The organism is Nocardioides sp. Z35_8, from assembly GCF_059621125.1.
Genome location: NZ_JCAQIE010000001.1, coordinates 1581387 through 1693160, shown reverse-complemented (window position 1 = coordinate 1693160; position 111774 = coordinate 1581387). Strand labels below are relative to the sequence as shown.

The 111774-nt window shown below is 72.3% G+C and carries 110 protein-coding genes, 1 tRNA gene, 1 pseudogene and 1 riboswitch (2 of these 113 running past the window's edge); of the genes and pseudogenes, 42 read left to right on the top strand and 70 right to left on the bottom strand.

What is annotated here, in order from left to right; genetic code table 11:
- The 8 genes in view from rpsC to rpsJ are tightly spaced (at most 24 nt apart) and all read right to left on the bottom strand, a layout consistent with a single transcriptional unit that may run on beyond the window.
- Positions 1-612, bottom strand: the 5' portion of a protein-coding gene (gene rpsC / locus AC54T2_RS08150) for a 30S ribosomal protein S3 (protein WP_186342462.1). The gene continues 207 nt to the left of window position 1, outside the view; 612 of the gene's 819 nt are visible here — the first part of the coding sequence; its start codon is at positions 610-612; its stop codon lies beyond the left edge, outside the window.
- Entirely contained in the window at positions 612-1055 is a 444-nt protein-coding gene (gene rplV / locus AC54T2_RS08145) for a 50S ribosomal protein L22 (protein ID WP_186342463.1), read from the bottom strand. The genes rpsC and rplV overlap by 1 nt, the downstream gene beginning before the upstream one ends.
- Positions 1052-1333 carry a 30S ribosomal protein S19 gene (rpsS, locus tag AC54T2_RS08140; RefSeq protein WP_090969263.1) on the bottom strand — a complete coding sequence of 94 codons (282 nt, stop codon included), beginning with the start codon at positions 1331-1333 and terminating at the stop codon, positions 1052-1054. Before rpsS ends, rplV begins: the two co-directional genes overlap by 4 nt.
- Positions 1334-1338: 5 nt before the next feature.
- A complete protein-coding gene (rplB, locus tag AC54T2_RS08135) occupies positions 1339-2175 on the bottom strand; it encodes a 50S ribosomal protein L2 (RefSeq protein ID WP_489975810.1) in 837 nt (278 codons plus the stop codon).
- Positions 2176-2199: 24 nt separating this feature from the next.
- Entirely contained in the window at positions 2200-2505 is a 306-nt protein-coding gene (gene rplW / locus AC54T2_RS08130; RefSeq protein WP_186342465.1) for a 50S ribosomal protein L23, read from the bottom strand.
- Positions 2502-3377 carry a 50S ribosomal protein L4, sunset domain variant gene (gene rplD, locus AC54T2_RS08125; protein ID WP_496665928.1) on the bottom strand — a complete coding sequence of 292 codons (876 nt, stop codon included), beginning with the start codon at positions 3375-3377 and terminating at the stop codon, positions 2502-2504. Before rplD ends, rplW begins: the two co-directional genes overlap by 4 nt.
- A gap of 2 nt (positions 3378-3379) precedes the next feature.
- Positions 3380-4045 carry a 50S ribosomal protein L3 gene (rplC, locus tag AC54T2_RS08120; RefSeq protein ID WP_186342467.1) on the bottom strand — a complete coding sequence of 222 codons (666 nt, stop codon included), beginning with the start codon at positions 4043-4045 and terminating at the stop codon, positions 3380-3382.
- Positions 4046-4053: 8 nt separating this feature from the next.
- Positions 4054-4362: a 30S ribosomal protein S10 gene (rpsJ, locus tag AC54T2_RS08115; RefSeq protein ID WP_008360994.1), complete on the bottom strand. Its 309-nt coding sequence runs from the start codon at positions 4360-4362 to the stop codon at positions 4054-4056.
- Positions 4363-4861: 499 nt separating this feature from the next.
- On the opposite strand from rpsJ, the gene AC54T2_RS08110 reads away from it, so the two are divergent.
- Positions 4862-5284, top strand: a complete 423-nt coding sequence (locus AC54T2_RS08110; protein WP_186342468.1) for a hypothetical protein — start codon at positions 4862-4864, stop codon at positions 5282-5284.
- Here the strand turns inward: AC54T2_RS08110 and trmB are convergent.
- The 3 genes from trmB to AC54T2_RS08095 form a co-directional block, all read right to left on the bottom strand.
- The gene (gene trmB / locus AC54T2_RS08105; protein ID WP_489975809.1) at positions 5260-5991 is read right to left on the bottom strand and encodes a tRNA (guanine(46)-N(7))-methyltransferase TrmB; all 732 of its coding nucleotides are present in this window, start codon (positions 5989-5991) and stop codon (positions 5260-5262) included. The genes AC54T2_RS08110 and trmB overlap by 25 nt on opposite strands.
- 65 nt (positions 5992-6056) lie before the next feature.
- Positions 6057-7445, bottom strand: a complete 1389-nt coding sequence (locus tag AC54T2_RS08100; RefSeq protein ID WP_186342469.1) for an aspartate aminotransferase family protein — start codon at positions 7443-7445, stop codon at positions 6057-6059.
- Positions 7442-7900: an Lrp/AsnC family transcriptional regulator gene (locus AC54T2_RS08095; RefSeq protein WP_186342470.1), complete on the bottom strand. Its 459-nt coding sequence runs from the start codon at positions 7898-7900 to the stop codon at positions 7442-7444. Before AC54T2_RS08095 ends, AC54T2_RS08100 begins: the two co-directional genes overlap by 4 nt.
- A 195-nt stretch (positions 7901-8095) precedes the next feature.
- Between AC54T2_RS08095 and AC54T2_RS08090 the strand changes: the two genes are divergently transcribed.
- The 10 genes from AC54T2_RS08090 (at position 8096) to AC54T2_RS08045 (ending at position 18900) form a co-directional block, all read left to right on the top strand.
- Entirely contained in the window at positions 8096-9541 is a 1446-nt protein-coding gene (locus tag AC54T2_RS08090; RefSeq protein WP_241005325.1) for a gamma-aminobutyraldehyde dehydrogenase, read from the top strand.
- 92 nt (positions 9542-9633) lie between these two features.
- Positions 9634-10887 carry an ABC transporter substrate-binding protein gene (locus tag AC54T2_RS08085; RefSeq protein ID WP_186342472.1) on the top strand — a complete coding sequence of 418 codons (1254 nt, stop codon included), beginning with the start codon at positions 9634-9636 and terminating at the stop codon, positions 10885-10887.
- 1 nt (position 10888) lies between these two features.
- Positions 10889-11989 (top strand): ABC transporter ATP-binding protein, encoded by a 1101-nt coding sequence (locus tag AC54T2_RS08080; protein WP_186342473.1) that lies wholly within the window; start codon positions 10889-10891, stop codon positions 11987-11989.
- Positions 11986-12900 carry an ABC transporter permease gene (locus tag AC54T2_RS08075; RefSeq protein WP_186342474.1) on the top strand — a complete coding sequence of 305 codons (915 nt, stop codon included), beginning with the start codon at positions 11986-11988 and terminating at the stop codon, positions 12898-12900. Before AC54T2_RS08080 ends, AC54T2_RS08075 begins: the two co-directional genes overlap by 4 nt.
- 1 nt (position 12901) lies before the next feature.
- Positions 12902-13792, top strand: a complete 891-nt coding sequence (locus AC54T2_RS08070) for an ABC transporter permease subunit (protein ID WP_489975808.1) — start codon at positions 12902-12904, stop codon at positions 13790-13792.
- Between the two features lie 30 nt (positions 13793-13822).
- Positions 13823-15106 (top strand): saccharopine dehydrogenase family protein, encoded by a 1284-nt coding sequence (locus tag AC54T2_RS08065; RefSeq protein ID WP_241005324.1) that lies wholly within the window; start codon positions 13823-13825, stop codon positions 15104-15106.
- Positions 15103-16479: a 4-aminobutyrate--2-oxoglutarate transaminase gene (gene gabT / locus AC54T2_RS08060; RefSeq protein ID WP_496665927.1), complete on the top strand. Its 1377-nt coding sequence runs from the start codon at positions 15103-15105 to the stop codon at positions 16477-16479. Before AC54T2_RS08065 ends, gabT begins: the two co-directional genes overlap by 4 nt.
- 29 nt (positions 16480-16508) lie before the next feature.
- On the top strand, positions 16509-17960 hold the full coding sequence (locus AC54T2_RS08055; RefSeq protein WP_489976012.1) for an aldehyde dehydrogenase family protein: 1452 nt from the start codon (positions 16509-16511) through the stop codon (positions 17958-17960).
- A 7-nt stretch (positions 17961-17967) separates the two neighbouring features.
- On the top strand, positions 17968-18447 hold the full coding sequence (locus AC54T2_RS08050; RefSeq protein ID WP_496665926.1) for a helix-turn-helix domain-containing protein: 480 nt from the start codon (positions 17968-17970) through the stop codon (positions 18445-18447).
- A gap of 9 nt (positions 18448-18456) precedes the next feature.
- On the top strand, positions 18457-18900 hold the full coding sequence (locus AC54T2_RS08045; protein WP_489975805.1) for a VOC family protein: 444 nt from the start codon (positions 18457-18459) through the stop codon (positions 18898-18900).
- Positions 18901-18919: 19 nt separating this feature from the next.
- Here the strand turns inward: AC54T2_RS08045 and AC54T2_RS08040 are convergent, their stop codons facing one another.
- The 9 genes and pseudogenes from AC54T2_RS08040 to AC54T2_RS08000 all read right to left on the bottom strand — a co-directional run bounded on the left by AC54T2_RS08040 (position 18920) and on the right by AC54T2_RS08000 (position 27870).
- The gene (locus AC54T2_RS08040; RefSeq protein ID WP_496665925.1) at positions 18920-19510 is read right to left on the bottom strand and encodes a mismatch-specific DNA-glycosylase; all 591 of its coding nucleotides are present in this window, start codon (positions 19508-19510) and stop codon (positions 18920-18922) included.
- Between the two features lie 27 nt (positions 19511-19537).
- Positions 19538-19912, bottom strand: coding sequence for a VOC family protein (locus AC54T2_RS08035; RefSeq protein WP_186342480.1), 375 nt, complete (start codon positions 19910-19912; stop codon positions 19538-19540).
- Positions 19913-20024: 112 nt separating this feature from the next.
- The gene (gene tuf, locus AC54T2_RS08030) at positions 20025-21218 is read right to left on the bottom strand and encodes an elongation factor Tu (RefSeq protein ID WP_489975803.1); all 1194 of its coding nucleotides are present in this window, start codon (positions 21216-21218) and stop codon (positions 20025-20027) included.
- 72 nt (positions 21219-21290) lie between these two features.
- Complete coding sequence (gene fusA / locus AC54T2_RS08025; RefSeq protein WP_186342482.1) at positions 21291-23408, bottom strand: elongation factor G; 2118 nt, start codon at positions 23406-23408, stop codon at positions 21291-21293.
- 86 nt (positions 23409-23494) lie between these two features.
- The gene (gene rpsG, locus AC54T2_RS08020) at positions 23495-23965 is read right to left on the bottom strand and encodes a 30S ribosomal protein S7 (protein ID WP_186342483.1); all 471 of its coding nucleotides are present in this window, start codon (positions 23963-23965) and stop codon (positions 23495-23497) included.
- On the bottom strand, positions 23965-24336 hold the full coding sequence (gene rpsL / locus AC54T2_RS08015) for a 30S ribosomal protein S12 (protein ID WP_135266726.1): 372 nt from the start codon (positions 24334-24336) through the stop codon (positions 23965-23967). The genes rpsG and rpsL overlap by 1 nt, the downstream gene beginning before the upstream one ends.
- Positions 24337-24535: 199 nt before the next feature.
- Positions 24536-25783 (bottom strand): annotated as a pseudogene (locus tag AC54T2_RS08010) (MFS transporter); the annotation flags it as partial.
- A gap of 56 nt (positions 25784-25839) precedes the next feature.
- Positions 25840-26283 carry a MarR family transcriptional regulator gene (locus AC54T2_RS08005; protein ID WP_241005322.1) on the bottom strand — a complete coding sequence of 148 codons (444 nt, stop codon included), beginning with the start codon at positions 26281-26283 and terminating at the stop codon, positions 25840-25842.
- Between the two features lie 99 nt (positions 26284-26382).
- Positions 26383-27870 (bottom strand): NCS2 family permease, encoded by a 1488-nt coding sequence (locus AC54T2_RS08000; RefSeq protein ID WP_496665924.1) that lies wholly within the window; start codon positions 27868-27870, stop codon positions 26383-26385.
- 66 nt (positions 27871-27936) lie between these two features.
- On the opposite strand from AC54T2_RS08000, the gene AC54T2_RS07995 reads away from it, so the two are divergent.
- The gene (locus tag AC54T2_RS07995) at positions 27937-28224 is read left to right on the top strand and encodes a DUF2530 domain-containing protein (protein ID WP_496665923.1); all 288 of its coding nucleotides are present in this window, start codon (positions 27937-27939) and stop codon (positions 28222-28224) included.
- Complete coding sequence (locus tag AC54T2_RS07990) at positions 28221-28820, top strand: class I SAM-dependent methyltransferase (RefSeq protein ID WP_496665922.1); 600 nt, start codon at positions 28221-28223, stop codon at positions 28818-28820. The genes AC54T2_RS07995 and AC54T2_RS07990 overlap by 4 nt, the downstream gene beginning before the upstream one ends.
- Before the next feature lie 10 nt (positions 28821-28830).
- Here AC54T2_RS07990 and AC54T2_RS07985 read toward each other — a convergent pair whose 3' ends face one another.
- On the bottom strand, positions 28831-29613 hold the full coding sequence (locus AC54T2_RS07985; RefSeq protein ID WP_186342487.1) for a DUF3027 domain-containing protein: 783 nt from the start codon (positions 29611-29613) through the stop codon (positions 28831-28833).
- 107 nt (positions 29614-29720) lie between these two features.
- Here AC54T2_RS07985 and AC54T2_RS07980 point away from each other — a divergent pair, with 107 nt between their 5' ends.
- Positions 29721-31145 (top strand): MFS transporter, encoded by a 1425-nt coding sequence (locus AC54T2_RS07980; protein WP_241005320.1) that lies wholly within the window; start codon positions 29721-29723, stop codon positions 31143-31145.
- Between the two features lie 31 nt (positions 31146-31176).
- Here AC54T2_RS07980 and AC54T2_RS07975 read toward each other — a convergent pair whose 3' ends face one another.
- Positions 31177-31572 carry a cold-shock protein gene (locus tag AC54T2_RS07975; protein ID WP_186342489.1) on the bottom strand — a complete coding sequence of 132 codons (396 nt, stop codon included), beginning with the start codon at positions 31570-31572 and terminating at the stop codon, positions 31177-31179.
- Between the two features lie 195 nt (positions 31573-31767).
- Here AC54T2_RS07975 and AC54T2_RS07970 point away from each other — a divergent pair, with 195 nt between their 5' ends.
- Positions 31768-33909: a S8 family serine peptidase gene (locus AC54T2_RS07970; RefSeq protein WP_496665921.1), complete on the top strand. Its 2142-nt coding sequence runs from the start codon at positions 31768-31770 to the stop codon at positions 33907-33909.
- Positions 33910-33943: 34 nt separating this feature from the next.
- Here the strand turns inward: AC54T2_RS07970 and AC54T2_RS07965 are convergent, their stop codons facing one another.
- Genes AC54T2_RS07965 through AC54T2_RS07955 form a run of 3 tightly spaced genes read right to left on the bottom strand, consistent with a single transcriptional unit; the run spans position 33944 to position 37069 of the window.
- Positions 33944-35074, bottom strand: coding sequence for an RDD family protein (locus tag AC54T2_RS07965; protein WP_496665920.1), 1131 nt, complete (start codon positions 35072-35074; stop codon positions 33944-33946).
- Between the two features lie 10 nt (positions 35075-35084).
- Positions 35085-36257 carry an FHA domain-containing protein gene (locus AC54T2_RS07960; protein ID WP_186342492.1) on the bottom strand — a complete coding sequence of 391 codons (1173 nt, stop codon included), beginning with the start codon at positions 36255-36257 and terminating at the stop codon, positions 35085-35087.
- Positions 36254-37069 carry a PP2C family protein-serine/threonine phosphatase gene (locus AC54T2_RS07955; protein ID WP_186342493.1) on the bottom strand — a complete coding sequence of 272 codons (816 nt, stop codon included), beginning with the start codon at positions 37067-37069 and terminating at the stop codon, positions 36254-36256. The genes AC54T2_RS07960 and AC54T2_RS07955 overlap by 4 nt, the downstream gene beginning before the upstream one ends.
- Before the next feature lie 320 nt (positions 37070-37389).
- Here AC54T2_RS07955 and AC54T2_RS07950 point away from each other — a divergent pair, with 320 nt between their 5' ends.
- Genes AC54T2_RS07950 through AC54T2_RS07930 form a run of 5 tightly spaced genes read left to right on the top strand, consistent with a single transcriptional unit; the run spans position 37390 to position 43109 of the window.
- Positions 37390-39408, top strand: coding sequence for a helicase C-terminal domain-containing protein (locus AC54T2_RS07950; RefSeq protein WP_241005319.1), 2019 nt, complete (start codon positions 37390-37392; stop codon positions 39406-39408).
- Positions 39409-39429: 21 nt separating this feature from the next.
- Positions 39430-39954, top strand: a complete 525-nt coding sequence (locus tag AC54T2_RS07945; protein ID WP_489975796.1) for a CGNR zinc finger domain-containing protein — start codon at positions 39430-39432, stop codon at positions 39952-39954.
- A 19-nt stretch (positions 39955-39973) separates the two neighbouring features.
- On the top strand, positions 39974-41620 hold the full coding sequence (locus tag AC54T2_RS07940) for a DNA repair helicase XPB (protein WP_186342496.1): 1647 nt from the start codon (positions 39974-39976) through the stop codon (positions 41618-41620).
- 41 nt (positions 41621-41661) lie between these two features.
- Positions 41662-42528 carry an oxygenase MpaB family protein gene (locus AC54T2_RS07935; RefSeq protein ID WP_206054508.1) on the top strand — a complete coding sequence of 289 codons (867 nt, stop codon included), beginning with the start codon at positions 41662-41664 and terminating at the stop codon, positions 42526-42528.
- A complete protein-coding gene (locus tag AC54T2_RS07930) occupies positions 42525-43109 on the top strand; it encodes an HD domain-containing protein (RefSeq protein ID WP_489975795.1) in 585 nt (194 codons plus the stop codon). Before AC54T2_RS07935 ends, AC54T2_RS07930 begins: the two co-directional genes overlap by 4 nt.
- Here AC54T2_RS07930 and AC54T2_RS07925 read toward each other — a convergent pair.
- Positions 43096-43818, bottom strand: coding sequence for a UTRA domain-containing protein (locus AC54T2_RS07925; protein WP_489975794.1), 723 nt, complete (start codon positions 43816-43818; stop codon positions 43096-43098). The genes AC54T2_RS07930 and AC54T2_RS07925 overlap by 14 nt on opposite strands.
- Positions 43819-43895: 77 nt before the next feature.
- Here AC54T2_RS07925 and AC54T2_RS07920 point away from each other — a divergent pair, with 77 nt between their 5' ends.
- Positions 43896-44549, top strand: a complete 654-nt coding sequence (locus AC54T2_RS07920; protein WP_186342500.1) for an alpha-ketoglutarate-dependent dioxygenase AlkB — start codon at positions 43896-43898, stop codon at positions 44547-44549.
- Positions 44550-44553: 4 nt separating this feature from the next.
- Here the strand turns inward: AC54T2_RS07920 and AC54T2_RS07915 are convergent, their stop codons facing one another.
- The 5 genes from AC54T2_RS07915 to AC54T2_RS07895 all read right to left on the bottom strand — a co-directional run bounded on the left by AC54T2_RS07915 (position 44554) and on the right by AC54T2_RS07895 (position 50464).
- The gene (locus AC54T2_RS07915; protein WP_489975792.1) at positions 44554-45234 is read right to left on the bottom strand and encodes an SRPBCC domain-containing protein; all 681 of its coding nucleotides are present in this window, start codon (positions 45232-45234) and stop codon (positions 44554-44556) included.
- Positions 45235-45236: 2 nt separating this feature from the next.
- Positions 45237-46082 (bottom strand): FAD binding domain-containing protein, encoded by an 846-nt coding sequence (locus AC54T2_RS07910; RefSeq protein ID WP_186342502.1) that lies wholly within the window; start codon positions 46080-46082, stop codon positions 45237-45239.
- Entirely contained in the window at positions 46079-48559 is a 2481-nt protein-coding gene (locus AC54T2_RS07905; RefSeq protein ID WP_496665919.1) for a xanthine dehydrogenase family protein molybdopterin-binding subunit, read from the bottom strand. The genes AC54T2_RS07910 and AC54T2_RS07905 overlap by 4 nt, the downstream gene beginning before the upstream one ends.
- Positions 48556-49041, bottom strand: coding sequence for a (2Fe-2S)-binding protein (locus tag AC54T2_RS07900; protein ID WP_186342504.1), 486 nt, complete (start codon positions 49039-49041; stop codon positions 48556-48558). Before AC54T2_RS07900 ends, AC54T2_RS07905 begins: the two co-directional genes overlap by 4 nt.
- A gap of 205 nt (positions 49042-49246) precedes the next feature.
- Entirely contained in the window at positions 49247-50464 is a 1218-nt protein-coding gene (locus tag AC54T2_RS07895) for an AfsR/SARP family transcriptional regulator (RefSeq protein WP_496665918.1), read from the bottom strand.
- Positions 50465-50603: 139 nt separating this feature from the next.
- Between AC54T2_RS07895 and AC54T2_RS07890 the strand changes: the two genes are divergently transcribed.
- A complete protein-coding gene (locus AC54T2_RS07890; protein ID WP_496665917.1) occupies positions 50604-52022 on the top strand; it encodes an HNH endonuclease signature motif containing protein in 1419 nt (472 codons plus the stop codon).
- Positions 52023-52466: 444 nt separating this feature from the next.
- Here the strand turns inward: AC54T2_RS07890 and AC54T2_RS07885 are convergent, their stop codons facing one another.
- Complete coding sequence (locus AC54T2_RS07885; RefSeq protein ID WP_496665916.1) at positions 52467-53621, bottom strand: IS30 family transposase; 1155 nt, start codon at positions 53619-53621, stop codon at positions 52467-52469.
- A 146-nt stretch (positions 53622-53767) separates the two neighbouring features.
- Between AC54T2_RS07885 and AC54T2_RS07880 the strand changes: the two genes are divergently transcribed.
- A complete protein-coding gene (locus AC54T2_RS07880; protein ID WP_489975787.1) occupies positions 53768-54166 on the top strand; it encodes a VOC family protein in 399 nt (132 codons plus the stop codon).
- Between the two features lie 834 nt (positions 54167-55000).
- On the opposite strand, the gene AC54T2_RS07875 is transcribed toward AC54T2_RS07880, so the two are convergent.
- The 18 genes from AC54T2_RS07875 to AC54T2_RS07790 form a co-directional block, all read right to left on the bottom strand.
- Entirely contained in the window at positions 55001-55906 is a 906-nt protein-coding gene (locus tag AC54T2_RS07875; RefSeq protein ID WP_496665915.1) for an exonuclease/endonuclease/phosphatase family protein, read from the bottom strand.
- A 63-nt stretch (positions 55907-55969) separates the two neighbouring features.
- Positions 55970-57103: an XdhC family protein gene (locus AC54T2_RS07870; RefSeq protein ID WP_496665914.1), complete on the bottom strand. Its 1134-nt coding sequence runs from the start codon at positions 57101-57103 to the stop codon at positions 55970-55972.
- Positions 57096-58238 carry a vWA domain-containing protein gene (locus AC54T2_RS07865; RefSeq protein ID WP_496665913.1) on the bottom strand — a complete coding sequence of 381 codons (1143 nt, stop codon included), beginning with the start codon at positions 58236-58238 and terminating at the stop codon, positions 57096-57098. The genes AC54T2_RS07870 and AC54T2_RS07865 overlap by 8 nt, the downstream gene beginning before the upstream one ends.
- The gene (locus tag AC54T2_RS07860; RefSeq protein WP_489975778.1) at positions 58235-59113 is read right to left on the bottom strand and encodes an AAA family ATPase; all 879 of its coding nucleotides are present in this window, start codon (positions 59111-59113) and stop codon (positions 58235-58237) included. Before AC54T2_RS07860 ends, AC54T2_RS07865 begins: the two co-directional genes overlap by 4 nt.
- Positions 59114-59179: 66 nt before the next feature.
- On the bottom strand, positions 59180-59725 hold the full coding sequence (locus AC54T2_RS07855; protein WP_496665912.1) for a nucleotidyltransferase family protein: 546 nt from the start codon (positions 59723-59725) through the stop codon (positions 59180-59182).
- Between the two features lie 28 nt (positions 59726-59753).
- Positions 59754-60086 (bottom strand): cupin domain-containing protein, encoded by a 333-nt coding sequence (locus AC54T2_RS07850; protein ID WP_186340273.1) that lies wholly within the window; start codon positions 60084-60086, stop codon positions 59754-59756.
- 16 nt (positions 60087-60102) lie between these two features.
- Complete coding sequence (locus AC54T2_RS07845) at positions 60103-60573, bottom strand: hemerythrin domain-containing protein (protein WP_186340272.1); 471 nt, start codon at positions 60571-60573, stop codon at positions 60103-60105.
- Positions 60574-60576: 3 nt separating this feature from the next.
- A complete protein-coding gene (narI, locus tag AC54T2_RS07840; protein WP_186340271.1) occupies positions 60577-61305 on the bottom strand; it encodes a respiratory nitrate reductase subunit gamma in 729 nt (242 codons plus the stop codon).
- Positions 61302-62000, bottom strand: coding sequence for a nitrate reductase molybdenum cofactor assembly chaperone (gene narJ / locus AC54T2_RS07835; RefSeq protein ID WP_496665911.1), 699 nt, complete (start codon positions 61998-62000; stop codon positions 61302-61304). The genes narI and narJ overlap by 4 nt, the downstream gene beginning before the upstream one ends.
- A complete protein-coding gene (narH, locus tag AC54T2_RS07830) occupies positions 62000-63655 on the bottom strand; it encodes a nitrate reductase subunit beta (RefSeq protein WP_489975775.1) in 1656 nt (551 codons plus the stop codon). Before narH ends, narJ begins: the two co-directional genes overlap by 1 nt.
- 21 nt (positions 63656-63676) lie before the next feature.
- Complete coding sequence (locus tag AC54T2_RS07825) at positions 63677-67378, bottom strand: nitrate reductase subunit alpha (protein ID WP_496665910.1); 3702 nt, start codon at positions 67376-67378, stop codon at positions 63677-63679.
- A gap of 28 nt (positions 67379-67406) precedes the next feature.
- Positions 67407-68669 (bottom strand): MFS transporter, encoded by a 1263-nt coding sequence (locus AC54T2_RS07820; protein WP_496665909.1) that lies wholly within the window; start codon positions 68667-68669, stop codon positions 67407-67409.
- A 305-nt stretch (positions 68670-68974) separates the two neighbouring features.
- A complete protein-coding gene (locus tag AC54T2_RS07815; RefSeq protein ID WP_496665908.1) occupies positions 68975-69502 on the bottom strand; it encodes a hypothetical protein in 528 nt (175 codons plus the stop codon).
- A gap of 200 nt (positions 69503-69702) precedes the next feature.
- On the bottom strand, positions 69703-71331 hold the full coding sequence (gene groL, locus AC54T2_RS07810) for a chaperonin GroEL (RefSeq protein WP_186340267.1): 1629 nt from the start codon (positions 71329-71331) through the stop codon (positions 69703-69705).
- A 235-nt stretch (positions 71332-71566) separates the two neighbouring features.
- Entirely contained in the window at positions 71567-73081 is a 1515-nt protein-coding gene (locus AC54T2_RS07805) for a TadE/TadG family type IV pilus assembly protein (RefSeq protein ID WP_496665907.1), read from the bottom strand.
- Positions 73082-73083: 2 nt separating this feature from the next.
- Entirely contained in the window at positions 73084-73509 is a 426-nt protein-coding gene (locus AC54T2_RS07800; protein ID WP_489975771.1) for a TadE/TadG family type IV pilus assembly protein, read from the bottom strand.
- A 195-nt stretch (positions 73510-73704) separates the two neighbouring features.
- Positions 73705-74565 (bottom strand): ATP-grasp domain-containing protein, encoded by an 861-nt coding sequence (locus AC54T2_RS07795; RefSeq protein WP_496665906.1) that lies wholly within the window; start codon positions 74563-74565, stop codon positions 73705-73707.
- Complete coding sequence (locus AC54T2_RS07790; protein WP_496665905.1) at positions 74562-75410, bottom strand: hypothetical protein; 849 nt, start codon at positions 75408-75410, stop codon at positions 74562-74564. Before AC54T2_RS07790 ends, AC54T2_RS07795 begins: the two co-directional genes overlap by 4 nt.
- Positions 75411-75575: 165 nt before the next feature.
- On the opposite strand from AC54T2_RS07790, the gene AC54T2_RS07785 reads away from it, so the two are divergent.
- Positions 75576-76817, top strand: coding sequence for a DUF2157 domain-containing protein (locus AC54T2_RS07785; protein WP_496665904.1), 1242 nt, complete (start codon positions 75576-75578; stop codon positions 76815-76817).
- Positions 76814-77290, top strand: a complete 477-nt coding sequence (locus AC54T2_RS07780; RefSeq protein WP_496665903.1) for a GDYXXLXY domain-containing protein — start codon at positions 76814-76816, stop codon at positions 77288-77290. The genes AC54T2_RS07785 and AC54T2_RS07780 overlap by 4 nt, the downstream gene beginning before the upstream one ends.
- A gap of 22 nt (positions 77291-77312) precedes the next feature.
- On the opposite strand, the gene AC54T2_RS07775 is transcribed toward AC54T2_RS07780, so the two are convergent.
- The 5 genes from AC54T2_RS07775 to napA all read right to left on the bottom strand — a co-directional run bounded on the left by AC54T2_RS07775 (position 77313) and on the right by napA (position 80995).
- Positions 77313-77588 carry a MoaD/ThiS family protein gene (locus tag AC54T2_RS07775; RefSeq protein WP_186340260.1) on the bottom strand — a complete coding sequence of 92 codons (276 nt, stop codon included), beginning with the start codon at positions 77586-77588 and terminating at the stop codon, positions 77313-77315.
- Between the two features lie 95 nt (positions 77589-77683).
- On the bottom strand, positions 77684-78961 hold the full coding sequence (thrC, locus tag AC54T2_RS07770; RefSeq protein WP_496665902.1) for a threonine synthase: 1278 nt from the start codon (positions 78959-78961) through the stop codon (positions 77684-77686).
- A 10-nt stretch (positions 78962-78971) separates the two neighbouring features.
- Positions 78972-79112: riboswitch (SAM riboswitch) on the bottom strand.
- Positions 79113-79184: 72 nt separating this feature from the next.
- Entirely contained in the window at positions 79185-80021 is an 837-nt protein-coding gene (otsB, locus tag AC54T2_RS07765) for a trehalose-phosphatase (protein WP_186340258.1), read from the bottom strand.
- 79 nt (positions 80022-80100) lie between these two features.
- Positions 80101-80664, bottom strand: coding sequence for a LytR C-terminal domain-containing protein (locus AC54T2_RS07760; RefSeq protein WP_496665901.1), 564 nt, complete (start codon positions 80662-80664; stop codon positions 80101-80103).
- 37 nt (positions 80665-80701) lie between these two features.
- Entirely contained in the window at positions 80702-80995 is a 294-nt protein-coding gene (gene napA / locus AC54T2_RS07755) for a nucleoid-associated protein NapA (RefSeq protein WP_186340256.1), read from the bottom strand.
- A gap of 201 nt (positions 80996-81196) precedes the next feature.
- Between napA and AC54T2_RS07750 the strand changes: the two genes are divergently transcribed.
- Positions 81197-82639 (top strand): alpha,alpha-trehalose-phosphate synthase (UDP-forming), encoded by a 1443-nt coding sequence (locus AC54T2_RS07750; protein ID WP_186340255.1) that lies wholly within the window; start codon positions 81197-81199, stop codon positions 82637-82639.
- A 35-nt stretch (positions 82640-82674) separates the two neighbouring features.
- Here AC54T2_RS07750 and AC54T2_RS07745 read toward each other — a convergent pair whose 3' ends face one another.
- From AC54T2_RS07745 to AC54T2_RS07730, 4 genes are all read right to left on the bottom strand, one after another.
- A complete protein-coding gene (locus tag AC54T2_RS07745; RefSeq protein WP_496665900.1) occupies positions 82675-84249 on the bottom strand; it encodes a glutamate synthase-related protein in 1575 nt (524 codons plus the stop codon).
- A 61-nt stretch (positions 84250-84310) separates the two neighbouring features.
- Positions 84311-85087, bottom strand: a complete 777-nt coding sequence (locus tag AC54T2_RS07740) for an anti-sigma factor (RefSeq protein ID WP_496665899.1) — start codon at positions 85085-85087, stop codon at positions 84311-84313.
- Entirely contained in the window at positions 85074-85664 is a 591-nt protein-coding gene (locus AC54T2_RS07735) for an RNA polymerase sigma factor (RefSeq protein ID WP_496665898.1), read from the bottom strand. The genes AC54T2_RS07740 and AC54T2_RS07735 overlap by 14 nt, the downstream gene beginning before the upstream one ends.
- A 117-nt stretch (positions 85665-85781) precedes the next feature.
- Positions 85782-86420 carry a fasciclin domain-containing protein gene (locus AC54T2_RS07730; protein WP_186340252.1) on the bottom strand — a complete coding sequence of 213 codons (639 nt, stop codon included), beginning with the start codon at positions 86418-86420 and terminating at the stop codon, positions 85782-85784.
- Positions 86421-86518: 98 nt separating this feature from the next.
- Between AC54T2_RS07730 and AC54T2_RS07725 the strand changes: the two genes are divergently transcribed.
- The 6 genes from AC54T2_RS07725 to pdxY are packed head-to-tail and all read left to right on the top strand — an operon-like array spanning position 86519 to position 93091.
- Positions 86519-87928 (top strand): alpha/beta fold hydrolase, encoded by a 1410-nt coding sequence (locus AC54T2_RS07725; RefSeq protein ID WP_496665897.1) that lies wholly within the window; start codon positions 86519-86521, stop codon positions 87926-87928.
- Positions 87925-89283: an MFS transporter gene (locus AC54T2_RS07720; protein ID WP_496665896.1), complete on the top strand. Its 1359-nt coding sequence runs from the start codon at positions 87925-87927 to the stop codon at positions 89281-89283. Before AC54T2_RS07725 ends, AC54T2_RS07720 begins: the two co-directional genes overlap by 4 nt.
- Complete coding sequence (locus tag AC54T2_RS07715) at positions 89280-90716, top strand: pyridoxal phosphate-dependent decarboxylase family protein (protein WP_496665895.1); 1437 nt, start codon at positions 89280-89282, stop codon at positions 90714-90716. Before AC54T2_RS07720 ends, AC54T2_RS07715 begins: the two co-directional genes overlap by 4 nt.
- The gene (locus AC54T2_RS07710) at positions 90713-91408 is read left to right on the top strand and encodes a uracil-DNA glycosylase (RefSeq protein WP_186340249.1); all 696 of its coding nucleotides are present in this window, start codon (positions 90713-90715) and stop codon (positions 91406-91408) included. The genes AC54T2_RS07715 and AC54T2_RS07710 overlap by 4 nt, the downstream gene beginning before the upstream one ends.
- A gap of 22 nt (positions 91409-91430) precedes the next feature.
- Positions 91431-92204: a dioxygenase family protein gene (locus AC54T2_RS07705; protein WP_496665894.1), complete on the top strand. Its 774-nt coding sequence runs from the start codon at positions 91431-91433 to the stop codon at positions 92202-92204.
- A gap of 23 nt (positions 92205-92227) precedes the next feature.
- Complete coding sequence (gene pdxY / locus AC54T2_RS07700; protein ID WP_186340247.1) at positions 92228-93091, top strand: pyridoxal kinase PdxY; 864 nt, start codon at positions 92228-92230, stop codon at positions 93089-93091.
- 50 nt (positions 93092-93141) lie between these two features.
- Here pdxY and AC54T2_RS07695 read toward each other — a convergent pair.
- Positions 93142-93217, bottom strand: a tRNA-Thr gene (locus AC54T2_RS07695).
- 150 nt (positions 93218-93367) lie between these two features.
- Between AC54T2_RS07695 and AC54T2_RS07690 the strand changes: the two genes are divergently transcribed.
- Positions 93368-94576 carry a DUF4032 domain-containing protein gene (locus AC54T2_RS07690; protein ID WP_496665893.1) on the top strand — a complete coding sequence of 403 codons (1209 nt, stop codon included), beginning with the start codon at positions 93368-93370 and terminating at the stop codon, positions 94574-94576.
- Here AC54T2_RS07690 and AC54T2_RS07685 read toward each other — a convergent pair.
- From AC54T2_RS07685 to cysS, 3 genes are read right to left on the bottom strand one after another with little or no spacing between them, the layout of a single operon-like run.
- Positions 94560-96098, bottom strand: coding sequence for a metallophosphoesterase (locus AC54T2_RS07685; RefSeq protein WP_496665892.1), 1539 nt, complete (start codon positions 96096-96098; stop codon positions 94560-94562). The genes AC54T2_RS07690 and AC54T2_RS07685 overlap by 17 nt on opposite strands.
- Complete coding sequence (gene rlmB / locus AC54T2_RS07680; protein ID WP_496665891.1) at positions 96095-97057, bottom strand: 23S rRNA (guanosine(2251)-2'-O)-methyltransferase RlmB; 963 nt, start codon at positions 97055-97057, stop codon at positions 96095-96097. Before rlmB ends, AC54T2_RS07685 begins: the two co-directional genes overlap by 4 nt.
- Before the next feature lies 1 nt (position 97058).
- A complete protein-coding gene (cysS, locus tag AC54T2_RS07675; RefSeq protein ID WP_186340243.1) occupies positions 97059-98477 on the bottom strand; it encodes a cysteine--tRNA ligase in 1419 nt (472 codons plus the stop codon).
- Positions 98478-98587: 110 nt separating this feature from the next.
- Here cysS and AC54T2_RS07670 point away from each other — a divergent pair, with 110 nt between their 5' ends.
- Complete coding sequence (locus tag AC54T2_RS07670; protein WP_496665890.1) at positions 98588-99808, top strand: C39 family peptidase; 1221 nt, start codon at positions 98588-98590, stop codon at positions 99806-99808.
- 339 nt (positions 99809-100147) lie between these two features.
- Here the strand turns inward: AC54T2_RS07670 and AC54T2_RS07665 are convergent, their stop codons facing one another.
- The gene (locus tag AC54T2_RS07665) at positions 100148-101665 is read right to left on the bottom strand and encodes a molybdopterin-dependent oxidoreductase (protein WP_496665889.1); all 1518 of its coding nucleotides are present in this window, start codon (positions 101663-101665) and stop codon (positions 100148-100150) included.
- A gap of 37 nt (positions 101666-101702) precedes the next feature.
- Here AC54T2_RS07665 and ispF point away from each other — a divergent pair, with 37 nt between their 5' ends.
- Both ispF and AC54T2_RS07655 read left to right on the top strand, forming a co-directional pair.
- Positions 101703-102188, top strand: a complete 486-nt coding sequence (gene ispF / locus AC54T2_RS07660) for a 2-C-methyl-D-erythritol 2,4-cyclodiphosphate synthase (RefSeq protein WP_186340240.1) — start codon at positions 101703-101705, stop codon at positions 102186-102188.
- 7 nt (positions 102189-102195) lie between these two features.
- A complete protein-coding gene (locus tag AC54T2_RS07655) occupies positions 102196-102879 on the top strand; it encodes an IspD/TarI family cytidylyltransferase (protein ID WP_186340239.1) in 684 nt (227 codons plus the stop codon).
- Here AC54T2_RS07655 and AC54T2_RS07650 read toward each other — a convergent pair.
- Positions 102860-103441 (bottom strand): 2-C-methyl-D-erythritol 4-phosphate cytidylyltransferase, encoded by a 582-nt coding sequence (locus AC54T2_RS07650; protein ID WP_489975752.1) that lies wholly within the window; start codon positions 103439-103441, stop codon positions 102860-102862. The genes AC54T2_RS07655 and AC54T2_RS07650 overlap by 20 nt on opposite strands.
- 2 nt (positions 103442-103443) lie before the next feature.
- On the bottom strand, positions 103444-103929 hold the full coding sequence (locus AC54T2_RS07645) for a CarD family transcriptional regulator (protein WP_056602200.1): 486 nt from the start codon (positions 103927-103929) through the stop codon (positions 103444-103446).
- Between the two features lie 156 nt (positions 103930-104085).
- On the opposite strand from AC54T2_RS07645, the gene AC54T2_RS07640 reads away from it, so the two are divergent.
- Genes AC54T2_RS07640 through AC54T2_RS07630 form a run of 3 tightly spaced genes read left to right on the top strand, consistent with a single transcriptional unit; the run spans position 104086 to position 106034 of the window.
- Positions 104086-104796, top strand: coding sequence for a UbiA family prenyltransferase (locus AC54T2_RS07640; RefSeq protein WP_186340237.1), 711 nt, complete (start codon positions 104086-104088; stop codon positions 104794-104796).
- Positions 104797-104817: 21 nt separating this feature from the next.
- A complete protein-coding gene (locus AC54T2_RS07635) occupies positions 104818-105294 on the top strand; it encodes a hypothetical protein (RefSeq protein WP_186340236.1) in 477 nt (158 codons plus the stop codon).
- Positions 105291-106034 carry a phosphoglyceromutase gene (locus AC54T2_RS07630; RefSeq protein ID WP_489975751.1) on the top strand — a complete coding sequence of 248 codons (744 nt, stop codon included), beginning with the start codon at positions 105291-105293 and terminating at the stop codon, positions 106032-106034. Before AC54T2_RS07635 ends, AC54T2_RS07630 begins: the two co-directional genes overlap by 4 nt.
- Before the next feature lie 33 nt (positions 106035-106067).
- Here AC54T2_RS07630 and phoU read toward each other — a convergent pair whose 3' ends face one another.
- Positions 106068-106718, bottom strand: a complete 651-nt coding sequence (gene phoU / locus AC54T2_RS07625) for a phosphate signaling complex protein PhoU (RefSeq protein WP_186340234.1) — start codon at positions 106716-106718, stop codon at positions 106068-106070.
- A gap of 121 nt (positions 106719-106839) precedes the next feature.
- Here phoU and AC54T2_RS07620 point away from each other — a divergent pair, with 121 nt between their 5' ends.
- The 3 genes from AC54T2_RS07620 to AC54T2_RS07610 all read left to right on the top strand — a co-directional run bounded on the left by AC54T2_RS07620 (position 106840) and on the right by AC54T2_RS07610 (position 109774).
- Complete coding sequence (locus AC54T2_RS07620) at positions 106840-108096, top strand: sensor histidine kinase (protein ID WP_496665888.1); 1257 nt, start codon at positions 106840-106842, stop codon at positions 108094-108096.
- A gap of 10 nt (positions 108097-108106) precedes the next feature.
- Entirely contained in the window at positions 108107-108784 is a 678-nt protein-coding gene (locus AC54T2_RS07615) for a response regulator (RefSeq protein WP_186340232.1), read from the top strand.
- Positions 108785-108856: 72 nt separating this feature from the next.
- Positions 108857-109774 carry a DMT family transporter gene (locus AC54T2_RS07610; protein ID WP_241005315.1) on the top strand — a complete coding sequence of 306 codons (918 nt, stop codon included), beginning with the start codon at positions 108857-108859 and terminating at the stop codon, positions 109772-109774.
- On the opposite strand, the gene AC54T2_RS07605 is transcribed toward AC54T2_RS07610, so the two are convergent.
- The 3 genes from AC54T2_RS07605 to AC54T2_RS07595 all read right to left on the bottom strand — a co-directional run.
- Positions 109771-110346: a type III secretion system chaperone family protein gene (locus AC54T2_RS07605; RefSeq protein ID WP_496665887.1), complete on the bottom strand. Its 576-nt coding sequence runs from the start codon at positions 110344-110346 to the stop codon at positions 109771-109773. The two genes, AC54T2_RS07610 and AC54T2_RS07605, sit on opposite strands and share 4 nt — an antisense overlap.
- The gene (mshA, locus tag AC54T2_RS07600) at positions 110343-111599 is read right to left on the bottom strand and encodes a D-inositol-3-phosphate glycosyltransferase (protein ID WP_489975749.1); all 1257 of its coding nucleotides are present in this window, start codon (positions 111597-111599) and stop codon (positions 110343-110345) included. Before mshA ends, AC54T2_RS07605 begins: the two co-directional genes overlap by 4 nt.
- 155 nt (positions 111600-111754) lie before the next feature.
- Positions 111755-111774, bottom strand: partial view of a hypothetical protein gene (locus tag AC54T2_RS07595; protein ID WP_186340231.1) — the 3' end only. It continues 352 nt past the right edge of the window; only the last 20 of its 372 coding nucleotides appear in the window; its start codon lies off the right edge, out of view; the stop codon is at positions 111755-111757.

Here is a 111774-nt window from a genome sequence, read left to right as displayed (position 1 = left end):
GCCCTTGTAGATCCACACCTTCACGCCGATGCGGCCGAAGGTGGTGCGGGCCTCGTAGAAGCCGTAGTCGATGTCGGCGCGGAGCGTGTGCAGGGGCACGCGGCCCTCGCGGTAGAACTCCGTGCGGGACATCTCGGCGCCGTTGAGGCGACCCGAGCACTGGATCCGGATGCCCTTGGCACCCGAGCGCATCGAGGTCTGCATCGCCTTGCGCATGGCACGACGGAACTGCACCCGGCCCGAGAGCTGCTCCGCGACGCCCTGGGCGACCAGCTGCGCGTCGACCTCGGGGTTCTTGACCTCGAGGATGTTGAGCTGCACCTGCTTGCCGGTGAGCTTCTCGAGCTCGCCGCGGATGCGGTCGGCCTCGGCGCCGCGGCGACCGATGACGATGCCCGGGCGGGCGGTGTGGATGTCGACGCGCACGCGGTCACGGGTGCGCTCGATCTCGACCTTGGAGATGCCGGCCCGCTCCATGCCCTTGGAGAGCAGCTTGCGGATGGCGACGTCCTCACCGACGTAGGACTTGTAGAGCTTGTCGGCGTACCAACGGCTCTTGTGGTCGGTGGAGATGCCCAGGCGGAAGCCGTTGGGGTTGATCTTCTGACCCATCAGGCACCCCTTCCGTTCTTGTTGGCGCGGCCGTTCTTCGTGGCCAGCACGTCGGCCGGCTGCACCGCGAGGGTGATGTGGCTGGTGCGCTTGTTGATGCGCGTGGCCCGGCCCTGGGCACGGGGACGCCAACGCTTCATCGTCGGGCCCTCGTCGACCATGGCGACGGAGAGCACGAGGTCGGCCCGGTTGAGGCCCTCGGTGGTCTCCGCGTTGGCGACGGCGCTCTCGAGCACCTTGTAGACGGTCTCGGAGGCGGCCTGCGGCGCGAACTGCAGCAGGGTCAGTGCCTCGTCGACCGGAAGGCCGCGGACCATGTCGACGACACGGCGGGCCTTCATCGGGGTGATCCGCACGTAGCGGGCGCTGGCGTACGCGCCCGGCTGGTCGCCGAGCAGCGACTCGCGGCGCGCGCTGGTGCGGCTGCGCTCGGTGGTGCTCATCGACGGCGTCCCTTCCGGTCTTCCTTGACGTGCCCGCGGTAGGTGCGGGTGGGGGCGAACTCCCCGAGCTTGTGGCCGACCATGGAGTCGGTCACGAAGACGGGGACGTGCTTGCGACCGTCGTGCACAGCGATGGTGTGACCGATCATGTCGGGCACGATCATCGACCGGCGCGACCAGGTCTTGATGACGTTGTGGCTGCCCTTCTCGTTCTCGGCGTCCACCTTCTTCTGAAGGTGGTCGTCGACGAAGGGGCCCTTCTTGAGGCTGCGAGGCATGTCGGTTACTTCCTACCCTTGCCGGACTTGCGACGACGGATGATCTGGGAGTCGCTGGCCTTGCGCTTGCGCGTGCGGCCCTCGGGCTTGCCCCAGGGGGAGACGGGGTGGCGTCCACCGGACGTCTTGCCCTCACCACCACCGTGCGGGTGGTCCACCGGGTTCATGACGACACCGCGGACGGTCGGGCGAACGCCCTTCCACCGCATGCGGCCGGCCTTGCCCCAGTTGATGTTGGACTGCTCGGCGTTGCCGACCTCGCCGATCGTGGCGCGGCAGCGCACGTCGACGAAGCGCATCTCTCCCGAGGGCATGCGCAGCGTGGCGCGGCTGCCCTCACGGGCGACCAGCTGGGCGGAGTTGCCGGCCGAGCGGGCGATCTTCGCGCCGCCGCCCGGACGCAGCTCCACGCAGTGGATGGTCGTGCCGACCGGGATGTTGCGCAGCGGCAGGTTGTTGCCGGGCTTGATGTCGGCGTTGGGGCCGGACTCCACGGGCGTGCCCTGCGTCAGGCCGCGCGGCGCGACGATGTAGCGCTTCTCGCCGTCGGCGTAGTGCAGCAGCGCGATGCGCGCGGTGCGGTTGGGGTCGTACTCGATGTGAGCGACCTTGGCCGGGACGCCGTCCTTGTCGTAGCGACGGAAGTCGATGATGCGGTAGGCGCGCTTGTGGCCGCCACCCTTGTGCCGGGTGGTGATGCGACCCTGGTTGTTGCGACCACCGTTCTTGGGCAGCGGGCGCGTCAGCGACTTCTCGGGCGTGGACCGGGTGATCTCGACGAAGTCGGCCACCGACGAGCCACGACGGCCCGGGGTGGTCGGCTTGTACTTGCGGATAGCCATATCAGTTCCTAGTCAGGAGCCCGGTCAGGAGACCGGACCTCCGAAGATGTCGATGCGGTGACCCTCGGCGAGGCTGACGATCGCACGCTTGGTGTTGGGCCGCTTGCCCAGGCCGTAGCGGGTGCGACGGGTCTTGCCCTGGCGGTTGATCGTGTTGACCGAGGTGACCTTGACGTCGAAGACCTTCTCGACCGCGATCTTGATCTCGGTCTTGTTGGCGTCCGGGTGGACGATGAAGGTGTACTTGTTGGCGTCGAGCAGGCCGTAGCTCTTCTCCGACACGACCGGGGCGATCAGGACGTCGCGGTGGTCCTTGTGCAGGGTGCTCACTTGTCGCTCTCCTTCTCCTCGGCGCGGGTCAGACCAGCGGCCTCGGCGTCCTCGACGGACTTGAACCAGAAGTCGCCGCCCGAGACGTCGTAGCCGGCGTCGCCCTCGACGAGGTAGCTGCCGGACCGCAGGCCCTGGACCTCGTAGCCCTTGGGGTTCTTGCCGCTCTTGAGCGGAGCCTTCGCGCCGGCCGGCAGGGCCGGCTCGTCGGCGGCCTGCTCGGTCGCGGCGGGCGCGGCCTGCTCGGTCTTCTCGGACTTCGTGGCCGGAGCAGCGGAGGCGCCACCCACGAAGACGTCGTAGGCACCCTTGGTGAAGACCACGTCGTCAGCGGCCAGCACGTCGTAGGTGTTGAGCTGGTCGACGGCGACGATGTGGACCTCGGGCGCGTTGCGCAGCGAGAGCCAGGTGATCGCGTCGGAACGCTCGAGCACCACGAGGTAGCCCACGCGGTCGGTCAGCGAGGTCAGCGCGGCCAGCGCGTCCTTGGTGGAGGGCTTGTCGCCCGACACCAGGCCGTCGACCACGTGGACGCGGTCGTTGCGGGCCCGGTCGGAGAGGGCACCGCGCAGGGCGGCGGCCTTCATCTTCTTGGGGGTGCGCTGGTCGTAGCTGCGCGGCTGCGGGCCGTGGACCGTGCCACCGCCGGCGAACTGCGGGGCGCGGGTCGAGCCCTGGCGGGCGCGGCCGGTGCCCTTCTGCTTGTAGGGCTTGCGGCCACCGCCGCGGACCTCGCCGCGGGTCTTGGTGGAGTGCGAGCCCTGGCGCGCAGCGGCCTGCTGGGCCACGACGACCTGGTGGATCAGGGGGATGTTGACCTCGACGTCGAAGATCTCGGCGGGGAGGTCGACCTTGACGGTCTTGACAGCCATGCTCAGGCCTCCTGCGTCTTCTTGGCCGCCGAGCGCAGGACCACGAGTCCGCCGCGGGGGCCGGGAACGGCGCCCTTGAGCAGGATCAGGCCCTTGTCGGCGTCGACGGCGTGCACCGTCAGGTTCTGGGTGGTGACCGTGTCGTTGCCCATGCGGCCCGACATGCGGGTGCCCTTGAACACGCGACCCGGGGTGGCGCAGGCGCCGATGGAGCCGGGCTTGCGGTGGTTGCGGTGGGCACCGTGGGAGGCCGAGACGCCGGAGAAGCCGTGACGCTTCATCGTGCCGGCGAAGCCCTTGCCCTTGCTGGTGCCGGTGACGTCGATCTCGTCGCCCGCGGCGAAGGTGTCGACCCCGAGCTCCTGACCCACGGTGTAGGAGGCGGCGTCGGCGGTGCGGATCTCCGCGACGTGGCGGCGGGGGGTGACGCCGGCCTTGGTGAAGTGGCCCGTCTCGGGCGAGTTCACCTTGCGGGCCTCGATCTCGCCGAAGCCGACCTGGATGGCGTTGTAGCCGTCCACCTCGGGCTGGCGGACCTGGGTCACCACGTTGGTGCTCGCGGCGATGACGGTCACGGGGACGACGCGGTTGTTCTCGTCCCAGAGCTGGGTCATGCCGAGCTTGGTGCCCAGCAGTCCCTTGACGTTGCGTTCGAAAGTCTTAGCCATGTCGCGCCTCAGAGCTTGATCTCGATGTCGACACCGGCAGGCAGGTCGAGACGCATCAGCGAGTCGACGGTCTTCGGCGTCGGGTCGATGATGTCGATCAGGCGCTTGTGGGTGCGCATCTCGAAGTGCTCGCGGGAGTCCTTGTACTTGTGGGGCGAACGGATGACGCAGTACACGTTCTTCTCGGTCGGCAGCGGCACAGGGCCGGCGACCTTCGCACCCGTACGGGTGACGGTGTCCACGATCTTCCGCGCCGAGGTGTCGATCACCTCGTGGTCATAGGCCTTGAGCCTGATGCGGATCTTCTGTCCCGCCATAGGTCCCTGTCCTCTTCGATCTCGTACGCCTGGTCTGGTTTCGGTCCCTCGCCCCTGATGGGCGAGTGCCGCCTGTCTCTCCTCCACCCTCCGACCCCCGCGGTCGGGCGTGTCGCACCCCCGACTGAAAACATCGGGCTTCGTGACACGACCCCTGGGGATCGGTGCTGCTCTGGGTGGCACCCGACGGTTGTCGGATCTGGTCGGGTCTCCGATCACCATGTGACCTGGTGCGGCGCACGCAGACGACTGGCTCGATCAAGGAGACGCGATTCAGAAGTCAAGTGGTGCCGCACCCCGGCGACCCGCCGGAGCAACCGGAACATCTTGACAGACTCCGCACACCCACGCCAAATCGCAGGCGACGGGTCCGACGAGGTCCGGCTCCGGGGGCTCCCCGACGCCGCGCGAGCGGTGCCGGAAGCAGTGTCCAGTCTACGCGGGATCGCGGTCCGCAGCGACTCTTGCCCCTCCCCCGGGCCCGACCTACCGTCGAGACATGACCGCCATGGTCGTGTTCGTCCTCTGCACGGTGGCGCTGGCCGGCGTCATGGGCGCCGCCGTGTGTCCCGCCGAGCTCGACCGGGCCGTGCGGCGGCTGCGGCGGCGCCTCGCCCCGCCCCCTCCCCCGTCGTCGCCGTCCGTCGCGTCCGCGCCGGCGATCGAGGAGCTGGCCGCCGACGTGCGGCGGGTGCGCCGCGTGGCGCTGGCCCCGGCCCCGGGCACCCCGATGGCGCGACGGCGCGGCATCCTGGCGGCCTACGACGACCTGCTCGCCCAGGCGGCGCGGACCCTCGAGGTGCCCGACCTGATGAGCGAGCTGCCCGAGGGCACCGAGCGCGACGCCGAGCGACTGCGGCTCGAGCACCTGCTCCGGGAGGCCGGCCTCGTGCTCGATCAGTCCCGCACGGACCTCCGGTAGCAGAGGTCGACGATGTCACGTCCGACGTCGCGGCCCTTGCGCTCGAACCTGGTGACCGGGCGCTCGGCCCAGCGCTCGACGGGCCCGCCCTCGAGGGTCGGCTCCGCGTCGAGCACCTCGCGCATCTGCACGGCGTAGTCCGCCCAGTCGGTGGCCAGCCGCCAGGCGCCGCCGGGCACGAGCCGGGACGAGGCGAGCGCGGCGTTGGCGGGATTGACCAGGCGCCGCTTGCGGTGCTTGGTCTTGCGCCAGGGGTCGGGGAAGAAGGTCCACAGCTCCTCCACGCTGCCCGGGCCGAGCAGGTTCTCCAGCGACCAGACGGCGTCGACGGCGCAGAAGCGCACGTTGTCGGCGCCCGCCTCGGCGACCCGCCAGAGCGAGTCGGCGATGCCGGGCAGCCACACCTCCAGCGCGAGGACGTTGTGCTCGGGGCGCGCGGCGGCGAGCACCGAGGTGGCCTCACCGATGCCCGAGCCGATCTCGACGATCAACGGGGCGTCGCGACCGAACCACTCGGTGAGCGAGAAGCCGGGGCGGTCGATCGCGTCCTCCGGGATCACCCAGTCGGCGTGGTGGGCCGCCCAGGACTCGGCCTGGCGCGGGGTGAAGCGGCTGCCGCGGCGCGAGTAGGTGAGCACCTCGCGCATCCGGCGCCCGTCCTCGGTGAGCTTGCGGTGCGGGCGGGCAGGGCGTACGACGTCGTTCACGCCCCCATCCTCCCCGCTCCCCCCGGCCGGACGCACATCAGCGTCGGCCGGCCGGGAGGCAGTCCTCAGAGGTGCGCGAGCGCGCCCGTGAGCACCGAGCGCAGCCGCTGCTCGATGTCGTCGAACTCGGGCTGGCCGATGATGAGCGGCGGCGCGAGCTGGATGACCGGGTCGCCGCGGTCGTCGGCGCGGCAGTAGAGCCCGGCCTCCCACAACGCGCCGGACAGGTAGCCGCGCAGCAGCCGCTCGGACTCCGCGTCGTCGAACGTCTCCTTGGTCTCGCGGTCCTTGACCAGCTCGATGCCGTAGAAGTAGCCGTGCCCGCGCACGTCGCCGACGATCGGGATGTCGAGCAGCTTCTCGAGGGTGGCGCGGAACGCCGGGGCGTTCTGCTGCACGTGGTCGGTGAGCCCCTCCCGCTCGAAGATGTCGAGGTTGGCCATCGCCACCGCGGAGGAGACCGGGTGGCCGCCGAACGTGTAGCCGTGCGCGTAGGCGGTCGTGCCCTTCTTGAAGGGCTCGAAGAGCCGCTCGCTGGCGATCATCGCGCCGATGGGCGAGTAGCCGGAGGTCATCCCCTTGGCGCAGGTGATGATGTCGGGCTGGTAGCCGAACTCGGTGGCGCCGAACATCTGGCCGACCCGGCCGAAGGCGCAGATGACCTCGTCGGAGACCAGCAGCACGTCGTACTCGTCGCAGATCTCGCGGACCCGCTCGAAGTAGCCGGGCGGCGGCGGGAAGCAGCCGCCGGCGTTCTGCACGGGCTCGAGGAACACCGCGGCGACCGTGTCGGGGCCCTCGAACTCGATGGCCTCGGCGATGCGGTCGGCGGCCCAGCGGCCGAACGCCTTCTCGTCGTCGCCGACGTGCTCGGGGCGGCGGTAGAAGTTGGTGTTGGGCACCTTATGGGCGCCGGGCACCAGCGGCTCGAACATCTCCTTCAGCGGCGGGATGCCGGTGATCGAGAGCGCGCCCTGCGGGGTGCCGTGGTAGGCGACGGCGCGCGAGATGACCTTGTGCTTGCCGGGCTTGCCGGTGAGCTTGAAGTACTGCTTGGCGAGCTTCCAGGCCGACTCCACCGCCTCGCCGCCGCCGGTGGTGAAGAAGACCCGGTTGAGGTCGCCGGGCGCCATCGCGGCGATCCGGTCGGCCAGCTCGACCGCGCGGGGGTGCGCGAACGACCACAGCGGGAAGAAGGCCAGCTCCCTGGCCTGCCGGGCCGCGGCCTCGGCCAGCTCCTCGCGGCCGTGGCCGACCTGGACCACGAAGAGGCCGGCGAGGCCGTCGATGTACTCGCGGCCGTGGCTGTCCCAGATCTTGTGCCCCTCGCCCTTGACGATCAGCGGCATCTCCCCGCCGTCCTCGTAGGTCGAGTGCCGCGTGAAGTGCAGCCAGAGGTGGTCGCGTCCGGCGGCCTGGTGGTCGAAGGACTCGTCGTACGGGTGCAGGCTCATCTCGTTCCCCAGTTGTAGTGCTGCTTGTTGAGCTTGAGGTAGACGAAGGTCTCGGAGGAGACCACGCCCTCGAGCTCACGGACCTGACGGATCACGTCGAGCAGGTGCGGGTCGTCCTCGCACACCACCTCGACGAGGAGGTCGAAGCTGCCGGCGGTCGTGACGACGTAGTCGACCTCGCTGAGCTGGGCGAGCCGGTCCCCCACCTGCAGGGGGTCGCCCTCGGTGCGGACGCCGATCATCGCCTGCCGGGCGAACCCGACCTGCGTCGGGTCGGTGACGGCGACGACCTGCATCACCTCGGCGTCGAGGAGCTTCTGCACCCGCGAGCGGGCGGCGGCCTCGGACAGCCCCACCGCCTTCGCGATGGCGGCGTAGGAGATCCGGCCGTCCTCCTGGAGCAGCTCGATGATGCGCTTGGCGGTGTCGTCGAGGCGGACCTGTCCCTCACCCATGCACGTGCTCCCCTGGCTCGCTCATGGCGCAATGGTGGGGGTGGCGGCCCGTCGTCCGCAAGTCGGACAGCGCGGAATCCGTGTGTCGAGGCCGTTAATTCTGCGTTTCCCACACATTCGTCGGTGAGAACTGTGGCGATGGCTCGCTGCCAGGTCCTACCCTCCCTTCACCGAACCCGACCCGGGAGGACACTCGTGACCAGCCCACGCACCCTGCGCAACTTCATCGGTGGCACCTACGTCGACGGCAGCGCCGGCGCGACGAGCGACGTCGTCGACCCGACCACCGGCCAGGTCGTGGCGCACGCGCCGGTCAGCGGGGCCGAGGAGGTCGACGCCGCCTACGCGTCCGCCGAGCGCGCCTTCGGCGAGTGGGGGCGTACGACGCCCAGCGAGCGCCAGCAGGCCCTCCTCGCGATCGCCGACGCCGTGGAGGAGCACGCCGAGGAGCTGATCGCCCTGGAGTCGGAGAACACCGGCAAGATCAAGGCGCTGACCGCCACCGAGGAGATCCCGCCGATGGTCGACCAGCTCCGGTTCTTCGCCGGCGCGGCCCGGGTGCTCGAGGGCCGGGCGGCCGGGGAGTACCTCGCCGGGCACACGTCGTGGATCCGGCGCGAGCCGATCGGCGTGGTGGGCCAGGTGACGCCCTGGAACTATCCGCTCCTGATGGCGGTGTGGAAGATCGGCCCGGCGCTCGCGGCCGGCAACACCGTGGTCCTCAAGCCGAGCGACACCACGCCGACGAGCACGCTCCGCCTGGCCGAGCTCGCCGCGGAGCACCTGCCGGCCGGCACCCTCAACGTGGTCACCGGCGACCGGGAGACGGGTCGCCTGCTGGTCGAGCACCCGACCCCGGCCATGGTCGCGATCACCGGGTCGGTCCGGGCCGGCGCCGAGGTGGCCGCCAGCGCCGCGCCGCAGGTCAAGCGCGTGCACCTCGAGCTCGGCGGCAAGGCGCCGGTCGTGGTGTTCGACGACGCCGACATCGAGGCGGCGGTCGAGGGCATCGCGATCGCGGGCTACTTCAACGCCGGGCAGGACTGCACGGCCGCGACCCGCGTGCTCGTCGCCCCCGGCATCCACGACGACTTCGTCGCCGCGCTCGCCGACTACGCCCGGTCCTCGGCGCCGGTGGGCCTGCCCGACGACGCCGACGCCCTCTTCGGCCCGGTCAACAACGCCACCCAGCTGGCGCGGGTCAGCCGGTTCGTCGAGGACCTGCCCTCGCACGCCACGGTCGCGGCCGGGGGCAACCGACGCACCGACCTCGGCGACGGCTACTTCCTCGAGCCCACGGTCCTGTCGGGGCTGCGCCAGGACGACGACGCGATCCAGAACGAGATCTTCGGGCCGGTGATCACCGTGCAGCGCTTCGCCGACGAGGACGAGGCGATCCGGTGGGCCAACGGCGTCGACTACGGCCTCGCCTCCTCGGTGTGGACCAGGGACTTCGGTCGGGCGATGCGGATGTCGAAGGCCCTCGACTTCGGCTGCGTGTGGATCAACACCCACATCCCGCTCGTCGCCGAGATGCCGCACGGTGGCTACAAGAAGTCGGGCTACGGCAAGGATCTGTCGATGTACGGCTTCGAGGACTACACCCGCGTCAAGCACGTCATGGCCAACATCGAGTCGTGATCGAGTCGTGACCGAGTCGTGAACCGCATGCGGGCCGGCACCACCAGCAGCACCACACCAGACCACTCGGGGGACGAGCGGAGGACTTCTTGATGGCACCGATCACCCGGCGCTCCCGGCGCCCCCTCTCACCGCCCGCCGCCGCGCTCACGGCGGCGGCCGGCGGCGGCCTGAGCCGACGGGCACTGCTGGGCACCGGGGTCGCCGCCGGCGCCGGCGTGGCGCTGACCGGCTGCGCCCCGCCCGCGCCGCCGGCGTCCGGCGGGCTGACCAGCCTCGACCTGCCCACCGACGTCTCGGAGACCGAGAAGATCCTCAACTGGGCCAACTGGACGGCCTACCTCGACATGAACGGCAAGGAGACCCGCTCACCGACGCTCGAGGCGTTCATGGAGCAGACCGGGATCCGGGTCAGCTACACCGAGGACGTCGACGACAACGACTCCTACTACGCCAAGGTCGCCCCGCAGCTGCGCGCCGGCCAGAGCATCGACCGCGACATCTTCACCCTCACCGACTGGATGGCCGGGCGGGTCATCCGCGACCAGCTGTGCCAGCCGCTGCAGCTGATCCAGATGCCCCGGGTCGTCAACAACCTGCTCCAGCCGCTCAAGGACGTCTCGTTCGACCCCGGCCGCAACTACTCCGTCACCTGGCAGAGCGGCTTCGCCGGCATCGGCTACAACCGCGACAAGGTCGGCCGCGAGCTCAAGTCGCTCGACGACCTGTGGACCGACGACCTGAAGGGCCGTGTCGTGGTGCTGTCGGAGTTCCGCGACACCGCCGGGCTGGTGATGCAGTCGCAGGGCGTCGACATCGACAGCGACTGGGGCCGCGCGGAGTTCGAGAAGGCGCTGGACTTCATCGAGCAGAAGATCGAGGAGGGCTACATCCGCAAGGTGAAGGGCAACTCCTACATGGAGGACCTCACCAGCGGCAACGCCGTCGCCGGCATCACGTGGAGCGGCGACATCTTCGTCCTCGCCTACGACACCGACGACCCGAGCTGGACGTTCACCATCCCCGAGTCCGGCGGCACCCTCTGGTCGGACAACCTGATGGTGCCGATCACCTCCACGCACCGCAGCAACGCCCAGAAGCTCATGGACTACTACTACGACCCGGCCGTGGCCGCCCAGGTCGCCGCGTGGGTCAACTACGTGTGCCCGGTCGAGGGTGCGCAGGCCGAGATGGAGAAGCTCGACCCCGAGCTGGCCGAGAGCCCGTGGATCTTCCCCTCGGCGGACTTCATCTCCGAGAGCAACATCCAGCAGTTCCGCGCGCTCGACGCCGACGAGGACATCGAGTTCGCCGACCTGTGGTCCACGAAGGTGATGGGGAACTGACATGGCTGGATTCCGCGAGGCGCGCGGCGACCTCAGGCTCGAGAGCGTGACCAAGACGTTCGGCGACTTCACCGCCGTCGACGACATCGACCTCACCGTCCCCCGGGGCTCGTTCTTCGCCCTGCTCGGCCCCTCGGGCTGCGGCAAGACCACGACCCTGCGCATGGTCGCCGGGCTGGAGCAGCCGACCGCCGGCCGGGTGATGATCGGCGACACCGACCTCACCGGGTCGCGGCCCTACGAGCGGCCGGTCAACACGGTGTTCCAGTCCTACGCGCTGTTCCCGCACCTGACGATCCGCGACAACGTCGAGTTCGGCCCCAAGCGCCGCAAGGACAAGGACGCCGCACAGCGGGCCGACGAGGCGCTCGAGCTGGTGCAGATGAGCCAGTTCGCCGGCCGCAAGCCCGCCCAGCTCTCCGGCGGGCAGCAGCAGCGGGTCGCGCTCGCGCGGGCCCTGGTCAACCACCCCGAGGTGCTGCTGCTCGACGAGCCGCTGGGCGCGCTCGACCTCAAGCTGCGCCGGGAGATGCAGGTCGAGCTCAAGCGCATCCAGACCGAGGTCGGGCTGACCTTCATCCACGTCACCCACGACCAGGAGGAGGCCATGACGATGGCCGACACGGTCGCGGTGATGAACAGGGGCCGGATCGAGCAGCTGGGCCCGCCCGAGGAGCTCTACGACCTCCCCCGCACCCAGTTCGTGGCCAACTTCGTCGGCCAGGCCAACACCGGTGTGGCGACCGTCGAGGGCACCGACGGCGACCACCTCGTCGCCGACGTCGTCGGCACCAAGGTCAAGATCCTCCGCAACCGCTCGCAGGTGCACGACGGCCAGGTCGTGTTCGGCGTGCGCCCGGAGAAGGTGACGGTGTCGCGCACGCAGCCCGACGGCGTGGGCAACGACGTCAAGGGCGTGGTGCGCGACGTGTCGTTCCTCGGCGTGGCGACCAGCTACCTCGTCGACATGCCCAGCGGGACGACGTGGAGCTGCTACGAGCAGAACCTCGACGTCGAGCCGCTCGACCTGCGCCCGGGCGACGAGGTCTGGCTGACCTGGAACCCCGGTCACGCGTTCGGCGTCCCCGTGGCGACCCCATGAGCGGGCTCGCCCACGTGGCGGCGGGCGACACGTCGATCGCCCCGGCCCCGGCGGCCCCGGAGACCAGGAAGCGCGGCTGGACGGCCTACCTCCTGCTGCTCCCGGGCGTGCTGTGGCTCGGCGTCTTCTTCATCCTGCCGCTGGTGCAGCTGGCCTCGGTCAGCCTGCAGAGCCGCTACGCCGGCTTCCCCGGCTACTACTACCGCGACCTCAACTTCGCCAACTACGCGAGCGCGCTGACCGACTACGCGCCGCACTTCGCGCGCTCGTTCCTCTACGCCGGGCTCGCCACGCTGCTGGCGTTCGTGATCGCCTACCCGCTCGCCTACGCGATGGCATTCAAGGCCGGGCGGTGGCGCAGCCTGATGATGATCTGCGTCGTCGCGCCGTTCTTCACCTCCTTCATCCTCCGCACGTTCGCGTGGTCGCAGATCCTCGCCGACGAGGGCCCGGTCGCCACCGTGCTCAACTTCCTGCACGTGCTGCCCGGCGGGGCCATCATCAACACCCCCGTCGCGGTGGTCGCCGGCCTCACCTACAACTTCCTGCCGTTCATGGTGCTGCCCATCTACGCCTCGCTCGAGCGGGCCGACCCACGCGTCATCGAGGCCGGGGGCGACCTCTACGCCAACGGCCTGACCACCTTCCGCACGGTGACCCTGCCGATGTCGATGCCGGGCGTCATGGCCGGCACCCTGCTGACGTTCATCCCCGCGGCCGGTGACTTCGTCAACATGGAGCTCCTCGGCCCCCAGCGCGGGAAGATGGTCGGCAACGTCATCAACGACCAGTTCCTCGCGATCCCCGGCGGCTATCCCGTCGCCGCCGCCCTCTCGTTCACGCTGATGGCCGCCATCTTGGCGATGGTGTTCCTCTACGTCCGCCGCTTCGGCACCGAGGAGCTGGTCTGACATGGCCACCACGACACGACCCCCGGCGCCGGCGCAGGAGAGCGCCGCGCCCTCCGCGCCCTACCGGCCCTCGGCCGCCAAGCGGGCGCAGCTGTGGCTGGCCAACCACTTCGCCGTCCTGGCGGCGATCCTGGTGCTGGTCTACCTCTTCCTGCCGGTGGCCTACACCTTCGCGTTCTCCTTCAACGACCACGGCAAGACCAACATCGTGTGGCAGGGGTTCACCTGGGAGCACTGGAAGGACCCGTGCGGCGTCCCGGGGGCCTGCGAGTCGCTGGTGACCTCGTTGCAGGTGGGCGCCATCTCCACCCTCGTCGCCACCGTGCTGGGCACGATGATGGCCCTGGCGATGGTGCGCTACCGCTTCCGCGGCAAGCAGGCCAGCAACATCTTGATCTTCGTGCCGATGGCGACGCCCGAGATCGTGATGGGCGCGGCACTGCTCACGATCTTCGTGCAGGGCTTCGCCAACGTCGGGATCAGCCTGGGCTTCGGCACGATCGTCTTCGCCCACATCATGTTCTGCCTGAGCTTCGTGGTCGTGACCGTCAGGGCGCGCATCCAGTCGCTCGACCCCCGCATCGAGGAGGCCGCGCAGGACCTCTACGCCAGCCCGCTGCAGACCTTCTGGAAGGTCACCTTCCCGCTGATCCTGCCGGGCATCCTCGGCGCGGCGATGCTGGCCTTCTCGCTGTCGTTCGACGACTTCATCATCACCAACTTCGTCTCCGGCAACGAGTCGACGTTCCCCAAGTTCGTCTACGTCGCCTCGCGGCGCGGCATCCCGGCCGAGGCCAACGTCATCGGCTTCTCGATGTTCGTGCTGGCCGTCCTGCTCGTGGTGGGCGCACAGGTCGTGAGCTCGCTGCGCTCGTCGAAGCACACGAGCTGATCCCCACCCCGAGACCGAGGAGACGACGACGTGGCCCAACCGATGCGGGTGCTGATGGTGGGGGCAGGTGGCGTCGGCGACGCCGCCGCCCGGATCGCCGTCGAGCGCGACTTCTTCGAGGCCTGGGTGGTGGCCGACCACGACCTCGCGCGGGCCGAGCGCACCGTCGCCGCGGCGCGCGGACGTCGCCCGGGCGACGAGCGCCTCAGCGCCGCCCAGGTCGACGCCTCCGACACCGACGCCGTGGCGGCGCTCGCCCGCCGGGTGGGCGCCACCCACGTGTTCAACGCCGTGGACCCGCGGTTCGTGATGCCGATCTTCACCGGGGCACTCGCCGCCGGGGCCGACTACCTCGACATGGCGATGAGCCTGTCCGTGCCCCACCCCGACGCACCCCACGAGAAGGTCGGCGTCAAGCTCGGCGACGAGCAGTTCGCCCGGGCCGCCGAGTGGGAGGCGGCCGGGCGGCTCGCCCTGCTCGGCATCGGCGTCGAGCCCGGCCTCTCCGACGTCCTGGCGCGCTACGCCGCCGACGAGCTGTTCGACCACATCGACGAGATCGGCACCCGCGACGGCGCCAACCTCGTCATCCGCGACGACGACGGCAACGAGGTGTTCGCCCCCGGCTTCTCGATGTGGACGATCATCGAGGAGTGCCTCAACCCTCCCGTGGTCTGGGAGCGCGAGAGGGGCGGCGGCGACCTGGAGTCGGGGTTCTCCACGCTGCCGCCCTTCTCGGAGCCGGAGGTCTTCGACTTCCCGGAGGGGATCGGGCCGGTCGAGTGCGTGCACGTCGAGCACGAGGAGGTGCTCCTCATGCCCCGCTGGATCGAGGCCGACCGGGTGACCTTCAAGTACGGCCTGGGCGAGGAGATGATCGGCATCCTGCGCACCCTGCACACCCTCGGCCTCGACTCGACCGAGCCGGTCACCGTCAAGGGCGTGGAGGTCTCCCCCCGTGACGTGGTAGCGGCCTGCCTGCCCGACCCGGCGACCATCGGGCCGCGGATGGAGGGCAAGACCTGCGCCGGCGTCTGGGTGAGCGGCACAGGCAAGGACGGCCGACCGCGCTCGACCTACCTCTACCACGTCGTCGACAATGCCGACTCGATGCGCGACTACGGCGCGCAGTGCGTGGTCTGGCAGACCGCGATCAACCCGGTGGTCGCCCTCGAGCTGCTGGCCGACGGGACCTGGTCGGGCAGCGGGGTCCTCGGCCCCGAGGCCATGGCGCCGAAGCCGTTCCTCGACCTGCTCGCCGCACCGAGACCGGAGGGCTACGGCTCTCCCTGGCACCTGGAGGACCGTTCGTGACCACGCCCCGTGACACCCGCACCCCGCTCTCCCAGCAACGGATCCTCGCCACCGAGATCCCCGGCCCGCGCTCGCAGGCGCTGCACGCCCGCAAGCTCGCCTCCGTCTCCGCCGGGGTCGGCACCACGCTGCCCGTCTACGTCGAGCAGGCGGGCGGGGGCATCCTGCGTGACGTCGACGGCAACCAGCTCATCGACTTCGGCTCGGGCATCGCCGTCACGAGCGTCGGCAACGCCGCGCCCCGCGTCGTCGAGGCCGTGCAGCGCCAGGTCGCCGACTTCACCCACACCTGCTTCATGGTCACGCCCTACGAGGAGTACGTCGCGGTCTGCGAGAAGCTGGCCGAGCTCACGCCCGGTGAGCACGAGAAGCGCTCGGCGTTGTTCAACTCCGGTGCCGAGGCCGTGGAGAACGCCGTAAAGGTCGCGCGCCACCACACCGGCCGCGACGCGATCGTGGTGTTCGACCACGCCTACCACGGCCGCACCAACCTCACGATGGCCCTGACGGCCAAGACCATGCCCTACAAGCACCGCTTCGGGCCGTTCGCCGGCGAGGTCTACCGCGCTCCGATGGCCTACCCCTACCGCTGGCCGGGCGGCGCGGAGGCCTGTGCCGAGGAGGCGTTCGACGCCTTCGTGGCCACGGTCCACACGCAGGTCGGCGAGGACAGCTGCGCCGCCGTGCTGATCGAGCCGATCCAGGGCGAGGGCGGCTTCATCGTCCCGCCGCCCGGCTGGCTCGCCCGCGTCGCGGAGTGGTGCCGCGAGCACGGCATCCTGCTCATCGCCGACGAGATCCAGACCGGCTTCGCCCGCACGGGCGACTGGTTCGCCTGCGACCACGAGGGCGTCGTGCCCGACCTGGTGACGACCGCGAAGGGCATGGCGGGAGGGCTGCCGCTGGCCGCGGTGACCGGGCGGGCGGACGTGATGGACTCGGTCCACGTCGGCGGCCTGGGAGGCACCTACGGTGGCAACCCGGTCGCCTGCGCGGCGGCCCTCGCCGCGATCGAGACGATGGAGGCCGAGGACCTCCCGGGCCGGGCGCGCCAGGTCGAGGCGGCGTTCGTGCCGCGGCTGCGTGCCCTCGCCGAGCGGCACCCCGACCGGGTGGGCGACATCCGGGGCCGGGGAGCGATGCTCGCGGTCGAGCTGGTCGCCGACGGCCCCGGGCGTACGCCCGACCCGGCGCTCGCGGCGGCCGTCCACCGCACCTGCTCGGCTCGCGGGCTGGTGACCCTGACCTGCGGCACCTACGGCAACGTCTTCCGGTTCCTGCCGCCGCTCGCGATCGACGACGACCTGCTCGCCGAGGGGCTCGACATCTTCGAGGCCGCCTTCGACGACGCGGTCGGTGGCAGGGTGGGGTGATGGCCGTGACCGACCCCCTGAAGGACCCCATGACCGCCCCCGTGATCGAGACCGTTCCCACCCAGCTCCTCATCGGCGGGGCGTGGGTGGACGCCGAGGGCGGTGGCACCCTCGAGGTGCGCAACCCCGCCGACGAGCAGGTGCTGGCGCGCGTCGCCGACGCCACGCCGGCCGACGGCGAGCGGGCCCTCGCGGCCGCGGCCGAGGCCCAGGCCGAGTGGCGCGCCACCGAGCCCCGGGTGCGCGGGGAGATCCTGCGCAGCGCCTTCGAGCTGCTCACCGAGCGGGCCGACCACTTCGCCCGCCTGATGACCCTCGAGATGGGCAAGACGCTCGCCGAGGCGAGGGGCGAGGTGGCCTACGGCGCCGAGTTCTTCCGCTGGTTCGCCGAGGAGGCGGTGCGGATCCACGGCCGCTACTCCCCCGCGCCGAGCGGCAACACCCGCCTGATCACCATGAAGGGCCCCGTCGGACCGACGCTGATGATCACCCCGTGGAACTTCCCGCTGGCGATGGGCACCCGCAAGATCGGACCCGCCGTCGCCGCCGGCTGCACGATGGTCGTCAAGCCCGCCGCGGAGACGCCCCTCACCATGCTCGCCCTGGCGGCGCTGCTCGAGGAGGTCGGCCTGCCGCCCGGAGTGCTCAACGTGGTGACCACCTCCGACTCCGGCGCGCTGTGCGAGCCGATCATCAAGGACTCCCGGCTGCGCAAGCTGACCTTCACCGGGTCGACGGCCGTCGGCAAGGTCCTCGTCGCCCAGGCCGCCGACCAGCTGCTGCGGGTGTCGATGGAGCTGGGCGGCAACGCCCCGTTCCTCGTCTTCGACGACGCCGACCTCGACGCGGCGGTGGAGGGCGCGATGCTCGCCAAGATGCGCAACATCGGCGAGGCCTGCACGTCGGCCAACCGGTTCCTGGTGCACGAGTCGGTGGCCGAGGAGTTCGCCCGCCGGTTCGCCGAGCGCATGGGTGCCCTGACGGTCGGCGACGGCACCCGCGAGGGGGTCGACGTGGGCCCGTTGATCACCGAGAAGGCGCGGGCGGGTGTCCACGAGCTCGTCCACGACGCCGTCTCGTCCGGCGCCCGCGCCCTGGTCGGCGGCGAGGTCCCCGAGGGGGCGGGCCACTTCTACCCGCCGACCGTGCTCGTCGACGTCCCCCCGGGCGCCCGGGTGCTCCGCGAGGAGATCTTCGGTCCCGTCGCGCCGGTCGCCACGTTCGCCGACGAGGCCGAGGCCGTGCGGCGCGCCAACGACACCGAGTACGGCCTGGTGGCCTACGTGTTCACCCGCGACCACGCCCGGGTGCTGCGCGTCAGCGAGGCGCTGGACTTCGGCATGGTCGGGGTCAACACGGGCATCGTGTCCAACCCCGCGGCACCGTTCGGCGGCGTCAAGCACTCGGGGTTCGGTCGTGAGGGCGGCTTCGAGGGCATCGAGGAGTACCTCGAGACCAAGTACGTCGGCAGCGCCCTGTGAGGCGCCGATGACGGCCGCCGCCGGTCAGGTGAGCGAGCAGCGCCGCGTGCCCGGCGACGTCCTGGTCCACCTGCGTCGGGCGCGCGACCACCTCGACCGGCACTTCGCGGAGCCCTTCGACCTCGACCGCCTCGGCTCGATCGCCGGGATGAGCCGCTACCACTTCATCCGGTCCTTCGCCATGACCTACGGCGTGACGCCCGGGGCGTACCTCGCCGAGCGCCGGGTCGAGCGGGCGCAGGACCTGCTGCGGTCGGCGAACCTGACGGTCACCGAGGTGTGCCACGCCGTGGGCTACAGCAGCCTCGGCTCGTTCAGCTCGAGGTTCCGCGAGATCGTCGGAGAGAGCCCGCGCGAGTTCCAGGAGCGTTACGCAGCGCAGGGCAACCCCCGCATTCCCGGCTGCTACGTGTTCATGGCGAGGCTCGTCGAGCGCGGTAGCAGCACCGCAACGCAGGAGAAGCGCGACGACGACCCGCGTCCCTAGGCTCGCCGCATGATCACCAACATCTCCCTCGTGTCCGTCTGGGTGAAGGACATCGACGAGTCGCTCGCCTTCTACACCGACGTCCTGGGCTTCGAGGTCGGCGACGACCTCCAGCTCGGACCCGACTTCCGCTGGACCACCGTGGTGCACCCGAGCCAGCCCGAGGTCAACCTCCACCTCACGACGCCGGGCGGTCCGCTCCCCGACTACCTCATCGAGGCCATGAACCGGGCCCAGGACGAGGGCGGCCTCCCCGGCGTCGGGCTGACCGTCGACGACTGCCGTGCCACCTACGACAGCCTGCGCGCCAAGGGCGTGGAGTTCCTCCAGGAGCCCCAGGAGCGGCCCTACGGCGTCGAGGCCCTGATGCGCGACAACTCGGGCAACTGGATGGTCCTGGTCGAGCAGCGCGACTACACGCCCGAGGACTTCGAGGGCGTCGACATGGGCTGATTGGGCCCGCGCGTGCGGCTCAGTGCCGCGGGAGGTGCTCGACGACCCCCGCGGCCAGGGCCGCCTCGGCGTACGCCCTGGCGAGCGTCTCCACGGTCTCGTGGGCGTTGAGGCCGGACGGGTTGGGCACCACGAACACCCGCGACACGCCCCAGCGCCCGGGCTGCTCACCGACCCGGGCACCGGCCTCGCCGAACGCGGTGCGGTAGGCGGTGATGCCGGCGACAGCCACGACGGTGGGGCGCCGCTCCGCGACGAGCTCGCGGAGCCGCCGCCCGCCCTCCTTCAGCTCGACCGGGGTCAGCTCGTCGGCCCGGGCCGTGGCCCGCGGCACCACGTTGGTGATGCCGATGCCGCGCCGGCGCAGCTCGTCGCGGTCCTCGTCGCTCATGCCGGCCGCCGGGGCGATGGGCCACGGGATGATCCCGGCCCGCAGCAGGGCGGGGTAGAACCGGTTGCCGGGGCGGGCGAAGTGCGACTGCGTGGCGGCGGTCCACAGGCCGGGGTTGATGCCGACGAACAGCAGCCGCAGCGGCTGGTCGGCGTCCGGGAGCAGGTCGGGCACCTCGACGTCGCGGAACGCCTCCAGCTCTGCCTTGGTGAACCCCATGGCGCCCATCCTGCCCTGCGCTGCGGCTCAGGACGGGTCGAGCCCCGATGCGTCCGAAGCGGCCGCCACGCAGAACTGGTTGCCGTCGGGGTCGGCCAGCGTCACCCAGCGGAAGCTGTCGTCCCCCCGGCGCTCGATCAGCGTCGCGCCTGCGGCTACCAAGCGGTCGACCTCGGCGTCCAGGTCGTGCGCGGTGAGGTCGAGGTGGATCCGGTTCTTGCCGGGGGTCGGGTCGTCGACCTTCTGGAAGGCGAGCAGGCCTGGCAGTCCGCCGCCGCTCACCAGGACGTAGTGGCCGTCGTTGGTCTCGCCCACCGTGGCACCGGTCTGCTCGGCCCACCAGGAGGCGAGTGACAGGGCGTCGGTGGTGTCCATCGTGATCATGCCCAGGGTCAGAGTCATGGCGCCGACGCTAGCGGCCAGCACCGACGGCGAGAAGATGCACGAGACCCCGCCTCCCTGACGGGAGACGGGGTCTCGGGTGGTGCGGGTGCCGGTCAGCGACCGGCGGGGATCACTTGGTGATCTTGGTGACGCGGCCGGCGCCGACGGTGCGGCCACCCTCGCGGATGGCGAAGCGCAGGCCCTCGTCCATGGCGATGGGCTGGATGAGCTCGACCGACATCTCGGTGTTGTCGCCCGGCATGACCATCTCGGTGCCCTCGGGCAGGGTCACGACGCCCGTCACGTCCGTGGTGCGGAAGTAGAACTGCGGGCGGTAGTTGTTGAAGAACGGCGTGTGGCGGCCGCCCTCGTCCTTGCCCAGGATGTAGACCGAGGCGTCGAAGTTGGTGTGCGGGGTGGTCGTGCCCGGCTTGATCACGACCATGCCGCGCTCGACGTCCTCGCGCTTGGTGCCACGGAGCAGCAGACCGACGTTCTCACCGGCCTGGCCCTCGTCGAGGAGCTTGCGGAACATCTCGACACCGGTGACGGTGCTCTTCTGCGAGCCCTCGCGGATGCCGATGATCTCGACCTCCTCGTTGACCTTGACGATGCCGCGCTCGATGCGACCGGTGATGACGGTGCCACGACCGGTGATCGTGAAGACGTCCTCGACGGGCATGAGGAAGGGCTTGTCGGTGTCGCGCTCGGGGGTCGGGATGTAGTCGTCCACGGCCTGCATGAGCTCGGCGATCGAGTCGCCCCACTTGGCGTCGCCCTGCAGCGCCGGGAAGGCCGCCACGCGCACGACGGGGATGTCGTCGCCCGGGAACTCGTACTCGGAGAGGAGCTCGCGCACCTCCATCTCGACGAGCTCGATGAGCTCCTCGTCGTCGACCATGTCGCACTTGTTGAGCGCGACCACCAGGGCGGGCACGCCGACCTGGCGCGCGAGCAGCACGTGCTCGCGGGTCTGCGGCATGGGGCCGTCGGTGGCGGCGACCACGAGGATCGCGCCGTCCATCTGCGCCGCGCCGGTGATCATGTTCTTGATGTAGTCGGCGTGACCGGGGCAGTCGACGTGCGCGTAGTGGCGCGCCTCGGTCTGGTACTCGACGTGCGCGATCGAGATCGTGATGCCGCGCTGCCGCTCCTCGGGAGCCTTGTCGATCTGGTCGAACGCCGAAGCCTCGTTGAGGTCCGGGTACTTGTCGTGCAGCACCTTGGTGATCGCCGCGGTCAGCGTCGTCTTGCCGTGGTCGATGTGACCGATGGTGCCGATGTTGACGTGCGGCTTGGTCCGCTCGAACTTCGCCTTAGCCACTGGGGCTCCTCCTGGTTGTTGTTACTTGACTCGTGGGTGTGGGGTGGTGCTGATGCCGAGGATCCGGCGCGATTACTCGCCGCGGACCTTCTTGACGATCTCGTCGGCGATGTTCGTGGGAACCTCGGCGTACGAGTCGAACTCCATCGAGTACGACGCCTGACCGGAGGTCTTGGACCTCAGGTCGCCAACGTACCCGAACATCTCGGACAACGGCACAAGGGCGTTGACGACCATGTCGCCGTGACGCTCCTCCTGTGCCTGGATCTGGCCGCGGCGCGAGTTGATGTCGCCGATGACGGTGCCCAGGAACGTGTCCGGGGTGGTCACCTCCACGGCGAACATCGGCTCGAGCAGCACCGGCTTGGCCTTGCGTGCGGCCTCCTTGAAGGCCTGGTTGCCGGCGATCTTGAACGCGAGCTCGGACGAGTCGACGTCGTGGTAGGCGCCGTCCTCGAGCGAGAACTTCACGTCGACCATCGGGTAGCCGGCGAGGACGCCGAACTCCATGGCCTCCTGGCCACCCTGGTCGACCGAGGGGATGTACTCCTTCGGCACGCGACCGCCGGTGACGTTGTTGACGAACTCGTAGCCCGCACCGGTGCCCGTCTCCGGGTCGATGTTGGGCTCGAGCGAGATGACGACCTTCGCGAACTGGCCCGAACCACCGGTCTGCTTCTTGTGGGTGTAGCTGTGGTTGGCCACCTTGTTGCGGATGGTCTCGCGGTAGGCCACCTGCGGCTTGCCGACGGTCGCCTCGACGCGGAACTCGCGCTTCATGCGGTCGACGAGGATCTCGAGGTGGAGCTCGCCCATGCCGGCGATGATCGTCTGGCCGGTCTCCTCGTCGGTCTTGACCGTGAAGGTCGGGTCCTCGTCGGACAGGCGCTGGATCGCGGTGCCGAGCTTCTCCTGGTCGCTCTTCGTCTTGGGCTCGATCGCGACCTCGATCACCGGGGCCGGGAACGTCATCGACTCGAGCACGACCTGGTTGTTCGGGTCGCACAGCGTGTGGCCGGTCTTGGTGTCCTTGAGGCCCATGACGGCCACGATCTGCCCGGCGCCGACCGACGCGATCTCCTCACGCTTGTTGGCGTGCATCTGGTAGACCTTGCCGATCCGCTCCTTCTTGCCGTTGACCGAGTTGACCACGGTCGAGCCGGCCTCGAGCTTGCCCGAGTAGACGCGGACGTAGATCAGCTTGCCGAGGTGCGGGTCGGAGGCGATCTTGTAGGCCAGGCCGGCGAACGGCTCGTCGTCGGACGGCTTGCGGGAGATCGACTCCTCCTCGTCACGCGGCGAGTGACCGACGATGGCGTCGATGTCGAGCGGCGAGGGGAGGTACTTCACGACCGCGTCGAGCAGGGGCTGGACGCCCTTGTTCTTGAACGCGGTGCCGCACAGGACCGGGTTGACCTTGTCGGACAGGGTCGCGCGACGGATGGCTGCCTCGAGCTCCTCGACGGCGAAGCCGTCGTCACCCTCCCCGAGGTACTTCTCCATGATCTCGTCGTCGGCCTCGGCGAGGGTCTCGATGAGCTTCTCGCGGTACTCCGCGGCCTGCTCGGCGAGCGCGGCCGGGATCTCCTCGACCTCGTAGTCCTCACCCATCTTGGTCTCGCCGCGCCAAGTGAGGGCACGCATGCCGACCAGGTCGACGACACCGAGGAAGTCGGACTCCGCGCCGATGGGCAGCTGGAGCACGAGCGGGGTGGAGTTGAGGCGCTCGACCATCATGTCGACGCAGCGGAAGAAGTCCGCGCCGGTGCGGTCGAGCTTGTTGACGAAGCACATGCGGGGGACCGAGTACTTGTTGGCCTGGCGCCACACCGTCATGGTCTGCGGCTCGACACCGGCGACACCGTCGAAGACCGCCACGGCGCCGTCGAGGACGCGCAGCGAGCGCTCGACCTCGGCGGTGAAGTCCACGTGCCCGGGGGTGTCGATGATGTTGATCTGGTGGTTCTTCCACCAGCAGGTCGTCGCGGCGGACGTGATGGTGATGCCGCGCTCCTGCTCCTGCTCCATCCAGTCCATCGTGGCGCCACCCTCGTGGACCTCACCGATCTTGTAGGTGATGCCGGTGTAGAACAGGATGCGCTCGGTGGTGGTCGTCTTGCCGGCGTCGATGTGCGCCATGATGCCGATGTTGCGGACCTTGTTGAGGTCGGTGGTGATGTCGACAGCCACTGTTGTGTCTCAGTCCCTCGGAAGTTGGTGGGAGCTCGTGGGGAGAGGGGCCGTACGCCGCGGGGAGCGGGTGCGGCCCCTCGCCGTCACCAGCGGTAGTGGGCGAAGGCCTTGTTGGACTCGGCCATCTTGTGGGTGTCCTCGCGCTTCTTCACAGCGGCGCCGAGGCCGTTGCTCGCGTCGAGGATCTCGTTCATCAGGCGCTCGGACATGGTCTTCTCGCGGCGGTCGGCCGCGTAGCCCACGAGCCAGCGCAGCGCGAGCGTGGTGGAGCGGTTGGCCTTGACCTCGACCGGGACCTGGTAGGTCGCGCCGCCGACGCGGCGGGACTTGACCTCGATGGCCGGCTTGACGTTGTCCATCGCGCGCTTGAGCGTGACGACCGGGTCGGTGCCGGTCTTCTCGCGGCAGCCCTCGAGGGCGGTGTAGACGATGCGCTGCGCCACGGCCTTCTTGCCGTCCTGCAGGACCTTGCTCACGAGCTGGGTCACCAGCTGGGAGCCGTAGACGGGGTCGACGACGAGGGGGCGCTTGGGAGCGGGACCCTTGCGAGGCATTACTTCTCCTTCTTCGCGCCGTAGCGGCTGCGGGCCTGCTTGCGGTTCTTGACACCCTGGGTGTCGAGCGAGCCGCGGATGATCTTGTAGCGGACGCCGGGAAGGTCCTTCACACGGCCGCCGCGGACGAGCACGATCGAGTGCTCCTGCAGGTTGTGACCGACGCCCGGGATGTAGGCCGTGACCTCGACGCCGCTGCTCAGGCGCACGCGGGCGACCTTGCGGAGGGCGGAGTTCGGCTTCTTCGGGGTGGTCGTGTAGACGCGGGTGCAGACGCCTCGGCGCTGCGGGGATCCCTTCAGGGCAGGCGTCTTGCTCTTGGACACCTTGTCCTGGCGGCCCTTGCGGACCAGCTGGTTGATGGTGGGCACCGGGTGGTTCCCTCTCTCTGTCTGCTCTTCACGGCTCGGCGCGTTGCCGGGCTCGGGTGTGTTGCGCTGTTGCGTGTGCCTGTTGCGAATACCGTGGCCAGCCGGGGCCGCGGCAGTGGACGCCGCGAGTTCCGAGCATGGGCATGGGTCTGGACGGGCCAGACACGAGGATTGAGGCTACTCGGGCCTCACGGCAGGGTCAAAATGCCGCGTGGGCGTCCGGGCGGCTCGCCTGGGGGGTGTGCGCGCGTCGCGCCCGCTGGGACCGGAGGTAGAGGGCCGCGCAGAGGGCCGCCCCGGCGATGGTCAGCAGCCCGCCGCCCAGCAATGTCCACCGGGCACCGTACTCCTGGCCGATCCAGCCGATGATGGGGGCGCCCACGGGCGTGCCGCCCATGAAGATCATCAGGTAGAGCGCCATCACGCGCCCGCGCACCCCGGCATCGGTGTGCAGCTGCATGTAGGTGTTGGCGCTGGTGATGAAGGTGAGCGCGGCGAGGCCGGTGACGGGTGCGAGCAGGGCGAAGGTGAGGTAGGAGGGCATCAGCCCGGCCAGCATCACGGTCGCGCCGAAGGCGAGGGCGGCGCCGACGACGAGGCGGTGGCGGACCTGGTTGCGCCGGGCGGCCAGCAGCGCACCGGTGAGGGAGCCGACGGCCAGGAAGGTGCCCAGCAGGCCGAACTCCTGGGGGCCCTTGCCGAAGACCTCGGTCGCCATGAGCGCGGACGTGATCTGGAAGTTGAGCCCGAAGGTGCCCGCGAAGAACACCAGGCCGAGCACGAGCATCAGGTCGGGCCGGGCACGGACGTAGGCCACGCCCTCGCGGAGGGCGCCCGGGCCGCGGTCGGCCGGTGCTGCGGCGGCGATCCGGCTGGTGTCGAGGTGGCGCAGCGACCAGATCGGAGCGGCGTACGACACCGCGTTGAGCAGGATCACCCAGCCGGTGGCGACCGCTCCCCCACCGAACGCGGCGATGAGCACGCCGGCCAGGCCGGGGCCGACGAGCCGGGCGGCGTTGAAGCTCGCCGAGTTGAGGCCCACGGCGTTGGTGAGGTCGCCGGGATCGACCAGCTCGGAGACGAACGACTGGCGGGCCGGGCCGTCGAACGCCGAGGCCGAGCCGAGCACGAAGGCCAGCACGTAGACGTGCCACACCTCGGCGACGCCGGTGACGGCGAGGAGGCCGAGGACGGCCGCGGGCAGCGCCATGCCGAGGTTGGTCAGCTGCAGCAGGCGGTGCTTGGGCATCCGGTCGGCGATCAGGCCCGCGAACGGGGTCAGCAGCAGGACGGGCAGGAACTGGAGCCCGGTCGTGATGCCGAGGGCGGTGCCGCCCGACCCGACGGCGAGCTCGAGCACCAGCCAGTCCTGGGCGACGCGCTGCATCCAGGTGCCGGTGTTGGACACCACCCCGCCGGCTGCGTAGCGGCGGTAGTTGGCGTTGGAGAGGGAACGGAACGTGGGGCTCGTGGGAACTCCTCAGTCGTGCATCGGTCAGGTGGTCAGTCGGCGGCGGCGAGCCGCATCAGGATCGGCGCGGCGTCGCGGAGCGCGGCACGCTCCTCGCGGGTCAGACCGGCCAGGCGCTGGGCGAGCCACGCGTCGCGCCGTTGGCGGTCGGCCAGCACGGCCGCGCGCCCGGCGTCCGTGATCGACACGACGACCTGGCGCCCGTCGGTGTCGTGGGGGCGGCGCTCGACGTAGCCGTCGCCCTCGAGGCAGTTGACCGTGCGGGTCATCGACGGCGGCTGGACGCGCTCCGCGCGGGCCAGGTCGCCGACGGTCTGGTCGCCCATCCGCACGAGCAGGCCGAGCACGACCATCTGCGGGATGCTCAGGTCGTTGTCCGGGTGGCGCTCGGCGGCGAGGCGACGGCGCAGGCGCATGACCCCGGCACGGAGCTCGGAGGCGAGCCCGGCGTCGGAGCGCAGGTCGGGGGACGGCATATCGTTAGCATAAGTCATTACCTCTGCTAACCATTCCGTGACGACCGCGTCGGGTCGGTCACACCCCTCCCCGGGGGGCGGGGAGTCCCGGGACTCGGCTCAGGACAGCAGGCGGTCGATCGGCGTGTAGGCGAAGTAGACGACGAAGAGCCCGGCGACGAGCCACATGAGCGGGTGGACGGCCCGCGCCTTGCCGAGGACCACCTTGATGAACACGTAGGCCACGAAGCCCGCGCCGATGCCGACCGAGATCGAGTAGGTGAAGGGCATCAGGACGACGGTGAGGAACGCGGGGATCGCCACCTCGAGGTCGCGCCAGTCGATCTCGGAGACCTGCTGCATCATCAAGAAGCCCACCAGCACCAGCGCCGGGACGGCGGCCTCGGACGGGATGGCCGAGACGAGGGGGGTGAAGAAGGTGGCGAGCAGGAAGAGCGCGCCGGTGACGACGGCGGCCAGGCCGGTGCGGGCGCCCTCGCCGACGCCCGAGGCGCTCTCGATGTAGGAGGTGTTGGACGAGACCCCGGCGGCACCGCCGGCGATCGCGGCTACCGAGTCGACGACCAGGATGCGCTGCGCGTGCGGCGGCGTGCCGTGCTCGTCATTGAGGCCGGCCTCGGCGCCGATGGCGGTCATCGTGCCCATCGTGTCGAAGAAGTCGGCCAGCATCAGGGAGAAGATCAGGAGCAGCGCGGCCAGGATCCCCGTGCCGGTGTCGTCGAAGGCGCCGAAGAGGTCGACCTCGCCGAGGGTGTCGAAGGACGGCAGCGCCACCACGTCGCCGCTCAGCGTGGGCACGCTGAGCGCCCAGCCCTTCGGGTTTCCCGCCGAGACCTTACCCAGGTCGCCGATCGCCTCGACCGCGACCGCGACCACGCTCGTGAGGACGATCGAGATCAGGATGGCCCCGCGCACCTTGCGCACCCACAGCGCGACCATCAGGGCCAGCCCCAGGCAGAAGACCAGCACCGGCCAGCCGCCGAGGTGGCCGTCCGGACCGAGCTGGACCGGCACGCTCGTGTTGAAGGCATCGGGGACGCGGGTCACGACGCGGGCGTCGACGAACCCGATGAGCGCGATGAACAGGCCGATCCCGACCGAGATCGCCACCTTGAGCTGCTGAGGCACGGCGTGGAAGACCGCCTTGCGGAAGCCGGTGAGCACCAGCGCCAGGATCACGATGCCCTCGAGGACGACCAGGCCCATCGCCGCACCCCAGGTGGTCTCGCGGGCGATCGTGTTGGCCACGAACGCGTTGAGCCCGAGGCCGGTCGCGAGAGCGAGCGGGAAGTTGGCGAACCCGCCCATCGCGATGGTGAGCACGCCGGCGACCAGCGCGGTGCCGGCCGCGATGGCCGCGATGCCGCTGCCCGGCTCGGCGCCGCCGCCGAGGAAGGCGCCGGTCGAGTCGGGCGCGTAGCCGAGGATGAGCGGGTTGAGCACGATGATGTAGGCCATCGTCAAGAAGGTCACGACACCGCCGCGGACCTCGCGACCGACAGTGGATCCGCGCTCGCTGATCTGGAAGAACCCGTCGAGGCCGGAGCCCTGCGGCCGCCGCGGTGCTGTCTGCGTCTTCTCGCTCACGAAACCGCAGTGTGGCACGTCTGCGCCGCCCTCGGGGGGAGTGTCCGCCGCGTGTAGCGTGGAGGCGTGGACCTGGGTGACGAGCAGCCGATGCGGCACGAGATCGGCAGGCGGACCTACGTCGTCGCACCGGTCGAGCCGCTCGACGTCGACGGCGTCCGCACGACGGAGGTCGGCACGGTCCTGTGGCTGCTCGGGTTCCTGGGCCTGCTGCCCTTCTGGGGTGCCCTCGAGGACAGCGGGCGCACCTGGTGGCTGTGGACCTGCCTGGCCGGCTTCGGGCTGGGACTGTGCGGGCTGGAGTACTGCCGGCGCCGGCGCAAGGAGCGCGCCTCGAGGCAGGACCGGGCGTGACGCTGCCCCCGACCCGCTGGGAGCTCGCCGGCGAGGACAACCGCGGCTACGGCCGCCACTTCGCCGACATCGTGGCCCGCGGCGCCGATGTGGAGGGCGAGGCCAGGCTGGCTGACGCCCTCGTCGCGCGCGAGGCCAGGATCATCGACATCGGCTCGGGCATGGGCCGGGTGGCGGCCGCGCTCGCCGCGCGGGGCCACCACGTCGTCGCGACGGAGCCCGACGCCGCGCTGCGCGAGCAGTCACGGGCGACGTACGCCGACCTCGAGGTCCTCCCCCACGACGCGCTGGCACTCGACCCGGCCGAGCTCGGCACGTTCGACCTCGCCGTGCTCGTCGGCAACGTGATGATCTTCCTCGCCGAGGGCACCGAGCGCAGCGTGCTCGAGCGGGTCCGCGACCTGCTCGCCCCCACCGGGCGGGCGCTCGTCGGCTTCCACCTCGAGGCGGTCAAGGCGGGGAGCCGCACCTACCCGGCAGACGAGTTCGTCGCCGACGCCGAGGCGGCGGGGCTGCGGGTGGTGCACCGCTTCGGCAGCTACGAGCTGCACGAGCCGGTCGACGACTACGCGGTGTGGGTGCTGGCCAGGGCCTGAGCCCGACCGGTCAGATCGGCTCGAGGTCGTCGTCGAGCAGCGTGTCGAAGACGTGGTCGGGCATCGGGATCGGCTGCTGCTTGCGCGCGAGCTTGACCTCGGAGTGGGCGCCGCAGCCGTGGTCGAAGGTCACGACCCGGCCGTCGTCGTTGGCGTTGCCGTTGGCGCACACGCCGAACCGGTCGGCCAGCGAGCCGCTGAGCCGCACCAGGAAGCCGCACGACCAGCAGGTCTCCGGGGCGCCCTTCGCCAGCGGCGAGTCGGGACCACCCGGGCCGGCGTACCAGCGCTCGGCGGCCATGTCGATGCCCTCACGGCTCAGGGTGCGCACCCGCCCGAGGCCGAGGTCGTCGGCCACCCGGCGCACCTGCGCGCGGTCGTCGGCGTCGAGCGGGTCGTCGCCCACCAGGTAGGTCGGGACCAGGCGGGCGTCCTCGTCCTCGACGGGCAGCAGGTCGCCCGGGGACAGGTCGCCGGGCTGGAGGCGCTCCTTGTAGGGCACCCACGGCGGCGCCACGATGGCGTCGTCGCCGGGCAGCAGCACGACCTCGTTGACGGTGATGTCCTTGCCGCGCTTGGCACGGGTGAGGGTGACCGACCAGTACCAGCCGGGGTAGCCGGCGCGCAGGCAGGCGAAGTGGTGGGTGACCACGCGCTCCCCCTCGGCGCGCGCGCCGAGGTGGTCGCCCACGTCGGTCGGGTCGGCGACCTCGAGGACGACGCTGCGGGCGAGCTCGACGGCCTTGGCGAGGACCGAGTCGGCCTTGCCGGCGCGGGTGGGGAGAGCGATCACCGGTGCATCATCGCAAACGATCGGCTGTCCTGTCCCGTCGGGACGGGCGCTGGGACAGGACCGGGATGTCGGGCACGGGCGTCGGACGGGTAGGCCAAGATGGTCCCGTGACGTCCGAGCGCCCCGACCCCGCCACGGGACCGCGGACCGCGGACGCTTCGGGCCCGGCCCGCCGCGGGACCGTGCGCCGCTCGCTCACCGGCGCTGCCCGGGGCGTGCGGGCCGTCGGCCACGGCGCTCGCGTCGTCGGGCGGGGCGCAGGCAGCGCCGGCCACTTCGCGGTCGCCCAGGCGCGGCGGGCCGCCCGCGCCGAGGGCGCCGGCGACTCGGGGCTCTCCCGCCTCATCGAGCTGCACGCGTTCAACGCCGCCGGCGATGCAGCGGTGGCGATCTCGCTCGCCGGCACGCTGTTCTTCCAGGTGCCCACGGGCGAGGCACGCGGCCAGGTCGCGCTGTTCCTCGGCCTGACGATGCTGCCCTTCGCCATCGTCGCGCCGCTCATCGGCCCGTTCCTCGACCGCTTCAGCCACGGCCGCCGGTGGGCGGTCGGCGCGACGATGGCCATCCGAGGCTTCCTCTGCTGGGTGCTCGCGACCGCGGTCGTCACCGAGTCGGCGTGGCTGTTCCCGGCCGCGCTCGGCTGCCTCGTCGCGTCCAAGGCCTACGGCGTGACCCGGGCGGCCGCCGTGCCGCGACTGCTGCCCCCCGACCTGACGCTGGTCAAGGCCAACGCCCGGGTCTCCCTCGCCGGCGTGGTCGGCGCCGGCGTGTCGGCACCGCTGGCGATCCTCGCCTCCACCTTCGGCCCGGAGTGGTCGCTGCGCTACGGCTTCGTGATCTTCGTCCTCGCCACGATCTGGGCCATCCGGCTGCCCGAGAAGGTCGACGCCAGCCACGGCGAGGGCGAGATGGTGCTCACCGGCTCCGCCGACGAGGACCACACGGGGCACCGGCCGCGCACCCGCATCCCGGCCGCCGTGGCGTTCGCGCTGCGGGCCAACTGCGGGCCACGGTGGCTCTCGGGGTTCCTCACGATGTTCATGGCGTTCCTGCTGCGCGACAACCCGATCGGCGAGTGGAGACCGGAGGTCCTGCTCGCCCTGGTGATCGGCGGGGCCGGCCTCGGCAACACGCTCGGCATCACGATCGGGTCGCTGCTGCGCCGCCTCAACCCGGCGATGACCGTGGTGCTCGCCCTGCTGGCCGACGCCGTGGTGGCCACGCTGGCCGCGCTGTTCTACGGGGTGGTGACGCTGGTGCTGCTCGGGCTGACCGCGGGCCTCGCCCAGTCGCTGGCCAAGCTGTCGCTCGACTCGACCATCCAGCGCGACATCCCCAGCCGCATCCAGGCGAGCGCGTTCGCGCGCTCCGACACCACGCTGCAGCTGGCGTGGGTGATCGGCGGCTTCGTCGGCATCGCCATGCCGCTGATGCCGCAGCTCGGCCTGGGCATCGCGGCCGGCGTGCTGGGGGCGTGGGCGACGTTCGTGCTGCTCAGCCGGCCCGCACGCACCGAGCCGGCCCGCGCCTGAGCGGACCCCCGGGGCGGGGGTCGGTGCCCGGTCAGGCGTCGAGCTCGTCGGCGAGGGCCCGGAGCACCTTGGCGGTGCCGCGGGCGGCCGCGCGCTCGGGGTGCCGACCGCGGCGGTAGGTCTCCTCGACGCCCTCGAGCATCTTGATGAGGTCCTCGACGATGGTGACCATGTCCTCGGGCCGCTTGCGCTGGGCGTTGCGCTGGTTGCGCGCGACGGAGGCGGGTGCGTCGAGCACCCGCACCTGCAGGGCCTGGTCGCCGCGGCGACCCTGGGCGATGCCGAACTCGACCTTGGTGCCCGCCTTGAGGGAGGTGGTGCCCTCGGGCAGGGCGTCGGCGTGGACGTAGACGTCCGGGCCGCTCTCCTGCGACAGGAAGCCGAAGCCCTTCTCCGCGTCGTACCACTTCACCTTGCCAGTCGGCACGGTCCACCCCACTCAGCTCGACGTCCGGAGCCACGTGGTGCCACGCGGCCCGGCACAGGATAGGGGGCGGCGACGAGTCGCGCCCACCTGGTTGTCGGGGGGCCTGTGATCTGGTGACATGTCTGCTGGAACCATGGGACGCTCGGGGGCTCACCGCGCTGGGGGCGGGGGCCACGTCGCGGAGCGGGAGGACACGTGCGGGCACGACGGGCAGGACGGATCATCGGCTGCGCCGTGCTCGCGCTCGGCGCCGGGATCGCCGCCCACGGCACCGCCCTCGCCGACGACGCCACCGCCGCCACCTCCACCACCGCCGCCACCGCCGCCACCGCCGCCACCGGCGAGCTCACGCTCGTCACCCTGGCGGGCGCCGGCACGTCCGCCGGCCGGGCCGAGGCGCCGGACCTCCTCGCCGAGCAGGACGCCGTCCTCGCCGCCGTCGGGGCAGGCGCACCCGTCTACCGCTGGACCACGGCCCTCAACGGGTTCGCCGTGCGGCTGACGGAGCAGCAGCTGACCGCTCTCGACGACCAGCCCGCGGTGGCGTCGGTCGAGCCCGACACGATCCGGCCGATGGCCGGGCGCACGTCGCCGGCCGCCGTCCGCGCCGCTGCCGCCAGCCCGCGCCTGCGCGGCGGGGCCGGTGTCGTGGTGGGTGTCGTCGACTCGGGCATCGCACCGCAGTCACCCGCCTTCGCCGAGGTCCCCGGACTCGGCGCCGACCCCGAGGCCTTCGCCGGCGCGTGCGTCGAGGGCCAGGGCTGGAGCGCCGACGACTGCACCCGCAAGATCGTCGGCGCGCGGTGGTACGTCGACGGCTTCGGCGCCGACCGGGTGCGCACCTCTGAGTCGCTCTCGGCCCTCGACACCCTCGGTCACGGCACGCAGGTCTCCTCCGTCGCGGCCGGCAACGCCGGCGTCAGCGTCCGGGTCGACCAGCGGGACGCCGGCTTCTTCGGCGGGGTCGCCCCGCAGGCGCGGATCGCCGCCTACAAGGCCTGCTGGGGCGCGCCCGACCCCGCCGACGACGGCTGCTCCACCGCCGACGTGGTCTCCGCGGTCGACGCCGCCGTGGCCGACGGCGTCGACGTGCTCAGCCTCGCCCTGTCCGGCGGGGAGGGCATCGACATCCTCCAGCTCGCGCTCCTGGGCGCCGCCGAGGCCGACATCGTGGTCGTCGGCGCCTCCGGCAACACCGGCGGCTCGGCCTACGCCGCCCACGCAGGGCCGTGGGTGACGACGGTCGGCTCCGCGGTGGGCCGGATGTCCCGCGGCCGGGTCACGCTGCCCGACGGCCGCTCCTGGACCGGCGGCGGCCGGCCCTCCCGGGTGAGCGCGCGCGCCGTCCTCGCGCGGCGCGCGGCAGCCCCGGACGTGTCGCGCCGGGCGGCCGCCCAGTGCCGCCTCGGCGCCCTCGACTCCCGCCTCGTGGCCGACCGGATCGTGGTGTGCGAGCGCGGCGCCATCGGCCGCATCGACAAGTCCGAGTCGGTCGCGCAGGCCGGAGGTCGGGCGATGGTGCTCGTCAACCGGCGTCCCGGCGCGATCACCGCCGACCTCCACGCCGTGCCGACCGTCCACCTCCCCGCGCGGGCGGGGCGCTCGTTCAGCCGGTGGGTGGCCCGGCACCCCGACGCCCGGGTGAGCATGGCGCGCGACGCCGGACGGCCCGGCACCCGCCGCACGGCCCGGTGGAGCGCCTCGGGTGACCCGCGCGGCGTCACCCTCAAGCCCGACGCCGTCGCCGACGGCGATGCTGTGCTGGGCGCGCTGCCGGAGTCCACCGGCCGCAGCTGGGGCGTCTTCAGCGGCAGCTCCGCCGCCACCGCGCACGCCGCCGGCCTCGCGGCGCTGGTGCGGGCCCGGCACCCCGAGCGGTCGGCAGCGGTCGTCCGGTCGCTGCTCGTGACGTCGGCCCGTCCCGTCCCGGGCGCCTCCCCGCTCGCGCAGGGCACCGGCGCCCTCCCCAGCCAGGCCCCGACCGCCCACCTCGCCCTCGACGTCGCACCGCAGGAGTGGCGTCGTGCGCTGCGCCGCCACCTGCTCGCGCGGCTCAACACCAGCTCGGTGCTGATGCCGGCGCGTCGCCAGCGCGCGGTGCGCACGGTGACCAACATCGGCACCCGCCCGGAGTACTTCTCGGTGACGGCCCGCGGCTTCTCCTCCCACCGCGTGCGCGTGCAGCCGCTCGCCGTACGCCTCGCCCCCGGCGAGTCGGCCGACTTCACCGTCACCGTCACCGGGCCGGTCACGCCGGGCCAGCTCGACGACGGCATGCTCGTGTGGCGCGGCGCCCGTGGGGGCGTGACCCGCGTGCCGGTCGCCCTGACCCGCTGACGCACCGCCCGCCGCGACGACGGCGGGGACGGGCTCAGCCCTCCCGGGAGACGACCATCTCGCGGTCGCCGTAGACGACCTTGTCGCCGTCGACGAGCGCGGCGGGCTTGCCCGGGGCGAGCTGGCGCGAGACACCCTGGCGCACGAGCACCGTGCCGTTGGTGGACCCCCGGTCCATGACGACGAGCGTGCCGTCGGATGCCGGGCCGAACTGGGCGTGCGTCTTGGAGACCGACATGTCGGCCGAGGACAGCGGGACCAGGTGGGCCACCTGCTCGCCCGCTCGCGGCTCGGGACGACGCCCGACCAGCGCGAGCCCGGCGATCACGAAGCTCTCGCCGTTGTCGAAGTGCACCCGCCAGCGCGCGGGGGCCGGCGGCATCGCCGCGGCGGCGGGCGGCCGGGGCGGCACCGGGACCGGCTGCTGGACCGGCTGCTGGGCGGGCTGGACCGGGGCCGGCGCCCACTGCGGCGGCGCGGACCGCGCCTGCTGCACCGGCTGCGGCTGCTGCGGCTGGGACTGGGACCGGTGGGCGGGGGCGGGGGCGGGGGCGGTCGGGTCGGCGGGGAGCGCAGGGCGGCGCGTCGAGTGCTCGGGTCGCTCCGGCGTGCGCACCGGCTCCACCGGCGGAGCCGGCACCAGTCGCATCGCGGTGAGGTTGACGATGTGGCGCGGGGCCTCCTGGACCGACGCGTCGTCGGCCTCGTCGGCCGGGCGTACGTCGACCACCACGGTGTGCGCCAGGTGGTCGTGCCAGCCGCGGCGCTGCCGGCCGCGGTCCTCCACGGCCGTCCAGGCCAGGGTGGCCACGCCGATGCCGAACGTCGGGAGCCCGGCCGCCCCCAGCACGAGCTGGCGCAGGAGGGCCGGCCCGACGCCGATCGGGGTGCCGGTGCCGTGGTGCACCACCCGGAGCCCGGTGAGCGCCTTGCCGGGCGAGGTGCCGCTGACGCCGAGCACCACCGCCTGGACGAGCCACAGCAGCGCGGTCGCGCCGGCGACCGCGCCCACCACCGTCCACGGGTCGTCGGAGACCACGAGCGCGGTCACGACGCCGACGGCGGCGATGAGGCCCCAGGCGAGGAGCCGGTCGATCGCGAACGCGACGAAGCGTCGGTCGAGCTCGGCGACGGGGTAGGTCAGGGAGTGGGGGTGGTGGGTCACGGGGCGCTGCTCAGGGGTTGGTCACCTGGATGGTGACACCGTCGCCGAGGTCGAGGACGGCGCCGGGGATCAGGCTGACGGCGATGCCGGGCTTGAGGTCCTCGGGGTCGAGACCGGGCTGGGCGAGGACGGTGCCGTTGGTGGAGCCCAGGTCGGTCGCGATCGCGGAGCCGTGGTCGGCCCCCGCACCCGGGCGGATCTCGAGGTGGGTCGAGGAGATCTCCTGGTGGGGGCTGGGCACGGTGACGACGTGCGGCAGCTCGTGGGAGGGAAAGCGCCGCGCCTCGGGGGCGCGGCCCACCAGCACGGTGCGGTCGACGGCCACGACGTCGCCGGTGGAGAAGACCAGCGAGGCGACGGGCTGCGCGACGACGTCGGGAGCCATCTCCTGGCCCGGGACGGGCGGACGGTCGAAGTCGGCGACCCGGTCCCCGGCCTGCGTCTGGCCGTCGCGGTCGGACCAGTCGTCGGCCACGACCGGGGTCTCGCCGGTGGGCGTCGGGTCGTCGCCCGGAGCGCCGAACTCCATCGGCGCCCCGGCGGCGGGAGACGCGAGGAGGTCACCGGCGGGAGCGGCGGGCTCGACACGGGGCTCGGCGGGCGCCGCGGGCTCGACCGGTTGCTCGGCGGGCGCCGCGGGCTCGACCGGTTGCTCGGCGGGAGGCTCGGGCTGGACGGGGAGCTCCGGGGCGAGGGGCGCAGGCTGCTCGACGTCGGGCTCCTGTGCGGGGGCGGCGACCGGCTCCTCGGCGGGTGACGGCGCACCGAACTCGACCACCGACACGCGGGCCAGCCCGGCGGTGAGGGGGTGGTCGGCGGAGCCCTCGCCGGTGAGGGTGACCCGCACGCTGGTGATCCCGGGGAGCACCCGCTCGGCCCAGGTGGCGCCGGGTGCGGCCGTCACGATCTCGTCCTCGCCGGCCGAGGCGACCGTCGCGGTGGGCGCGCCGCGCACGATCAGGCGCGTCGCGTCGTCGCTGTGGGCGACGAGGGCGAAGTGGTCGAGCGAGGAGAGCCCGGCGGCGAGCAGCTCGTCGAGCAGCGCGTCGGCGCCGGCCCCGGAGTCTGCGAGGTCCCACAACCCGGCCACGCGCCCGCGCTGGCTGCCCGGCAGCAGGACCGTCACCCGGTCTCCCACCACGGCGTACCAGTCCCCCGGTGCGAACCTGGCCTCAGTGCTCACTGTCGTCCCCCCAGCTTGGATTCAAGACTCTGCAGCTGGCGCTGGGAGTCGTAGGTCGCGTCCTTGACCAATCCCACCACATCGACGACGACCGCCGTGGCGTTGTCGCGACCCCCGGCCGCCACGGCTGCCCGCACCAGCGTGTCGGCGGCGTCGCGTGGGTCGTCGACGGAGTCGAGGATCCCCTCGATCTCCGTGTCCTCGATCATCCCGGTCACCCCGTCGCTGCACAGCAGGAGACGCTCGACCGAGCCGAGGGGCAGGAGGAAGAAGTCGGGCCGGATCCCCTCGGGGCTGCCCAGCGCCCGGGTGATGACGTGTCGCTCCGGATGGACCGAGGCCTGCTCGGCGGTGATGTGCCCGGCGTCGATGAGCTCCTGCACCACCGAGTGGTCGACGCTGACCTGGTCGAGGCGACCGTCGACGATGCGGTAGATCCGGGAGTCGCCGAGGTTGGCCAGGAGCCACTTGGTGACCCCGGCGTCGTCGACGAGCACGGCCACGACGGCGGTGGTGCCGGCGTGCCAGCCGGGGTGGAGCGCGCGGTGCGCGTCGCCGTAGTCGACGATCCGCGACTGGGCCCGCGCGAAGGCCGCGGACACGAGCTCGGCGCCGCGGCGCGGGTCGTAGGCCTCGGCCAGCCTCTGGAACTCCTCGACCACGATCTGGCTCGCGACGTCACCGCCCGCGTGGCCGCCCATGCCGTCGGCGACGACGAAGACGGGCGGCGCGACGAGGTAGGAGTCCTCGTTGACCTTGCGCACCCGCCCGACGTCCGTCGACGCCCCGTGGTGCAGATCAACGTCCAGCATGTCGGCCCTCTTCGCCCCGTCTCGAGATGTGGGGCCGCGGTGACGACCCGGCGAGTAGCGTAGAAGGGATGTCCAGCTCAGAGCGGGCGACACCCGCACGTACCCTCGCCGACCAGCTGCGCAGCTGGCCCGACGAGCGTCTCGTGGCGCTGCTCAGGGCCCGTCCGGATCTCGCCACACCCGCCCCTCAGGATTCCTCGCAGCTGGCCTCGCGAGCTGCCACTCGTTCGTCGATCCACCGCGCCCTCGACGGCCTGGACCGACTCGAGCTGTTCGTCCTTGATGCCCTTCTGGTTGCAGGTCAAACCACTTCGGCGGACGTGATCTCGATCGTCAACGCCGACGAGGCGCGCACGGCGGCGGCGCTCCAGCGACTGCTCGACCTGGCGCTGGCCTGGGAGGGACCGGGCGGCGTGCGCGCACTCACCGGCGTGGCCGACGCGATGCGCGGGATGCCCGGCCTGGTCAGCGGCCTGCGGCCCTCGAGCCCCGACCCGGCGAGCCCCGCCGAGGTGGCCGCCCGGATCGCCGAGCTGTCCCCGGCCGCGACGGCGCTGCTGCACCACGTCGACGAGCACGGAGGTGAGGCCACGACCGGCTCGGCGCGCCGCACCGCCTCCCCCGCCGACGCCCGCTCGCCGGCCGAGGAGCTCCTGAGCCGGCGCCTGCTCGTGCCCCGCGAGGGCGACGCGGTCGTGCTGCCGGGCGAGGTCGGCCTGGCGCTGCGCGGGGGCAGGACCACCCGCGAGCCGGTGGACGACGTGCCGGTGCTCGCCACCTCGCCCCGCGACCCTGCCCTGGTGGCACGGACCGCGGCCGGCGCGGCGTTCGACGTCGTCCGCCGCGTCGAGCTGCTGCTCGACCACTGGGGCGTGCAGCCGCCGAGCGTCCTGCGCAGCGGCGGGCTGGCGGTCCGCGACCTCAAGTCAGTGGCGCGTGAGCTCCACGTCGACGAGGCCGGGGCCGCGCTGATCGTCGAGGTCGCCCTGGCGGCCGGCCTGGTCGCCGAGGCGGCCGACCGCGACGGCACCCCCGCGTGGCTGCCGACCGACGAGTTCGACGTCTGGTCCGGCCTGCCGATGCCGGAGCGGTGGGCCCGACTGGTCGGCGGCTGGCTGGCCAGCAGCCGGATGCCGTCGCTCGTGGGATCGCGCGACGCGGCGGGCAAGGCCTGGAACGCGCTCGCGCCCGAGCTCTCCAGCGGGCTCGCCGAGGAGGCGCGCCGGCTCGCCCTGCGGGTGCTGGCCGAGGTGCCCGAGGGCGAGGTGCTGGCGGTCGGCACCGGCGTCGCCTCGCTCGTGCAGCGCATCGGCTGGCTGCGCCCGCGCCGGCCCACGATCTTCTCCGACCTGGTCGCCGCCGCCCTGGCCGAGGCGGCCGCGCTCGGGGTGAGCGGCGCGGGCGGGCTGCCGCCCAGCGGGCGGCACGTGGCGGCCGGCGACCTGCCCGCGGCCGCCGCGGCGATCGACCCCCACCTGCCCCGGCCCGTCGACCACGTGCTGCTGCAGGCCGACCTCACCGCGGTCGCGCCCGGCCCGCTCGAGACCGAGGTCGCCCGCCGGCTGCACCTGCTCGCCGACGTCGAGTCCCGGGGAGGCGCCACGGTCTACCGCTTCAGCCCCGGCTCGCTGCGGCGCGGCTTCGATGCCGGGTGGTCCAGCGCGGAGGTGCGCGACTTCCTGACCTCGGTGTCGCAGACGTCCGTGCCGCAGCCACTGGAGTTCCTCGTCGACGACGTCGCGCGCACCTTCGGCAGCGTGCGCGTCGGCCACGCGGAGGCGTTCCTGCGCGCCGACGACGAGGCGGCGCTGGCCGCACTCGTGCACGACCCGCGCGGGCGGAGCCTGGGCCTGCGCCTGCTCGCGCCGACGGTCGCGATCGCCACGTCCCCCCTCGACGTCCTCCTGCCGCGGCTGCGCGAGCTCGGCGCCGCGCCCGTCGTGGAGGCCGCCGACGGCACCGTGCGGGTGAGCCGACCCGACCTGCAGCGCGCCCGGGCGCGCCGCGGGCGTCGTCCCGCCGGTGCGGTCGAGGCGCGCCAGGCCGCGCAGGTCCAGGCCGTCGCGACCGCCATCCGTGCCGGCGACCGGGCCGAGTCGTCCCGGCCGCGCAGCGCCGAGGCGACGACGACGCCGTCGGGGGCGCTGGCGGCGCTCCGCGAGGCGATCGAGTCGGGCAGCACGGTCGTCATCGGCTACGTCGACAGCCACGGCGCCACCGGCGAGCGGGTCGTCGACCCGCGACGCCTCGACGGCGGCCGGCTCTCGGCCTACGACCACCGCGCCGACGACGTGCGGGAGTTCGCCGTGCACCGCATCACACGCGTCCGCACCGCGTGATCGCGTCCGTAGACTGGGACCATGGACTTCATCCGGTACGCCGAGCGTGCTGCCGCGCTCGTCAACGCCGAGCTGCCCGACGAGGAGGCGCTGCGCGAGCACCTGGCCGACCGCTCGTGGCTGCACCGCTCGCTGGTCGCCGGCGACGTGGAGTCCGTGCAGGCGTTCCAGGCCGAGCTGCGCCCGGTCTTCGAGGCCTCCGACGTCGACGACGTGCGGCTGGTGGTGAGCTCGCTCAACGCCCTGCTCGCCCAGCACCCGGTGACGCCGATGATCTCCGACCACGACCCCGGCAACCTCCACATGCACGTCGCCAACCGTGCCGCGTCGGTCGCCGAGCTGCTCATCGGCGAGGCGCTGATGGGCCTGGCCACCTTGGTCTGCGACCTGGGCGCGACCCGGCTCGGCACCTGCTCGGAGCCCCGCTGCGACCACGTCTACGTCGACACCTCGCCCAACCAGTCGCGCCGCTACTGCTCGGACCGGTGCTCGTCGCGGGCCAACGTCGCCGCGTTCCGCGCCCGCCAGAAGGCCGCCGCCGGATGAGCCGGTCGCGAGGCCACCGATGAACGACGGTCCCCTCATCGTCCAGTCCGACAAGACGCTGCTGCTCGAGGTCGACCACCCGTCGGCCGCCGAGGCGCGCAAGGCGATCGCGCCCTTCGCCGAGCTCGAGCGCTCCCCCGAGCACATCCACACCTACCGGCTCACCCCGCTCGGGCTCTGGAACGCGCGCGCCGCCGGTCACGACGCCGAGCAGGTCGTCGACGCCCTGCTGACCTGGTCGCGCTACGCCGTGCCGCACGCGCTCCTGGTCGACGTGGCCGAGACGATGGGCCGCTACGGCCGGCTCCGCCTGGAGAAGCACCCCGTCCACGGCCTGGTGCTGTCGTCCACCGACCGGCCCGTGCTGGAGGAGGTGCTGCGCGCCAAGAAGGTCGCCGGGATGATCGGCGCCCGGATCGACGACGACAGCGTCGCGGTCCACCCCAGCGAGCGCGGCAACCTCAAGCAGGCGCTGCTCAAGCTCGGCTGGCCGGCCGAGGACTTCGCCGGCTACGTCGACGGCGAGGCGCACGACATCGACCTCGCCGAGGACGGCTGGACCCTGCGGCCCTACCAGCGCGAGGCGGCCGAGTCGTTCTGGGACGGCGGCTCCGGCGTCGTCGTGCTGCCCTGCGGCGCGGGCAAGACCATCGTCGGCGCGGCCTCGATGGCGCAGGCGCGGGCGACCACGCTCATCCTCGTCACCAACACCGTGAGCGCGCGGCAGTGGAAGGACGAGCTCGTCGCGCGCACCTCGCTCACCGCCGACGAGATCGGCGAGTACTCCGGCTCGGTGAAGGAGGTCCGCCCGGTCACCATCGCGACCTACCAGGTCCTGACCACCAGGCGGAAGGGCGTCTACCCGCACCTCGAGCTGCTGGACGCCCGCGACTGGGGCCTCATCGTCTACGACGAGGTGCACCTGCTGCCGGCGCCGATCTTCCGGATGACCGCCGACCTGCAGGCGCGTCGCCGCCTCGGCCTCACCGCGACGCTGGTGCGCGAGGACGGCCGCGAGGGCGAGGTCTTCTCGCTCATCGGGCCCAAGCGCTACGACGCCCCCTGGAAGGACATCGAGGCGCAGGGCTGGATCGCGCCGGCCGACTGCGTCGAGGTGCGGGTCAGCCTCCCCGACGGCGAGCGGCTGGCCTACGCGACGAGCGACCCCGACACCCGCTACCGCCTCGCCTCGTGCACCCACGCCAAGCTCGACGTCGTACGCCGCCTGGTGCACCAGCACGCGGGCCAGCCGACCCTGGTGATCGGGCAGTACATCGACCAGCTCGACGAGCTCGCCGAGATGCTCGACGCCCCCGTGATCAAGGGCGAGACGCCGGTCAAGGAGCGACAGCGGCTCTTCAACGCGTTCCGCTCCGGTGAGATCGGGCTGCTCGTCGTGAGCAAGGTCGCCAACTTCTCGATCGACCTGCCCTCGGCCGAGGTGGCGATCCAGGTGAGCGGGTCGTTCGGCTCGCGGCAGGAGGAGGCCCAGCGCCTCGGCCGGCTGCTGCGGCCCAAGACCGAGGGGCGCAGCGCCCACTTCTACACGATCGTGTCCCGCGACACGGTCGACGCCGACTTCGCGCAGAACCGCCAGCGGTTCCTCGCCGAGCAGGGCTACGCCTACCGGATCGTCGACGCCGGCGACCTCCCGGCCGACGCCTGACGACGGCCCGGCTTTTCGCGGCCGTGGCTAGATTCGGCGGGGTGACCCTTCGCGACCGCCTCGGTGCCGAGCTCTTCCGCAAGGTGGCCGGGCCCGACGGCCCACGCAACCGGCGGCGCGTGCACGGCACGCCCGGACCGCGCTGGTTCGAGCCCGGCTCCCCGATCGGCCGCGTCCACGGCGACGCCTCGATGTTCGTCGGCGGCATCCGCGCGATCATGCTGCAGTCGCTTCACCCGGCCGCCATGCAGGGCGTGGCCGACCACTCGGGCTACCGCGGCGACATGTGGGGGCGGCTCGCGCAGGTGTCGACCTACATCGCGATGACGACGTTCGGCGCCGAGCAGGACGCCCTGCAGATGATCCGCGCCGTCCAGCGCGCGCACGAGTCGGTGACCGGCACCCTGCCCGACGGCACGCCCTACGCCGCCTCCGACCCCCACCTGCTCGGCTGGGTGCACGCCGCGGAGATCGACAGCTTCCTCGTCGCGCACGACCGCTACGGCCACCGTCGGCTCGTCGGCGCCGAGCGCGACCTGTACGTCGCCCAGGCCGCCGTCGCGGCCGAGCACCTCGGCGTCGTCGACGCCCCGCGGTCGGAGGACGACCTGCGCGCGACGCTGGCGGCCTACGGTCCCGAGCTCCGCGGCACCCCGGCCGCCCAGGAGGCGATCCGCTTCCTGCTGCTCCACCCCGACCTGCCCCTGGCCGCGCGGCCGGGCTACCTCTCGCTCGCCACGGCCGCGATCGGGCTCCTGCCCGCGGACGCCCGCCGCGAGCTGCGCCTCCCGCCGGTGCCGCCCGTCACCAACCGGGTGCTGGGCGCCGCGGCCACCCGCGCCATCCGGTGGGCGATGGCCTCGGGCCACGCCGAGGCCCGGGAGCTGCAGGCGGCGACGGCGCGGTGAGCCTCGCGGCGCGCTGGCCCCTGCCCCACCACGAGGCGCTGCGCGACGAGCTGCTCGCGGCGTGGGACCGCCCGGGCTACCACGACCTGCTGCACCTCGACGAGGTGCTCGACCGGCTCGACCGCCTCGCCGGGGCGGGCGCCACCTTCGACCCCGTCACGACCCGGCTCGCCGCGTGGTTCCACGACGCGGTCTACGACGGCGCCCCCGACGACGAGGAGCGCTCCGCCGCGTGGGCCGAGCGCGCCCTGCCCGCCGCCCACGCCGGGGAGGTGGCCCGGCTGGTGCGCCTGACCGTGCACCACAGGCCCCGGCCCGGCGACGGTGCCGGCGCGGCGCTCAGCGACGCCGACCTGGGCATCCTGGCCGCCCCGCGGGCGCGCTACGACTCCTACGCGGCGGGCGTGCGGGCCGACTTCGCGCACGTCGGCGACGACGACTTCCGCGCCGGCCGGGCGGCGGTGCTGCGCGACCTCGTCGGGCGCGCGCACCTCTTCGCCACGCCGCAGGCGCGCGAGCTGTGGGAGGACGCCGCCCGGGCCAACCTGGAGCGGGAGCTCGCCGGTCTCAGCGGTCGGTGAGCTGCAGGTAGACCGTGAACCGGTCGTGGCGGTAGCAGGTGCGCGAGACCTCCACGATGCGGCCCTCGGAGACCGCGCGGCGGGCGTGGCGCAGCACCGGGTCGCCCTCGGTGATCTCGAGGACCGCCGCCTCCTCGGCACTGGCCCGGTCGGCGCTGATCGAGTCCTCGACCTCGGTCGGACGCAGGCCGCGGGCGGCGAGCGCCTCGTAGAGGCTGGTCGGGGTGCCGTGCTGGAGGAAGCCGGGAAGCAGCACCTCGTTGAGGTAGGCGTCCTCGACGCACACGATGGCCTGGTCGGCGCGGCGCAGGCGGCGCCAGTGGAGCACGGGGTCGCCGGGTGAGATGTCGAGGGCGCGGGCCACGCCGGGCCCGGCCTGCTCCACGCGTGCGAGCAGCGTCTGCGACTCCGGCAGCATCCCGCGTCGGCGGATCTCCTCGGTGAAGGACGTGAGCCGCCCCGCGGGCTTGGGTGGCTGGGCGACGAAGGTGCCGCGTCCCGGGATGCGCTCGAGCAGGCCCTCGGCGACGAGCGCGTCGAGCGCCTGGCGCACGGTCATCCGAGCGACGCCGAAGCGGGCCACGAGCTCGCGCTCGGACGGTGCTGCCGAGCCGGGGGGCTGGGCCTCGATCAGGCCCCGCACGTGCTCGCGGACCTGGACGTGCTTCAGCGCCCGCTGACGCGGGACTGCCAGGTCCACTTGATCCATGCGTCTCAGGCTAGGACTGGGCCGGATCGGCGTCTCCCCTTTGAGCCAGACCACGGCGAAGCCTTGACGATTTCTTGATGTTCGAACGCGTGTTCGATCCATGGGGTATCGTCGTGCTCGTGGACTTCCAGACGTCCCTCTTCGCCGACGCCCCCGCCGAGCACGCGGGGCTCGCCCCCGAGCGCCGCCAGCTCTCCCGCGGCGCTTGGGTCGACGTCCAGCGCAACTGGCTCGCCGCGCCCGACGACGTCTTCAGCGCCCTCGTCGAGCGGGTGCCCTGGCGCGCCGAGCGGCGCGAGATGTACGACGCGGTGGTCGACGTGCCACGGCTGGTCCACACCTACCTCGCCGCCGACCCCCTGCCCCACCCGGCGCTCGCGCAGGCCCGCGCCGAGCTGAGCGAGCACTACCTGCCCGAGCTCGGCGAGCCGTTCGTGAGCGCCGGCTGCTGCTACTACCGCGACGGCCGCGACTCCGTCGCGTGGCACGGTGACACGATCGGCCGCGGCCGCGCGGCCGACACCATGGTCGCGATCGTCAGCGTCGGCGACCCGCGGCGCCTGCTGCTGCGCCCGCGGGGCGGTGGCGCGTCGATCGCCCTCACCATGGGCCACGGCGACCTCGTGGTGATGGGCGGCTCGTGCCAGCGCACGTGGGAGCACGCGGTGCCCAAGGTCGCCCACGCCGGGCCGCGGATCTCGGTCCAGTACCGCCCGCTCAACGTGTTCTGAGCCCCTACCTCCCGAGCAGCCGGCCGAGCAGCCGGCGCAGCACCAGCAGGCCGACGACCACCGCGAGCGCCTGCTTCCAGTAGGACCTGGCGAGCACCGGGAGCACCGTGCTGCCGAGGTCGAGCGCCTCGGGTTCCGGCTCGGGTTCCGGCTCCGGCTCCGGCTCCTGGGGCACGGGTGGCACCACCGCCGGCTGGGGAGCCGGCTCGGCCGCCGCCTCTGGTGCCGGCTCGGCCACCTCCGGCTCGGCGAGCCGCTGCTCCAGGCAGGCGACGAACTGGCCGAGCAGCTTGTCGGAGACGTCCTGCATCACCCCGCGCCCGAACTGCGCCGGCTTGCCGGTGATCGACAGGTCGGTCGCGACCGAGACGTCGGTGGACCCCCCGGCGTCGTCCATCGAGACCGTCACGGTCGCGCCGGCGGTGCCGTTGCCCCGCTTGTCCTTGCCCTTGGCCTCGACGACGAAGCGGTGGGCCGCGGGGTCCTTCTCCACGAAGGTGCCGCTGCCGTTGTAGAGCAGGGCGATCGGGCCGAGCTTGACCTTCACCGAGCCGGCGAACGACTCCTCGTCGGCCTCGGTGACCTGCGCGCCCGGGAAGCACTCGGCGACCGAGGCGATGTCGTTGAAGTGCGCCCAGGTCTCCTCGACGCCGATCGGGACGGTGAAGCGGTGGCTGAGCTCCACGCCTACGACCCCGCCGCCGTGAGCACCGCCCGGCCGGTGAGCACACGGGCGAGGTGCTGCCGGTAGTCGGCCGCGCCGTTGAGGTCCGACGGCGGGCTGGTGCCCTCCGACGCGAGCTGCGCCGCCTCGCGTACGCCGTCCTCGGTGGCGGTCGCGCCCGCCAGCGCCGCCTCGGTGGCGCGGGCGCGCAGCGGGGTGGAGCCCATGTTGGTCAGGCCGACCTTCGCCTCGTCGATCGACCCGCGGACCGTCGCGGCGACCGCCACGATCGGCCACTGGTGGGCGACCCGGACGAACTTCTCGTAGTGGGCGCCCCAACCGGTGTGCTTGGGGATGCGCACCTCGGTGAGGATCTCGTCCTCGCCGATCGCGGTCTCGAAGAGGTCGACGAAGAAGTCGTCGGCCTCGACCGTGCGGGTGCCGCCGGGGCCGGCGATGACGAACCGGGCGCCCAGCGCGAGCGCCGGCGCGCCGAGGTCGCCGGCAGGGTCGGCGTGCGCCAGCGCCCCGCCGAAGGTGCCGCGGTGCCGGATCTGCGAGTCGGCCACCTCGGCCGCCGCCTTCGACAGCAGCAGGGCGTGCTCCTTGACCAGGGCATGGTCGCGCACGTCGTGGTGGGTGGTCATCGCGCCGATCACGATGGCGTCGCCGTCGTCGCGGATGCCCCGCAGCGAGGAGATGCCGCCGAGGTCGATGACGACCTCCGGGGCGTTGAGCCGCATCCGCAGGACCGGCAGCAGGCTCTGCCCGCCGGCCAGGATCTTGGCGTCGTCGCCGTGCCGGCCGAGCGCGGCCAGCGCCTCCTCGACCGAGGTCGGGGCGAGGTAGTCGAACTGCACCGGGATCACTGGGCTGCTCCTTCCCCGGAGGTGGGGTCCTGGTTGAGCGCGCCCTCCTGGAAGTGGGGCATCGCGTCGGGGGGCGTCTCGGTGGCCCCGCCCTCCCTGCTGTCCTGGATCGCGCGCCACACGCGCTCGGGCGTGCACGGCATCTGGACGTCGGCGACGCCGAGGTGTCGAACGGCGTCGACGACGGCGTTGACGACCGCCGGCGTGGACGCGATGGTGCCGGCCTCGCCGACGCCCTTCGTGCCGAGCGAGTTGGTGGTGCACACGCTGGGCTCGTCGGTGTGCACGACGTCGAAGGAGATCGTGTCGGCCGACGTCGGCAGCAGGTAGTCGACGAACGACCCGCTCACCAGCGTCCCCGACTCGTCGTGGACGGCCTCCTCCCACAGCGCCTGCGCGATCCCCTGCACCAGGCCGCCGTGCACCTGCCCGGCGACGATCAGCGGGTTGATGATCGTGCCGATGTCGTCGCAGCAGGTGTACTTGCGCATCCTCACCGCACCGGTCTCGGTGTCGACCTCCATCGCGCACAGGTGGGTGCCGTGCGGGTAGTTGAAGTTGACCGGGTCGAAGGTCGCGTCGGCGTCGAGGCTCGGCTCCATGTCCTCGGGGTAGTCGTGCGCCGCGAAGGCCGCGGTCGCGAGCTCCTGGATCGACACCCCCTGGTCGGTGCCGCGCACGGAGAAGCGGCCGCCGGCGTAGTCGAGGTCGTCCGCGCTGGCCTCGAGCAGGTGTGCCGCGAGGTGCTTGGCCTTCTCCACGACCTTGTCGACGGCGCGCACCAGCGCCTCGCCGCCGACGACGAGCGAGCGCGAGCCGTAGGTGTCGAGGCCCTTGTGGGCGATCTGGGTGTCGCCGTGCAGCACCTCGACGTCCTCGAACGGGACCCCCAGGCGGTCGGCGACGATCTGGCTGAACGCCGTCTCGTGGCCCTGGCCGTGCGCGCTGGCTCCGGTGACGATCTCGACCGTGCCGGTGGCGAGCATCCGCACGCTCGCGTGCTCCCAGCCGCCGGCGCCGTAGTCGAGGCTGCCGAGCACCCGGCTCGGGGCGAGTCCGCACATCTCGGTGAAGGTCGACACGCCGATGCCGAGCTGCACCCGGTCGCCGCGCTCGCGGCGCTCGCGCTGCTCCGCGCGGAGGGCGTCGTAGCCGAACGACTCCCGGGCCTTGGCGGTGGCGGCCTCGTAGTTGCCGCTGTCGTACTCGAGCCCGGCCACGGTGGTGAACGGGAACTCCTCGTGGGTGATCCAGTTGCGCTCGCGGATCTCGAGCGGGTCGACGCCGACCTCCGCGGCGAGCTCGTCCATCAGCCGCTCGACCGCGTAGGTCGCCTCGGGTCGGCCCGCGCCGCGGTAGGCGTCGGTGAACGTGGTGTTGGTCAGGACCGTCTGGCACTCGAACCGGTAGGCGGGGAACTTGTAGATCGCGTTGAACATGAACGCGCCGAGCACCGGCACGCCGCCGCCGACGATCGCGACGTAGGCGCCGAGGTCGGCGTCGAGGTGCACCTTCAGGCCGGTGACCCGGCCGTCGCGGTCCGCGGCCAGGGTCAGGGTCTGCACCTGGTCGCGGCCGTGGTGGGCCGCCATCAGGCTCTCGCTGCGGGTCTCGGTGTACTTGACCGGCTTGGCCAGCCGTCGCGCCACGGCCCAGGCGATCCACTCCTCGGGCGTGGTCTGCAGCTTGCCGCCGAAGCCACCCCCGACGTCGGGGGCGATGACCCGGATCTTCGACTCGGGCACGCCGGTGGTGGCGGCCAGGGCGAACCGTAAGATGTGCGGGATCTGCGTCGCGGACCACATGGTGAGCTGCTCGCCCGTGGGGTCGACGACGACGCTGCGCGGCTCCATGAAGGCGGGGATCAGCCGCTGCTGGCGGTACTCGCGCTCGATGACGATGCCGCTGGTGCGGGCCTCGGCGATGGCCGCCTCGACGTCGCTGCCGGTCCCGGCCTCCTGGGAGTCGAAGACCCACAGGGCCGACTTGTTGGTGCCGAGGTCGGGGTGGGCGAGGACCTCGTCCGCCAATGCCTTCTTGATGCCGACGACGGCGGGCAGCTCGTCGTACTCCACGTCGACGAGCTCCGCGGCGTCGCGCGCCTCGGCGGCGCTGCGGGCGACCACGACCGCGACCACCTCGCCGGCGAACGCCACGCGGTCGGCGGGCATCGGCGAGTGGGCCGGCGTCTTCTGGTCGGGGGTGATCGGCCAGGCGTTGATGCAGGCGCCGAGCTCCTCACCGAAGTCCTTGCCGCTCAGCACGGTGACCACGTTGGGCGAGGCCTTGGCGGCCTCGACGTCGACGGAGACGATCCGCGCGTGGGCGAAGGGGCTGCGCACCATCGCGAGGTGGAGCATCCCCGGCAGCGTGATGTTGTCGGTCCAGCGGGTGCGACCGGTGATCAGCCGCTGGTCCTCCTTGCGGCGCCGGTCCCTGCCGATCTCGACCGCGGGGCGGTCCTGCGTGGTGCTCATGCGGGCTCACCCGCCGCCGTCTGGCCGGCGGCGTGGAGGACGCTGCGGACGATGTTGTGGTAGCCGGTGCAGCGACAGAGGTTGCCCTCCATGCCGAGCCGCACCTCCTCCTCGGTGGGCTGCGGGTTCTCGGCGAGCAGGTCGACGGCCTGCATGATCATCCCCGGCGTGCAGAAGCCGCACTGGAGGCCGTGGCACTCCCGGAAGGCCTCCTGCACCGGGTGCAGGTCGCCCTCGGCCGCGTCGGCGAGCCCCTCGATCGTGGTGACGGTGCGCCCGGCCGCCTGCACGGCGAGCACGTTGCACGACTTCACGCTCGTGCCGTCGAGGTGGACGGTGCACGCCCCGCAGTTGGAGGTGTCGCACCCGATCACGGTGCCGGTCTTGCCGAGCCGCTCGCGCAGGTACTGCACCAGCAGCATCCTGGGCTCGACGTCGTCGGAGACCGCCGCTCCGTCCACGGTGAGTTGGATCCTGGTCATGCGGCGCCTCCGTGCGTGTGAGGTGGGTCACTCGGCGCCGACGCTAGGTCGGGCCGGGTTGGCACCCGGTTGGTCGGCGTGGACCAGCCGGCCCCGGGGCGCCGGTGCTGCCGTCCTCGGGCCCACCGGCCAGGAGGGTGACGGAGAGCCACCCGCCCTTGCCGACCTCGACGTCGGTGGGCACCGCCTCGACGTGGGGCTGGTCTCAGCGGGCGCTGGCGAGCCGGCCCTTGAGCAGCGGGGCGACGGGGTGGTGCACCGGGAGCGCGGCGAGGCAGGCCTCGACCACGGCGGTGTCGTACGGCGCGAGCTCGCTGTAGCGCAGGACCGCGTCGGGGTCGGGGGTGGCCAGCAGCGCCTCGCGCACGCTGACGGCGAGGTAGTCGCCCATCTGCACCAGCGCGGGCGAGTCGGTGCCGGGCAGGAGGTCGCCGCCGTAGGCCCGGACCGCGGCACGCACCTCGCCGCGACGCAGCAGCCGTTGCACCTCCTCGACATCGGTGGCCACCGGCATCGTGAGCCGGTAGGGGCGCGAGGAGAGCTGGCCCGACAGGGCGGCACGCAGGTGGGAGACCTCGGCCTTGAGCGTCGAGGTGGTCACCGAGGCGTCGCCGTAGAGGAGCGCGTGGAGGTGCTCGACCGACAGGCCAGACGGGTGCAGGGCCAGCAGCGCCAGGATCTCGGTCTGGCGCCGGTTGAGCAGCAGGCGCTGGCCGTCGAGCCACACCTGCGCGGTGCCGAGGAGGGTGAGGGTGAGGCCGGGCTCGGCCGGCGCCGCGTCCCCGGCGAGCGTCGTACGCCGGTCGGCGGGCAGCGCGCCCTCGATGAGCCGGGCCATCACCCGTGCCGTCGCGAGGCCGATGGGGTGGCTGCGGTCCCACGTCGTCGACAGGTCGATCACGCCCAGCGGCCGCCCCGTGGCGGGGTCGAACACCGGCGCGGCCCAGCAGACCCAGTTGTGCACGACCTCCGCGTAGTGCTCGGCGCTGAAGACCATCGCGGGCGCGGCCGTGCGACCCGCGATCGCGAGCGCGTTGGTGCCGACGCTGCGCTCGTCCCAGCGCCCGCCGGGCACGAAGTTGACGGTCTCGGCCTTGCGGCGCATCACCCGTCCGCCGTAGGTCCACAGGATCCGGGTCTGGTCGTCGGTGACCGCGATGACGAGGTCGCCGTCCTCGGCGGTGCGCCGCAGCTCGTCCTGCACGCGGGTGACGGCGGTCTGCAGCGGGGAGGCGTTCCAGAGCTCGGCGGTGTCGCCCTCGTCGTCGAGCGGGGCCTGCGTCACGTCGGGGGACACGACTCCGGACAGCTCCCAGCTGCGCAGGATCTCCGGACGGACCGCGTCGGCGTCGCCGGCCTCGACGAAGCGGGTCCAGGCGCGCACGGCGTCCACGCGTCGGGCGTGCAGGTCATCGCTGGTCATGGCGGCTCCCGGTGGTCGCGGCCAACCTAGCCCCCGCGTGATCGCGATCACAGGGGGCCGGACCGCCGTGTCGGTCGGACATCAACGGGTCGAGCGCGCGGCATGGTCATCGTCGGCGACGGAGAGTATAATCGAACACATGATCGATATGCTGGCAGTGCCGCACGCGGGTGGGGTCGAGGAGCTCACCGCCGCCGGTGTGCTGCGTGCGATCCGCGAGCGTCGCCTCGTCGAGGAGCGGGCCGCGGCCGACCAGCTCGTGCTCGCCGCCCAGTGGGCCGACCTGCACCCGCCGGAGTCGATCCACCACGCGGCGTCGTTCACCGTGCCCGGCTGTGAGCACGAGGAGCCCATCGCGGGCGAGGGCACGCCGCTGGTCGCGGAGTTCTGCGTCGCCGAGCTCGGCTCGGTGCTTGGCGTCTCGACGGTGTCGGCGAAGCGGCTCATCGGCCACGCCCTCGAGCTGCGCCACCGGCTGCCGCGGTTGTGGGCGCAGGTCCACGCCGGCAGGGTGCCGGCGTGGCGGGCGCGGGCGGTCGCCGAGGCCACGATCCACACCACCCCGTCCCTGACGCGTGAGGCGGCGGCGTTCGTGGACGCGCAGGTCGCCGCCGTCGCCGGCCGCATCGGGCCGGCCCAGCTGGACCGGCTGGTCGCCGAGACCATCAAGCGGTTCGACCTCGCCGCCCCCGACCCGGCCTCCGACCCCGAGGAGGGCTACCTCGACGACGACCCCCGTCACGCGACGCTGCATGACCAGCACGTGCACTTCGCCGGCACCATGACGTTCGAGGCCGAGCTCGACCTCGCCGACGCCCTCGACCTCGACCGCGCGCTCGCGCACGGCGCCGCGACCCTGGCCGCGCTCGGCTCACCCGAGCCGCTCGACGCGCGACGGGCCGCAGCCCTCGGTGACCTCGCCCGCACCCAGACCGCCCTCGACCTCCACCACCAGGGCACCCGGACCACCACAGCGACGCGGACCGATGACGGCCTGCCGGTCGCGCGGGAGGTCGTGCTCCACGCTCACCTCGACGCCACGATCTGCGACACCACCGTGTTCGGTCCGACCGGCCGGTTGGAGGAGGGCCAGCGGCTCGTCCTGCTCGACCACATCCGCGGCTGGTGCGCCGACTCGCGCACCAAGGTCACGATCAGGCCGGTCATCGACCTCAATGCCCACCTCACCGCGCCCGGCTACGCGATCCCCGACCGGATCCGGGAGCAAGTCGTCCTGCGGGACCGCACCTGCGTGTTCCCGTGGTGCACCCGCCCCGCCCGCGGCTGCGACATCGACCACGTCACCGAGTTCGACCACGACGCCGCCGCGGACGGGAGACCGCAGCCCGGGCCGACGGCTACGCAGAATCTCGCCGCCCTGTGCCGGTCGCACCACCGGCTCAAGACCCACACCGCCTGGCGCTACGCGACCACCGCGCCAGGCACGTTCGAGTGGACCAGCCCCCACGGCCACCGCTACCGCCGCGACCCCACCGGCACCACGAGGATCGTCGACGACCCCCACCCGCCCGGCATCCCCCACCCCCGCCGACCATGACCCCGCCCCACACCCCGCCACCCACCCGGTAGCGGGGCCACCGGCACGTCTCACTGGGTGTGTCCCTATTGGCGACGCCAGTTACCGGATCTGCCGATGTGAGGGTGCGGGCATTGTCGCGGCTGCGGAGCGACGCTTGGCGTGGGGAGTCAGGTGTGGGACTGTCTCGCCATGACGCGACCGCAGGCCCTGGACCTGTTCTTCGGCGCTGGATGGCTCGCGCTCGGTATGTGGAGCGTACAGAGTGGGGAACCACTGGTTGGCGTGGGGTTCGCTGCACTTGGATTCGCCTCGCTCGCGGCAGGCTTCTCGTCGAGAGTGCACGGGTTCATGTACCGCCCGATCCTGCGACGGGGCGCCCGCCGCTGAACGGCACCCACGCCGTGGTCCTGCCTTTGGGCGACTCACATTCACACATCCGGATCTGCCTGCGGGCTCAGGCGGTCAGTGCAACACCTCGGCTAGTGCTTGTGATGGTGACTTGAAGTTGAGGGTCTGTCGAGGTCGGTCGTTGAGTTCGAGTGCGATGGCGTCGAGGTCGTCTTGGGTGAGGGTCCTGAAGTCCAGCCTGCGTGGCAGGTACTGGCGCAGCAGGCCGTTGGTGTTCTCGTTGCTGCCGCGCTGCCACGGTGACTTGGGGTCGCAGAAGTAGACCTGGATCCCGGTCTGGTGGGTGAACCGTTTGTGCTCGGCCATCTCGTGGCCTTGGTCCCAGGTCAGCGACCGTGCCAGGTGGTGGGGAAGTTGTCGCACCGCGGCCGCCAGGGCGTCAGCAACGGCGTCGGCTTTGTGGTTCCCGTCTGGCAGGCCGACGAGCAACAGGTAGCGGGTCGACCGCTCGACCAAGGTGGCGACCGGACTCATGCCGCGGCCGAAGACGAGGTCGCCTTCCCAATGCCCGGGCACCGCCCGGTCGTCGGCCTCAGCGGGTCGCTCGCTGATGTTCACGATCCCGGGACGACCGCCACGACCATCGGGCAGCCGCATGCCCTGTGAGCGGCGGATGACCCGGCCGGTACGCAGGTAGGCAGTGAGCTCCTTGCGCAGCGCGCCGCGTGACTGCACGAACAGCGTGCGGTAGATGCTTTCGTGCGACACGTGCATCCCTGGATCGTTGGGGTAGGTCAGCTTCAGCCAGCCGGCGATCTGTTGGGGTGACCAGCGGAGTTGCAGCTTCTCGGCCACGATGCCAGCCAGTGCTGGGCTCGTGGCCAGCTTGCATGCCTTTGGACGGGTCGACCTCGCCCCCGCGGCCTGTTCGGCTACGGTGGCTCGGTACCGGTGCCGGCCACCGTTCTTCGCCACCTCGCGGCTGATCGTTGACGGGGAGCGGCCCAGACCCGCGGCGATCACCCGCAGCGACTGCGCGGCCGCCAGTCCACGGCTGATCTCATCGCGTTCTTCCAGGCTCAGCCGGCCCGCACCGCGGTGGCGTGGCTCAGGTCTGATCCCGCCGCATCGGATCAGGTAAGTCCGCACCGTGCTCGTCGGTAATCCCAGTGCTCGAGCTGTTGGCTTGACCGGATGCCCGGATCGCAGACGCTTCCAGATCTCGTCGATGTCGGCAGGCGACAACCGTTGATAGCCCTGACGTGCCATCGCGACCTCCTTGACTCAGGAAGTGTTGCGACGACTCGTTGAGAGCACCCCGCGTTGAGGACGGCTACGCTCGCCCGGATCTGGCCGCGACGAGTGCGTCACTCCGGCGCTAGTCGGACGCGCGGGTGCTCAGCCACACTCATGCCATGAAGTCAATCGCTCTACCCATCGCCGACCGCGAGCGGTCGTACCGGTTCTACCGTGACCTCGGCCTGGACACTCCCGGCACAACAGCCGACGATGGGGTGCCCGAGCCGCTGGTCATCGACGTCCAGGGATTCGCTGTCATTCTGGTTCCGACTGACGGCTTTCGCTACGTCCTCAACGGTCGGCCAATCAGCCCACCTACCGCGAGTGAGTGCATTCTCAGTCTCGAGCTGACAGACCGTTCCGACGTCGATTCCTGGCACCGAACGGCGGTCGCTGTCGGGGCAACATCCATCTCAGCCCCCGAAGCCAGACCCTGGGGATACACAGCCGTCGTTACCGACCCGGACGGGCATGCCTGGGAGGCGACCGCAGCGGACAGCGAGCACCCGGCCTGAGGGATCGACCACACGTCACTCCGCCACCTGCCGGCGCAGCTCCAACCGCCTGAAAGCGCACCGATGCTGGGATGTCCGCCTCGCACCTGCTGGGGGGCAAGAGCACAGGTGGCTCGGTTCGGCTTGAGATGCTGAGGAAATGAACTACGTGCCCGCGTGGGACCGACTACTGGCGTCGCTGGAGACGTGGGCGTCCCCGCGGGAGGGGCCCGGGGGCATCGAGGTCTCCTACGTGGACGATTCAGGCACGAGTCGCACCGTTGAGATCGTCATGAGCCCCAACGAACTACCCGGATGGTGCGTACTTTGCTGCGGAGAGTCCATCGGGTGCGGACAAAGCCACACCCTCTGGCGAGGACTCACACGGTCTGGACATCGCGGTCGCCGGTGATGTGATCAGCATGATGTGGGGCTACGGCATACGGGTCCCAGCGGCGCCTGAGCGAGGGACACACCCAGTCAGCGCACCGAACGACCTCCGTGCCGTGCTCGCTGGACGACCGCCTGCGCGACCCTCCGACGCCGTACAGTCCGACTGGATGAAGTCCTGATCGTCCCGCGACACTCCCTCACCCGCAGGGGCACGCGGACCACGGAGACCGGCCCGCACCTGTCCCCGGAGGGCGTTCGGCTGGCACGCGCCGTCGGCGAGCGTCTCCCGAGCGTCGATCACGTCGCTGTCGGCGACCAGCCGCGACACGTGGAGGCGGCGCTGGCGCTCGGTCGCCGGGTCGACGAGCAGGTCGCCTGGTCGTCCGGCTACGTCGAGGGGGTGGTGGAGGCCGGAGTGGGCGTCGGCCCGTAGTCGTCGTGCGACGCCCGCGCCACCGGGCCTCAGCGCGCGCGCGTGAAGGTGGCGACGATGCCCGGGTGGTCGGTGACCAGGTGGCGGTAGGTCCGGGAGGAGTCGATCCGGAAGTCCGCCCTGCGCTCGGCCATCACGTAGTCGATGCCCGAGCCCGTGCGGCCGGTGGCGCTGTAGTTGGTCTCGAGGCGCAGCGGCTTGGTGATCCGCCCCTTGACGAGGTCGTCGGTGGTGTCGCGGTTCTCGGTGACGTTGCAGTCGCACAGCGCCACGAACTGGTGCGGCTCGGGCGCGTCCTGCTTCAGCTCGCGGACCCGCGCCGCCATCCGCCACATGGCCTCGACGCCGGCGCGGTTGGCGTAGTTGGGCCCGCCGGTGCGGCGGTTGTGGAGGTGGTTGGGCAGGTGGAAGCTCACGGCACGGACGACGTGGCCGTTGACGCGGTGGCGGAGCACCGCCACGACGCCGTACTGGTCGTGCGCCGTCCGCCCGGTCTGCGGGCGCCGCCAGGTGGTGCCGGTCAGGAGGGCGGACCGGGTGCGCTGCAGCTTCCAGACGTCCTTGTCGAAGGCGATCGGGTTGTCGTCGGTGCCCGTGGGTCCGCTGGGCATGAGCAACGTCCACGACTTCGGCAGGCTCGCCCGCAGCGCGGGGCGGCTGGCGAGGCGCTCCTGGAACCCGATCACGGAGGCGCCGCTCTGCATCACCCGGCCGATGTCGTGGCGCATGCCACGGACCTTCATGCCCTTCTTCAGGTTGAGCGTGGCCATGCTGAAGCGGCCGGCCGGGACCCGGTCGGCGGCCTGTGGCCGTGCCTCCTCGAGTGCCTGCGCCGGGGAGCCGGCGATCATCGACCCGGCGACCAGCAGGACGACGGTGGCGGCCAGGGCACTCAGGCGGACGAGGACGTGGTGGAGCGGGGGCAGCAAAAACATCCCGTCGAGAGTAGGCGAGGCGCGCGTGGGCGACCAATCGGCGCGGCCGGGCGCCGGGTCCGGTCAGTCGTCGTGGTGGATCCGGCCCCGGGTGGACGCGAGCCGCTCGCCCGAGCCGCCCCACTGGCGCGCCACGATCTCCGCCGCGATCGACACGGCCGTCTCCTCGGGTGTGCGCGCGCCGAGGTCGAGCCCGATCGGTGACGACAGCAGCGACAGCTCGGCGTCGCCGAGACCGGCCTCCACGAGCCGGGCGAGTCGCTCCTCGTGGGTGCGCCGCGAGCCCATGGCGCCGATGTAGGCGGGTCGCACGTCGTCGTCGAGGCGGAGCGCGACCTCGAGCAGCGGCACGTCGAACCTCGGGTCGTGGGTCAGCACCGCCAGCACGGTGCGCCGGTCGACGCGGCCGGCGTCGACCTCGGCCCGCAGGTAGCGGTGGGGCCAGTCCACGACGACCTCGTCGGCGCCCGGGAAGCGCGAGGTCGTCGCGAACACGGGACGGGCATCGCAGACGGTGACGTGGTAGCCGAGGAACGAGCCGACCTTGGCCACGGCGGCCGCGAAGTCGATGGCCCCGAACACCAGCATCCGGGGCTTGGGGGCGAACCCCCACACGAACACCCGCATCCCCTCGCCGCGCCGCTCCCCGTCGGGGCCGTACATCAGGGTCGCGTTGCTGCCCGCGGCGAGCAGGCCGAGGGCGTCGTCGTGGACCGCGGCGTCTGCGCGCGAGGACCCGAGGCTGCCCTGCGCCGGGCCCTCCGGCCGCACCACCAGGCGCCGCCCGACCCGGTCGGGGTCGGGGTGCTCGATCACGGTCGCGAGGGCGACGGGGCGTCCGGCCTCGATGTCGGCCACCACCTCGCCGAGCTGGGGGAACGTCTCGCGCGAGACCGGCTCGACGAAGACGTCGAGGATGCCGCCGCAGCTCAGGCCGACGGCGAAGGCGTCGTCGTCGGAGACGCCGTAGCGCTCGAGCACGGGCGCGCCGCTCGCCACGACCGACTGGGCGAGCTCGTAGACCGCGCCCTCGACGCAGCCGCCCGACACCGATCCGACGGCCGTGTCGTCGGGGCCCACCAGCATCGAGGCACCCGGCGGGCGCGGCGCGGAGCGGAAGGTCGCCACCACGGTGCCGACCCCGACCGTCTCGCCGGCCTCCCACCACTGCAGCAGCTCGGCCAGCACGTCACGCACGGGCGATCACCTCCGTGAGGTCGGCGAAGGTCGCCAGGGAGTGCCCGGCGAGGAAGTCGTCGCAGTGCGGCAGCGCCGCCACCACCCCGCCCTGGAGCGGCTCGTAGCCCGCCTTGCCGCGGTGCGGGTTGACCCAGACCACGCGGTGCGCGACGCGCCGCAGGCGTGCCATCTGCTCGCCGAGGAGGCCCGCGTCGCCGCGCTCCCAGCCGTCGCTGAAGACGACCACGACGGCGCCGCGGGCCATCCCGCGCTGCCCCCAACGGTCGAGGAAGACCCGCAGGGTCTCCCCCAGCCGGGTGCCGCCGGACCAGTCGGGCACGACCTCACCCGCCGCCACGATCGCGCGGTCCGCGTCGGGCGTGCCCAGGGCGCGGGTGACGTGGGTGAGCCGGGTGCCGACGGTGAAGGTCTCCACGGTGCCCCCCTCCGCCCGCGCCGAGCGGGTCAGCCGGTGGGCCAGCCGCAGCAGCGCGTCGGCGTACGCGCTCATCGAGCCGCTGACGTCGACGAGCAGCACCACGCGGCGCGGGCGCGTGCCCCGCCTGCGCCAGGCGATCTCACCGGGCTCGCCGAGGTGGCGCAGCGAGTTGCGCAGGGTGCGCGAGGCGTCGAGCCGTCCGCGGCGCCAGCGGCGGTGGCGGGCGGTGCGCCGCATGGGCGGGTGCAGCGAGAGCCGGACGAACATCGCGGCCAGCCGCCGCCTCTCCGCGGCGTCGAGCGTCGCCACGTCGCGGTGCTTGAGCACCTCGGCCTCCGACGCCATGGCCCGCACCACGTCCTCCTCCGACTCCCCCGACCCGCCCGGCCCCTCCGCCTCGGGGAGCAGGTGGGCAGTGGAGGGTCGCGACGCCTCGCGGGGGTGGGCGCGTGGCAGGCCGTCGCGCGGGTCGAACCACGCGGCGAAGACCGCCTCGAAACGGGCGAGGTCGTCGGGCGAGCCGCACAGCGTCGCGCGCCCGGCCCAGTAGGTGGCCTGCCGGTCGTCGGCGCCGACCGCGGCGACCGCGGCGAGGAAGCCGTGCGCACGGTCCTGGGTGACCGGCACGCCGGAGGCGCGCAGCGCGCGGGTGAAGGCGAGCAGCACCTCGTCGGCGGCGTGGCGCACCTCGCTCACCTCGCTCATCTCGCTCATCTCGACAGCATCCGGTCGAGCGCGGCCCGCACCCGGTCGGCGTCCTCGCGATACTTCAGCAGCGCGCCGAGCGTGGTGGCCGCGGACGCGAGGTCGACGTCGGTCGCGCCGAGGTGGGTCAGTGCGCGCGCCCAGTCGAGCGTCTCGGCGACGCCCGGCGGCTTGAGCAGGTCGTCGCGACCACGCAGCTCCTGGACCACGCCGACGACCTGCCGGGCGAGCTCCTCGCCGACCTCGGGGGCGCGCGAGCGGACGATCTCCACCTCGCGCGCCAGCCCGGGGTGGTCGATCCAGTGGTAGAGGCACCGGCGCTTGAGCGCGTCGTGCAGCTCGCGGGTGCGGTTGGAGGTGAGCACCACCAGCGGCGGCTCGGGGGCGGTGACCGTGCCGAACTCCGGGATCGTCACCTGCCACGTGGAGAGCACCTCGAGCAGGAACGCCTCGAACTCGTCGTCGGCGCGGTCCACCTCGTCGACCAGCAGCACCGCCGGGGCCTGGCGCAGTGCGGCGAGGACGGGGCGCGCGAGCAGGAAGCGCTCGTCGTACAGGCTCTTCTCGGCCTCGTCGGGATCGACCTCGCCGCCGGCCTCCAGCGCCCGCAGGTGCAGGATCTGGCGGGGGAAGTCCCAGTCGTAGAGCGCCTGGCTGGCGTCGATGCCCTCGTAGCACTGCAGCCGGACGAGGGGCAGGTCGAGGCTCTCGGCGAGCGCCTCGGCCAGGGCGGTCTTGCCGGTGCCCGGCTCGCCCTCGAGCAGCAGCGGGCGCTGCATCCGCGCGGCGAGGAACACGACGGTCGCCAGCTCGTCGTCGCAGAGGTAGCCGGTCGCGCCCAGCCGGGCGGCGACGTCGGCGGCGGAGTCGATCCCGTGCACCATGCGGGTCAGGCTACGACCCGGCACGTTGGCTCGACGTTGGAAACGCGGTCAGGCCACGGACGCCTCTCAGCGGCGGTCCACGTCGGCGCCGCTCGCCAGGTCGCCGCACTCGACCAGCGCGACGTCGTGGGCGGCCAGGTAGTCGCGCGCCCCGCGGTCACCACGCGCGGAGGCCACCACGCCCGGCCAGTGGTCGCGGCCGAGGAGAACCGGGTGCCCCGGCACCCCGTCGTACGCCGCCCGCGCGAGGTCGGCGGGCCCGCGCGAGGCGCCGAGGAGGCGGGCGACGACCGCACCGTCGACGTCGGGCAGGTCGACGAGCGAGACGAGCACGGACTCGTGCCCGGTGGGGGTGAGCGCCTCCAGGCCGGCGCGCAGCGAGGCGCCCATCCCCTCGGCCCAGTCGTCGGCCCGGATCCGGGCGACCGACATGGGCAGCAGCGCCGCGGCGCGCTCGGCCTCGGCGCCCAGCACGACGACGATCTCCGCGCAGGGCCGCAGCGCCTGCACCGAGCGCAGCAGCCACGAGGTGCCGTCCTGGTCCCGGGCCAGCGCCTTGGGGCAGCCGAAGCGCCGCCCGGCGCCCGCGGCGAGGAGCAGGCCGGCGGTCATGGGCCCACCGTAGGGCCCGGACGGCCGCTCAGGCGCGGGTGGCCACCGTCAGCAGCACGACGGCGTCAGTGCGCGCGACCAGGTCGTGGCGCACGGGCGGGATCACCCCGTGGTCGCCGCCACGCAGCTCGTGGGTGTCCTCGCCCGCGTGGAGGCTCACCTCGCCCTCCAGCACCTGCAGGGTCGCCTCGCCCGGCGACTCGTGCTCGCCGAGACGCGTGCCGGCCGTCATCGCGATCACCGTCTGACGCAGGTCGTGCTCGCGCCCGCCGTGCACGGTCACGGCCGAGCGGCCGGCGCTCGCCGTGCGGGCCGTCTCCAGCTGCTGGACGGCGAGCGCGGTCAACGACGTGATCTGCATGGATCCTCCTGGGGCGTCAGCGGGTCGAGACGGTCCTGCCCGGGTGCGCGCGTTCCCACGCGGCGATCGCAGCGTCCCACTCCGGGCCGCTGAACTCCACCAGGGTGACGGGAAAGATCCCGTCCTCCTCCTTGGAGATGTGGATCCGCAGCTCGGTCATCTGGTGGTGCAGGAGGTCGCGGTCGTCCGCACGCCCCAGGTCGAGGCCGGCGAGCAGCGCGCCGAGCTCGCGGTGCTCGTCGACCAGCGGGTCGATGTGCTGGCGGTAGAGCTCGTCGGTGCGCATCAGGGCGAAGATCCCCTCCTCCTCCCCCTGCCAGTGGCTGCGCAGCTCGGCGCGCATCGCCTCGACGGTGGAGCCCGCCTGCTCGAACGCGCCGTGCCCGGCCTGCTCGAGGGCCCGCATGCCGAGCTCGAGCACCAGCTCGTGCTCGGCGATGAAGTCGCGGATCAGCGGGATCTGGCGGCAGCCGCAGTAGTGGCACACGGCTCAGCCCACCCGGTCCCAGCCGCGGGGCGGCGCTGCGGTCCCCAGCGGGATGTCGTCGCGCGAGCGGTAGACGATGTAGGGCCTCGTCAAGTAGCCGACGGGCGCGGAGAACACGTGCACGAGCCGGGTGAAGGGCCACAGCGCGAACAGGCCGAAGGCGACCAGGGCGTGGAGCTGGAAGCCGATCGGCGCGTCGGCCATCAGGTCGGCGTCGGGCTGGAAGGCGAGAAAGGACCGATACCAGACCGAGACGCCCTCCCGGTAGTTGTACTCACCGCCCAGGCTGAAGATCGAGCCCGCGATGGTGTTCCACATGCCCAGCACGATGGCCGCGCCGAGGAAGGCGTACATCACCTTGTCCATCCCGGTGGTGGCGGAGAAGACCGGGCCCACGGTCCGACGGCGGTAGATCAGGATGACCATGCCCGTCAGCGCCATCAGTCCGGCGATCAGCCCGCCGATCACTGCGATGTAGTGGTAGAGCTCGTCGTCGATGCCGACCGCCTCGGTCCACGACCGCGGGACGAGCAGGCCGATGATGTGGCCGGCGACCACGCCGAGCATGCCGAAGTGGAACAGCGGCGAGCCCAGCCTGAGCAGCCGCTCCTCGTAGAGCTGCGAGGAGCGGGTGGTCCAGCCGAACTTGTCGTAGCGGTAGCGCCACACGTGGCCGACGACGAAGACCGCCAGGCACAGGTAGGGGACGATGACCCACAGGAAGACGCTCATCGGGGGGCTCCTACGGGGATGGTGGCGGACGAGATGAGGGCGGGTCCCCCGGTGAGGGCCGGGTCGGCGGCGTAGCCGGCGAGCCCGACCTCCTCGGCCGGCGGGCCCTGCTCGACGAGACGGCGTACGGCGTCGGCCTCGGTGCCGGCGAGCTCGGGGAGGGTGTCGCAGAGGGCCACCAGCGCCGCCGCCCAGGGCGACCCCGTCGAGCCGTCGTCGTTGCGCCAGCCCGTCAGCGCCAGGCGCAGCATCTCCACGCCGGCGCGGTGCTCCAGGAGCAGCGTCCGGGCGACCTCGGCGTCGACGGTCGCCCCGAGCTGCAGCACCGCGCACAGGTGGTCGGGCAGCTCGCCGAGCGCGTCGTCCCACTCCACGCCGGCCCGGCGGTAGGCGTCCTTGAAGCCCAGGAGCGCGGCCCCGCGCCGGCGGGTGTCGCCGTAGGCGAAGTAGGTGAGGTAGAGCGCGCACTTGCGCGTGTGGTCGAAGGTGGCGACGTAGTCCTGCTGCAGCCGGTCGAGCGGGGTGCGCCGGGCGTGCTCGATGAGCGGGACCAGCTGCGCGTGCCCGGGCACCAGCGCCTCGAGGTCGTCGAGCGAGTCGACCAGGTCGGTCGTGGGGTAGTCGAGCAGGGCCGAGCAGACCGCCCAGACCCGGACGGCCTGCGGGTCGGGTCGGCGCGACCGGCGCCGGAGCATCACGACCCGGCCTCGCCGTCGCGCGGCGGGAACATCCCGGCCGGGGTGCCCTTGCCGTCCCAGTTGAGCAGGTTGACGCGCGTGCCCTTGTCGTCGGGTGCGGCGAGCGTGTCGGAGGTCTGGCGGTCCTGCAGCATCCGGAAGTTGTCGACTGCGACCGGCGTCGGGTAGCCCGAGCCCTCGCCGAACAGGTCCTGCTGTCCGCCGCCGTAGTCGTTGACCGGGCAGTCGGTGGCCAGCTCCTCGAGCGCGTGCGCCTGCTCGGCGTGGGCCGGCGGGATCACGTAGCGCTCGGAGTACTTGGCGATGGCGAGCAGCCGGAACATCTCGTACATCCGCTCGCCGGTCATGCCGACCGCGGCCGGGATCGACTCGTCGGGGTCGCGGCCGAGGTTGATGTCGCGCATGTAGGACCGCATCGCGGCGAGCTTCTTCAGCACCCGGTCCACGGGCGCGGGGTCGCCGGCGGTGAACAGGTTGGCGAGGTACTCCACGGGGATGCGGAGGGTGTCGATGGCCGCGAACAGGTTGCCCCGGTCCTCGGCGTCCTCCCCCGTCTCGCGTACGACGTCGACGACCGGCGACAGCGGCGGGATGTACCAGACCATCGGCATCGTGCGGTACTCCGGGTGCAGGGGCAGGGCGACCTCGTAGGTGTTGATCAGCGCCCACACCGGCGAGCGCCCGGCGGCGTCGACCCAGTCGCCCGGGATGCCGGCCCGCTCCGCTGCCCGCCGGACCTCGGGGTCGTGCGGGTCGAGGAAGCACGCGCGCTGGGCGTCGTAGAGCTCGTGCTCGTCCTCGATGCTCGCCGCCTCGAGCACCTTGTCGGCGTCGTAGAGCATCAGGCCGATGTAGCGCAGCCGGCCCACGCACGTCTCCGAGCACACGGTCGGGATGCCGACCTCGACCCGGGGGTAGCAGAACGTGCACTTCTCGGCCTTGCCGGTCTTGTGGTTGAAGTAGACCTTCTTGTAGGGGCACCCGGACACGCACATGCGCCAGCCGCGGCAGCGGTCCTGGTCGACCAGGACGATGCCGTCCTCCTCACGCTTGTAGATCGCGCCGCTGGGGCACGACGCGGCGCACGACGGGTTGAGGCAGTGCTCGCAGATGCGCGGGAGGTAGAACATGAAGGTCTGCTCGAACTCCAGGCGCACCTTGTCCTCGATGCCCTTGAGCATCACGTCGCGGGCCGCATGCTCATGCGAGCCGCCGAGGTCGTCGTCCCAGTTGGCCGACCACTCCACGTTCATGTGCTCGCCGGAGATGAGGCTGCGGGGACGGGCGACGGGGAACGTGTCGGATTGCGGTGAGCTGGTCAGCGTCTCGTAGTCGTAGGTCCAGGGCTCGTAGTAGTCCTCGATCGAGGGCAGCTTGGGGTTGGAGAAGATGGTGAGCAGCTTCTTCATCCGCCCGCCCGCCCGGAGCGCCAGCCGGCCGTCGCGCTTGCGGACCCAGCCGCCCTGCCACTCCTCCTGGTCCTCGTAGGTCCGGGGGTAGCCCAGCCCGGGGCGGGTCTCGACGTTGTTGAACCAGACGTACTCCGTGCCGGCCCGGTTGGTCCACGCCTGCTTGCAGGTCACCGAGCAGGTGTGGCACCCGATGCACTTGTCGAGGTTCATCACCATGGCCATCTGTGCCATCACGCGCATGTCAGTCGTCTCCCGTCCCGCTCAGTACGCCACCGGCGCGGTCCGCTTGCGGATCATCGTGACCTCGTCGCGGTTGTTGCCGATCGGGCCGATGTAGTTGAAGAAGTAGGCCAGCTGGGCGTAGCCGCCGACGATGTGGTTGGGCTTGAGCAGGACCCGGGTGAGGCTGTTGTGGATGCCGCCGCGCTTGCCGTCGCGCTCGGTCAACGGCACGTCGATCAGCCGGTCCTGGGCGTGGTGCATGTAGACGGTGCCCTCGGGCATCCGGTGGCTCACGATCGCGCGGGCCGCGACGACGCCGTTGCGGTTGACCATCTCGATCCAGTCGTTGTCGCCGATCCCCACCTTCGCCGCGTCGCGGTCGGAGATCCACACCGACTGGCCACCCCGCGAGAGCGAGAGCATGAACAGGTTGTCCTGGTACTCGGAGTGGATCGCCCACTTGTTGTGCGGGGTGAGGTAGCGCACCGAGACGCCGAGCTCGGTCTGCTCCCCGACCGGCACCTCACCGAACAGCTCGGTCATGTTGAGCGGCGGGCGGTAGACCGGCAGCATCTCGCCCATCCCGAGGAACCAGTCGTGGTCGAGGTAGAACTGCTGGCGCCCGGTCAGGGTGTGGAAGGGCTTCTTGCGCTCGATGTTGATCGTGAACGGGCTGTAGCGCCGCCCGCCCGACTCCGAGCCCGACCACTCCGGCGAGGTGATCACCGGGACCGGCACCACCTGGGTGTCGGCGAACGTGATCTGCTTCCCCTCGTGCTCCGCCGCGAGGTCGGCGAGCCCGGTGCCCGTGCGCTTCTCGAGGAAGCGGAAGCCCTCCGTGGCGAGGTGGCCGTTGGAGACGCCGGAGAGGTGGAGCATGGCGTCGGCCATCTGCACGTCGGTCTCCAGACGCGGCTGGCCGTCGCCGACCCCGCCGTGGACGACGCCATTGCGCCGGCGCAGGGCCTCCACCGCGCGCGCCGGGTCGTACGAGACCCCCTTGGTCACCATCCCGGCCTTCTCCAGGAGCGGGCCGATCGTGGTCATCTTGTCGAAGACCGCCGGGTAGTCACGCTCGGCCACGGCGATCACCGGCATCGTCCTGCCCGGCACCGGCTCCACCTCGCCGGTCCTCCAGTCCCGCACCACGCCGTGCTCGGACGCCATCGCCTCCGGGGTGTCGTGCCACAGCGGCTTGGCCACCACGTCTCGGCGGGTGCCGAGGTGGTCGACCGCGAGCTCGGAGAACCTCTTCGCGATCGCCTTCCACGCGTCCCAGTCGGACCTGGTCTGCCACGGCGGCGCGATCGCGGGGTTGAACGAGTGGATGTAGGGGTGCATGTCGGTGGTCGAGAGGTCGTGCTTCTCGTACCAGGTCGCCGCCGGCAGGACGACATCGCTGAGGATCGTGGACGAGGTCATCCGGAAGTCGATCGTCAGGAGCAGGTCGAGCCGACCCTCGGCCGCGCGGTCCGCCCAGACGACGTCCCGCGGCCTCTTGTCCGGCGGCGCCTCGACGGCAGTGGCGGACGAGTCGGTCCCGAGCAGGTGGCGCAGGAAGTACTCGTTGCCCTTGGCCGAGGACCCCAGCAGGTTGGAGCGCCACAGCGACAGCAGCCGGGGATGGTTGTCCTCGTGCTCGGGGTCCTCGACCGCGAAGCGCAGGCGGCCCTCCTTGAGCTCCCGGGCGACGTACGCCGGCGCCTCCATCCCCGCCGCCTCCGCGTCGTCGGCGAGCTGGAGGCTGCTGCGGTCGAAGGTGGGGTAGGAGGGCGACCACCCCAGCCGCACGGACTGGGCCAGCAGGTCCATCACCGTGCGGCCGGCGAAGATGCCCGTGCCGCAGTCGAGGTCGTCGGCGGTGAAGGTGTCATAGCGGTACTGCGAGGTGTTGACGTACCAGTACGCCGTCTGGTTCATGTGGCGCGGCGGGCGGTGCCAGTCCAGCGCGAACGCCATGTGCTGGAAGCCCATGAGCGGGCGCATCTTCTCCTGGCCGACGTAGTGCGCCCAGCCGCCGCCGTTGCGGCCCTGGGCACCCGTGATCGTGGTGAGCACCAGGATGGCGCGGTAGATCTGGTCGGAGTGGAACCAGTGGTTGACGCCCGCACCGAGCAGGATCATCCCGCGGCCCTCGGTGTCGACCGCGTTGCGCGCCCACTCGCGCGCCAGCCGGACGACCTGGGCGGCCGGGACCCCGGTGTGCTGCTCCTGCCAGGCCGGGGTGGCCGGCACGGCCGGGTCGTCGTAGCCGCGCGCGTCGGACTCGCTCGTGCGCGGCCAGGTGCCCGGCAGGCCGGGCCGGGCGACGCCGTACTGGGCGAGCAGGAGGTCGAGGACAGTGGTGACGACGCGATCGCCCACCCGCGCCACCGGCACGCCCCGGCGCTCGCGCACGACCTTGCCGTCGGCGGCGTCGAAGCGCGGCAGCTCGACCTCGACGGACTCGCGGGTCCCGCCCTGGTGGTCGCGGTACATGCTCAGCGCCGGGTCGAGGTCGCCGAGCTCGAGGTTCCACCTCCCGACGCCGGCCTCGCCGAAGCGGTCGCCGATGGAGCCGTGCGGGATGCGGACGTCGCCGGTCGTGGCGTCGACCACGGCGGGCTTCCACATGGCGTTCTCGCTGGTCCCCCCGAGGTCGCCCTCGACGAGGAACTTGCCGGGGCGGTAGCCGCCGCCTGCCGCGGGCTCGAGGCACACGAGGTGCGGGAGGTCGGTGAACTGCTTGGTGTAGGCCTCGAAGAACGGCGTGCTGGTCTCGGCGAAGAACTCCTTGAGCACGACGTGGCCCATCGCCATCGCCAGTGCACCGTCGGTGCCCGGCGCCGGGCTCACCCACTCGTCGGCGAACTTCACGCTCTCGGCGTAGTCGGGCGCGATCGCGACCACCTTCTGGCCGCGGTAGCGCGCCTCGGTCATCCAGTGGGCGTCGGGGGTGCGGGTGAGCGGGACGTTGGAGCCCCACATCATCAGGTAGCCGGCGTCCCACCAGTCGCCGGACTCCGGGACGTCGGTCTGGTCGCCGAACATCTGGGGCGAGGCGTTGGGCAGGTCGGCATACCAGTCGTAGAACGACAGCATGGGAGCCCCGACGAGCTCGAGGAACCGCGCTCCGGAGGCGTAGGACACCGGCGACATCGCGGGGATCGGCGAGAAGCCGGCGATGCGGTCGGGGCCCCACCGCTTGACCGTGTAGACGTGGGCGGCCGCCACGATCTCGGTGACCTCGTCCCAGGACGCCCGCACCAGGCCGCCCTTGCCGCGCGCCGACTTGTAGGCCCGAGCCTGCTCCTCGTCCTGGACGATCGATCCCCAGGCGACCACCGGGTCGCCGTACTGCTGCTTGGCGGCGCGGAACATCTCGAGCAGCACGCCGCGGACGTAGGGGTAGCGCACCCGGGTGGGGCTGTAGGTGTACCAGCTGAACGCCGCCCCTCGCGGGCAGCCGCGGGGCTCGTACTCCGGGCGGTCGGGCCCGGCGCTGGGGTAGTCGGTCTGCTGCGCCTCCCAGGTGATGATCCCGTCCTTGACGTAGACCTTCCACGAGCACGACCCGGTGCAGTTGACCCCGTGCGTCGACCGCACCACCTTGTCGTGGCTCCAGCGGTCGCGGTAGAACACGTCGCCCTCGCGACCGCCCTGCGCGTAGAGCACGCGGTCGTCCTCGCTCACCTGCGCCTTGGTGAAGAAGCGGCGCCCGCCGATGAGGGCCTTCTGGAGCTGGTTCTCGAGGTCGGTCACGTCGGGCCCTTTCGTGAGGTCGATCCGCTCAGGCGGCGACGCCGGCGGCGGCGGCCGACTCCGCCGCGGTGCGGCGGACGAGGGTCACGGTCAGCACCAGGGTCAGCGCGGAGGTCACGGCGAGCAGCCACAGCCCGATGGCGTAGGACTCCGTCTGGCCGTAGATCCACCCCATGAGGAGGGGCGGCACGAAGCCACCGAGCCCGCCGGCCGCGCCCACCAGCCCGGTCACGCCACCGACGCGGGCGGGTTGCGTGGCCTGCGCGATCAGGGCGAAGGTCGCGCCGGAGCCGGAGCCGAGGGCCGCGGCCATCAGCAGGAAGGTGGCGGTGCCGAGGGTGAGGTAGCTCCCGTCGGCCGCTGTCACGGGCGGGTTGGGCGCGGCGACCGCGGCGCAGACGGCCACCAAGGCGAAGCCGGCGGCGAGCACGGGGATGGAGCCGAGCCGGTCCGACAGCCAGCCGCCGACGGGCCGCATCACGACCGCGACCACCACGAATCCTGCCATCCGGTTGGCCGCGTCGGCCGGCTCGAGCCCGTGGGCGGTCTTGAGGTAGGTCGGCAGGAAGACCGAGAAGGCGACGTAGCCCCCGAAGGCGACCGCGTAGAGCACGCTGGCCTGCCAGGTGATCGGCAGGCGGGCGTTGGCCGACACCCGCGCGACGAGGCTGGTGCTGGGCGGGACCCGGCCGGGTGCGTCCCGCATCACCACCCAGGCGACCACCGCGTAGACCGCCAAGACGGCCGCGGTGATGAGGAAGGGGGCGGTCCGCCCGAGGTTCTCCCAGAGCGGGACGGTCGTCAGGGCGCTGATCGCGGTGCCGCCCATGCCGGCACCGAAGATGCCGACCGCCAGGCCCCGCTTCTCCGGCGGGAACCATGCGTTGACGAAGGGGACACCGACGGCGAACGCCGTGCCGGCGATGCCGAGGAAGAAGCCGCCGAGGAGCACCAGCGGGTAGGAGTCGAGGGCGAAGTAGGCCAGGAACAGCACCGGCACGATGGACACGCCGGACACGATCGGGAACATCAGCCGCCCGCCGTAGCGATCGGTCAGCGCCCCCACCACGATGCGGCCCAGCGAGCCGACCACCACGGGGACGGCGACCATCAACGACACCTCGGACTGGCTGAGCTGGCCGAGCGGGCTGTCGGCGCCCTGCTTGAGGAAGAGCGGGCCGAGCGGGCTGATCAGCGCCCAGGCCCAGAAGTTGACCGCGAACCCGATCGTGGCCAGGGCCAGCATCACCCACGGGTTGCCCGGGCTCCGGGGTGCGGTCGTGGCGCTCATCGTGTGCTCCTGGCGGTCGAGGAACCAACCCAAACCCACCGAACAGCTCGGGCCCTGTGCGATGTGCTCACGAAGTTACGCGCGCCGCGATCAGGCTCGCTAGGGGCCGACTGCCGGGGCCGGATGGGCCCCTGACCCGCCCCTGACGCGGCTGCGCCCCGGGCCGATCGGCCCGGTCCCCCAACGGTTCAGGCGGCGCATCCTGACGCCGAGACGCCGCCGAGTCGGCGCATCCTGCACGCAATGGGTGTCAGGATGCGCCGACTCGGCGATTCACTCGGGGCCGGTGCCCTTCCCAGGGCCCCTCACTGAGCGGCGTCGAAGGCCTGGTCGTAGAGCGCCTCGAGCTCCGGGGAGGTCTCCGCGGTGAAGCCGCAGAGCGTGACCCGGTCGCCGTCGGCGCTGACGAGGTAGGTGCGCCCCTCCTGGAAGTCGACGGCCATCAGCAGGTCCCCCAGCGCCTTGCTGGGTGCCTCGACGACGACGGTGGGCGTCTCGGCGCCGGCGTACCACTGCTCCACCTCGAGCGTCGCCGTCCCGTCGGCCAGGGAGGTGACGGTGCCCTCGAACGCCGTGTCGAACGTCGCGAGGACCTCCGCGGAGGGCATGGCGCACTTGCCGGCGCTCGAGCCGTCGGCGGTGACGACCAGCGGCTCCGTCGAGGTCTCGGTCGGGGTCTCGGTCTGGCTCGTGGACTCGCTCGCGGTCGGCTCGGACGTGGGCGCGTCGTCGTCCTCCGCGCCGCAGCCGGCGAGCGTGAGGGCGAGGACGAGGCCCGCGGCCCCTGCGGGGAGCAGGTGGGCCGGGTGGCGTCGGGTGGTGTGTCGGCTCATGGCGGGCATCCCTTTCGTCGTACGGGCGGCGCGGGCCGCCCGTTCTCCGGTCCGACGCGGCGGCGGGTGGCCGGGTTCCCCGGCGGGGCTCACAGAGGGTGCCACCTGCGCCGACACGACCGGAGATGGCAGCAGGGCCCCCGCCGGAGCGGGGGCCCTGCTGGTTCTGGCTGGTGGAGCTGGTGGAGCTGATCAGTCGATCAGAAGTCCATGCCGCCCATGCCGCCCATGTCGCCGCCGGGCATGGCCGGCGTCTTCTCGGGCTTGTCGGCCACGACGGCCTCGGTGGTGAGGAACAGCGCGGCGATCGACGCGGCGTTCTGCAGCGCCGAGCGGGTGACCTTGGCCGGGTCGATGATGCCCTCGGCGATCATGTCGACGTAGTCACCAGTCGCGGCGTTGAGGCCGTGACCCGCCTCGAGGTTGCGCACCTTCTCGGCGACGACGCCACCCTCGAGACCGGCGTTGACGGCGATCTGCTTGAGCGGGGCCTCGGTCGCCTTGCGGACGATCTCGGCACCGGTCGCCTCGTCGCCGGTGAGCTCGAGCTTGCCGAACGCGATGTCGGCGGCCTGGACGAGCGCCACGCCACCGCCGGCGACGATGCCCTCCTCGACGGCGGCCTTCGCGTTGCGAACGGCGTCCTCGATGCGGTGCTTGCGCTCCTTGAGCTCGACCTCGGTGGCCGCGCCGACCTTGATGACGGCCACGCCGCCGGCCAGCTTGGCGAGGCGCTCCTGGAGCTTCTCGCGGTCGTAGTCGGAGTCGGACTTCTCGATCTCGGCGCGGATCTGGTTGACCCGGCCCTCAATCTGGCCCTGGTCGCCGGCACCCTCGACGATGGTGGTCTCGTCCTTGGTGATGACGACCTTGCGCGCCTGGCCGAGCAGCTCCAGGCCGGCGGACTCGAGCTTGAGGCCGACCTCCTCGGAGATGACCTGGCCACCGGTGAGGATGGCGATGTCCTGCAGCATGGCCTTGCGGCGGTCACCGAAGCCCGGGGCCTTGACGGCCACGGAGCGGAAGGTGCCCTTGATCTTGTTGACCACCAGGGTCGAGAGGGCCTCGCCGTCGACGTCCTCGGCGATGATCAGCAGCGGCTTGCCGGACTGCATGACCTTCTCGAGCAGCGGCAGCAGGTCCTTGACCGTCGACACCTTGGAGTTGGCGATGAGGATGTAGGGGTCCTCCAGCACGGCCTCCATGCGCTCGAGGTCGGTCGCGAAGTAGGCCGAGATGTAGCCCTTGTCGAAGCGCATGCCCTCGGTCAGCTCGAGGTCCAGCCCGAAGGTGTTGGACTCCTCGACGGTGATGACGCCTTCCTTGCCGACCTTGTCCATCGCCTCGGCGATGATCTCGCCGACGGTGGTGTCGGCGGCGGAGATCGAGGCGGTCGAGGCGATCTGCTCCTTGGTCTCGACGTCCTTGGCCATGGCGAGCAGCTGCTCGGACACGGCGGCGACGGCGGCCTCGATGCCCCGCTTGAGGCCCATCGGGTTGGCGCCGGCCGCGACGTTGCGCAGGCCCTCGCGGACCATGGCCTGGGCCAGAACGGTGGCCGTCGTCGTGCCGTCACCGGCGACGTCGTCGGTCTTCTTGGCGACCTCCTTGACCAGCTCGGCGCCGATCTTCTCGTAGGGGTCCTCCAGCTCGATCTCCTTGGCGATCGAGACACCGTCGTTGGTGATCGTGGGGGCGCCCCACTTCTTCTCCAGGACGACGTTGCGGCCCTTGGGGCCGAGGGTGACCTTGACCGCGTCGGCGAGGGTGTTCATTCCTCGCTCGAGGCCGCGGCGGGCCTCCTCGTTGAAAGCAATCAGCTTGGCCATATCGCGTGCGATTCCTATCGACATGAGTCTGTGTGTCGACGCCGGGCGGGCTGCCCGCGACGGACGATCCGCTCCGCCGGCGATCCATTCACGCCGGCTTCTGCGGACCTCAGCGTCACCCAGGTCGTTGTCACTCTCGTGACGAGAGTGCCAACCTCATGTTTAGCACTCGCCCACCGAGAGTGCAAACGCCACCCGGCGGTTGCCGGGCGGCGCTGGCAGGTGTGAGGGTCGGCTACGGCATCCTGATGAGCTTGATGCCGTTGGCCAGCGAGCTGATCGCGGTCGAGAAGATCGGCCCGAGCTCGGATCCCGACACAGCGCAGTAGTAGAAGTCGCCGTCCGAGTTCTCCGTCGTGCGCTCGGCGGGGGTGCTGCAGTCGCTGTTGGCCTGCGAGGGCAGGCCAGTGGCGGGGTGGGGCGAGGCCGCCGCGGCCAGGGCATCGCGGACGTAGGGGGTGACGGTGCTCGACCCACAGCTCGCCGTGTTGGCCTCACCGAAACCCACGGTGATGATGAGTGCCTTCTCCGCCTTCGCCTGAGTGGCGACGTCGGTGACGTTCTTGCATGCCTGCCGCAACTGGCTGGCGGACTCGCCGCCCACGCCCATGTCGCCGGCGGTGTTGAGCGACAGCCCGCCCGAGTGGGCGTTGAGGACTTCCTGCGGCTTGCCATCGGTCTCGAAGAGGATGACCTTCTTGACCGTCCCCTCGCGGGTGGATGGCAGCGAACCCAGGTTGTTGGGGTCCTTGCCGAGGAGGTACCGCGCTGCACCCTTCAACGCACTGGCGAGATGGGTGCGGTACTCGACCGGCGAAGAGGTGTTGCTGATGCACTTCACAGCCTTCACGAGCGGGCTGGCGGTGTTGAGCGTGGGCGTCGCCGACGCGGTCAGGTAGTTGTTGCTGAACGGGGTCGCCACCCACTTGCCCTTGACGATCTCCCCCTGGACGAAGGCCTGGTACTGGCTGTTCGTCTCGGAGGACTTCTTCGCCCGGGGGGCTGGCCACGGCTGGGTCAAGCAGTTGTTGTCCGTCCCCACCGACTTGTGCAGCGCGCCGAGCGCGACGTAGTGCATCTGAGGATTCATCGTCTTGAGCGCGTCCTCGATGCCGGTCACCATGGCTCGCCGGTTGGACTCACTCATGGAGAGGGTCCGGTCGGCCAGCACCACGATGTCCATCGGGTTGGGCGACTCCGCACCGCACGACCCCTTGCACGCAGCCGAGGCGACGCTTCCCGTCCGGCCCGAGTCGATTCCCATGACCGGCGCGAACTTGAAGTCGACGGTCTTGTTGTCGCTCACCTGCACCGTGTTGCACGTGATGCCTACCCCGGTGTCGGGGCACGGGATCGCGCAGATCGCCGCGTTGCACCGCATGGCGGGATACTTGACGTAGTTGTACGGGCTCGGTCCGGGATAGCAGGTGCTCGGGATCTGCGCAGTGCTCGGCAGGTACGGAGAGCTGCCGGTCGACGCGACGACGCAGAACAGGTTGACCGCCGGGTTGATGGCACTGTCCTGTTCGAGGGCGATGCTCCGTGCGGCGCTCTTGGCCTGCAAGCCGTTGCTCGGCAGCTCGAACGCGCCGGAGTGTGCAGCGGAGTCGATGTGGTCGTGCAGCTTCTGCCGCTCCATCACCAGGCTCGAGTAGTCGACGCCCAGCGCGGCGGCGCCGAACAGGACCACGGCAAGAAGGGCCACGAGGATCGCTGTCGCCCCGCGCTCGTTGCGGGGTCGTCGTTTCATCGTCATTCGATCCTCATCCGGCTCTCCTTGGACATTGACATCTTGCTCGCGAAGGCCGACCCCATCGGGGTCAACCAGTCCGCTCGGTAGCTGATGGTCACGATGGCGGTGTCACCTGGAGCGGCACTTGCATACGCGCAGCTCACGCCGGTCGGCTTGGCGCAGGTCACGGCTACCGTGGCGGTCCCGCCTCCACCCATCCCGCTCATCGCGGCGTTGACGGCCGAGGACACCTCGGCACTGGTGGCACCCAGGCTCGCCACGCGGGCGCCCTCACGGGCGGCGTTGCCCACCGCGGAGTAGCGGTTGATCGCCCATCCGAAGTCGACGATCCCGAACACGAGCGCGATGAGCAGGGGCACGACGAGGGCGAACTCGACGGCAGCGGCGCCTCGTTCTCCGCGTGCGCTGTTGCGCGGCAGTCCCACGTCGTTCCTCCACACCCTGCCGTACGCCCGCAGGCGCGACGGCTCTCGGCCTGCCGCTCGCATCGTCGGCTGAGACACCGCGCGCAGGATGGGCTCATCCTCGGGGCGGGCGCGTGGTCGGCGCGCCCCCCGATGAGGCCGTTCGTATAGCCCGTTCGGGCCATTTCCTGACCCCGGGTCGCTCCAGCGCGTCCGTCAGCGCCGCAGGCGGTCCACCACGAGGTCGGCGAACGGCGCGGCGTTGGCGGGCGAGACGTCGAGGTAGAGGCCGGGCTCGATCAGCTCGAGCTCGCTCACCACCCACTCGCCGTCCCAGCGCAGCAGGTCGACCCGGAGGTAGTCGATCGGGCGGCCGAAGCGTGCGGCCATGGCGTCGTACGCCCGCTCCACCAGGTCGACGACGTCGCCGGTGTCGACCGCGCGCACGCTGCCGCCGAACTCCTCGTTGACCCGGACGTCGCCCTCACCGGGCCGCTTGTCGAAGCGCTGGCCGACACGGCCGTCGAGGACGTGGACCGACGCCTCGCCGTCGGTGCGGATCGACTCCACGAGCGGCTGCACGACCCACGGGCCGTCGACCTCGGGGTAGTCGGGCTGGCTGCGCACCGGCCGGCCCAGGCGCGGGTCGTCGGGGTCGGTGACCACCAGCAGGCCCGCTCCCCCGGCTCCCACCCGCGGCTTGACGACCGCCGCGCCGAAGCGGCGTACGCCCTCGGCGAGCGCGACCCGGTCGTCGGCGAGCAGCGTCGGCACGACCGGCAGGTCGCCGAGCTCGGTCAGGTAGCGCTTGTCGTGGTTCCACGCGAACACGTCGGCGCCGTTGAGCAGGCGCGACTGGTCGAGCGAGGCCGCCCAGGCGAGGAACTCGCGGTGCCGGGTGACGTAGTCCCAGGTCGAGCGGACGGCGACCAGCTCGGCCGCGTCCCAGTCGACCGCAGGGTCGTCCCACCGCGCCCAGGCGGCGTCCACCCCGCGCTCGCACAGGACCGCGTCGAGGACGGCCGCGCCGGGCTCCCCCTGCGGCAGGTCACCGCTGGTGGCGAGCAGGACGTTCATGCAGTGTCGGGGTCCTCGGGCAGCTCGGAGGCGCCGTAGAGCTCGTGGGCGACCCGGTCGCGGTTGGTGCCCTCGCGGTTGTCGCCCTTCTCGATGATCACGAGGTTGTGGTAGCAGTGCACGGCCCGGACCCACTGGTCGGTGTAGGTGGGCTGGTAGCCCTCGAGCAGGAACTCCTCGTGGTTGAGCCCGTCGATGAGGTCCTTGACCAGGTCCATCGACGTGCCCGGCGCCCGCGGGTCGAGCTGGCCGCCCCATGCCGGCCAGTAGGACGTCTGGGTGTCCTCGATGCAGTAGATGGCCCCGTCGGGCAGCAGCGGGAACAGGATGCGGAACGACTCGCGGACGTGGGCCGGGATGTGGCTGCCGTCGTCGATGACGACCAGCGGAGCCCCCTGCTCGTCGATGATCCGCTGGAGGACCTCCGGGTCGGTCTGGTCGCCGAGGTAGGTGTGGATGTGGCCCCGGGTGAGCCACGACTTGTCCTCGATGTCGAGGCCGACGATGCGGGCCTTGGGGAAGAACCAGCGCCACATCTTCATCGACGCACCGCTCTTGCGGCGCTTCTTGTAGCCGCCGATCCCGAGCTCGAGCAGCGTGAACGACTCGCCCCGCAGGTGCTGGAGGTGGCGCTCGTAGTGGGGGGTGTAGCGGTGCACGCCCCACTTGTCGGTGCGGAACTCGATCGCCAGCTCGGTCAGGTTGCTCGCCAGCAGTCGGCGACGGCGCTCGGCCCTCGGGTCGGGCGGCTCGGGCTGGGCAGGCACGGGCGATGCCTGCATCCGGCCTGCCTTCTTGGCCGCCTTCTTGACGGCCTGGCTGGCTCGTCGGGCAGTGGTGCGCACCCGCAGACCCTAGCCTGACCTGCGGCTCCGGACGTGATCCCCCACACCGCGTGCCCCGGTCCACCGGGCGTACGACGGCTCCGGGGGAGGTCCGTGACCGAACGGCAGGGCGAGATGGGTCGATGTACTCAGGACAGCCCGACCGGTCCACGCCACGGTAGGGCCATGACCGACACCGCGTCCCCTGCAACGGCACCGCCTCCCGCCCCTCGAGCGGTCGCGCCGCGCCAGCACGCCTGGCTCCGCGGCGAGATCGCCGCATGGACCGCGGAGGGGATCCTCTCCGAGGAGCAGGCGGCGCTCCTGTCCTCGCGGTATCGCGCCGAGCACCACGCCCGCGTCGGCGTCGGCCGCGTGCTGCTCCACCTCGGCGCCGGATTCGTCGGCGTCGGACTCGTCTGGCTCGTCGCCGCCAACCTCGACCAGCTCTCCCCCGCGGCCCGCTTCGCCACCGTGGCGGCGCTGTGGCTCGCGTTCCTCGTGGGCGGCGAGGCGCTGGCCGCGCGGCGCGCCTCACCGCCGCTCGTCGGCGCGCTGCGGCTCCTCGCCGCGCTCGGCGCCGGTGCGCTCGTCTTCCAGGCCGCACAGTCCCTGCAGGTCCCGGCCTACGAGCCGCGCCTCGTCGGACTGTGGTCCGTCGCAGCCCTCCTCCACGCCTATACGACCCGGGCCCACGCGCCGTTCCTGGTCGGCGTCGCCACGGGCGTCACCTGGTGGTTCATGCAGCCCTTGTGGGACGCCCAGGACGGCACGACCGTCGTCGTGCTGCTCGGCGGGGGCGCGGTGCTCGCCGCCGCACTGGCGGTCCTGCACGACGGCTGGGTCGACGCCTTCGCGTGGACCTGGCGCACCGTCGCCGGCGGCGCGGCCCTGCTGGCGCTGTTCGTCGCCGCGATCCCCGGCTCCGGCGGCGACGGACCGGCCTGGTCGATCTGGCTGGTGATGGCCCTCGCCCTTGCCGCGGTGGCCACGGTCGCCGCCGGCGTCCTCCGGCGCGGGGCGCCGGTCCTGGAGCCGGTCGGCGCCCTCGCGGTGCTGCTGGTGGCCGGGGCGCTCAGTCTCTGGGACACCGGCGCCGACACCTCCGACGTCGACGGAGCCGACTGGGCGCGGGCCGCGATCTCGATCCTCGCCTACGCCGTGCTGGCCGTCGCCGTCGTCACCGTCGGGACCGTGCGCGACCACCCGACGCTCACCTGGATGGCGATGCTGGGGCTGGTCGTGTTCACGACCTTCCAGAGCTTCGCGGTCTTCGCCCCCATCGTCACCGGCGCCTGGCTGTTCGTGGTGCTCGGCACCGTCATCCTCGGCACCGGCTTCCTGTTCGACCGGGCCCGTCGCGAGCTCGCCCAGGCCCTCGACGCGGCCGGCCCCCTACCGACCACCCCGAAGGAGACCGACCGATGACCCGCAACCTGCCCCCCGCCCTGACCGTCGCGGTGGTGGCCGCGTGCCAGCTGGCGCTGGTCGGTGCGGCCGTGGCGCCCCAGCTCTCCGCCCGGGTGGCGGGCGACAGCTACGTGGTGCGGGTGGCGCCGCTCGATCCGATCGATCCGTTCCGCGGCGCCTACGTCGCCCTCGACTACCCCGACCTGCGCCTCGACGCGCCGGACGACGGCGAGTCCGGCGACGCCTACCTCGCCCTCGTCGAGGAGGACGGCGTGTGGGTCGGCGACCGGTGGACGCGCACCCGGCCCGCGCAGGCGCCCTACCTCGCGTGCGACGACCGGTCGTGGCAGGTCCGCTGCGGGATCGAGAGCTGGTTCCTGCCGCAGGACCGCGCGCGGGAGGTCGAGGACCAGCTGCGCGACGGCGCGCTCGCCGAGCTGCGCATCGACTCCCGCGGCAACGCTACCGTCGTCGACGTACGAGCGCCCTGACGTCCGCGGGCGGTCGTCGGGCTCAGCCCCCCGCGACCGCCGGGATCACCGAGATCTGCACCCCGTCGGGGGTCGCGGTGTCGAGGTCGTCGAGGAAGCGCACGTCGTCGTTGCCGACGTAGACGTTGACGAACCGGCGCAGGTGACCGGCCTCGTCGACGATGCGGCCCTTGATGCCGGCGTAGCTCGCGTCGAGGTCGTCGAGGACGGCCGCGAGGGTGTCGCCCTCGGCGCTCACCTCCGACTCACCGCCGGTGTAGGTGCGCAGGATCGTCGGGATGCGGACGGACACGCTCATGCGCGCACCCCCTTCGCCCCGTGCGCGCACGAGGCACGTGTCTCACTGTCGGGGATGGTCCGCTCGCTGCGCTCGCTCATGTGCTGATCTTCCTCTCAGAGCACGCCGGACGCCACGAAGGCGTCGTAGGACGGTGCGATGGTGGCGGCGGGTCCGACCCGGTCGGCGACGGCGTCGAGGGTCTTGAGGCCCATCCCGGTGTTGATCACGACGGTCTCCAGCGAGGTGTCGAGCTGCCCGGTCTCGACGAGCTTCTTGAGCACGCCCACCGTGGTGCCGCCCGCCGTCTCGGTGAAGATGCCCTCGGTGCGGGCCAGCAGCAGGATGCCCTCGCGCACCTCGTCGTCGGTGATGTCCTCGACGGCGCCGCCGCTGCGGCGGCAGATGTCGAGCACGTAGATCCCGTCGGCCGGGTTGCCGATGGCGAGGCTCTTGGCGATGGTGTCGGGCTTGACCGGGCGGATGGCGTCGGTGCCGGCCTTGTAGGCCACCGACACCGGCGAGCAGCCGGTCGCCTGGGCGCCGAAGATCTTGTAGGGCTTGTCCTCGACGAGGCCGAGCGCGACCAGCTCGCGGAAGGCCTTGTCGACCTTGGTCAGCTGCGAGCCGGACGCCACCGGGATGACGACCTGGTCGGGGAGCCGCCAGCCGAGCTGCTCGGCGATCTCGTAGCCCAGCGTCTTGGAGCCCTCGGCGTAGAACGGGCGCACGTTGACGTTGACGAACGCCCAGCCCTCCTCCTCGCCCGCGATCTCCGAGGCGAGCTTGTTGACGTCGTCGTAGTTGCCGTCGACGGCCACCAGCCGGTCGGTGTAGACGGCCGAGTTGACCTGCTTGGGCTTCTCGAGGTCGCTCGGGATGAAGACGACGGTCCTGATGCCGGCGCGGGCGCCCGCGGCGGCGACGGCGTTGGCCAGGTTGCCGGTCGACGGGCAGGCGAAGACCTTGGCGCCGAGCTCACGCGCGGCGCTGAGCGCGCAGGCGACGACCCGGTCCTTGAAGGAGTTGGTCGGGTTGGTCGAGTCGTCCTTGACCCACAGCTTCTCCAGGCCGAGCTCGCGGGCCAGGTTGTTCGCCTGCAGCAGGCGGGTGAAGCCCGGCTCGGTGTTGGGGCTCTGCTCGATGTCGGACGGCACCGGCAGCAGCGCCTTGTAGCGCCAGATGTTGGGCGGGCCGGCCGCGATCTCCTCGCGGGTCACGGCCGGGAAGTCGTAGGCCACCTCGAGCGGCCCGAAGCACTCCGGACAGGCGTACGACGGGCCCAGGACGACCTCGTGGCCGCACTCGCGGCAGGCAAGGGCGCGGGCGTTGCCGAAGGCGCGCTCGCGGAACCGGGGCGACTCGGTGGCGCTTTCGTCCAGCAGGGTGCTCATGAAGTCCTCCTTCTCATCTGTCCCCGCGACTCTCGCTGGGGTCGGATTTGGCACCTGCTCCCGTGACTGCCGGAGGGGTGTCCGGACAGGAGGCACACGGGTGGTTGCCGGGACTTCGTCGGGCCGTTCCCTCAGTCCCTCGTGATGAGCAGGCTCAGCCTAGGCAGGCTGTCTCACGATGCGCACATCGTGTCCACGATGCGGACAGCCGTCTGTGGGGCCGTCAGGCCAGCGAGGGCGACGCCAGGGAGGACAGCAGCTCGACGACACCGTCGGGACCGTCCACGACCACGTCGGCCAACCGCACCAGGGCCGGCTGCTCGCTCGAGGCCGAGCACACCACCAGGCCGGGCAGCCCGCCGGAGCGCAGCGCGCGGACGGCCTCGAACGCCTCCACGTCGCCCAGGTCGTCGCCGGCGAAGACGACCCCGGCGGCCTCCTGCTGGGCCACGAACGTGCGCAGCGCCTGGCCCTTGTGCATCTCGGCCGAGCGGACCTCGATCACGTTGCGGCCAGGCTCGATGCCGAGCCGGTGGCGCCGGGCGAGGGCGGTGATCGGCTCGACCAGGCGCTCGAAGGCACCGGTCGGGTCGTCCATCCGGCGGGTGTGCACGGCGACGGCGAGGCCCTTCTCCTCCACGTAGGCGTCGGCGGCCCCGGCGCGCCGCAGCACCCCGGGCAGCTCGCGCTCGAAGCTCGCCAGGCCGGCGGGCGGGCGGGGCGACCTGATCCGCGGCTCGCTGGCCGACCACCGCTCGTTGCCGTACTGGCCGAAGACGAAGAGCTCGGCACCGCGGTCGAGCATGGCGTCGCCCAGCGCGTCGAGGTCGCCCATGGCGATGGCCTGGCGCGCCGGCCGGCCGGTGATCACCGCGACGGCGCGCACCGCCTCGGCGAGGTCGAGCAGCACTCCCGGCGCCCCGGCGTGCAGCCGGGCCGCCTCGGGGTCGTCGACGACCGGCGACAGCGTCCCGTCGAAGTCGAGGCCGACGACCGTGCCGGCGAGGACCTCGCGCACGGCGTCGTAGTGCCTGCGCGCGTCGGCGGAGGTGAACTCCATGGGGCAACCCAACCATGTGGTCCGCTCGCGCGCGGCAGCCGGCCGCCCCGGGGTGTGGGGAGCGGCGCGCCGGGCCGGGTCAGCGCGGGGCGTCGGCGGTGAGGATCACGGTGAGCCGGTCGCGCTTCATCACGCCGACGGCGGGCGCCGTGCGCGTGATGCCGAGGTCGAGCGCGAGCTGCTTGCCCGCAGCCTTGAGCCGCGGCGGGTAGTAGACCGTGCTGGTGGGGATCAGGCCCTGCCAGTTGTCCTCGCCGACCACGGCCCAGCCGACCCCCGTGGCCGTCGCGGCGGTCGCCGCGGCGAGGCCGCGGATGCCGGAGTTGTTGTAGACCTCGACGTAGACCTCGCCGCGCTCGACCTGTGGCTTGGGCTTGGGCTTCGGCCTCTCCGACGGCGTCGGGGCCGGCTCGGCCGACGGCGCCGTGGTCGAGCTGGCGATCGTGGCGGTGTCGACGCGGCGCTCGGTCGGCGCCTGGTCGCGGGTGGCGACGAAGGTGATCGAGGCCATCGCGACGGCGAGGACCGAGAGCATGACGAGCGGCGACGGGAAGGCGACGCCGCGCTCGTCACGACGTCGCGTCGGGGTGCGGCCGGGGCTGGGGAAGCGGGCGAAGCTGGGGAAGCTGGGGAAGGAGGTCATGGGGAAGGCGACCGATCGTGAGTGGGCGGGTGCGGCGTCAGACTTCGAACCCGAGCCGCCGCGCGGAGCGCTGGCGCTGTCGGGAGGCGCGCAGGCGGCGCAGCCGGCGCACGAGGAGCGGGTCGGCCTCGAGCGCCTCGGGGCGGTCGATGAGGGCGTTGAGCACCTGGTAGTAGCGGGTCGAGGACATGTCGAACTTCTCGCGGACAGCCTGCTCCTTGGCGCCGGCGTACTTCCACCAGTGCCGCTCGAACTCGAGGATGTCGCGGTCGCGCTGGCTCAGCCCGGCCGCAGTCTCCTGCTCGGCTGCGATGTGCTTGGCGGCGTCCATTGCCATCCCCTCCTCGACCCCACGTCGCCCGTGACCGGGCGGACGAGCACGAGTCTAGGCGACGAACGACAACCATGTCATTCGCATGCGGCGAGTCGTCTGGACAAAACCTCCGCGGCTCTCGCGCGCCCCGCCGCCACCGTGGCGGCACGACACCGCGGGGTGGTCTGCGCGCCTCGGGTTCGTCGCTAGGGTGGCGCCGTGAGCCAAGCCCCGCAGGCAGACCTCGTGATCGTGGCCAACCGGCTTCCCGTGGACCGCGTACGCCTCCCCGACGGGACGGACTCGTGGCGCCGCTCCCCCGGCGGGCTGGTGACGGCCCTCGAGCCCGTGCTGCGCTCCAACGACGGCGCCTGGATCGGCTGGCCGGGATCGGCGGACGACGACGACTTCGAGCCGTTCGTGGAGGACGGCCTCTCGCTGGTGCCGGTGTCGATGACCGCGCGCGAGGTCGAGGACTTCTACGAGGGCTTCTCCAACGGCACGCTGTGGCCGCTCTACCACGACGTGGTCGCCAAGCCGGAGTTCCACCGTGAGTGGTGGGACTCCTACGTCACGGTCAACCAGCGCTTCGCCGACCGGGCCGCCGAGGTCGCGGCCGAGGGCGCCACCGTGTGGGTGCAGGACTACCAGCTGCAGCTCGTCCCGCAGATGCTGCGCGCCCAGCGCCCCGACCTGCGGATCGGGTTCTACCTCCACATCCCGTTCCCGCCGGCCGAGCTGTTCTCCCAGCTGCCCTGGCGCCGACAGATCCTGGAGGGGCTGCTCGGTGCCGACCTCATCGGCTTCCAGCTGCCGGGAGCCGCGGCCAACTTCGTCCGCCTGGTGCGCAGCCGCGTCGGCCACAAGACCCACCGCGACACCATCTACCTGCCCGACGGCCGCCCGGTGCGGGCGACGGCCTTCCCGATCTCGATCGACACCGCTGGCTTCGAGGAGCTCGCCCGGTCCGAGGGCGTGGCGGAGCGGGCGGCCGAGATCCGCGAGGCGCTCGGCAACCCCCGCCGGATCTTCCTCGGCGTCGACCGGCTCGACTACACCAAGGGCATCCACTCCCGCCTGCGCGCCTTCGGCGAGCTCGTCCGCGACGGCCAGATCGACGTCGAGGACGCCGTCTTCGTCCAGGTGGCCACGCCCTCGCGCGAGCGCGTCGAGCAGTACCGCATCCTGCGCGACGACATCGAGCTCCTGGTGGGGCGGATCAACGGCGACCACGGGCGGATCGGCCGTCCAGCGATCTCCTACATGCACTCGTCCTACCCGCGCGAGGAGATGGCCGCGCTCTACCGCGCCGCCGACATCATGGTCGTGACCCCGCTGCGCGACGGGATGAACCTGGTCGCCAAGGAGTACGTCGCGTGCCGCTTCGACGACGACGGGGCGCTCGTGCTCTCGGAGTTCGCCGGGGCCGCCCAGGAGCTGCGCCAGGCGTGGCTGGTCAACCCCTACGACATCGACGGCATGAAGGCGGCCCTGCTCGACGCGTACGCCGCGGGCAGCAAGGAGACCTCACGCCGGATGCGCGCCCTGCGCAAGACGGTCGTCCAGCACGACGTCGCCAAGTGGGCCGCCGACTTCCTGCGCGAGCTCGAGGAGCTGCCCGACCACCACGACAAGACGGTGCGGGGCTCCAGCGCCCGCTAGCCCCGCCGGGCGCCCGGCGGCGCCGACCGGGGCGCTCAGGCCGGGGCGCGCCGCGACGGCGTCGTCTCGTCCTGGGCCACCATGATCTCCTCGATCCCGCGCACCAGGTCGGCCCCCAGCCGCGGCCACGCCGGGTCGTAGCCGTAGACCTCCGCCAGCCCCACCGCGGTGCGGGTGCCGTCGACGATGTCGATGTCGCCCGGGCCGATCAGCCCCGGGTGCACGACGCCCACCGCCTCGGAGACCTTGAGCAGGTCGCGGCGCAGCGAGCGGATGTAGTTGGCGGCGCGGACGCTCTTGAGGCTCACGTCCAGGCCGCGCGTGTAGCGCGGGCTCTGCGTCGCGATGCCGACCGGGCAGTGGTCGGTGTGGCACTTCTGGGCCTGGATGCAGCCGATGGACATCATCGCCTCGCGACCGACGTTGACCATGTCGGCGCCGAGCGCGAAGGCGACCACCGCGTTCTCCGGCACACCCAGCTTTCCGGCCCCGATGAACACCACGTCGTCGCTGAGCCCGGCCGCGGCGAAGCGCCGCCACACCTGGCTGAAGCCGATGCGGAACGGGTAGGCCACGGAGTCGGCGAAGATCATCGGCGCCGCACCGGTGCCGCCCTCGCCGCCGTCGATGTTGACGAAGTCGACGCCGCGCCGCGCCGAGCCGCTGCCCGACGCCATCGCCTCGACCAGCTCCTCCCACATGGTGAGGTTGCCGACGGCCGACTTGATGCCGACCGGCAGGCCGGTCGCCTGGGCGACGGACTCCACGAAGTCGAGCAGCGAGTCGATGTCGTGGAAGACCGAGTGGCGACTCGGCGAGGCACAGTCCTTGCCCTCCTCGATACCGCGGATCTCCGCGATCTCCCTGCTGACCTTCTCCCCCGGCAGCATGCCGCCGAGGCCGGGCTTGGCCCCTTGGCTCAGCTTGACCTCGATCGCACGCACCGGCGCCGACTGCACGACGTCGACCAGCCGGTCGAGGTCGAAGCGGCCGCGCTCGTCGCGGCAGCCGAAGTAGGACGTGCCGATCTGGAAGACGATGTCTCCGCCGTGGCGGTGGTGGGGCGAGAGCGCCCCCTCGCCGGTGTTCTGCAGGCATCCGGCCATCGCCGCGCCCCGGTTGAGCGCCTCCACGGCCTTGCCCGAGAGCGAGCCGAAGCTCATGCCGGAGATGTTGACGACCGACGACGGGCGGAAGGCGTGCGTACGCCCCAGCGCTGCACCCATCACCTTGGCGCACGGCAGCACGATCTCCTCCTGCGCGTGCGGCGTGGTCGCCGCGCCCGGGCCGGCGAACGTGCGGTGCTTGATGATCGGGTAGCCCTCGACGCGCTCGACGTCGTTGTCGGTGCCGAAGCCGAAGTAGTTGTTCTCCAGCTTCGCGCTGGCGTAGACCCAGCGTCGCTGGTCACGGCTGAAGGGGCGCTCCTCGTCGTTGCTGGTGACGATGTACTGGCGCAGCTCGGGCCCGAACCTCTCCAGGAAGAAGCGGGCGTGCCCGACGACCGGGAAGTTGCGGATGATCGCGTGCTTGGTCTGGACGAGGTCGTGCACCGTCGTGGCGGCCGCCGCCGCCACGGTGCCGCCGAGGATCGCGTGCCTCCACTTCATGCCTCGTTCCTAGCCGTCCGTCGAGGCGTTGTCGAGGACGGCCCGTCCCGATGGAGGGGAATCAGGCGAGCTCGCCACGGGCGAGGCTCACCCCTGAGTGCGTGGGGTCGCCGTCGTCGGGCTCGACCGAGATGTCGACGATGCGGTAGCCCTCGTCGATGAGTCGCATCGGGACGGCGAACTCGCCCTCGTCGCCCGCGGCGAGCAGGCCGATCGAGATCATCCGCTTGCCGTCGACGTTGATCAGCCACACCTCGCGCACGCCCGGATCGTCGCCGAGCTCGCTCGCGGAGACCCGGATGGTGAACATGTCGTCGTGGCGCACGGCGCTGGCCTCGCCGCGCTGGGCGTCGCTGTCGAGGGCGGTGAGGGACGCGGCCGCGACCACGGTGCCGTCGCCGGGCGGCTCGACGGCCTCGGGGACCTCCTCGCCCGTGCCGATGCGTCCGAGCCCGACGCCCGCGAGGAGCGCCAGGGCGGCGGCGATCCCGGCCAGCCACATCGGCACGCCGCGGCGTCCGGCCGCCTGGTCGGGCTGACCGGACCGGTCGCGCCGGCCCGGCCGCTGCTCCGACGTCCCCGGCTGGTCGGGGTGGGACGGGGCCCCCGGGAGCGGGTCCGACCCGTCGCCGGCACGCACCTCGGCCAGCACCCGCTCGCGCAGCCGCGAGGGCGGCGCGACGAGCGCGTCGGCACCCGTGCGGCGGCGGGCGCCGGTGAACGCCGCGACCACTCCCGCGCACTCGGGGCACGTCGCGACGTGCTCGCGCACGTCGGGCGGCCCGTCGCGGGGGTCGAGCGCGAGCCCGGCCAGCTGCTCGGCATCAACGTGACTCATGGCGCACCCCCTCCAGCTGCTGGTGGAGCTTCATCAGGCCACGTCGCACGTGGCTCTTCACGGTGCCGAGCGGGAGGCCGATCTTCTCGGCGATCTCGGCGTGGCTGTGGTCCTCCCAGAAGGCGAGGAGCAGGATCGTCCGGCGCGGGTCGGGTAGGTCCTCGACGGCCTGGCGCACGACCAGCCGCTCGGCCACCTCGTCGTCGGCCGACTGCACGGCGTCGTCGCGGGCGCCCGGGAGCGACACCACGGCGGCGAGCCGGTCGGCGTCGCGAGCGCGGGACGCCCGCAGGTCGGAGACCTTGTGCCGGGCGATCCCGACGAGCCAGGCCGGCAGTGCGGCAGGGCTCGGGGTCAGGGTGTGGCGGCTGCGCCAGGCGGCGACGAAGACCTGCTGGGTGACGTCCTCGGCGTCGTGGACGTCGCGGAGGGCACGCAGTGCAAATGTGTGCACCAGTGCCGACCAGCGGTCGTAGATCTCCTCGAGGGCACTCTCGTCGCCGGCGACGAGCCGCGCGGCGAGCGTCAGGACGTCCTCGTCCTGCTCGTCGTCGAACGACATCGTCCCGGTCACCACCGGGTCACCGTACCGGCGAGGCCCGCGGGCGGGGAACGGGATGATGGTCATCGTCGCTCCCCGCCCGTCTGGCTGCCTCGTGTCGTGCTCGGTCGTCCGTCGCCGCTGGAGCGGTCGTCAGAGGTCGATCGGGCGGAGCACCCGGTCGATCCCGTGAGCGATCTGCTTGTTGCCCTTGTTGAGGTCGAGGGCCTTCAGCACGACCTTGGGGTCGCGGTCGTTGGGGTCGCCGTCCTTGAGCGTGATGCTCACCCGCGGCTTGGTCTTGACCTTGACGGTGACCTTGCCGCCCTGGGCGGTCGTCAGCTTGGCGCCGTTGGACTTGAGCACCTTGCTGCTGGTGAGCGTCGCGCCCGGCACGACGTGGTAGAGCAGGACGGTCTCGATGGTGTCGACACCGGCGAGCTCGACGAGCGCGTCGAAGACCTTCTTCTCGCTCTTGATCGTCTTGCCGGACAGGTCCTTGGCCAGCTGGCGGAAGGCCTCGTCGGTCGGGGCGAAGGCGGTGAGGCGCTTGGAGCCGTCGGCGAGCAGCGCGACCGGGGAGTCGGGCTTGGCGCCGATGACGGCCAGGGCGGCCTCGGTGAGGATGTCGAAGTCCTTGTTGTTCTTGTCGAACTTGTTGCCGTCGGAGGTGAGGAGGGCGGCGAGGCTGTCCTCGCCCGCGGGCTTCGCGCTGGCGGCGGGCGCGGTGGCCCCCATCGCACCGAGGGCGAGGGCCGACGTGGCGAGGATGGCGGGAACGCGTCGCAACATGAGCTGGGTCCTTCCGTCAGGGGCGCCCGTTGGCGCCCGTCGCACCCTTCTCCGCACGAACCCCGCCACCGGATGCACCTCCTGCGTAGATTTCTTCCATGGACCTCATCCCCAAGCCCGACCAGGTGGTCGCCGCGGCCGGAAATGTCGCGCAGACGCTGCTCTACGGCGGGCTGGCAGACCTGCGACCGATGCCGCGGACGCTGATCGACGACGGGGAGCTGCGCGAGGTCTACCACTACCGACCCGCCGAGGACGTCCCCCAGACCGGCGACCCCGTGCTCCTGGTGACCCCACTGGCCGCACCGGCGCTCTGCTACGACCTGCGCCGCGACTGCTCGCTGGTGGAACACCTGGTCACGCAGGGGCGCCCGACCTACCTCGTGGAGTACGGGCAGGTCTCGTTCCGCAACCGGTCCCTCGGCGTGGAGCACTGGGTCGACGAGGTGCTGCCGGCCGCGATCGAGGCCGTCCACCAGCACTCCGGCGGCCGCGGCGTGCACCTCGTCGGATGGAGCCTCGGCGGCATCTTCACCCTCCTCGTCGCGGCCGACCGGAAGGACCTGCCGATCGCCTCGATCACGATCGTGGGCTCCCCGGTCGACGTGACCAAGGTGCCGCTCGTGGCGCCGGTGCGCCCGCTGCTCAACCTGACGCAGGGCAGGGGGCTCGTCACCCTGGCCTACCGGGCGCTCGGCGGCGTGCCGACCCCGCTCGTCAACTGGGCGTTCACCGCCGTCTCGGCGCAGAAGGTCCTCACCAAGCCGCTGGCGGTGCTGACGCACCTCGACGACACCGACTACCTCGCCCAGATGGAGGCGGTCACGCGATTCACGTCCACCATGACCGCCTACCCCGGCCGGACCTTCGGCCAGCTCTACCACCGCTTCGTCAAGGGCAACGCGCTCGCGACGGGCCGGATGCCGGTCGGCGACCGCGAGGTCGACCTCGCCGAGATCTCGGTGCCGACGCTCGTCTTCGCGGGCAACACCGACGGCATCGCGCCGCTTCCGGCCGTGCGCGCCGTGGTGCCGCTGCTGACCGGCTCGCCCGAGGTGCGCTTCGAGGTCGTCCCCGGCGGCCACCTCGGCATGCTCACCGGCCGGGCGGCTCGAGCGACGACCTGGACCGCGATCGACGAGTGGGTCTCGCGGTGGTCGCGCGGACCGCTCCCCGCGACCGCCCCGCCGGCACCGAGCGCCCGGGCCACCACGAAGCCGGCCCCCCGGAGCACGAGCAGCGCAGCGGCTGCGAAGAAGGCCGCGAACAAGAAGGCCGGCACGAGGACGCCGGCCACCAAGGCGGCAGCGAAGAAGGCGGCTGCCACGAAGACGGCCAAGAAGACCGCTGCGAAGCCCGCGAGGAAGGCCACGAGGAACACCACGAAGAAGGCCACGAAGAAGGCCACGAAGAAGGCCGCCGGCTCCGCCCCCGCGGCCGGCGCGATCGGCTCCAACCCGACGCGCCGCTACGGCTCGGCGGGCTCCCGCGCGCTGGGTGGACGATGAGTGACCCGGTCGGCGCCACCGCACTGTCGCGCGCCGTCCGCATCGGCTACGGCAGCGGCTCGGTCGCGACCGGCGCCTTCGGCACGGTCCCCGGGCTGATGCTCCTGCCCTACCTCACCGACGAGCTCGGCATCGCGGCGATCTGGGCCGGCGTGATCGTGTTCCTGCCCGAGGCCTGGGACGTGGTGCTCAACCCGGTCGCCGGCCGGATCAGCGACCGCACGGTCGATCCCGACGGTCCCCGGCGGCCCTGGCTGCTGCGCGCCGGGCTGATGCTGGCGGGGGCGTTCGCGCTGATCTTCGCGGCTCCCGACCTGGACGGGAGGTGGCTCGAGGCGGGCTGGGTGCTGCTGTTCTTCGTGCTCGCGGCGTCGGCGTACGCGTTCTTCCAGGTGCCCTACGTCGCGATGCCGGCGGAGATCACCTCGTCCTACGACGAGCGCACCCGGCTGATGACCTGGCGCGTGGCCATCCTGGCCCTGACGATCATGCTCGCCGGGGCGAGCGCACCGGTGATCCGCGACGCGGTCGGCGGCCGCGACGGCTACCGGGTGATGGGCGTGGTCATGTCGGTGGTCATCCTGGCCGGCGTCCTCGGGGCGTGGTGGGGCACCCGCCGGGCGCCGATCGGCGCCGTCGTCGCCGGGGGCGGGTCGCTGGGCGAGCAGCTGCGGATCGTGGCGCGCGCCCGCGACTTCCGGGTGCTGCTGACGACGTTCGTGCTGCAGGCGCTGGCGACGGGCTGCATGCTGGCGGGCGTCGCCTACGTCGCCGAGGACCTGCTCGGCCGCAGCGGCGCGGCCACGATCCTCTTCGTCTGCTTCGTCGGCCCGGCGCTGCTGCTGACCCCGCTGTGGGCGCACTGGGGCGAGCGGGTGGGCAAGAAGCAGGGCTACGCCGCCGCATCGGTGGTGCTCGCGACGGGTGCCACGCTGGCGGTGCTGTCGCGTGGCGGCAACGACCTCTGGACGTTCGTGGCGACCGGGCTGGTCGGGGTGGGATACGCGGGCTGCCAGGTCTTCCCGATGGCGATGCTGCCCGACGTCGCGGCCGTGGACGCGGCCCGCACCGGCGAGAACCGTGCCGGCGTCTACACCGGCGTCTGGACGGCCGGCGAGACGCTGGGGCTCGCGCTCGGGACGGCTGTCTTCGCCCTGATGCTCGCGCTCGGCGGCTACCTCTCGAGCGAGGGCCGCGACCTCAGCCAGCCCGACTCGGCCCTGACCGCCATCGCGCTGGGGTTCTCGCTCGTACCGGCGGCGCTGACTCTCGCCAGCCTGCACTGGCTGCGGCAGTACGACCTCGAGCCCGCCGACGTGGCGGCCGCCCAAGGAGCCCCCGGGAGTGCTGCGTGAGTGACCCGATGCAGAGGCTCGCGGCCCTCCAGGCCCGCGACCTGCCCGTCCACGGCGGCCGCACGCTGGCCTACGTCTACGACTCGGGCGAGCCCGAGGTAGATCGGGTCGCCCGGCAGGCGGTGGCCGCCTACGCCGCGTCCAACGCGCTCGACCCCACGGCGTTCCCCTCCCTGCTCCAGATGGAGAACGAGCTGGTCGGCTTCGCGTGCGGCCTGCTCGACGCACCGGAGTCGGCGGTCGGGACGGTGACCTCGGGCGGCACCGAGTCGATCCTGCTGGCCGTCCAGGGAGCCCGCGACAGCCGCCCCGACGTGGTCCGGCCGCGGATGGTGGTGCCCACCACCGCGCACGCGGCGTTCCACAAGGCCGCGCACTACTTCGGGGTGGAGGCCGTGCTCGTGCCGGCCGGTCCCGGCCACCGGGCCGACGCGCGGGCGATGGCCGAGGCGATCGGCGACGACACGGTGCTCGTCGTGGCCAGCGCGCCGTCGTACGCCCACGGGGTCGTCGACCCGGTCACCGAGATCGCCGCCGCCGCAGCCGCCCGCGGCGTCCGCTGCCACGTCGACGCGTGCATCGGCGGTTGGGTGCTCCCCTACGCCGCCCGGCTCGGCCGCGCGGTCGCGCCGTGGACCTTCGCTGTCGACGGCGTCACGTCGATCTCGGTGGACACCCACAAGTACGCCTATGCCCCCAAGGGCACCTCGCTCCTGCTGCACCGCGACGCGCCGTTGCGCCGGCCGCAGTACTTCGCCTCGGCCGCGTGGCCGGGCTACACGATGCTCAACGCCACGACGCAGTCGACGCGCTCGGGCGGGCCCGTGGCCGGCACCTGGGCGGTGGTGCAGCACCTCGGGGACGAGGGCTACCTCGCCCTCGCCGACCGCGCGCTGTCGGCCGTCGACGCGATCGTCGCGAGCATCGAGGCGCAGCCCGCGCTGCGGCTCGTGGCAGACCCCGACTCGACGCTGGTCGCCCTGGCCACCGACGACTCCTGCGACCCGTTCACCCTGACCGACGAGCTCGTCTCGCGGGGCTGGTACGTCCAGCCGCAGCTCTCCCACGGCGACGACGGTGCGAGCATCCACCTGTCGGTGAGCGCCGGCACGCTCGCGCACGTGGCCGACTTCGCCGGCGCGCTGTCGGCGTCGGTCGCGGCGGCCCGCGAGGCCGGGCCGGTCACGGTCGACGCCGGGGTGGTGGCGTTCATCGAGGCGCTCGACCCCTCCTCCCTGGGCGACGACGACTTCGACGGCCTCCTCGCCGCGTCCGGGCTGGTGGGTGGGTCGGCGGCCGGGGAGCTCGAGCTGCCCGTCCGGATGGCCGAGGTCAACGCGATGCTCGACGTCGCCTCCCCGTCGATGCGCGAGGCGCTGCTGGTGGCGTTCCTCGACCGGCTCCAGCGCCCGGTGCGCGGGGTGGGCGGATGAGCGCGCTCGCGGGGCTGGTCGAGAAAGGGCTGGTGGCGCCCGACTGGGCGGAGGCGTTGGCCCCGGTCGACGACCGGATCGCGGCGATGGGTCGGTTCCTGCGCGAGGAGGTGGCCGCCGGGCGCGGCTACCAGCCGGCGGGCGACCTGGTCCTCCGTGCGTTCCAGCGTCCGCTCGCCGACGTCCGCGTCCTGGTGGTGGGGCAGGACCCCTACCCCAACCCCGCGCACCCGATCGGGCTGAGCTTCGCCGTCGAGCGGCACGTGTGGCCGCTGCCGCCCAGCCTGGTCAACATCTACGTCGAGCTGCGCGACGACCTCGGGATCGTGCCCCCGCGTCACGGCGACCTGTCGGCGTGGGCCGACCAGGGCGTCATGCTGCTCAACCGCACGCTCACCGTGCGGCCGGGCGACTCCAACAGCCACCGGGGAAAGGGCTGGGAGCCGATCACCGAGCGGGCGATCACCGCCCTCGCCGAGCGCGGCGGTCCGTGCGCGGCGATCCTGTGGGGACGGCACGCCCAGTCGCTGCGTCCGCTCCTCGGCGAGGTGCCGTGCGTGGAGTCGCCCCACCCCTCACCGCTCAGCGCGCGGCGCGGCTTCTTCGGCTCGAAGCCCTTCAGCACCGTCAACCGACTGCTCGAGCAGCAGGGGGCGGAGCCGGTCGACTGGCGGCTTCCGGAATATAGTTGAATCCCGTACTATTGAGGATGTCATGACCACTCCCATGCCTGCCCTGTACATCGGCCACGGTGCGCCGCCCCTGCTCGGCGACCCGACCTGGTCGAGCCAGCTCGCGGCGTGGGCGGGCGACCTCCCCCGTCCCACCGCGATCCTGATCGTCAGCGCCCACTGGGAGTCCGCGCCGGTCAGCCTCAGCGCCAGCGGCGCGCCGCTGGTCTACGACTTCGGTGGCTTCGCGCCGAAGTACTACCGGATGACCTACGAGACGCCCGACGCCACTGCGCTGGCCCAGCGCGTCGCGGCGATGATGCCGAGCGGCGAGCCCGTGCACCAGCACACCTCGCGCGGACTCGACCACGGCGCCTGGGTGCCCCTGAGGATCATGTACCCCGAGGCCGACATCCCGGTGCTGCAGATGTCGCTGCCGACCGACGACCCCCAGCGCCTCATGGCGCTCGGCGAGCGACTGCGCCCGCTGCGCGAGGAGGGCGTGCTGATCATCGGCTCCGGCTTCCTCACCCACGGCCTGCCGTTCCTCGAGGAGTTCCGCATCGACGCGCCGGCCCCGGGCTGGTCGGTGGACTTCGACCTCTGGGCCGCCGACGCCTTGACGCGCGGCGACGTCGACACCCTGTCGGACTACCGGGCCAAGGCCCCGGGCATGCCCTACGCCCACCCCACCGTCGAGCACTACACACCCCTGTTCGTGACGCTGGGCGCGGCGACGACGGCCGACCGGCCCGGCATCCAGGTCATCGACGGCTACTGGATGGGCCTGTCCAAGCGGTCGCTCCAGGTCGCCTGAGGCGTCTGAACTAGTCTCGGCTCGTGCGCGTCCTCTCGATCCAGTCCCACGTCGCCTACGGCCACGTCGGCAACTCTGCGGCCGTCTTCCCCCTGCAGCGCCTCGGGCACGAGGTGTGGCCGGTGCTGACGGTCAACTTCTCCAACCACACCGGGTACGGCTCGTGGCGGGGGCCGATGATCCCGGCCCAGGACGTCGCCGACGTGATCGCCGGCATCGAGGAGAGGGGCGCGTTCGAGACCTGCGACGCGATCCTGTCCGGCTACCAAGGCTCACCGGAGATCGCCGACGTCATCGTCGACGCCGTGGCCCGGGTCAAGGCCGCCAACCCCGCCGCGACCTACACCTGCGACCCGGTCATGGGCAACGCCACCTCCGGGTGCTTCGTCAACCCGGCGATCCCGCCCAAGTACCGCTCCACCGTCATCCCGGTGGCCGACGTGCTGACGCCCAACCAGTTCGAGCTCGGCTTCATCACCGGGCGCGACGCGCTGAGCGGGCCGTCCTCGCTCGACGACATCCTGTCCGCCGTCGAGGAGGTCCGGGGCCTCGGGCCCGAGACCGTCCTGGTCACCTCGGTCCATCGCGACGGTGCGCCGGACGACGTGATCGAGATGATCGCCGTGACCGGCGAGGGCGCCTGGCTCGTCACCACGCCGCGGCTGCCGATGAAGGCCAACGGGTCGGGCGACATCACCGCGGCGCTCTTCACCGCGCACCTGCGCACCACCGGCTCGCCCGCCGACGCGCTGGCGCGCACGGCCTCCTCGGTCTTCGCGATCCTCCGGCAGACCCTCGACTCCGGCGACCGCGAGCTGCGGCTCATCGACGCCCAGGACGCCATCGCCGACCCGGCCTGCGAGTTCGAGGTCGAGCAGCTCCGCTGAGCCGTCGAGCGGCGTCGAGCCGGTGACGGCCGGACTTGGCCGGGCTGGACTGGAGCCGGTGACAGGAATCGAACCCGCGACATCATTATTACAAGTAATGCGCTCTACCAACTGAGCTACACCGGCGTGCGCCCGTGAGCGCCCGGCAATCCTAGGTGAGGCAGAACGGCGCCCGTGAGCCTCCTCCACCTCCCGCACCACGACGGCTCACCGGCTCGGACCGGAGCCGGCCTCCGCGTCGACCCGTGGGACCTCGTCAGCGAGTAGCGTGCCCCCATGGCCATGCGCATCGTCGCCAACCGGCCGGACCCGGCCATCCTCCGCCTGCCCTGGCACCGTCCCCTGGAGGAGTGGCCCGACGACGTGGTCGTGCCCCTCCCCCGCGGCCTGTCGCGCCACATCGTGCGCATCGTGCGGCTCGGCACCCGCGTCTACGCGGTCAAGGAGACCACCGGCGACATCGCGTTCCGCGAGTATCGGATGCTGCGCGACCTCCAGCGCCTCGGCATGCCGTCCGTGGTGCCCCAGGGCGTCGTCACGGGACGCGCGACGCGCGAGCGCGAGGAGCTTCCCGCCGCGCTGGTCACCCAGCACCTGCGCTTCTCCCTCCCCTACCGCACCCTCTTCAGCAGGGGCATGGACGCCGACCACGTCCCGGCGCTCATCGATGCCATCGTCGTCCTGCTGGTCCGCCTGCACCTTGCCGGCTTCTACTGGGGGGACGTGTCGCTGTCCAACGTGCTGTTCCGCCGCGACGCCGGCGCCCTCGCCGCCTACCTGGTCGACGCCGAGACCGGTGAGCTCCACGACTCCGTCAGCGACCGGCTGCGGGAGTACGACATCACGGTGGGCTGCGAGAACATCTTCGCCGAGCTGATGGACCTGAGCGCCAGCGGCGCCGTGGACCGACCCATCGACGGGTTCGCGATCGTCGAGCACCTGCGCACCCGCTACGAGGCGCTGTGGCGCGAGCTGACCGACCTCGAGGAGTTCGGCGGCGACGAGATGTGGCGCATCGAGCGGCGCGTCGAGCGGCTCAACGACCTCGGCTTCGACGTCGACGAGCTCGACATCGTCACCGACCTCGGCGGCGACACCATCCGCATCCAGCCCAAGGTCGTCGACCTCGGCCACCACACCCGCGAGCTGCGCGACCTGACCGGCATGACCGTGCAGGACAACCAGGCCCGACGCCTGCTCAACGACCTGGCGGCCTTCACCGCCGGCCACGACCTCGGCCGCGAGGACCGGCACGTCGTGGCGAGCCGGTGGATGCACGAGGTCTTCGAGCCGATCATGGCGATGATCCCGCCCGACGCCACCGGCAAGCTCGAGCCGGCGGAGGTCTTCCACGAGATCCTCGAGCACCGCTGGTACCTCTCCGAGCGCACCGGCCGGGAGGTCGACATCTTCGAGACCGCCCACGACTACATCGACCGCTTCCTCACGACCAGGCCCGACGAGGCGATCACGGGTCAGGTGTGACCGCGGCGGCGGGCGTGACCGGCTCCCACTCGCCGACCTGCCAGGTGCCGTCGGTGCGCAGCCGCACCCACTGCAGCCCGGTGGGGCGTCCCTCGGCGTAGGTGACCAGGGTGACCTCGGCGTCGCGGCGCGGCTTGCTGCCCAGCGCGATGGCGTACGCCGCGCCTCCCGTCGTGCCGTTGGTCCAGGTGTAGCCGGTGGCACCGTCCTCGCCCTCCACCGCGTCCGGGCCGGCCTGCACGTGCGTGTGGCCGCCGAGCACCAGGTCGACGCAGCCCTGGGCGAGGGCCTCGCGCCCGAGGTTGGCGTCGTGGACCAGGACCGTGCTGACCCGCTCACCGTCCTCGGCGGCCGCGCAGGCGGCGTCGGCGAGCCGGTCGCCCATCTCGGCGAAGCTGAGCCCGGACTCGTCGCGCCAGCTGCCCAGGCCGCTGCTACGCGGGTCGTCGACGCCGAGCAGGGTCCCGTCCCAGGGGGCGTCGACGACCTCGCCGTCGAGCATGGTCCACCCCAGGTCGGCGAGGTAGGTGCCGACGAAGTCGCCGTGGTCGTGGTTGCCCGCGACGCCGAAGCGCTCCCAGTCCTCGAACGTCGCGTCGAGGGAGTCGAGGCTGAACGCCTCCCAGGGCTGCCCGGTCGAGGTGTCGTCGCCGGCGTCCAGCACGACGGTGGCGCCGGCCGCCTCGCCGATGGCGCGTGCGACCCGGTCCATGCCGATGTTGTCGTGACGGTCGCTGACCAGCAGGGCGACGGTCTCGTCCTCTTCTGGCGTGCGCAGGCCCTCCTCGACGAGGCCGGCCGCACCGTCGGCGGCCGTGGAGTAGAACTCCTTGCTCTTGTCGTAGGTGTCCACCGCGCTGAGCACCAGCCGCCTGCTCTGGGTGGTGACCGGGCCGGCGCGCACCTCGATGTCGCGCACCTCTGCCGGCAGCCGCACGTCCGGACCGACGAGCTCGGCCAGGGTCTGCCAGCCGGCGCCGTCCTCCTGGGTCTCCTCCTCGCGCTCCCAGGGCTGCCACAGCAGCAGGGGCAGGGCGAGCACCAGGACGAGCGCGAGCACGCCCTGTCTGGTGCCCAGGCCGCGCGCCAGCTCGCCGCGACGCCGGCGACCCAGCAGCAGGAAGACGACGACGGGCAGCAGGCCGACCGCCAGCCCGCGCAGCGCCGCGGACAACGCCATGTCGACCACGACGTCCTGGACCTTGTCGATCGGCGCGGTGGGGTCGGCGGCGATCAGGGCGTAGCGCTCGACCAGCTCCTCGATCGAGCCGACCTCGGTCTTGCCGAGCGCGAGCGTGACACCGAGCGGGCCGACGTCGCGGAAGCGGAGGTCGGGCAGCAGCGGCCCGGTCTGCACCACCGCGTCGGGCGTGAGCGTGGGGCGTACGACGGTGTCGTGACCGACGAGCACCACCGTGCGGCTGCTGGTGAGGAACAGCGAGACCGCGACCGCGAGCCCCAGCGCCAGGCTCAGCGCGGCCAGCGTGACGCCGACCAGCAGCCGGCGCTGGGTGGGGGTCATCGCTCGGCGCGGGCCTGCGAGATCGCGTAGAGCGCCACCGAGGCGGCGACCCCGGCGTTGAGCGACTCGAGCTGGCCGGCCATCGGGATCGACACGATCTGGTCGCACGTCTCGGCGACCAGCCGGCCCAGGCCCTTGCCCTCGGAGCCGACGACGACCACGAGCGGGCCCTCCGCGAGGCCGCCGGGGGCGACCAGCTCGGGCAGCGAGATGTCGCCGTCGGCGGCCAGGCCGACGACCATGCAGCCGGCGTCCTGGTAGGCCTTGAGCTGGCGGGTCAGGTTGACCGTCTGCGCGACCGGCAGCCGGGCCGCGGCACCGGCGCTGGTCTTCCACGCCGAGGCGGTCATCCCCGCGGCACGGCGCTCGGGGATCAGCACGCCGTGCGCGCCGAACCCGGCCGCCGAGCGGATCACCGCACCGAGGTTGCGGGGGTCGGTGACGGAGTCGAGGGCGACGACGAGCGCCGGCTCCTTGGCCTCCGCGGCACGCTCGAGCAGGTCGTCGGCGTGGGCGTACTCGTAGGCCGGGAGCCGCGCCGCGAGTCCCTGGTGGACGGCACCGCCGGTCATCCGGTCCATCTCGTTGCGGGTGACCTCGAGCAGGTTGAGCCCCTGCTCGGCGGCGAGCTTGAACGCCTCGCGCATCCGGCCGTCGCGCTCGGCGCCCTCGGCGACGTAGACGGCCGCGACCGGCACGCCTGCCTGCAGCAGCTCGACGACGGAGTTGCGCCCGGCGGCCCACTCGGCCTCGGAGCTGGTGCGCCGCTTGGGGCGGGTGCCCTTGTCGCGCTCGGCGCGCTTGGCCGCCTTGTGCGCCTGGTGGTAGGGCCGGTCCTTGGCCTTGGGCGTGGGTCCGCGGCCCTCGAGGCCGCGCCGCACGCGACCGCCGGACCCCGCAGTGGGGTTGCCCTTGCCGGTCTTCTTGATGGCGCCCTTGCGCTGCGAGTTGCCAGCCACGTCACACACTCCCCATAACGATCGTCCACCGTGGGCCGGTCGAGGTGTCCTCGATCTCCAAGCCGGCCGACTTGATCCGGTCCCGGATGGCGTCGGCGCGGGCCCAGTCCTTCGCCTCGCGCGCCGCCGTCCGCTCCTCAAGCAGTCCCCGCACCAGCGCGTCCACGACGCCGGTGAGCGTCTCGTCGGAGCCGCCCGTCGACGCCCAGACGGGATCGGCGGGGTTGAGGCCGAGCACGTCGAGCATGGCGACCACCTCGCCGAAGCGCTGCCCCAGCTCCTCCGACGGCCCCGCGGCCAGGAGCCGGTTGCCCTCGCGGACGGACTCGTGGATCACCGCGACGGCGGCGGGGGTGCCGAGGTCGTCGTCCATCGCCGCGGTGAACGCGTCGGGCACCGAGGCGAACCAGGTGCCGACCACGCCCGAGGCGCGCTCGAGGAAGTCCTCGATGCGGCGGAACGCGCGCGCCGACTCCTCGAGGGCCTCGAAGCTGAACTCGACGTGGGAGCGGTAGTGGGCCGAGACCATGTAGTAGCGCAGCTCGACGCCGCGCACCCGCTCGAGCACCGACGGGATGAGCATCGAGTTGCCGAGCGACTTGCTCATCTTCTCGCCGGCGGTGGTGATCCAGGCGTTGTGCAGCCAGTAGGACGCGAACGGGCGCCCGGCCGCCCGGGACTGCGCCTGCTCGTTCTCGTGGTGCGGGAAGCGGAGGTCGACGCCACCGCCGTGGATGTCGAAGGCGGGGCCGAGGTACTTGCCGGCCATCGCCGAGCACTCGATGTGCCAGCCCGGTCGCCCGCGGCCCCACGGCGAGGGCCACGACGCGGTGCGCGGCTCGGAGTCGGCCTTCCAGCCCTTCCAGAGGGCGAAGTCGCGGGGGTCGCGCTTGCCGCGGGGGTCGGCGTCGCCGGCGGGCTCCATGTCGTCCACCCCCTGGCGGGTCAGCTCGCCGTAGGCCGGCCAGCTGCGGACGTCGAAGTAGACGTCGCCGCTGCCGTCGTCGGCGGCGTAGGCGTGCCCTCGGGCGATCAGCTCCTCGATCAGCTCCACGATCTCCGGGACGTGGCCGGTGGCGCCCGGCTCGTAGGTCGGCGGCAGCACGTTGATGGCCGCCAGCGCCGCGTCGAGCTCGCGCTTCATCGCCGACGCGAGGGCGTACCAGTGGATGCCGAGCTCGGCGGACTTGGCGAGGATCTTGTCGTCGATGTCGGTGACGTTGCGGATGAAGTCGACCTCGTGGCCGGTGGCCTCGAGCCAGCGGCGGAGCACGTCGAAGTTGACCGCGGACCGGACGTGGCCGACGTGCGGCTCCGACTGCACGGTCAGCCCACACACGTAGATGCCGACCTTGCCCGGGGTCAGCGGGACGAAGTCGCGGGTCTCGCGCGTCGCGGTGTCGTGGAGCCTGAGAGTCACCGGGCAAGTCTAGGGCGAGCGGGGCGATCCGCTGGCTTCGCCGGCCACCGCACACCGCGGGCTCCTGTGACTCCTGAGACGCGTGGGACTTCTCGGGTTATCGTCGAACGGTGCTCCGACGTCTCGCGACCCTCGCCCTGCCCCTGCTGGTGGCCGCCTCGCTGGTCCCCGCTGCCGTCGCGGCCGACGGCTCCGGCGGCTCCGACGGCTCCGACGCGCGCACGCGCGCCACGGCGCAGGTGCAGCTGACGTCGTGGAGCAGCTATGCCGACTTCAAGGCCGGCAAGCGCCGCGGTCTCAAGCTCGGCCGGGGGCAGGTCTCGATGCTGCGCGCCACGCCGCGCACGGTCGCCGGCAAGGCCTACGAGGCCGGCACCTGGACGTCGCCGTGGGCGACGCCCGGCTTCGGCGCGAGCGCCGTCATCCCCTCGTGGGAGGCCACCACGCCCGGCCGGACGATGGTGCGGGTCGAGCTGCGGGCCCGCGACGCGAGCGGGCGCACCGGGTCGTGGGACACCGTGGCCGACTGGGCGCGCGGCAACCGTCCGGTGAAGCGGGCGACCTACTCCGGCCAGGCCGACGACCTGGGCCGGGTCAGCGCCGACACCTGGTACGCCGCGGGCGCCGTGACGTCGTGGCAGGTCCGCGTCACGCTCCTGCGGCCGAAGGGCTCGGCCAAGGCGGTCAGCCTCGAGCGCATCGGCGCGGTCGCCTCCGCCGACGCCTCGGCGCCGCGTCCGACCTCCCAGCCCGGTCCCGCCGCGGGCACCGTGCTGCCCGTGCCCACCTACTCCCAGATGGTGCACAGCGGCCACTACCCCGCCTGGGGCGGCGGCGGCGAGGCGTGGTGCTCGCCCACCTCGACCGCGATGGTCCTCGCCTACTACGGCATCTCCCCCGCGCCCGCCGGGATCACGCCAGGCCACGCCGACGCCGTGGTCGACCACACCGCCAAGATGGTCTACGACCACGGCTACCGCGGCACCGGCAACTGGGCGTTCAACACCGCCTACGCCGCCACCCTCGTCGCCGGCGACTCCTATGTCACCCGGATGCGCGACCTGCGCGAGGCCGAGGACCAGATCGTCGCCGGCGTGCCGCTGGTGGTGTCGATCGCCTTCGGCCGCAACCAGCTCGCCGGCGCCCCGATCTCGGCGAGCAACGGCCACCTGCTGGTGATCGTCGGCTTCGAGGCCGACGGCGACGTCGTGGTCAACGACCCCGCCGGCGCGACCAACGCCGAGGTGCGCCGCGTCTACGACCGCGCCCAGTTCGAGCAACTGTGGATCGCGGCCTCCGGCGGGACGGCGTACGTCATCCGCAACGGCTGAGCGGACCCCCCGAGCTCGTGTCGAGGCGGCGCGTCCTGACCCTCAAACGACGTCGAGTCGGCGCATCCTGACGCTCAGACCCCGTCGAGTCGGCTCGTCCTGACCCTCAGACGACGTCGAGTCGGCGCATCCTGACGCTCGTCGGTTAGGACGCGCCGACTGGACCTCCGTCAGGTGTCAGAACGCGCCCACTCGACCCCCGTGAGGTGTCAGAACGCGCCCACTCGACCCCTGTCGGGTGTCAGAACGCGCCCACTCGACCTCGGTCGGGTGTCAGAACGCGCCCACTCGACCATGCGCGCCTCTGTCGGCGCCTCTGTCAGCGCCTCTGTCAGCGCCTCAGACGGCGCGGAAGTCGACGGTGTGCCAGCCGGTGGCGCCGTCGGGGTCGGGCGAGCGTACGACGCTGGTCTGGGTCTGGCCGTCCTTGCCGGTGGCGCGGACCCGCACCTCGTGGTCGCCCTCGGGGACGTCGATCGTGACCGCCCACTGCACCCAGGTGTCCGCCGACGGCACCCGGCCGAGCTCGGCGGGGGTCCACGGGCCGCCGTCGACCTGCACCTCGACCGACTCGATCCCGGTGTGCTGGTGCCAGGCGACACCGCCGAAGGACACCGGGCCGGCCTCCACCTCGGCGCCCGCCCGCGGCACGTCGATGCGCGAGGCGATCTTGACCGGCCCCTCGGACGACCAGCCCTTGGTGGTCCAGTAGCCGGTCGAGCGGGCGAAGGTGCTCACCTCGAGGTCGACGACCCACTTGGTGGCCGAGACATAGCCGTACAAGCCCGGGACGATCGTACGCACGGGGAAGCCGTGCTCGATCGGCAGCGGGCGACCGTTCATCGCGACGGCCAGCAGGGCGTCGCGGTCGTCGGTGAGCGCCTCGAGCGGCGTCGCGCAGGTCCAGCCGTCGTGGGAGGTCTGGAGCACGCAGTCGGCCTCGGGCGAGACGCCCAGGCCGTCGAGCAGGTCGGCGATGCGCACACCGCTCCACCGGGCGTTGCCGACGAGGCCGCCGCCGATCTCGTTGCTCACGCAGGACAGCGTGATCCACGACTCGGTCATCCGGCGCGCGACGAGGGAGCTGAAGTCGAGGGTGAGCTCGCGCTCGACGAGCCCGTGGATGCGCAGCGACCACTCCTCCGGCTCGATGACCGGCTTCGCGATGGTCGTGTCGATCAGGTAGAAGTCCTCGTTGGGCGTCTGCCACGGCGCGATGCCGGCCAGGCCCACTGAGGTGTCTGCCGGCGCCTCGCGCCGCGTGACGCCGGGGATGCGGAGCAGCCGGCGGCTGGCCTCGACCTTGCGGCGCCCGGCGCCGACGACCCGGCCGGCGACGGCGATGCCGAGTGCCGCCACCGACACCGCTCCGGCGACCATGAGGAAGACGCGCCGCTCGCGCGACTCCAGGTCGGGGCGGCGCCGGCCGCGCTCGAGGGCGTCGGTGAGCGCGGAGTGGAGCGTGACCCAGGTGAGCAGGCCGACCGCCACGGGGAGCGTGTCGACGGCGCTCGCCTGGCGTTGGGTCAGGACGGCGGCCAGGCCGACAGCGGCCAGCGGGAGCCAGACCAGCAGGGGCCGGTACCAGCCGCCGCGGGCCAGCAGCCCGGCCACGGCGAAGCAGACGAGCAGCAGGAGCAGGATCACGAGGACCAGGAACGTCTTGTCGAACTGGCCCAGCACGGAGATGGCCGCCTCCGCCACCGGGCCGGGGGTGAGCCGGATGACCAGCTCGGCCACGGCCACGAGCGGCGCCTCGCGGATGGTGAGCACCATCGCGGTCGCGTAGCTGGTCGCGAGGCCGGCCAGGCCCGCGACGACTCCGGCGAGCATCCAGTGCGGACGGCGAGCGGTCACGCGGTCCATTGTGACGGGCGTCCGGCATGATGCCGACGTGACCTCCTCCCATCCCGCCCCGCGCATCGGCATCGGCACCGACGTGCACCGCCTCGTCGCCGGTGTGCCAATGCACCTCGCCGGCCTGGCCTGGCCCGACGAGCCGGCCGGGCTCGAGGGCCACTCCGACGCCGACGTCGCCGCCCACGCCGCCTGTGACGCCCTGCTCTCGGCGGCCGGGCTCGGCGACCTGGGCAGCAACTTCGGCACCTCGTCCCCCGAGTGGGCCGGAGCCGCGGGGGCCGCGCTGCTCGCGGAGACCGCCCGACGGGTGCGCGACGAGGGTTGGGAGATCGGCAACGTCGCGGTGCAGGTCATCGGCAACGTCCCGCGGCTCGGCCCGCGGCGCGGCGAGGGCGAGGTCGCCCTGTCGGACGCGCTCGGAGCGCCGGTGAGCCTGTCGGCCACCACCACCGACGGCCTCGGTCTCACGGGCCGCGGCGAGGGCGTGGCGGCGATCGCCACCGCGCTGCTCACCCGCTGAGGCGCCGGTGTCCATCGCTGTCGTCATCCTCGCCGCCGGCTCGGGCAGCCGGGTCGGGGCCGAGGTCAACAAGGTGCTGCTGCCGCTGCGCGACGTCCCGGTGCTGGCGTGGTCGGTGCGCGACGCCCTCGCGCTGCCCGACGTACGCCGCCTCGTGCTGGTCGTGCGCCCCGAGGACCGTCCCCCGGTCGCGGCGGCGATCGCGCCCCACCTCGGCGACCGGGAGGTGCTGCTCGTCGACGGCGGGGCCACCCGGCACGCCTCGGAGTGGGCCGCCCTGCGGGTGCTGGCCGCCGACATCGAGTCCGGCGAGGTCGACGTGGTCGTGGTCCACGACGGCGCGCGGCCGCTGGCGGGGCGTGGGCTGTGGGCGGCCGTGGTCTCCGCCGCCCGCGAGGTGGGCGGCGCGATCCCCGTGGTGCCGGTGACCCAGCTGCTCGGACCGGACCGGACGGTCGTCGCGCAGCAGGTCGGCGGCGTGCAGACCCCGCAGGCGTTCCGCGCCGACGCGGTGCTGGCGGCCTACCGCGGGGCCGACGCGGACGGCTTCGAGGGCACCGACACCTCGGCCTGCGTCTCGGCCTACACCGACATCGTCGTCGCGGCCGTCGAGGGCAGCGCCCTCAACCTCAAGGTCACCTTCCCCGAGGACGTGGCGCTCGCCTCGGAGCTCACGCCGGGCGCTGGGTGAGGGCAGCCAGCAGGCGTACGTCGTCGGGCGAGGACACGCGGCGGCCCTCGGGCGGCGCCTGCAGGGTCTCGACCGGGTGGCCCGCGGCCTCGAGGTCGGCCACGGCACGGGCGAGGTCGCTGGCCGGGCGCCGCGGCAGGGAGGCCAGGACGGCGGCGGGGATCACCAGCGGCGAGGCGACGGCCACGAGCGAGTCGCGGTCGAGGGTCTGCCCCACGACCCCGTCGGAGACCACCTTCACCGTGTCGGTCACCGGGCGGGTGCCCACCACCGGGTGACCGCTCTCGCGCGCCCGCTGGAGGCAGGCGTCGATGAAGTCGGGCGGGGTCATCGGGCACAGGGCGTCGTGGAGGACGACGTCGCGCCCGGACTCCACCACCTCGGCCCACGAGACACCGCCGTCGACGAGGTCGACGCCGGCGTCGCCGAGGCCCCAGGCGGCGCACGCCACCAGTGCCTCGCCGTGGATCAGCTCGTAGGGCAGGGCCCCGCGGTCCTCGTCCAGAACGACGCCGAGGCCCCTGGGAACGTCGTCCCAGGGGCCTCGGTCAGCGTCGTCCACGCTCAGGAGGCGAGCACCTCGTCGAGCATCGCCTCGGCCTTGTCCTCGTTGGTCTTCTCGGCGAGCGCGAGCTCGGAGACCAGGATCTGCCGGGCCTTGGCCAGCATCCGCTTCTCACCGGCGGACAGGCCACGGTCACGCTCACGGCGCCACAGGTCGCGCACGACCTCCGACACCTTCATCACGTCGCCGGAGTGCAGCTTCTCGAGGTTGGCCTTGTAGCGGCGCGACCAGTTGGTCGGCTCCTCCACGTGGGCCGCACGCAGCACGTCGAAGACGCGGTCGAGGCCCTCCTTGTCGACGACGTCGCGGACGCCGACGAGGTCGAGGTTGCAGGCCGGGACGCGCACGACCAGGTCCTGTTGTGCGACGATCCTGAGGACGAGGTACTGCCGGTCCTCTCCCTTGATCGTCCGCATCTCGATGTCCTCGATGACCGCGGCCCCGTGATTGGGATAGACGACCGTTTCGCCAACGGTGAAAGTCATATGTTCAGTTCCCCTTCCTAGGTGAGCATTCTAACACGGGTCCGAAGCAGCTCTTGTCGCGTTTGCGCAGGTCAGAGGCCCTATCCGGGCTTGACAGAACGGCCCGCGCTGTGGTGCGGCCCCGCTCGGGGCGCGGCGCTGGGCATACTGCGGAGCATGCTCCGGGCACTCTCGACGACCCCGTCGCTGCTGCTCGTCCGGGCGGCGCACCCACGCCAGGCGCTGCTCACCGCCGCCGCGCTGGCGGCTGCGGCGGCCGTGGCGGGCCGTGCGCCTCGCGAGGTCGCACTGGTCGGCGCCACGGTGCTGGTGGGGCAGTCGCTCCTGGGCTGGGCGGACGACCTCGCCGACCGCGAGCGCGACGCCCGGCACCGGCCCGGCAAGCCGCTTGCCGGCGGTCGCCTCGACGCCGGCACGGTGTGGTTCGCGCTCTCCTGCGCGGTGCTGCTGGTCGTGCCCCTCGCCGTCGCCAACGGTCGCCGGGCCGCGGCGACCTACCTGGCGCTGCTGGCGCTCTCGGCGCTCGGCGACCGACTGCTGCACGACCGACCGCTGTCCTTCGCCCCGTGGATGGCGAGCTTCGCGCTCTACCCCGCGTTCCTGGCCTACGGCGGCTGGGGCGGGGTCGGCTCCCCGACGCCGCCGACGCCGGCGATGGTCGTGCTGGCCGCCGCGCTCGGACTGGGCGTGCACGTGCTGGTGGCGCTGCCGGGCCTGGTGCACGACCACCTGGAGGGCGACAGGTCCCTGCCCATGCTGCTCGCGCTGCGCACCGGCACCCCACGCCTGCTCCTCCTGGCGGGGGCCTGGACCGCCCTGGTGGTCGTCGGCGTCCTGATCGCAGGGCGGACCGCAGGGCTGGCCTGAGCCAGCGCTAGGCTGTGGGCCATGCGACTTCGACCTCTCGCGACCGCTGCCGCGGTCTTCGCGCTCGCCGCGCCGCTGTCCTCCTGTGGCTTCGACGCCGCGACCGAGCGCGAGTACGACGTCAACGGTGCGGCCGAGAACCGGGAGGGCACGGTCGACGTGCTCTCGGCGGTCGTGGTCTCCGGCAACCCCGGGTCGGGCACGTTCATCGCGTCGCTCTCCAACAACGACCTGAGCGACGAGCAGACCCTCACCGGGGTCTCCGGCGCCGAGGGCGCGCCTGTCGAGCCCGCCGACTTCGACCCCGTCGCCGTCGCACCGGGCGGGTTCGTCAACCTCGCCGAGCCGCCCGCCGCGATCGTGCTGACCGGCGACTTCGAGGCCGGCGACTTCCTGCCGCTGTCGGTCGACTTCGGCAACGGGGAGCGCATCTCCCTCAACGTCCCCGTCGTCCCCGATAACGACGACGCCTACTGGGAAGGCCTCGACGTCTCATGACGCACACGCTCGTCCTGCTCCGCCACGGCGAGAGCGAGTGGAACGCCAAGAACCTGTTCACGGGCTGGGTCGACGTGCCCCTCACCGACAAGGGCCGGGGCGAGGCGGTCCGCGGGGGCGAGCTGATGCGCGAGGCCGACGTCCTGCCCGACATCGTCCACACCTCGCTGCAGCGTCGCGCGATCAGCACCGCCTGCCTCGCGCTCGACGCGGCCGACCGCCACTGGATCCCGGTGAAGCGCTCGTGGCGGCTCAACGAGCGCCACTACGGTGCACTCCAGGGCAAGGACAAGAAGCAGACGCTCGAGGAGTACGGCGAGGAGCAGTTCATGCTCTGGCGCCGCTCCTTCGACACCCCGCCGCCCCCGATCGACGACTCCTCGGAGTTCTCCCAGGCCGACGACCCGCGCTACGCCGGCCTCGGCGAGGAGCTGCCCCGCACCGAGTGCCTCAAGGACGTCATCGCGCGCTTCCTGCCCTACTGGGACGCCGAGATCGTGCCCGACCTGCAGGCCGGCCGCACCGTCCTCGTGGCCGCGCACGGCAACAGCCTCCGCGCGCTCGTCAAGCACCTCGACCAGATCAGCGACGCCGACATCGCCGGGCTCAACATCCCCACCGGGATGCCGCTGGTCTACCGCCTCGACGAGCAGATGCGCCCCACCGTCGCGGGCGGGGAGTACCTCGACCCCGAGGCTGCCGCCGCCGCGGCCGCGGCCGTCGCCAACCAGGGTCGCTGAACCCTTCGCACCCCGGTCCGCCGCAGGCGTGGGTCAGGCGCGCGCCGGCAGGTCGCCGGTGACGACGAAGACCACCCGGTTGGCGACCGAGACGGCGTGGTCGGCGATGCGCTCGTAGTAGCGACCCAGCAGGGCGACGTCGACCGCCGCCTCGACGCCGTGGCGCCAGTCGGTCGACAGCAGCTCGGTGAAGCTGCGCCGGCGCAGCTGGTCCATCACCTCGTCGTCGCGCCCGAGCTCGATCGCGGCCTCCACGTCGCGGTCGACGATGATGCTCCGCACCCGCCGCACCATGTCCTCGGCCGTCAGCGCCATCCGCTCCATCGTGGGCCGCAGCTCGTCGGGCACGGCGACGGCCGGCACCCGTAGCCGGGCGATCTTGGCGACGTGCACCGACAGGTCCCCCATCCGCTCGAGCTCGCTGACCATCCGCAGGGCGGACACGATCATCCGCAGGTCGCCCGCGACCGGCTGCTGCAGCGAGAGCAGGGCGAACGCCGTGTCGTCGACCCGCTCGCGCGCGGCGTCGACCGCCCGGTCGTTGCCGATCACCTGGTCGGCGGTGTGCACGTCGCCGGTCATCAGCGCCTTGGTGGCCTCGCGTACGGCGACCTCGACCTGCCCGCAGATGTCGGACAGGTCGGCGAAGATGCCGTCGAGCTGGTCATGGAATGCCTCACGCATGCCGCGCACGGTAGGCACCCCAAGCGAACAGACGGGCGTGCGCGGTGAACGCGGGATGAACACTCCGTGGCCCCCTGTCCATCGGGTCCGCGGGCACCTCGCGCTGCGTACGATGGCGGGCGTGGACCCGACGACGCAGGCTGCCCTGGCCGCGCTCGCGGGAGCCATCATGGCGGGCGGCGCCGTGCTCGCCTGGCACATCAGCGATCGGCAGCGCCGCACCCCGCCCGAGACCGAGGAGCCGGTCGTCCAGGCGGGCGTCGCCGCCGTGCTCAGCATCCTGCGCTCCAGCGCGGTCGTCGTCGACGAGTCCGACCACGTCGTCAAGGCCTCGGCCCCGGCCTACGCCTTCGGACTGGTGCGCGGCGACACGGTGGTGGTCCCCGAGCTGCTCGACCTGGTCGCGCAGGTGCGCCGCGACGGCCAGATCCGCGAGAGCGACCTCGACATCGCGGCCCCCGACGGCCGGGTCACCCGGACGCTGACCGCCCGCGTCGCGCCGCTCGGCGCCCGGCTGGTGCTGGCCCTGGTCGAGGACCGCACGCGCGAGCGCCGGGTGGAGGAGGTGCGCCGCGACTTCGTCGCCAACGTCAGCCACGAGCTCAAGACCCCGGTGGGGGCGATCCGGCTGCTCGCCGAGGCCGTCGCCGACGCCTCCGACGACCCCGAGGCCGTGCAGCGCTTCGCCGGCCGGATGCTCACCGAGAGCGACCGGCTCTCCCGGCTCGTCCAGCAGATCATCGAGCTGTCCCGCCTCCAGGGCCACGACCCGCTGGAGACCCCGGTCATGGTCGACCTCGACGCCGCTGTGGCCACCGCCGTCGACACCAGCGCCACCGAGGCCGCCGCCAAGCAGATCACCGTCGAGTCGGGCGGCGAGCCCGGCCTGGCGGTCTTCGGCTCGCAGGAGCAGATCGGCGCGGCCGTCAGCAACCTCGTCGCCAACGCCGTCGCCTACTCCAACGAGGGCTCGCGCGTCGTCGTGACCAGCCGCTCCGTGGGCGAGCAGGTGCAGATCTCGGTCGTCGACCAGGGCATCGGCATCCCCGCCGGGGAGATCGAGCGCATCTTCGAGCGGTTCTACCGCGTCGACCCGGCCCGGCACCGCTCCACGGGCGGCACCGGCCTCGGCCTCGCCATCGTCAAGCACGTCGCCGCCACCCACGGCGGCGACATCGCCGTGTGGTCGGTGCAGGGGCAGGGGTCCACCTTCACCCTGACCCTCCCCCGCGGCCCCGAGCCGGGCACCGGCCGCACCACCACCCCGGTCGAGGTCGTCGCCCCGGCGCGACCCGCGAGTGCCCCCGATGCCACCCCCGATCCCGCAGATCCCGCAGATCCCCCAGCACGCAGCGCACAGCAGGAGACCACCAGATGAGCACCGCCGCATGACCCGCGTCCTGGTCGTCGAGGACGAGGAGAGCTACAGCGACGCGCTGGCCTACATGCTCCGCAAGGAGGGCTACGAGGTGGCGATCGCCGCCGACGGCCGGGCCGCGCTGACCGAGTTCGACCGCTTCGGTCCCGACATCGTGCTGCTCGACCTGATGCTGCCCGGCCTCCCCGGCACGGAGGTCTGCCGCCAGATCCGCCAGTCGTCGTCGGTGCCGGTGATCATGGTGAGCGCCAAGGACGACGAGGTCGACAAGGTCGTGGGCCTCGAGCTCGGCGCCGACGACTACGTCACCAAGCCCTACTCCCCCCGCGAGCTGGTGGCCCGCATCCGGGCCGTGCTGCGCCGGGGCCACGAGCCCGAGCTCATGCCCGACACCCTCGAGGCGGGGCCGGTCCGGATGGACGTCGAGAGGCACGTCGTGACGGTCGACGGCACCGAGCAGCGACTGCCGCTCAAGGAGTTCGAGCTGCTGGAGATGTTCCTGCGCAACCCCGGTCGGGTGCTCACCCGCGGACAGCTGATCGACCGCGTCTGGGGCTCCGACTACGTCGGCGACACCAAGACCCTCGACGTGCACGTCAAGCGGCTGCGCGCCAAGCTCGAGCCCGACCCGGGCGAGCCGAAGTACCTCGTCACCGTCCGCGGCCTGGGCTACAAGCTCGACCTGTGATGCGGCGGGATGTCGGCGTGCGACGTCCGAAATGCGCTGGTGGGACGTCATGACCGTACCTAGCCTTGACTCGTGACGACCACCAGCACCGCCTCGAGCCAGCCGACCGCGCCCCTCGCCCCGGCGCCCTGGCTGCCCGTCGCCGCCGGTGCGGTCACCCTCGTGATGTGGGCCTCGGCGTTCGTGGTGATCCGCCACGTCGCCCACGACATCAGCCCCGGCGCCCTCGGGTCGGGCCGTCTCCTCGTGGCCGCCCTCGTGGTGCTCCCACTGGTGCTGCGCCGCGGCTGGGTGCGTCCCACCCGGCGCGAGTGGGCGCTGCTGGCCGCGGGGGGCGTCGGGTGGTTCGGCGTCTACAACCTCGCGCTCAACGCCGGCGAGCGCCACGTCGACGCCGGCACCGCCGCGATGATCATCCAGATCGGCCCGGTGATCGTCGCGCTGCTCGCGGTGCCGCTCTTCGGCGAGCGGCTGCACGCCTGGCTGCTCGGCGGGATGGTCGTCGGGTTCGCCGGCGTGGCCGTCATCGCGAAGGGCTCGTCGGGCGACACCGACGCCAGCCTCCTCGGCGTGGGCCTCGTCCTGGTCGCCGCGGTGATGTACGCCGTCGGCGTGCTCACCCAGAAGGTGCTGCTGCGCCGCCTGCCGCCGGTGCAGGTCGTGTTCGTCTCGTTCCTGACGGGGGCACTGATCTGCCTGCCGTTCTCCGGCGACCTGCCGTCGATCGTCGCCGGCGGAGGCGCCGAGCTGTGGTGGATCGTCTACCTGGGCGTCTTCCCGACCGCCGTCGCGTTCACCACCTGGGCCTACGCGCTGACCCACACCGACGCCGGGGCGCTGTCGCTCACCACGTTCCTGGTCCCCGGGATCGCGACGCTGATCGCCTGGCTGACCATCGACGAGGTGCCGCCGGCCCTGACCTTCGTCGGTGGCGCGCTGGCCATCACGGGCGTGCTGATGACGCGGCGCAAGCCGCGGCCGACGCCCTAGTCGGAGCCGGCCTCGAGCCAGCCGCGGAAGGCCTCGAGGTTGCGCGTCGACTCGCCCCGCGAGAGGCGCCACTCCCACTCCTTGCGGATGGAGGAGGCGAAGCCGAGCTCGAGGATCGCGTTGAAGGACTCGTCGGCGTTGGCGAGCACCGAGCCCAGGATGCGGTCGAGCTCGTCGGGCTCGACCGACGCCAGGGGCAGGCGCGCCTCGAGGTAGATGTCACCGTGGCGGTCGACGGCGAACGAGACGGCGTACATCCGCAGGTTGCGCTCGAGGAGCCAGCGGTGGACGCGAGGGTGGTTCTCGTCGGGGTTGCGGCACACGAAGGCGTGCACGCCCAGCGCGTGGGCGCCGACGTCGAGCCGGACCGGGGTCTGGAGCTTCTTCTCCCCCGGCAGCGTCAAGGAGAAGCGGGCGCCGGCGATGCCCTCGCGGGTCGTCTCGGTGTGCTCGATCCCGTTGGCGGCGAGGTAGGCGCGCACGACGGCGGCGGCCGCGTCGGCCGGGGTGTCGGGCCGCGCGTCGGGTTGGGTGTCTGGTCGGTTGTCGGGCTGGGCGTCGGCGGTGCTCACGAGGCCATCTCAGCACGCATGCGGCCGGCCGCACGCTCATAGGCCGCCAGGGTCCGCGCCGCGGTGCGCTCCCACGAGAAGTCCTGCGCGTGGGCCACGGCGCCGCGCCCGAGGCGCTCGGCCAGCGCGGGGTCGTCGATCAGCCGGCGCAGGGTGGCCGCCCAGTCGCGGGGCTCGTGGGTGTCGACGAGCAGGCCGCTCACCCCGTCGCGCACCACCGTGGTGAGGCCGCCGACCGAGGCCGCCACGACCGGCGTGCCGGTGGCCTGCGCCTCGACGGCGACCAGCCCGAACGACTCGTTGTAGGACGGCACGGCGACCGCGGTGGCCGCGGAGGTCCACATCGCGAGCTCGCGCTGGCTCACCGGCGGGACGAACCGCACCACGTCGCTGATCCCGAGGTCGGCGGCCAGGTCGGCGAGGGCGGTCGGGTGCTCGAGCCCGGAGCCGGACGGCCCGCCCACGACGGGCACGACGAGCCGGTGCCGCAGCGACGGGTCCTGATCGAGCAGCACGCCGACCGCCCGCAGCAGCACGTCGGGCGCCTTGAGCGGCTGGATCCGGCCGGCGAACAGCAGCACGACGGCGTCCAGCGGCAGGTCGAGCTCGCGGCGGGCCGGCTCGCGCCCCTGCGGAGCGAACACCGTCAGGTCCACGCCGGGATGGATCACCTCGACGGAGTCGGGGCTCGCCCCGTAGAGGTCGACGAGCTGGCGGGCCTCGGTGTCGGTGTTGGCGACGAGCAGGTCGGCGGCCGCGACGACCTGTTCCTCGCCGATGACGCGGGAGAGCGGCTCGGGGGTGTCACCGTCGGCGAGCGCCTCGTTCTTGACCTTCGCCATGGTGTGCATCGAGTGCACGAGCGGGACGTTCCAGCGGTCGCGCGCGAGCGCGCCGACCTGCCCGGAGAGCCAGTAGTGGGAGTGGACCGCGTCGTAGTGGCCCGGCGGCTGCATCGCCTCGGTGCGGAGCACCTCGCGGGCGAACGTGCACAGCTGGCCGGGCAGCTCGGCCTTGGTGAGCCCCTCGAACGGTCCCGCGGCGACGTGGCGCACCAGCACCCCGTCGGCCGCCTCGACGACCTGCGGCAGCGTCGAGGACGTGGCGCGGGTGAAGACGTCGACGGCGATCCCCTGCGCGGCCAGGCGGCGCGACAGCTCGATCACGTAGACGTTCATCCCCCCGGCGTCGCCCGTGCCGGGCTGGTCCAGCGGTGAGGTGTGCAGGCTGATCATCGCCACCCGCTCGCCCACGTTGCCTCCTCGAGGGACGTCCCTGCTCGCGCGCCCCGGTCAGGGCACCTCCGGCACAACCGCGGCGGGCGCCGAGGGATTCCCGCGGGCGCCTGTCTGCGTCGGCCGAGCGTCGGCCGAGCGTCGTTCGGGCGTCGGTCGGGGTCGGTCGGGGGTCAGCCGGCGTGGGCGCCGC

Coding starts and splice junctions, on each gene's coding strand:
- rplV (WP_186342463.1), bottom strand. CDS start 1,055: ATGAGCACCACCGAGCGCAGCCGCACCAGCGCGCGCCGCGAGTCGCTG.
- rpsS (WP_090969263.1), bottom strand. CDS start 1,333: ATGCCTCGCAGCCTCAAGAAGGGCCCCTTCGTCGACGACCACCTTCAG.
- rplB (WP_489975810.1), bottom strand. CDS start 2,175: ATGGCTATCCGCAAGTACAAGCCGACCACCCCGGGCCGTCGTGGCTCG.
- rplD (WP_496665928.1), bottom strand. CDS start 3,377: ATGGCTGTCAAGACCGTCAAGGTCGACCTCCCCGCCGAGATCTTCGAC.
- rplC (WP_186342467.1), bottom strand. CDS start 4,045: ATGGCTAAGACTTTCGAACGCAACGTCAAGGGACTGCTGGGCACCAAG.
- rpsJ (WP_008360994.1), bottom strand. CDS start 4,362: ATGGCGGGACAGAAGATCCGCATCAGGCTCAAGGCCTATGACCACGAG.
- AC54T2_RS08110 (WP_186342468.1), top strand. CDS start 4,862: ATGACCGCCATGGTCGTGTTCGTCCTCTGCACGGTGGCGCTGGCCGGC.
- AC54T2_RS08100 (WP_186342469.1), bottom strand. CDS start 7,445: ATGAGCCTGCACCCGTACGACGAGTCCTTCGACCACCAGGCCGCCGGA.
- AC54T2_RS08095 (WP_186342470.1), bottom strand. CDS start 7,900: ATGGGTGAGGGACAGGTCCGCCTCGACGACACCGCCAAGCGCATCATC.
- AC54T2_RS08085 (WP_186342472.1), top strand. CDS start 9,634: ATGGCACCGATCACCCGGCGCTCCCGGCGCCCCCTCTCACCGCCCGCC.
- AC54T2_RS08080 (WP_186342473.1), top strand. CDS start 10,889: ATGGCTGGATTCCGCGAGGCGCGCGGCGACCTCAGGCTCGAGAGCGTG.
- AC54T2_RS08075 (WP_186342474.1), top strand. CDS start 11,986: ATGAGCGGGCTCGCCCACGTGGCGGCGGGCGACACGTCGATCGCCCCG.
- AC54T2_RS08070 (WP_489975808.1), top strand. CDS start 12,902: ATGGCCACCACGACACGACCCCCGGCGCCGGCGCAGGAGAGCGCCGCG.
- AC54T2_RS08055 (WP_489976012.1), top strand. CDS start 16,509: ATGACCGCCCCCGTGATCGAGACCGTTCCCACCCAGCTCCTCATCGGC.
- AC54T2_RS08050 (WP_496665926.1), top strand. CDS start 17,968: ATGACGGCCGCCGCCGGTCAGGTGAGCGAGCAGCGCCGCGTGCCCGGC.
- AC54T2_RS08045 (WP_489975805.1), top strand. CDS start 18,457: ATGATCACCAACATCTCCCTCGTGTCCGTCTGGGTGAAGGACATCGAC.
- AC54T2_RS08040 (WP_496665925.1), bottom strand. CDS start 19,510: ATGGGGTTCACCAAGGCAGAGCTGGAGGCGTTCCGCGACGTCGAGGTG.
- AC54T2_RS08035 (WP_186342480.1), bottom strand. CDS start 19,912: ATGACTCTGACCCTGGGCATGATCACGATGGACACCACCGACGCCCTG.
- rpsG (WP_186342483.1), bottom strand. CDS start 23,965: ATGCCTCGCAAGGGTCCCGCTCCCAAGCGCCCCCTCGTCGTCGACCCC.
- AC54T2_RS08005 (WP_241005322.1), bottom strand. CDS start 26,283: ATGCCGTCCCCCGACCTGCGCTCCGACGCCGGGCTCGCCTCCGAGCTC.
- AC54T2_RS07955 (WP_186342493.1), bottom strand. CDS start 37,069: ATGCTGGACGTTGATCTGCACCACGGGGCGTCGACGGACGTCGGGCGG.
- AC54T2_RS07945 (WP_489975796.1), top strand. CDS start 39,430: ATGGACTTCATCCGGTACGCCGAGCGTGCTGCCGCGCTCGTCAACGCC.
- AC54T2_RS07940 (WP_186342496.1), top strand. CDS start 39,974: ATGAACGACGGTCCCCTCATCGTCCAGTCCGACAAGACGCTGCTGCTC.
- AC54T2_RS07925 (WP_489975794.1), bottom strand. CDS start 43,818: ATGGATCAAGTGGACCTGGCAGTCCCGCGTCAGCGGGCGCTGAAGCAC.
- AC54T2_RS07920 (WP_186342500.1), top strand. CDS start 43,896: ATGTTCGAACGCGTGTTCGATCCATGGGGTATCGTCGTGCTCGTGGAC.
- AC54T2_RS07905 (WP_496665919.1), bottom strand. CDS start 48,559: ATGAGCACCACGCAGGACCGCCCCGCGGTCGAGATCGGCAGGGACCGG.
- AC54T2_RS07900 (WP_186342504.1), bottom strand. CDS start 49,041: ATGACCAGGATCCAACTCACCGTGGACGGAGCGGCGGTCTCCGACGAC.
- AC54T2_RS07895 (WP_496665918.1), bottom strand. CDS start 50,464: ATGACCAGCGATGACCTGCACGCCCGACGCGTGGACGCCGTGCGCGCC.
- AC54T2_RS07890 (WP_496665917.1), top strand. CDS start 50,604: ATGATCGATATGCTGGCAGTGCCGCACGCGGGTGGGGTCGAGGAGCTC.
- AC54T2_RS07885 (WP_496665916.1), bottom strand. CDS start 53,621: ATGGCACGTCAGGGCTATCAACGGTTGTCGCCTGCCGACATCGACGAG.
- AC54T2_RS07880 (WP_489975787.1), top strand. CDS start 53,768: ATGAAGTCAATCGCTCTACCCATCGCCGACCGCGAGCGGTCGTACCGG.
- AC54T2_RS07875 (WP_496665915.1), bottom strand. CDS start 55,906: ATGTTTTTGCTGCCCCCGCTCCACCACGTCCTCGTCCGCCTGAGTGCC.
- AC54T2_RS07865 (WP_496665913.1), bottom strand. CDS start 58,238: ATGAGCGAGATGAGCGAGGTGAGCGAGGTGCGCCACGCCGCCGACGAG.
- AC54T2_RS07860 (WP_489975778.1), bottom strand. CDS start 59,113: ATGGTGCACGGGATCGACTCCGCCGCCGACGTCGCCGCCCGGCTGGGC.
- AC54T2_RS07855 (WP_496665912.1), bottom strand. CDS start 59,725: ATGACCGCCGGCCTGCTCCTCGCCGCGGGCGCCGGGCGGCGCTTCGGC.
- AC54T2_RS07850 (WP_186340273.1), bottom strand. CDS start 60,086: ATGCAGATCACGTCGTTGACCGCGCTCGCCGTCCAGCAGCTGGAGACG.
- narI (WP_186340271.1), bottom strand. CDS start 61,305: ATGAGCGTCTTCCTGTGGGTCATCGTCCCCTACCTGTGCCTGGCGGTC.
- narJ (WP_496665911.1), bottom strand. CDS start 62,000: ATGCTCCGGCGCCGGTCGCGCCGACCCGACCCGCAGGCCGTCCGGGTC.
- narH (WP_489975775.1), bottom strand. CDS start 63,655: ATGCGCGTGATGGCACAGATGGCCATGGTGATGAACCTCGACAAGTGC.
- AC54T2_RS07820 (WP_496665909.1), bottom strand. CDS start 68,669: ATGAGCGCCACGACCGCACCCCGGAGCCCGGGCAACCCGTGGGTGATG.
- AC54T2_RS07815 (WP_496665908.1), bottom strand. CDS start 69,502: ATGAGCCGACACACCACCCGACGCCACCCGGCCCACCTGCTCCCCGCA.
- groL (WP_186340267.1), bottom strand. CDS start 71,331: ATGGCCAAGCTGATTGCTTTCAACGAGGAGGCCCGCCGCGGCCTCGAG.
- AC54T2_RS07805 (WP_496665907.1), bottom strand. CDS start 73,081: ATGAAACGACGACCCCGCAACGAGCGCGGGGCGACAGCGATCCTCGTG.
- AC54T2_RS07795 (WP_496665906.1), bottom strand. CDS start 74,565: ATGAACGTCCTGCTCGCCACCAGCGGTGACCTGCCGCAGGGGGAGCCC.
- AC54T2_RS07785 (WP_496665904.1), top strand. CDS start 75,576: ATGACCGACACCGCGTCCCCTGCAACGGCACCGCCTCCCGCCCCTCGA.
- AC54T2_RS07780 (WP_496665903.1), top strand. CDS start 76,814: ATGACCCGCAACCTGCCCCCCGCCCTGACCGTCGCGGTGGTGGCCGCG.
- AC54T2_RS07775 (WP_186340260.1), bottom strand. CDS start 77,588: ATGAGCGTGTCCGTCCGCATCCCGACGATCCTGCGCACCTACACCGGC.
- thrC (WP_496665902.1), bottom strand. CDS start 78,961: ATGAGCACCCTGCTGGACGAAAGCGCCACCGAGTCGCCCCGGTTCCGC.
- otsB (WP_186340258.1), bottom strand. CDS start 80,021: ATGGAGTTCACCTCCGCCGACGCGCGCAGGCACTACGACGCCGTGCGC.
- AC54T2_RS07760 (WP_496665901.1), bottom strand. CDS start 80,664: ATGACCTCCTTCCCCAGCTTCCCCAGCTTCGCCCGCTTCCCCAGCCCC.
- napA (WP_186340256.1), bottom strand. CDS start 80,995: ATGGACGCCGCCAAGCACATCGCAGCCGAGCAGGAGACTGCGGCCGGG.
- AC54T2_RS07745 (WP_496665900.1), bottom strand. CDS start 84,249: ATGAAGTGGAGGCACGCGATCCTCGGCGGCACCGTGGCGGCGGCGGCC.
- AC54T2_RS07740 (WP_496665899.1), bottom strand. CDS start 85,087: ATGAGTCACGTTGATGCCGAGCAGCTGGCCGGGCTCGCGCTCGACCCC.
- AC54T2_RS07730 (WP_186340252.1), bottom strand. CDS start 86,420: ATGTTGCGACGCGTTCCCGCCATCCTCGCCACGTCGGCCCTCGCCCTC.
- AC54T2_RS07725 (WP_496665897.1), top strand. CDS start 86,519: ATGGACCTCATCCCCAAGCCCGACCAGGTGGTCGCCGCGGCCGGAAAT.
- AC54T2_RS07720 (WP_496665896.1), top strand. CDS start 87,925: ATGAGTGACCCGGTCGGCGCCACCGCACTGTCGCGCGCCGTCCGCATC.
- AC54T2_RS07710 (WP_186340249.1), top strand. CDS start 90,713: ATGAGCGCGCTCGCGGGGCTGGTCGAGAAAGGGCTGGTGGCGCCCGAC.
- AC54T2_RS07705 (WP_496665894.1), top strand. CDS start 91,431: ATGACCACTCCCATGCCTGCCCTGTACATCGGCCACGGTGCGCCGCCC.
- AC54T2_RS07690 (WP_496665893.1), top strand. CDS start 93,368: ATGGCCATGCGCATCGTCGCCAACCGGCCGGACCCGGCCATCCTCCGC.
- AC54T2_RS07685 (WP_496665892.1), bottom strand. CDS start 96,098: ATGACCCCCACCCAGCGCCGGCTGCTGGTCGGCGTCACGCTGGCCGCG.
- AC54T2_RS07645 (WP_056602200.1), bottom strand. CDS start 103,929: ATGACTTTCACCGTTGGCGAAACGGTCGTCTATCCCAATCACGGGGCC.
- AC54T2_RS07640 (WP_186340237.1), top strand. CDS start 104,086: ATGCTCCGGGCACTCTCGACGACCCCGTCGCTGCTGCTCGTCCGGGCG.
- AC54T2_RS07635 (WP_186340236.1), top strand. CDS start 104,818: ATGCGACTTCGACCTCTCGCGACCGCTGCCGCGGTCTTCGCGCTCGCC.
- AC54T2_RS07630 (WP_489975751.1), top strand. CDS start 105,291: ATGACGCACACGCTCGTCCTGCTCCGCCACGGCGAGAGCGAGTGGAAC.
- phoU (WP_186340234.1), bottom strand. CDS start 106,718: ATGCGTGAGGCATTCCATGACCAGCTCGACGGCATCTTCGCCGACCTG.
- AC54T2_RS07615 (WP_186340232.1), top strand. CDS start 108,107: ATGACCCGCGTCCTGGTCGTCGAGGACGAGGAGAGCTACAGCGACGCG.